This window comes from Phenylobacterium sp., from assembly GCF_030681155.1.
GTDB lineage: Bacteria > Pseudomonadota > Alphaproteobacteria > Caulobacterales > Caulobacteraceae > Phenylobacterium.
In genome coordinates, this window is the sequence record NZ_JAUXXE010000042.1 from 1 (window position 1) to 88,362 (window position 88,362).

Here is an 88,362-nt window from a genome sequence, read left to right on the forward strand (position 1 = left end):
AGCGGCCTTCGAGGCGTCGGCGGCGGCGTCAGCGGCGGTGGCCGCAGCGTCGGTCGCGGTGTCGGCGGCGGCAGCGGCGGTCGAAGCTTCGGTGGTGGCTTCGGCAGCGGCGGCGTCGGCCTTTTCAGCCGGCTTGCCGCAGGCGGCGACGGAGAGAGCGGCGACGGCGGCGCCGGCGACGAGCAGCTTGCGGAGGATTTCGGTGGTCATGTTTCTAGGTCCCCTGGAAACGGAGTTGGTAGCAACATACGAAGGCGGCCCTGATGACCAACGTCGCGTGCGCAGGTCTGGAATATGCCTCGGTTTGGTCCCAGGGCAAGGCTTTAATTCACGCCCTCGTGATCACTTTTCGGGCCGGGGCCCTTAGAGCCTGAAAAACCAAGGCGTTGGTGGGGCTTGGCTAACTGTGGGTGAATGTGTTTTCGAGGTTCTGCGCTCTGAATTTGGGCGGGTCGACGGAGGATTGTGCATGGACTCGACGTTAACGAATGCCCCTCGAGAGCGGATGATCGAGCTCGAAGGCCGCGGCGGCGCCATCGCTGGGCTGGAGTTCGGGGACGTGACGCGACCGATCGACATCGTTTTCGTCCATGCGAACGGTTTCAACGCCCGCACCTACCGCTCGATTCTCGCGCCCTTGGCCGATGAGTTCCATATCCTGGCGGTGGATCAGCGCGGTCACGGCCGCTCGACCCTGCCGGCCGAGACGCTGGGGCGGACGTCCTGGGATGGCCTGCGCGACGACCTGCTGGCGCTGATGGCGACGTTGGATATTCGCGACGTCGTGTTGTCGGGACATTCCATGGGGGGCACCGCCTGCGTGCTGGCCCAGGCGGAGGCGCCCGAACGTGTGCGCAGCCTGATGTTGTTCGACCCGGTGGTGGTGCCCTCGCCCTCCGACGGCGGGGCGGACCCCGAGGCCTTCGCGAACTCTCCCCTGGTGCAAGGCGCGCGGCGGCGGCGGGCGGTGTTCCCCGACCGAGCCGCAGTGATCGCCGCCTATACCGGCCGCGGAGCGTTCAAGACCTGGCCGGCCGAAATGCTGGCTGACTATGTCGCCGACGGTTTCCGCGAGCGGGCCGATGGCGAGGTCGAGCTATCCTGCGCGCCGGAGTGGGAAGCCTCGAACTTCAGCTCCCACGCCCATGACACCTGGGGCGCGTTCGAACGGGCCCAGGCGCCGATTCGCATCTTGAAGGCCGAGGTCGGTTCGACCTGCCGCGAGGATCCGCGCTTCGACGCCCTTGTCGCGGCCGGCCGGATCGAGGCTGAGGTCGTTCCGGGAACCAGTCACTTCCTGCCGATGGAGCGTCCGGACCTGGTTCAGGCCGAACTGCGCAAGGCGGCGGGGTAGGGCGCGCTTCTCCTCTCCCCGCTGGGGAGAGGTCGGGTGAGGGGGCGCCGCTGCGCGCCGCCCCCTCACCTAGCCTCTCCCGAGGGAGAGGAACTAGAGCGCTAGCCCTGGCGCGCATTTGGCCATGAAGGCGGCCTGGGCTTCGGGGCTGATGTCGACGACTTTGCGCTTGTCGAGGTCGAAGGAGATCACCACGGCTTCGGCGCTGGCCCAGGGGGCGCCGGTTTCCGGGTCCACCATCCAGTGCATCACCCGGCGGGTGCGGGCGTCGCAGCCGGCGAATCCAGAGCGCAGTTCAACCCTGTCCCCCGGCTCGGGCCAGGCCAGGTGCAGGACCCGGTATTCCAGCACCGCGCCGCCGATCCGGGCGGCGGGTTCGCCCTCGGTGGCCTCGGGGCCGGGCCTCGTCTCGCCGAACAGCCTGCCGACCCCGTCAGAGACGCGGCCGATGAAGATTTCGGGCCTCATCCGGCCGAACACGTCGCACTCGGCCGGTCCGATGACGCCGAGGCCGATCCGGGTGAGACCAAGCTCGTCGGCGCGCGCCAGGCTGGCGGTCGGCGTCACCGGCGAAAGGTCGACGCTGCGGGCGGCGGCGAAGGCGGGAACCTGGGCGCGGAAGGCTTGGGCTTTTTCACGAATGCGGACGGGCCACGGGAACGGGCGCATGTCGCGCGTGGTGGCGTGCTCGACCACGAGCTGGAAGGTGGCGGCCGGTTCACCGGTCGGATGGCGGATCACGAGCAGCAGGCGCGCGTCGCTCTCACCCATCTCGATGACGCCGCCGGTCATGTAGAGCGAGGCGCCGGCCTTGGCCTCGCGCAGGAAGCGGATGTGCTGTTCGCGGACGATCACTGTCGCCTCGCCATCGCCGGCGAAAGCCCGCGGCATGCCGAGCTGGGCGGCGAGGCCCGCCAGTCCCTCCTGAGCCTTGGCCACCCAGAACCTCACGTTCATGTGGCCCATCTCGTCGCATTCCCAGGTGTTGACGCCGCCGCTCCAGACCTCGACGTTCTCGTCAGCCACTTCGATACTCCCCGGAAAATTCGAGCCGGGACCTTAGAGCGCTTTCCGACGAAGTGGATACCGGTTCGACGTCAGAAAGCGCGACAGGACAAAACACTAGGGCGAGGCCCGGAGACGCCACCGGCTGCCGCCGCATCCGGCGGGAGGTGGGCGCCGTAGCTGCTACGTGGCAAGCTGGGCCACCTGTAAGGAACCGCGATGCTCTCCGTCCCCTCCGCCAGCGTGCTCGTCCAGCGGCATAGCCTGGTCACGCGGCTGACGCACTGGATCAACGTCCTGGCCCTGCTGGTGCTGCTGACCAGCGGCCTGCAGATCTTCAACGCTCATCCCGCGCTCTATTGGGGCGACACCTCGACCTTCGCGCGGCCCTGGGCGGCGATGGTCGCGATGGAGCAGGGCGGCCAGCCGGTAGGAATCACCAAGATCGGGCCGGCGATGTTCGAGACCACCGGCGTGTTCGGCTTCTCGGGCGACCAAGTGCGCGGCTTTCCGGCCTGGACCACCTTGCCGACCTATCGCAGCCTGGCCGACGGGCGACGCTGGCACTTCTTCTTTGCGTGGGTCTTCGCCCTGAACGGACTGGTCTATCTGAGCGCCAATATCGCCAACGGCCATGTGCGCCGCGACCTGCTGCCGGAACGCGATCAGCTTAAGCCTCGTCACCTGCTGGCCGAGATCGCCGATCACGCGCGGCTGCGGTTTCCGAAGGGCGAGGCCGCGCGGCGCTACAACGCCCTGCAGAAGCTGACCTATCTGGCGGTGATCTTCGTCCTGTTGCCGATGATGGTGCTGACGGGCCTTTCGATGTCGCCGGGCATGAACGCGGCCTGGCCATGGCTGCCGGAGCTGTTCGGCGGGCGGCAGTCGGCGCGGACCTTCCACTTCCTGTCTGCCAGCCTGATCGTGCTGTTCGTGGTGGTGCATGTGCTGATGGTGCTGGTCTCCAGCCCGCTGAACAGTCTGCGCTCGATGATCACCGGCCGTTTCGCCATTCGCCAGGGAGAAGGCCGATGAGCGCCACGCGCCGCCGATGGCTCTCGGGTCTGGCCGCCGCCGCCGGGGGAGCCATGCTGTCGGCCTGCGACAAGCTCACCATGAATCCTGGCGTGCAGAAGACCCTGGCCGGCGCCGAGGGGCTGACTCGCCGCGCCCAACGGCTGGTCACCAACCGCACGGCCCTGGCCGCGGAGTTTCCCGCGAGCGAAATCTCGCCAGACTTCCGCGCCAACGGCTCAACGTCGCCGGGCGATCCAGAGTACCGGGCGCTGGTGGATGGCGGCTTCGTCGATTGGCGGCTGGTGATCGACGGCCTGGTCGAGCGGCCCCTGTCGCTAAGCCTGGCGGAACTGCGCGCGCAGCCGGCCCGCACCCAGATCACTCGACATGATTGCGTCGAGGGCTGGTCGGCGATCGGCAAGTGGAGCGGCGCGCGCCTGGGACCGCTGCTCGACCAGGCCGGGTTGAAGGACGAAGCGCGCTACATCGTCTTCCACTGCGCCGACACCCTGGACCCGAACGCGCCGGAGGGGCTGGCCCGCTACTATGAGAGCATCGACCTGATCGATGCCTATCACCCGCAGTCGATCCTCGCCTACGACATGAACGGCGAGCCGCTGGCGGTGAAGCACGGCGCGCCGGCTCGGCTGCGGGTCGAGCGCCAGCTTGGCTACAAGCACGCCAAGTATGTGATGCGGATCGAGGCGGTGGCCGACTTCGCCCACCTCGGCGGCGGCAAGGGCGGGTTCTGGGAAGACCGCGGCTATGAGTGGTACGCTGGCATCTGAACCAGCGGAGAGGGACGGCGAACATGACTGTCGACAGCGGCGCCAACGCCGACCAGATCGCCTATTGGAACAACAGCGCCGGAGCGACCTGGGCTGCGTTGCAGGACCGCCTGGATCGCCAGATCGAGCCGCTGGGCCAACGGGCGATGGACGCCGGAGCGCCGAAGGCGGGCGAGCAGGTGTTGGATATCGGCTGTGGTTGCGGCCAGACCAGCCTTGAGCTGGCGCAGCGGGTGGGGCCGACCGGGCAGGTGCTCGGCGTCGATATTTCCGAGCCGATGCTGGAGGTCGCGCGCCGTCGTGGCGGCGAGGCTGGGATGGCGAATGTCAGCTTCCTGGCCGCCGACGCCCAGACCCAGGCCTTTCCGCCCGGCGGCTTCGACCTGGCCTTCTCGCGGTTCGGGGTGATGTTCTTCGACGATCCGACCGCCGCCTTTCGCAACATCGCCGCGGCCCTGAGGCAAGATGGGCGCCTAGCCTTCGTCTGCTGGCGGCCGCTGGCTGAAAATCCGTGGATGGGCGCGCCGATGCAGGCGGCCTTGTCGCTGCTGCCGCCGATGCCGCCGCCCGCTGATCCCACGGCGCCGGGCCCCTTCGCCTTTGCCGATCCCGAGCGTTTGCGGGGCATACTGGCGGCGGCCGGACTGGTGGAGATCGACATCGCGCCGCACGATCAGATGATCGGTGGCAACGACCTGGACGAGACGGTCGCCATGTCCCTGCGGGTCGGGCCGCTGGGCGCGGTGCTCCGCGAGAACCCCGAGCTGAAGGACGATGTGGTCGGCGCCATCCACGAGGCGCTGGCGCGGCATGTGACGCCGCAAGGCGTCATGCTCGCCTCGGCCACCTGGATCGTCACCGCCAAGCGGCCCTAATTGTAGGGCGACTTGGCGATCAACTCGGCCTCCGCCGCGCAGGCGGCGGGGTCGGGCGCCTTGGCGCTCTTGCGCAGGGCCGCGAGCTCCTGGCGTGCCGCGTCCATGTCGGCGCGGAACTGCGCCGAGCCGTGCAGGCCGGCGACCACGGCCGAGCCGTTGGTGCGGCCTGATTCCACCGCGCTCATATTGTGTACGCCGCAGAACAGCCGGCTTTCGCCGAACGAGCGGGCTCTGGTCAGGATCTGCGTGGAGCGGTCGGGAATCAGTTCGGCCAGGACCAGACCCACACTCCATCCCCAGGTGGTATGGCCCGAGGGATAGTCCGGACTGGCGGCCAGTCCGTCGGTCTTCTCGACGCAGATCGGGCCTTCGTCGATCAGATACGGGCGCTGGCGCTTGTAGATGTCCTTGGGGGTGTTCACCGCGCGGCGAACGTCGAAGCGCATGGTCATCAGGACCTTGGTCAGCTTCGGCGCCTTGTCGGGCGTTAGCTCCATGCCGATCGCGCAGCTCATGTCCTTCACGATGGCCGCCTCGTTGGCGTCGGCGATGGCCAGCGTCCAGCGCGGAGTGTCCTTGGACGAGCGGGTGGCCAGGAAGGTCGAGCGGTCGGCCTGGAAACGGATGGTTCCGGCGACCGGGGCCGGCGGCAGGATCTTGTAGGTGTCGGGGCCAGCTGAGCCGAGATAGCCGGTGGTGGAGGCGGCCGCCGGCGGGGCTGGTTCCTTGGCGATCGCCACGCCGCCTGCCGCGACGACGCCGCCCAGGGCCAAACTGATCAGTATGCGGTTCATGGCTGCCTCCCACCTATTTGGCGCGATCATGCGTGGGAGGCGGCGCGCTTCCAAGCCTGGAAACGAAAACGGCCGGGGCGAACCCCGGCCGTCTGACGTGTCTTATGCCTTCTTGTCGAAGAGCTTGGCCCAACGGGGCTTGGTGCGGTTCTTCCAGGAGCCGCGGTGCCAGGCGTCCGAGGCGATCAGCGGAACCACGGTGGTGGCTTCGGCGAAGACCATCTGTTCCCAGGTCACGTCGACCTTGCCCCAGGAGCAGGCTTCCTTGAGCGTCGAGGACGAGCAGGCGCCGTCGCGCACGTCGGCCACGGTGATCTGGACCGCGTACTTATGCATCTCGGCTTCGTGGCCGAGGATTTCGGCGCAGACCACGGTGTCCTGGGCGAAGTTTTTCGGCACGCCGCCGCCGACCATGAACAGGCCGGTGGTGCCGGCCGCCAGCTTGATGTCGGTCAGTTCGCGGAAGTCGGCGACCGAGTCGATGGTCAGGTAGGGCTTGCCCTCCTTCATCTTCTCGACCTGGTGCTTCACGAGGCCAAAGCCCGCCGATGAGTCGACGAAGGCGGGGCAGAAGATCGGCACGCCTTCGTGATAGGCGGTCTCGATCAGCGAATCCGGCTTCTTGGCGTTGCCGGCCGCCAGCCACTTGCCCATCTCGTAGATGAACTCGCGCGAAGAATAGGGCCGAGGCTCCAGCAGATTGCAGATCTCGTAGATCGTGCCGTCGCAGTTCTGGAGTTCTTCTTCGTCGATATAGGTGTCGTAGATGCGGTCGATATAGAGATCGCGCAGGTCGCGGTCGTCCACGTTCGACTGGGCTTGATAGTGCTTGAAGCCGAGGGCTTCGAAGAAGTCCATGTCCACGATCGAGGCGCCGGTCGCGACGATCGTGTCGATCATCCCGTACTTCACCATGTCGCGGTAGATGTGCATGCAGCCGCCGGCGCTGGTCGAGCCCGCGAGGGTCAGCCAGGTCGAGCAATCCTTGTCTTCCAGCGACATCGACCAGATGTCGGCGGCGCGCGCGGTATCGCGGCTGGTGAAGCTCATCTTGCGCATGGCGTCGATCACCGGGCGGGCGTCGTATTGATCGATCGCCACGTGCTCGACGGTGTTGGCCAGCAGCTCGGCCTTGCGGTTCGTCTTTTGAACGTCAGCGTTCATTCTTCAAGATCCCTTGGAGTTTGAGCGCCCGTCCGAATGGAAGAGGCGCGACCGGGACGGAGCGACCGGCCGCGCCTATAATAGCTGAGCAGCCGGCTTATTTCCGCCGACGCTTCTTCCCGCGTGCACGCGACAGCTTCACGACATTGTGGTTCTCCTGCCGGGGCAGGGGAATCGAACGCTGGGCCAGGCCAAACATCGAGGCCATCGGCGCGTCGCTGACCTCGACGGTCTCGGCGTCGCCGAAGCCGTTGAAGCGGGTGTTCATCGCAACGCCATAGGCGCCGAGCATGCCGATCTCGATGTAGTCGCCTTCGCGCACATCTTCCGGCAGCCAGAACGGGCCAGGCATGTGGTCGATCGAGTCGCAGGTCGGACCCCAGAAGCGATAGGGCTTCAGCGGCCCTTCGACTTCGTAAGCCTCGCCGTCCTCGTTGCGGAGCAACTTGACCGGAAAGGGCCATTTGGTGTGGGCCGCGTCGAACAGCGAACCGTACGAACCATCGTTCAGATACAGGGCGTCGTTCTTGCGCAGCTCGACCTTGGTGAGGATCGACGAGCCTTCGGCCACCAGAGCCCGGCCGGGTTCGCACCACAGCTCGGTCGTCTCGTGAACCATCATCTCGGCGAAGCCGCGGTCGATGGAGTCCATGTAATCGGTCAGGTCCGGCGGGATCATGCCGGGATAGACCGACGGGAAGCCGCCGCCCACATCGACCACGTCGGCGAAGACGCCGGCGCGGACCAGGGCGCGCGAGGCCTGGGTCATGGCTGCTTGGTACGCCGTAGGCCGCATGCACTGGCTGCCCACGTGGAAGGAGACGCCCATCAGGTCCTGGGTCGCCCGACGCGCGGCCAGCAGCAGGCCGGGGGCCTGGTGTTGATCGACGCCGAACTTGCCCGACAGCGAATAGGTCGCGCCTTCCGCCTCGACGCCGAGGCGGACGATCAGGTTCAAATCCTTGGCGTCGCCGGTGGCAGCCAGGATCTTGGCCAGCTCTTCGTGCGTATCCAGCGCGAAGGTGCGAACCCCATGATCGAAATAGGCGGCCGCGATCGCGGCGCGGCTCTTGACCGGGTGCATGAAGGCCATGCGGGAACCCGGCGCGAACTGCGCGACAAGCTCGATCTCGGGGACCGAGGCCACATCGAAGGACGTCACGCCATTGGCGGCCAAAGCCTCAATGACCCATGGCGAAGGATTGGCCTTCACCGCGTAGAAGACGTCGCCCTTGAAATTTTCCTGGAACCAGTGCGCCGCCGTGGCCACCGCGTCCGGTCGCGCTATTGCGACAGGACGTTCCGGAGGCCGCTGACGGACCAGGTCCAGGGGCTTATGGTACGTGTGCAATTCACGTAACCCCCATTGGCAGTTGAACCTAGCCGGCGTTAGCAGCGCTTTTTGAGGACATCGGGTCCGCCGGAGCGCTGCGAAATAGGGTCGATGGACTGGGATGTAAAGGGGTTTGTAAAAACATCACCAAACCCTGAGCCCGTCAGGGGTTGCGTGGGGGGAAATGTGACAAGGTTTCCACCAGGTTTACGGCCTCTGCCGAGGGGGCCGTTTCCCCTTGCGTACTAGGGAACAGGGGCCGTCCGGCCAGACGGTGAGCGCGGTCAAATGTGGCGAAGGAGGTGTTTTCAGTCTTCGCGGGCCGATCATCAAAAAAATTGAGTAGCTGTCGCCGAGCCTCACGGGAATGTCAGGTTGGTGAGGTGGATCCCTGCCGCCCCATTGTATAGGTTTCGCGCTCGCAGGATGTGGGTGAGACCGCGAGGCCAGATTAATTTCAGTCCTCCGATACGGATGAGCTCCTAAATCCAAAAGGCGTCTGGCCAACATGGCCCGATGCGCAACATGCGCGGTCCTGATGTTGTCGCTTGAGCGGCTTGTTCTCTAAGGATCCACCGTGCTCGCCGCCACGCCCCGTTCTTGACGGCGCGCGCGGGTTTGAACCGAGAGACGCTTCCTATCTTCGATCATCTTGTCGCTCTGCCGCCGCTTCCATCGTGGTTGGAGGCTCTGCTGGGCCTGGCGGTTCTCGCCATTGGCGCGGTCCTGGCCAATCTCATCGTGAGGCAGACGATCCAGCGCGTCTTCCGTCGCGCCGCGGCGACTTGGCATGCGCGCGGATCGCAGGCCCTGACTCAAATGGTCCGGCGGCTCGCCAATGTCGTGCCGGCGATCATCGTCGCCCGCGGCGTCGGGTCAGTTCCTCACCTCGCCGAGCCAGTGATCATGGTGGTCCGCAATGTCAGCGGCGCCTTCATGGTCCTGACTATCGCGCTGGCGGTCGGGGCTGGGCTCAATCTTGTCAACGAGGCCTATCAGCGACGTCCGGACGCCGGGAGCCGGCCCATCAAGGGCTACGTTCAGGTGGTCAAGATCCTGGTCTACGCCGGGGCGGCCATCCTGATCGCGGCGGCGCTGATGGAGCAGTCGCCCCTGTTGCTGCTGTCGGGACTGGGCGCGATGGCGGCGGTGCTGATGCTGGTCTTCAAGGACACCATCCTGTCGCTGGTGGCGTCGGTGCAATTGACGTCGAACGACATGCTGCGCGTCGGCGACTGGATCGAGATGCCCCAGCTCAATGCCGACGGCGATGTGATCGATATCGCCCTTCATACGGTCAAGGTGCAGAACTGGGACAAGACGATCACCACCATCCCGACCCACCGCCTGATCACCGAGTCCTATAAGAACTGGCGGGGGATGTTCGACACTGGTGGCCGGCGGATCAAGCGCGCCCTGCTGATCGACCAGAGCAGCGTTCGTTTCCTGTCAGAGCAGGAGCGCGCCGAGATGCAGCGCTTCGCCTTGATCGACGAGTATCTGGATCGCAAGCAAATCGAACTCGAACGCTCGAACGCGGTGCTGATCGCGGCCGGACGCGACCCGGTGAACACGCGCCGGGTGACCAATATCGGCACCTTCCGCGCCTATGTGATGGCCTATCTGAAAACCCACGGCTCGATCGCCCAGGACATGACCATGTTGGTGCGGCAGCTTCAGCCGACGGCCCAGGGTTTGCCGCTGGAGATCTATTGCTTCACCAACACGACCGCGTGGGCAGAGTACGAGCCAATCCAGGCAGACATCTTCGACCACCTGATCGCCATCCTGCCTGAGTTCGGCCTCCGGCTTTTCCAGGCCCCCAGCGGGCTCGATATCGGGCGCGTCGTGGCCCAGACCGAGCAGCGGCTTTCGGCATGAGCAGGACGCCCGCACGGCGGTCAGGAACCGCGCCCCCGCCGAAGCGCTTGAAGCCTATGCTTGAGCGTAAGATGAACCCTCGAGTGTTCTGGGGCGCCAGCGCCATCATCGCGGCGCTGCTGGCGCTTGCGACTTTTGCGCCTGGTACCTCCGACTACGTGTTCACCGCCGCCCAGAGTTGGGTAATCGAGTCGTTCGGCTGGTTCTACGTGGCGGCCGTGGCCGGCTTCCTGGCCTTCGTGCTGTTTCTGGCCATCGGGCCCACCGGCAAGATCAAGCTCGGTCCCGACGATGTCGAGCCCGACTTTCCCTATGTCTCCTGGCTGGCGATGCTGTTCGCGGCCGGCATGGGCATCGGCCTGATGTACTTCGCGGTGGCCGAGCCGGTTCAGCACTATATCGCCCCTCCCGAGGCCGAGCCTGGCACGATCGACGCGGCGCGCGAGGCGATGGTCATCACCTTCGCCCACTGGGGCGTCCACGCCTGGGCGATCTATGCGGTAGTCGGCCTCAGCCTAGCCTATTTCTCCCATCGCAAGGGCCTGCCGCTGACGCTGCGCTCGGGGCTGCAGCCGCTGCTGGGCGACAAGATCAACGGCGGCATCGGTGATGCGGTCGATATCTTCGCGATCTGCGGGACGCTGTTTGGCATCGCTACGTCGCTCGGCCTGGGCGTGGCCCAAATCAACACCGGCCTCGAATATCTGTTCGGCGTGCCGAGCACACGCCTCAGTCAGATTTTGCTGATCGCCGGGGTGATGGGCTTGGCCACGATTTCGGTGCTGACGGGGGTGGACCGAGGGGTGCGTCGGCTCTCGGAGCTGAACCTCTTCATTGCGGTGCTGCTGATGGGCTTCGTGCTTGTCGCCGGTCCGACCGGTTTTCTGCTGAAAGCGCTGGTCCAGAATTTCGGGCTCTATCTCGACCACTTCTTCATTCGGACCTTCAATCTCTACGCCTATGAGCCGCGCGATTGGATGGCGAACTGGACCCTTTTCTATTGGGCTTGGTGGATCGCGTGGTCGCCGTTCGTCGGCATGTTCATCGCGCGGATTTCGCGCGGTCGAACGGTGCGGGAGTTCGTGATCGGGGTGCTGCTGGTGCCCAGCGCCTTTACGTTCCTCTGGATGACGGTGTTCGGCAATACGGCGATGTATCTGGACATGACGGTGGCGGCAGGAGCGATCTCGCAGGCCGTGCAGGCCGACCTCTCGACCGCCCTGTTCAAGTTCTTCGAATACCTGCCGGGCACTGCGATCACCTCGTCCTTGGCGGTCGCCCTGATCGTGGTCTTCTTCGTCACCTCGGCGGACTCCGGATCTTTGGTCATCGACACCATAGCGGCGGGCGGGGCCGAGGAGACGCCCGAGTGGCAGCGGGTCTACTGGTGCGTCCTTCAGGGCGTGGCGGCGGCGCTGCTGATGCTGGCCGGCGGGCTCAGCGCGCTCCAGGCCGCCACCCTGGTCGCAGCCTTGCCGTTCGCGATCATCATGATCTTGCTGGCGTGGGGTCTCTATCGCGGCTTGCGGGCTGATCTGCTGGGCGTTGCGGCCGTTCCTGATGCGCCGCTGCGGCTGAGGCTCAAGCGCATCCTTTCCCCGTCTCGTCGTCGGGACATCGAGGCGCAGATCGAACGCATCGGCGCCCCGGCCCTGGACGCCGTACGCGAGGCCCTGGCCGAAGAAGGCGTGGCCGCCAGCATCGAGCGGGAGGCCGGCGGCGTCGCGCTCCATGCCAAGGGTGCGGGCGCCGATTTCGTCTACCGCCTGCGGGCTGCGTCCCGACCCTTGCCGGCGTTTTCCCTGCTCGAGGCTCCAGAAGGACGGCGTGCGTTGGAATGGCGCCTGCGGGCCTCGACCGATGAGGTGGGCGCCAGGGGCGCCTACGACGTCACCGACCACACCCAGCAGCAGTTGATCAGCGACATCCTTGAGAAGCTGGCGCTGTGGCGTACGCGACACGCCTTCGTCGCACAGCAAGCTTGACCTGCGGCGCGGGGAGCTTGATCCTGGATCACATGGTTCTCCAGCGCGTCTTGCCCGCCCGACGCCGACGCCTTGTGGCGTTCGCTGCGGCATGCGTGGAGATCGGCTGACCCCAGATCCTTCGGGACTCAAAGTCGCCCCTGCAAACCGTTCGAACGCCAGCCCGCCCTCACCGGCGGGCTTTTTCGTCTGCGCCCCGCCAAAGGACACCGCCATGACCACCACGCCAACATGTCTCTTCCTGCCCGGCGCCGGCGCCGATCCAAATTTCTGGCGTCCTCTGGGCGAGCGCCTGCCGGCCTCGTGGGGAAAGGTCTATCTGGGCTGGCCGGGCCTGGGACATCAGCCGGCGGATCCTGGCGTGCGCGGCCTGGAGGATCTGGTCGGACTGGTCGAGGCGCAGATGGGCGATGGCCCGATGGACCTGTTGGCCCAGTCGATGGGCGGACTGATCGCGATGCTTGTCGCCCTGCGCCATCCGGGCCGGGTGCGGCGCATCGTGCTCTCGGTGACCAGCGCTGGGCTCGACATGAAGTCGCTGGGGGCCGCCGACTGGCAGGCGACCTATCACCGCAACCACCCAAACGCTGCTCGTTGGCTCAGCGACCTGCATGCCGATCTGTCAGCGCGATTGCCGCAGATCGCGTGCCCGGTGCTGCTGCTGTGGGGCGACGCCGATCCGATCAGCCCGTTGGCGGTGGGTGAACGCCTGCGCGACCTGCTGCCCAATGCGCGGCTGCACGTTCTGGCGGGCGGCGACCACGATCTTGTCCACCAGCGGGCCGCCGAGATCACGCCCTTGGTCGAAGCGCATCTAGGGCAGGCCGATGACTGACTTGTCCCTGCGACCTGCGACCCTGGCCGACGCACCAGCTATCGCCCGTCTGCATCTGGCGTCCTGGCGACAAGCCTATCGCGATCTGGCGCCCCGCGAGGCGTTTGAGGCGATGGATGAGGCGCTGCGGGTGCGGCGCTGGACGGCGATGCTGAGCGAGCCGTCAGCGCAGCAGGCGGTGGTGGTCGCCGAGCAGGATGGGCGCCTGGCGGGCGTCGGCATGGCGGCGGCCCCCTCGCAGCCCGAGTTCGGCGCCCGCGGGGAGATTTGCTCGCTCTATCTCGACCCCGGCTTCCAGCGCCGAGGACTGGGGCGGCGCCTGATGCTGGCCCTGGCCGAACAGGTGGGGGCGTGGGGCTATAGAGGCGCGGCCCTGGGCGTCGTCGTCGGCAACGAACCGGCGATAGCCTTCTACGAAACGCTGGGTGGAAGAGTGGCCGGCAAGTATATTGATCCGGGTCCACTTTGGCGTTCGGACAACCTGATCTTTGTCTGGGACGAGGTTTCAGACCTTGTCGCAGCCGCTTCCCGCTGACTTTCGTAGGACATTCGACGACTTGTCGCGGCGGGTTGCGCGATCGGACGCTAGACCGTACGCCGCGCGACATGTCATGAAGCCGTGGCAAGGGGGGACGGTTACTGTTGTTCCCGCCCGTGCGCGCGTTGATCCGAGGAAGCCTCGCCATCTATGTCTGACGCCGCCGTTCTGTCCGTGCGGAACGCCTCGAAGAGCTTCGGTTCTCGGCGCGCCCTCGATTCCGTTTCATTGAATGTGAGCAAGGGCGAGATGATCGCCCTGATCGGGCCGTCCGGCTCGGGCAAGTCGACGCTGCTGCGTTCGATCAGCGGCCTGCAGACCATCGACAGCGGCGCTGGCCGCATCGAGGCGTTTGGCGGGATCGTGCAGTCCGACGGCAAGATCAGCAGCAAGGTGCGCGATGCGCGCATCCGCATCGGGTTCATCTTCCAACAATTCAACCTGGTCGGCCGCCTGAGCCTGTTCTCCAACGTGGCCCTCGGTTCGCTGGGCCGCATCAACAAGGCGCGCGGCCTGTTCGGCCTGTGGCCGGCCGAGACCAAGACCGCGGTCATGGCGGCGCTCGCCCGCGTCGGGGTGGCCGACTACGCCGCCCAGCGCGCCAACACCCTGTCCGGCGGCCAGCAGCAGCGTGGCGCGATCGCCCGCGCCCTGGTCCAGCGGGCCAAGATCATCCTGGCCGACGAACCCGTCGCCTCGCTCGATCCGGTCTCGGCGCGCCGGGTCATGGAAATCTTGCGCGACCTGAACAAGGACGACGGCCTGACGGTCGTGGTCACCTTGCACCAGGTCGACTACGCCCTGCGTTATTGCGACCGCGTCGTGGCCTTGAAGGCCGGCAAGGTCGTCTATGACGGCCCGGCCGACGGCCTGGAACGCAAACAGCTTATCGACATCTACGGCCCGGAATTCGAAGACGTCTTCTGGGAAGGAGCCCCCAAATGATCCGTCGACACCTGCTGACCGCCTTTGGCGTCGCCGCGGCCCTGGCGCTTGGCGCCTGCGGTGGCGAGCCCGAGCAAAAGGCCGCCGGCGCGCCGAAGGAAATCACCTTCTCCATCCTGTCGGCCGAGAGCCAGCAGTCGATGGCGCCGCTCTGGCAGCCGCTGCTGGACGACATGTCGGAATATACCGGCGTCAAGGTGAAGCCCTACTTCGCCACCAACTACACCTCGCTGATCGAGGCGATGCGGTTCAACCAGGTGCAGGTGGGCTGGTTCTCGGCCCTGCCGGCGCTGGAAGCCACGCGCCGCGCTGAGGGCCAGGTGCTGGGCCGCGTGGTCGATTCCGGAGGCATCGCTTCCTACGAGTCCGTGCTGATCGTCCGCAAGGGCAGCGGCATCACGCTCGACGACGTGCTGAAGTGCGGCAAGCGCTACACCTTCGGTCTGGGCGACGCCAAATCGACCTCAGGCACCCTGGCTCCGATGGCCTATCTGTTCACGCCCAAGGACATCGAGCCGTCCAAGTGCTTCAAGGCCGTGCGTTCGGCCAGCCACCAGGCCAACGTCTTCTCCGTGGCCAATGGCGTGCTGGACATCGCGACCAACAACACGGTCGGACTGGTCTTCGCCGGTCGCGAGAACCCGCAGATCGCCGAGAAGATCGAAGTCATCTGGCGCTCGCCGCCGCTGCCTGAATCCTCGATCGTCGCCCGCAAGGACCTCGATCCGGCGGTGCGCGAGAAGATCCGCCAGTTCTTCCTGACCTATGGCGTTGGCGACACCCCGCGCGCGGAAAAGCAGCGCGAAGTGCTCAAGGGCCTGGCCTATGGCGGCTTCAAGGCCGCCGACGACAGCTACCTCGATCCGGTCCGCGAGATGGAGGCGGCCGAAGTCCTGGCCGACGCCAAGCGCGCCGGAGACCCGACCAAGATCGCCGCCGCCCAAAAGGCTTTTGACGACATTCGCGCCCAGGCCGCTCAGCGCCGCGCCATGAACCCGGACGCCTGATGCTCTCCAAGGAAGCTTCACTGGCGGTCGTGCCGCCCGCCCCGTCGCAGACGCTGGCCCAGCGCGCGCCCGACCTGCTGGTCTGGGGCGCGGTGATCGTGCTGCTGATGATCAGTTTCGGCCCGGTCGAGATCAACCGTCTGCCGATGCTGTTCTCGAACTCCGAGAACATGCGCTCGTTCGGCAAGGAGTTCCTGTCCCCGGACTTCACGCACTGGCGGCTCTATGTCGCCCAGATGTGGCTCACCGTGCAGATCGCGTTGTGGGGCACCGGGCTGGCGGTGATCCTGGCGATCCCGTTCGGCCTGGCCTGCGCTCGCAACATCTCGCCGCCGTGGATCCAGCAGCCGATGCGGATGCTGATGAACCTGCTGCGCTCTGTGCCCGATCTGGTGATCGGCACGCTATTCATCGTCGCCGTGGGCCTTGGTCCGTTCGCCGGCGTCATGGCGCTGGCGCTAAACACCGGCGGCGTGCTCGCCAAGCTGTTCTCCGAGGCCGTCGAGGCCATCGATAAGGGACCGGTCGAGGGCGTGCGCGCCACCGGCGCCACCCATCTGCAGGAAGTGGTCTGGGGCGTGATCCCGCAGGTCGCGCCGCTGTGGACCTCCTATGCGCTGTACCGCTTCGAATCCAACGCCCGCTCGGCGACGGTGCTGGGCCTGATCGGCGCCGGCGGTATCGGCCAGCTGCTGTTCGACGCCCTGAACGGCTTCAACTACGCCCAGGTCTCGGCCATCGCGGTGGTGATCGTGGTCGCCGTCTCGCTGATCGACTTCCTTTCGCAAGCGATGCGCTCGCGGCTCCTGTAGAGCGCGGTTCCTAGGGCGACCGTCGTGGTCGGCGGTCGCCTTTTTCTCCCCTGATCGTCCTCCCCGGGCTCTTGTCCCGGGGATCCATATGCGCGGCCTCTCGAAGCGAGGCGCCGAGTGTGGGCGCCTATTTATCCGTATACAGACCATAAGTCACAAATCTGAATCCAGCCCGTCACGAAACGGACGGCGTGCTGTCGCGAAAGATTGGCTGAAGCGTCACGGGACCTCGTTAAGCCGCCCCTAGCCTGAGAGGGCCAAGGGGATAGCTCTACAAGGATCCTAATAATGAAGATCAGAACCTCGCTCTGCGCCGGGGCGGCGCTGAGCGTTTTCGTGCTCGCCGCAAGCGCCGCGCAAGCTCAAGACACGACGGTCGCCTGGAAGGGCGCGCCGCAGTGGACCAACGACGATGTTCAATTCAAGGTTCGTGGCCGGGTGCTGCTGGACGCGGTGTTCGAAGATGTCGACCGCGAAACCGGCGCCGACCAGAACTTCCGCGCCTTCCGGGGCCGCCAGGTGTTCCTGGGCGTCGAAGGCAAGCTGAACAACTACCTCGCCTACAAGATCGAAGGCGGCTGGGTGAACGGCGGCACGCCGTCGTGGGATGACGTCGTCATCGAAGTGAAGCCGAACGACAACACCTCGATCATGTTCGGTAACATCAAGGCCGCCGGCCTTGAGAACCTCACCTCGACCCGCTTCACGACCTTCATGGACCGCGGACCGTACGGCGACTTCGGCGTCGACAGCTACCTGGTCAGCGCCGTCGCCAAGATGAACGGCATGAACTGGACCGTCACCGGCGCCGTGCAGGGCGACTCGATCAACAGCGCCGACGTGACGGCGGGCGAAGAGCGTATCGGCTTCACCGGCCGTGGTTCGTTCGCGCCGGTCCTGACCGACACCACCAAGGTCCACCTCGCGGCTTCGGCTCGCTGGCGCGACCATGGCGATGAAACCGCCTTCAACTATCAGAGCCGTCCGAACACCAACTTCGGCTCGCGCTACATCAATTCCGGCGCCATCGGCGATAAGGACACCACCTTCGCCGTCGAAGGCGCGGTGGTGCACAACCAGTTCTCGCTGCAAGGCGAATACGCCAACATCAAGGTCGATCGCCTGAAGACCGGCGCCTCGGCCGGCAGCGATCCGGACCTGCAGGTCGGCTACGTCTTCGCCAGCTTCTGGCCGACGGGCGAGATGCGGAACTACGACGCGACCAAGGGTGAGTTCGGTCGTCCGAAGATCCTCAACCCCGTGACCGCCGGCGGCTTCGGCGGCGTCGAACTGGCCGTCCGCTACGACTGGGCCGACCTGACCGACGCCTATTCGACGGCCTCCACGGCGGCATCGCGCACGCTCTCGCAGGACGCCGGCGAGTACACCGCCTGGACGCTCGGCGTGAACTACTACCCGACGGCCTATGTGCGGTTCCAAGCCAACTACACCATGGGCAAGAACGACAACCCGGTCGTCGGCCGCGACGTGGACGTCAACGTCTTCCAGATGCGCGCCCAGCTCGACTTCTAGGACCATAGCGCGGCCCCGCTTCGCGCGGGGCCGACAGGAGACATCACATGAAAAAGCTTCTGCTCTGCGCCGCGGCTGCGGCGACCACCCTGACGGCGGCCGCGCCGGCCTACGCCGCTCGTGACTACGTCTGGGCCGCCGGGTCCTCGACCGTCTTCCCCTTCGCCACCCGCGTCGCCGAGAACTACGCCAAGAAGACCGGCAAGAAGGCTCCGAAGATCGAGAGCCTGGGCACCGGGGGCGGCATCAAGCTGTTCTGCGGCGGCGTCGGCGACGCCTTCCCGGACATCGCCAACGCCTCGCGCCCGATGAAGAAGTCGGAATTCGACGCCTGCGCCGCCAAGGGCGTGAAGGATATCGTCGCGATCAAGATCGGCTTCGACGGTATCGTCGTGGCCACCGATAAGGACGGCCCGGACTATAATTTCAAGCGCGAGCACCTCTATCTCGGCCTGGCCGCCAACGTGCTGCGCCAGGGCAAGTTCGTCGCCAACCCCTACAAGACCTGGGACGAAATCGGCACCGGTCTGCCGGGCAACCGCATCAACGTCTATGGCCCGCCGCCCACCTCGGGCACCCGCGACGCCTGGGTCGAGCTGGCCATCGAGGAAGGCGCGCGCAAGTATCCGACCGCCGAGGAACTTCGCTCGAACAACGAGAAGAAGTTCAAGGAACTGGTCGATCCGATGCGCAAGGACGGCTGGGTCGACGCCGGCGAGAACGACAACGCCATCGTCGGCACCCTGACCAAGACCCCCGGCTCGCTGGGCGTCTTCGGGTGGTCCTACCTCGAAGAGAACATGGACAAGATCAAGGGCGCCTCGATCAATGGCGTGAAGCCCTCGGCCTCCACCATTTCTGACGGCTCCTACCCGCTGTCGCGTTCGCTCTACATCTACGTGAAGAAGGCCCACATCGGGGTGACCCAGGGCCTGCAGGAATACCTGAACGAGTTCGTCTCCGACGCGGCGACGGGCAAGGGCGGTTATCTGCAGGGCCGCGGCCTGATCCCGCTGCCGGCCAGCCAGCATGCCGGTCAGCAAGCGATCGCCAAGAGCCTGACGCCGATGGCGCGCCCGGCGTCCTAATACGCCTGGAACGACACGACCTCTGGAGAAAGACGCGCCGCGGGCCCTAAGGCCTGCGGCATTTTCCGTTTCTGGCTAGGCCTCGTCCCTGGAGCGGATCTTGGTCTCGACCATCGACCGCGCTTCCAGGGTGCGATGCACGGGGCACTTGCCCGCGATCTCCACGAAGTTGGCGCGCATGTCCTCGGTCAGCTCCGCATCGACCGAGATGACCCGGGTGAAGCAGTCGATCTTGCCGTTCTCGCCGCCGGCGACGCCGTCGCGGACATGCAGCTTCTCGTGCGAGACATCGACCTGGATGCGGCCGAGATCGAGTTGCTTGCGCTCGGCGTAGAGCCGCAGGGTCATCGAGGTGCAGGCGCCCAGGGCGATCGACAGGAAATCATAGGGCGAGGGGCCGGTGTCCGAGCCGCCGACGCTCTCGGGCTCGTCGGCGAACAGGCGATGGCGTCCGGCCTGCACGGCGTTCTGGAACCGTCCGACGCCGGTCTCCATGATCTGGACGTGCTCGATGGGCTCATCGCCCTGCGGTTCATCCTGCGCCAGGTAGCGCGGCAACCACCCGCCGATCACCTCGGCGGCGAAGGCCGCGTCCTTGGGATCGGTCAGGAAGTGATCGGCCCTGTCGAGCGAGACAAAGCTCTTGGGATGCTTGGCGGCCAGGAAAATCCGGGTGGCGTTGTCGACGCCCACCACCTGGTCCAGCGGCGAATGCAGGATCAACAGCGGCTTCTTCATCGTCGAGATCGCTTCGCGCAGCGAGCGGCGGCGGACGTCCTCGACGAACTGACGCTTGATCGTGAAGGTCTTGAGACCCAGCACCACCTGCGCCTCGCCTTTCTCCTCGATTTCCTGAAGGCTGGCGCCGAGGTGATGCAGCACATGGCTGGCGTCGGCCGGCGCGCCGATGGTGATCACCGCGCGCACCTCGGCGATGTCCTTGGCGACGGCCAGGACCGCAGCCCCGCCCAGCGAGTGGCCGATCAGCACCGAGGGCGCCTGATAGTGATCGCGCAGATAGTCGGCGGCCGCGATCAGGTCGGCGGTGTTCGAGGTGAAGTTGGTCGAGGCGAACTCGCCCTCGCTCGATCCCAGGCCGGTGAAGTCGAAGCGCAGCACCGCCACGCCCTGCCGCGCCAGGTCCGCGGCGATACGCCGAGCCGCCATCAGGTCCTTGGAGCAGGTGAAGCAGTGGGCGAACAGGGCGAAGGCCCGCACCGGCCCGTTCGGCAGGTCGAGGCGGGCGGCCAGGATCGCGCCGGAATGACCGGGAAATTCGACGCGTTGAGCGGTCGCGGGCATGGTCGTTCTCCGCTTAGTCGATACGTGGGGCGTCGTTCGTCAGGCCGCCTCTGGCCTGCGCCGCCGCACCCGCGCCAAACGCCGCAGCTTGCGCCAGAAGCGAGTCTTTTCCGGTTCCGGATAGGGCTGCAGATTGCGCACGAAGTCCTCGGCGCAGGCGCGCCAGGAGAAGCCTTCGGCGAAGGCCCGCACGACCTTGCGATCGAGCTTCAGGCATTCCAGGCAGGCCTCGCGCAGGCCCTCGGTTGCGCTGTGGGCCAGCACCCCGGCGCCCGAGCCCGGCAGGATGTCGATGGGGCCGGGGGCAGGATAGGCGGCCACCGGGATGCCGGCGGCCATCGCTTCCAGGATCACCAAGCCGAAGGTGTCGGTCAGCGAGGGAAACACGAACACGTCCGCGCAGGAGAAGTGCGCCGCCAGTTCGTCGCCGAACTTCGCGCCGGTGAAGACCGCCGCGGGGTAGCGCTCCATCAGCTCTTCGCGCTGCGGACCATCGCCCACCACCACCTTGGTGCCGGGCAGATCGAGGCCCAGGAAGGCCTCGATGTTTTTTTCAACCGCGACCCGGCCGACGGACAGGAAGATCGGCCGCGCCAGGCCCTCAAAGATGTCGGGCTCGTCCTCGCGCTTGGGATGGAACATCACGGTGTCGACGCCGCGCGACCAGACCGAGATATTGCCAAAGCCGTGGTGCTCGAGCTCGGTGCGCATGGTCGGGGTGGTGACCATCATGCGGCCCGACGGCTTGTGGAACCACTTCATGTAGGCGTAGCCGGCGGCCAGCGGCAAAGGCAGGCGGGCCGAGACATATTCGGGGAAACGGGTGTGATAGCTGGTCGTGAACGGCAGCTTCCACTCCACGCAGATGCGCCGCGCCGCCAGGCCGAGCGGCCCCTCGGTGGCGATGTGGATGGCTTCGGGCTCAAAGGCCTTGAAGCGTTCCTGCACCGGCTCGTGGGCGGCCAGCGCCACCTTGATCTCCGGATAGGTCGGCAGCGGGAAGGTCTTGAACTGGTCGGGGCTGATCACCTCGACCGAGTGGCCCAATTCCTTCAATTCGCCGACCACGCGGGTCAGGGTTCGGACCACGCCGTTGACCTGCGGCTCCCAGGCGTCGGTGACCAGCAGGATGCGCATCGGCCGGTGGCCGTTTTCATGCGGCGCGGTGATGGCGTCGCGAATGCGGGTCGAGGGGCGGGCGGGGCTCAGCGCCTGCGCCTGAAGCCAGGCCCAGAAGGCCCCGAGTAACGCTTCCTTAGTGGGGAAATGGCGATAGACCGTCCGCTCGCCGACCTCGGCCTCGGCGGCGATCTCGGCGAAGCTGAGGTCCTCCAGCGGTCCGGATTCCAGCTTGCGGGCCACCGCATGCATGATCTGGTCCTGGGTCGCCTGCTTCTGGCGGTCCCTCAGGCTCGAGGTGTAGCGTGTCGGCGGTATCATGACAGTCACGCTGTCACCAAAGCAGCGCAACTGTCAATGAGGCCTATCCCCTAGTTCAAGCCGCGGCCGGGTGTCGCAGCGGCTCCAGCACCGGCTCCAGCGTCAGGTCGGACAAGGGTTCGAGCGCGCCGATCGTCCGATCGATCGCCGACCACGATCGCAGCTTGGCCCACTCCAGGATCTCCAGGCGGCCGTCCTCGTGCTCGACCAGGGCCGAGCAGCTTTCCACCCAATCGCCGTCGTTGATGTAGGCGATGCCGTCGATGTCGCGCATCTTGGCCTTATGGATGTGGCCGCAAATCACCCCGTCGACGCCGCGCCGACGGGCCTCGTCGGCGACGGCGGCCTCGAAGTTCTCGACAAACTGGAGGGCGTTTTTGACGCGGGTCTTCAGGAAGGCCGAGAGGCTCCAATAGCCGAAGCCTAGTCGTCGCCTCGCCCGATTGAACAGCGTGTTGGCGGCGATCAGCGCCCGGTAGGCGTAATCCCCGACGAAGGCGAGCCACTTGGCGTGCTGGACGACGCCGTCGAATTCGTCGCCATGCAGGACCAGGAAGCGGCGGCCGTCAGCGGTCTCGTGGATCGCATCGCGAGCGACGACCACGCCGCCGAAATGGATGCCGATGAACTCTCGGATCCGGTCGTCATGATTTCCCGGTACGTAAACCACCCGCACGCCCTTGCGGGCCATGCGGAGAATTTTCTGCACCACGTCGTTGTGGGCCTGCGGCCAATACCAGCCTGAGCGTAGCTTCCAGCCATCGACGATGTCGCCCACGAGGTAGAGCGTATCGCACTCAATATGCCGGATGAAATCCAGCAATAGTTCGGCTTGGCAGCCCTTCGTGCCCAGGTGCACGTCGGAAATAAACACGGTCCGGTATTTGCGAATGGTCAGATCAGTCATTCCGTGCCCCCTCGGCTGCGGAGAACTGCTCATCGGTTAGGCTGATTGCATGTCATTCTCATGAAAGCGCACGTGGCCCTTTTGTCGCCTCAGCTTTTGAATTAATGGTTTGGGAAGGCCGACCCTCCCCAGGTCTCCCGAAAACAAGGTCCAATGGACGCCCGAACCTATCCTGCGAAGGAGACGCCGAAGTCTCGGCGTACCCGTGCGCGAATTCTCGACGCCGCCATGCGGTTGTTCGCCGAGGTCGGCTATCACGCCGCCACCAACGCCATGATCGCGGACGCCGCGAATCTGACGCGCGGCGCCATGCTCTATCACTTCGCCAGCCGCGAAGAGCTGGTCGAGGCGGCGGTGAGTCATATCGAGGTCGAGCGCGCGCGTCTGTTCGAGGCCGCCGCGTCCGGTCCGGTCGCGCCCGGCGTAGACGCCGCCGAGCAGGCGATCGACGCCTACTGGGCGCTGCTGCACGAAATCCCGTTCATCGCCTTCGCCGAGCTAGAGGCCGCCGCCCGCACCGACGCCATGCTGCGGGCCCGCCTGGCCAACGCGCAGAGCGCCTTCGACCACAATCAGGTCGGCGACCGCTTCCTCGCTCTGGCTCAGGCCGGCGGGGATCCCCGGTTCCAGACCAGCCGCGATCTGGGACGGTTCCTGCTGGAAGGCCTGGCGCGCGGCGCCATGACCTTCGACGAGCAGGCCCGCAAGGAGCGCCTGCTGACCGTGGTCAAGCGCGCGGTGCGCGTGCTGAACCGCAAGGGCGACGTCCAGGAGCTGTGGCCGGACTAGTTTCTTGGATCCTCCCCCGCTGGGGGAGTTGGCGCGCGCAGCGCGACGGAGGGGGCGTGCGACAGAAGTCAAAGTCCCCTTCAGTCAGCTTTGCTGACAGCTCCCCCAGAGGGGGAGCATCGGCCTCTTGCTTGAGCGCGGTGGCTCACCCCACCTTCTCAGCCGCGATCCAGGCGTCGATGCGGCGCTCCAGCAGGTCCAGCGGCATGGGGCCGTCCAGCAGCATCGCGTCGTGGAAGCGGCGGATGTCGAACTTGTCGCCCAGTTCGGCCCGGGCCTTTTCGCGCAGGGCGATGATCTTCATCTCGCCGGTCTTGTAGGCCAGCGCCTGGCCGGGCCAGGAGACATAGCGGGCCAGTTCGACCTCGATGTTCAGCGGCGATAGCGCCGTGTTGTCGGTGAAGCAGGCGCGGGCCTGGTTCAGGCTCCAGCCCTTCCAGTGGATGCCGGTGTCGGCCACCAGGCGGCAGGCGCGCCACATCTCGTAGGACAGCCGCCCGAACCGCTCATAGGCGTTGCGATAGATTCCCATCTCGCCGCCGAGTTTCTCGGCATAGAGACCCCAGCCCTCGATGAAGGCGCTGACATCGGCCTCGCGGCGGAACATCGGCACGCCCTGCGCCTCCTGGCTGAGCGCGATCTGCAGATGATGGCCGGGCACGGCTTCGTGCAGGGTCAGGGCCGGCAGCTCATAGAGCCCCCGCTGGTCGAGCTTGTAGGTGTTGACCATGTAGCCGCCGGCGATCCCCAGTTTTGGATTGCCGGAGAAATAGCGGCCGGTCGTGTAGTCGGCCTCGACGTCGGCGGGGACGGGCCGCACGCCGTAGGTCAGGCGCGGCAGGGTGGCGAACCAGGCTGGGAGCTGGTCGTCGATCCGCTTGGCGATCTCCGAAGCCTTCTCCAGCAGGTCCTGGCGCGAGGTGGCGTAGAACTGAGGATCGGTGCGCAGGAAGGTCTGGAAGGCGGCGAAGTCGCCCTTGAAGCCGGTCTGGGCGATCACGCCGTCCATCTCCCTGCGGATCCGCGCGACCTCGTCGAGGCCGTTCTGGTGGATCTGGTCAGGGGTCAGCTTGGTGGTCGTGTGGTTCTCGACCAGCCAGGCATAGTAGCGCTCGCCGCCGGGCAGGCTGCGCGCCCCAAGCTGCTTCCGGCTGGCGGGCAGGTACTCGGTTGCCAGGAAGGTCGCGAACTCGGCCTGGGCCGGGCGGATCTTGTCGCGGACGACGGCGAGGGCTTCGGCCTGTAGGGCCTCGCGCTCCGCCTGGGGGATCGAGGTCGGCAGTTGCTCCAGCGGCGCCAGCATCGGGTCGCCCGCGAGGGGCGCTGCGGCCTGGGCCTTGGCGCGGGCCAGCACCTGCTCGCTCGTGCTGCGCGGCTGGGTGAAGCCCGACTTGATCCCTCGCCGGGCGTTGACGATCTCGGCGCGGTAGTAGGCCGGGACTGCGTTCAGACGGTCGATCCAGGCCTGCCCATCGGCCAAGGTCCGCATCGGCGTGGATGAGGCCAGGTAGCTGATGGTCCAGTCGAAGCCGTCGTCGGAACTGAAGGGCATTCGGGCTTCGTCGAAAGCCAGGCGCTGAATCTGGCGCTCAAGCGTCCACTCCAGGAACTCGCGGTTCAGCTCGGCCGGGGCTGAAAGCTCGCTGGGTTTGATCGCGGCGAGCTGTTTCTGAAGTTCCTTCAGCCGTTTGGACCGGGCGACATCGGCGGCCAGGCTGGGGTCCGGCAGTCGCGACAGGGCGGCGCGATCGCCTTGGCTGCTGGCCAGGAGCGGGTCCTGCGACAGGCTGTAGGCTTCATAGTCGGCGACCAGCTTGTTCAGTGCGGCGTCATCGGCGAGCGCTGGCGTGGCGGCCAGGCTGAGGATGATGGCGAGAGGCGCGAGCCGCATGATCAGTTCACCTGTGCAATGGAACGGCCAAGCTGGCGCCCCGGGGTTCTGGCGCCAAGGGCAATTTCAGCTAACGTCCTGGCTCGGCTTCGCGAAGAATCACCGTGTTCCATAGAAGGCGGCGCCGATCTGCATTGTCGGGGGAATTCGATGAGCTTCGTGACGCGCCGCAAGCCGGTCGAGCCCCCAGCCAGCCACGGCGAGCACAGCCTGATCCGTACTTTGGGCTGGCCGCATCTAATGGCGCTGGGCGTCGGCGCCATCATCGGCACCGGGATCTACACCCTGACCGGCGTGGCGGCGGGCCTAGCCGGGCCGGGCGTCATTCTCTCCTTCGCCCTGGCCGGGGCGGTCTGCGCCTTCGCCGCGCTCTGCTACGTCGAGATGTCGACCCTGATGCCGCAGGCCGGCAGCGCCTACGCCTATTCCTATGTCGGCATGGGCGAGTTGATCGCCTGGGTGGTCGGGTGGAGCCTGATCCTCGAATACACCGTCGTCTGTTCTACCGTTGCGGTCGGCTGGTCGGGCTATGCCGGCGGATTGATGCAGCAGGCGGGCTGGAACATGCCGGCGGAGTTCTTGGCCGGTCCCCACGCGGGCGGAATCGTCAACCTGCCGGCGGTCTTCATCACCCTGGCGGTCACCTGCCTGCTGCTGGTCGGCACCCGCGAAAGCGCGACGGTCAATTTCATCCTGGTGCTGGTGAAGTTGGTGGCGCTCAGCGCTTTCGTCGCGCTCACCCTGCCGAGCTTCAATCCCGAGCACTTCCACCCCTTCGCGCCGTTTGGGTTCGGCGCTCAGATCGGACCGGACGGCGTCAAGCGCGGGGTGGCGGCGGCGGCCGGCATCATCTTCTTCGCCTTCTACGGCTTCGATGCGATCTCCACGGCGGCGGAGGAAGCCAAGGACCCAGGCCGCGACCTGACCATCGGCATCATCGGCTCGATGATCGCTTGCACCGCCATCTACATGATCGTCGCGGCAGCGGCGCTGGGCGCCTCGCCGTTCGAGGTGTTCTCCGCCAGCCCCGAACCCTTGGCCTTCATCCTGCGCGGCCTCGGCCATCCGCAAGTCGCCGCTGTCGTCGCCGGCGCGGCGGTCGTGGCACTGCCGACGGTGATCATGGTCTTCATGTTCGGCCAAAGCCGGATCTTCTTCGCCATGGCGCGCGACGGCCTGCTGCCGCGCCGGCTGGCGGCGGTCGGCGCGCGCGGCGTGCCGGCCCCGGTCGTCATCCTGACCGGCGTGGTCGCCGCGGTGATCGGGGGCCTGCTGCCGCTGGGCGAGATCGCCGCCCTGGCCAACGCCGGCACCTTGCTGGCCTTTATCGCCACGGCGGTCGCGATGATGGTGCTGCGCCGGCGTTCCCCGAACTTGCCGCGTCCGTTCCGCACGCCGCTGTGGTGGCTGGTCGGGCCAATGGCGGTGGCGGGCTGCCTCTATCTGTTCTCGACCTTGCCGGTCTCGACCATCGTCAACTTCCTGATCTGGAACGCGATCGGGGTGGTGGTCTACTTGCTGTACGGCCGGGTCAGGAGCCGGTTGGCGAACGCCTAGCGGCTTCCTGGATGACAGCCATGGGCGCCGCGCCTAGAGTCTGCTTCGCCTACTCCCCTGGCGATCGTGCCAAGCAAGAGCCTCGCCCGTATTCAAGGGTGGGCCGGGGGCAGGCCGGCGCGCATTCATCGCGCCTTGGGGAGCGATTGTGAGTTCGACGCCGAAAGAGGCCGCGGCCGGCCGTATGAGCGGGCCTCCTGGGGGCGCTGGTCCCCGCGCGGGAATGCAGGACCTGACGGTCGGGCCGATCGCCAAGACTCTGATTGTCTTCGCCATGCCGGTGCTTGGCTCCAACATCCTGCAGTCGCTGAACGGATCGGCGAACGCCATTTGGGTCAGTCACGTGCTGGGCGAGGCGGCCCTGACCGCCACGGTCAACGCCAACAACATCTTCTTCCTGATGCTGGGCGCCGTGTTCGGCATCAGCATGGCCGCGAACCTGCTCATCTCGCAGTCGGTGGGCGGCAAGGATCTGGCCATGGTCAAGCGGGTGGTCGGTTCGGCCACCACCTTCTTCCTGGTGCTCTCCCTGGCGGTCGGGGTCGCGGGCTATCTGCTGACCCCGGCGGTGCTGAAGATCATGCAGACCCCGCCAGACGCGACGCGGGATGCGATCATCTATCTGCGGGTGATCTTCCTCGCGATGCCGTTCATGTACTTCTTCTCGTTCGTCATGATGGCGCAGCGCGGGGCGGGCGATTCCAAGACGCCCTTCTGGTTCTCGGTTTTCGCGGTCGGCATGGACGTGATCCTGAACCCGCTGCTGATCATCGGGGTCGGGCCGTTCCCGACCCTGGGCATCGCTGGCTCGGCGGCCGCCACGCTGATCAGCCAGACGGTCACCCTGGCGGCGATGATCGTCTATCTCTACCGCACCGACAGCGTGTTGATCCTGAAGCGCCACGAATGGCGGATGCTGATCCCGCAGATGGAGATCCTCAAGACCCTGGTGGTGAAGGGTTTCCCGATGGCCCTGCAGATGCTGGTCATCTCCGGCGCGGCGGTGGTGATGATCCGCTTCGTCAACGCCTATGGCTCGGAGACCGCCGCCGGCTACGGCGCGGCGATCCAGCTGTGGACCTACATCCAGATGCCAGCCATGGCGCTGGGCGCCGCAGTGTCGTCGATGGCCGCCCAGAACGTTGGCGCGGGCAAGATGGACCGCGTGGGCGCGATCGCCAAGCAAGGGGTGCTGATCGCCATGGTGATGACCGGCGTGCCGGTGTTGCTGATCTATCTGATCGAGCCGTGGGTGCTGCTCCTGTTCCTTCCGGCCTCCAGCCCTTCGACCCCCATCGCCATGCACATCAACGCCTATGTGCTGTGGGGCTTCATTCCGTTCGGCATGGCCTTCGTGCTGAACGGCATCATTCGCGCGACCGGGGCGGTGTGGCCGCCGCTGATCGGGCTGCTGGTCTCGATGTGGTTCGTGCGGATCCCGTTCGCCCAGTTCCTGGAGCCTTATCTGGGCCAGGACGCCATCTGGTGGAGCTTCCCGCTGGGTTCGATCATCTCGCTGGTCCTGGCGGCGAGCTATTATCGCTGGGGCGGCTGGCGCAAGGCTACGCTGATGAAGGGCCTGCCGCACGGATCGGCGGCCGACACCGGCCTTGGCACCCCCATGCTGGCCGAGGAGAGCGAGGCGCTGGACGAGGCGGCTCGCGCTCAACCGGCCAGGGCGCCGGCTCAGTAGGGCGAGCCCTAGAAAAATCGCGCTGCAACGCTTGGGCGCCGTTGCGTCACGCAAACAAGCGTTTGATAATGGTGGAGAGGTCGGCGCCCTAAGGGGCTGTCCGGGCGCGACATTTTTCCAAGGCGGCGCGACCCGCCATACCGCTTTTTTGAAAATCGCCTGCGCGAGGCGGGCATATGGGAGACGCTAGATGGCTTGGGATTTCGAAACGGATCCAGAATTCCAGAAGAAACTCGACTGGATTGAGGACTTCATGCGCGAGGAGGTCGAACCCCTCTCGCACCTCGGCATGGCGGTGCACGGCCCGCTGGGCCGCGAGAAGTTCATCAAGCCGCTTCAGCAGAAGGTTAAGGATCAGGGGCTTTGGGCCTGCCACCTCGGCCCGGAACTGGGCGGCCAAGGCTTTGGTCAGCTCAAGCTTGGCCTGATGAACGAGAAGCTGGGCCGCAACGGCCTCGCGCCGACGGTCTTCGGCTGCCAGGCGCCTGACACCGGCAACGCCGAGATCATCGCCCACTACGGCACCGACAAGCAGAAAGAGCAGTACCTCTGGCCGCTGCTGAACGGCGACATCCGCTCGGCCTTCTCGATGTCCGAACCGACCGGTGGCTCCGACCCGCTGACGTTCAAGACCCGCGCGGTCCTGGACGGCAACGAGTGGGTGATCAACGGCGAGAAGTGGTTCTCGACCAACGCCCGCTATTCCAAGGTTCTGGTGCTGTACGCGGTCACCGATCCGGACGCCAAGGACCCCTATCGCCGGACCTCGATCTTCCTGGTGCCCACTGACACCCCCGGCGTCGAGATCGTCCGCAATGTCGGCGTCGGCAGCGGCGAGATCGGCAACGGGAGCGAGGGCTATGTCCGCTACACCAACGTGCGGGTTCCCTATGACGCCCTGCTCGGCGAGCGCGGCGCGGCCTTCGTCATCGCCCAGGTCCGCCTGGGCGGCGGCCGGGTCCACCACGCCATGCGCACGGTCGGCGCCTGCAAGCACGCGCTCGACTTGATGTGCCGCCGTGCGGTCTCGCGCACCACGCGTGATGGCAAGCTGGCCGACCTGCAGATGGTGCAGGAGCAGATCGCCGACTCCTGGATCGCTCTGGAACAGTTCCGCCTGCTGGTGCTGCGCACCGCCTGGCTGATCGACAAGCACAAGGACTACAACCTGGTGCGTAAGGACATCGCGGCCATCAAGGTCGCCATGCCCAAGGTCTATAACGACATCGCCACCAAGGCCGCCCACCTGCACGGCGCGCTGGGCGTCTCCAACGAAATGCCCTTCATGCATATGGTCACCAGCTCGCTGGTGATGGGCATCGCCGACGGTCCGACCGAGGTCCACAAGGTCACGGTCGCCAAGCAGGTTCTGAAGGACTACCGGCCCGACAACGACCTCTTCCCCAGCTACCACATCCCGCGCCTGCGGGAGGCTTCGGAAGAGAAGTACGCCAAGGAGCTCGGTGAGCTGAAGGAAGCCTACAAGGCTCGCGCCAAGACCGACGCCTAGACAGGTTCGCCCCGAGACGCGCCCGGCAGGGTGCGTCTCGGAGCAGCTTGGCTACAATTCCGGGGGTGGTTGGCTGAAGTCCACAATGGGCCGAACCTCGACCGTGCCGATCCGGGCCTGTGGGATGCCGGCGGCGACCTGAACCGCTTCATTGAGGTCGCTCGCCTCAATGATGATGAAGCCGCCCAGCATCTCCTTGGTCTCCATGAACGGCCCATCGACGGCCGACATCTTCCCGCCCCGCATCCGCACGGTCATGGCTTCGTGGGGCATGGTCAGGGCCTCGCCGGCCACGAAGTGGCCGCTGGCAGTGAGGACCTCGTCATAGGTCGAGCATTCGGCCAGGACGCTGTTGGCCTCCGGGCCGCCGCCAAAGAGCGTCTCTGGATCGTAGTAGATGATGCAGGCGTAGCGCATGAAGGCTCCTTGTCTCAGGCGTCGAAAATGGGGGCGAAGCCGCCGTGGACCCAACGCTGGGCGTCATAGGGCGTGTCGGCCGCGTGCATGCGCGGGTCGGCGAACACCTTCTGCCAGGCCTGGTCGCGGACCGCCTTCGATGGCCATTCGATCCAGCTGAACACGACGGTCTCATCGCTCGTCGCTTTCACCGCTTGCTTGAAGTCGGTGACCTTGCCGTCCGGTACATTGTCGCCCCAGCCATCGACGACGCGGGTCGCGCCGTACTCGATCAGGACGGCCGCCTGAAGGGTGGTCAGGTCGCGATAGGCCTCCTTGTTGGCCTCCGGAACCGCGAGCAAGGAGCCGTCGATATATCCGGCTGGCCCAGCAGCGCCCGCCTCGATGATCGGGATGAAGCCGCCATAGACCATGCGTCCGCCGTCGAACGGCATATCGGCGCCCATTTCCTCCATACGCGGGTCGCTGATCATTTGCTGATGGGCGGCCTCGGCCGCCGCCTTGTCGGGATACTCGTGCCAGGCGAACACGATCACCTCGCCGGGCTGAGCCTTCACCGCACCCTTGAAATCGGTGACCTGGCCGTCGGGCACGTCGTCGCCCCAGGCCTCGACCATCCTGGTCACGCCGAACTCCCGAAACAGCGACGCCGCGTCGGCGGCATGCTTGCGATAGGCTTCCTTGTTCGCGGCGGGGACTGCGGCGACGAACCCTTGCACATAGGCCATGGCTTCTTTCCTTTCGGCTGTCTTGGCGAGTGTTCCTCGAACCCGCCTTGAATGCGACTGGTCGTTCGGCGGCGGCCGGATTCGACATCGGCTCGGAATTTTTTTGACCTACAAGCTCGCCGCTTCGATGGCCCTTACGCCCCGGCCAATTTCGCGATGTCGCGGCTCAATCGGAAACCAAGGGTGTACCGGGCGGGAAGCCTGACGCTAGTGTGCGGGGCTCCGTTTTTGGAAGCTCCTTCTCTGCATTTTTAGCTGTTTCATTCTCGAGGACATTGCGTGACCGACGTGCAGACCCAGACGCCGCCCCCCGCAGCTTCCACCTGGCCGGTGGTGTCGCTGGCTAAGGCCCATGCGCAATTGACCGCGCCGGGCCAACGCTTTGAGATCGAGGAGAAGGTGATCCGGGGCGTGAACACCCGCACCTGGAAGAACGCGCCGGCCACTCTGCGCGACATCTTCCTGAACGGCCGCACGTTCCAGGACCGCGAGTTCCTGGTCTACGAGGACGACCGCGCCACCTTCGAGACCTTCGCTCGCGCGACCATCACCCTGGCCCGCCAGCTTCAGGCGGACGGCGTGAAGAAGGGCGACCGCGTCGCCGTCATCATGCGCAACATCCCTGAATGGCCGGTGGCGTTCTGGGCCGGGATCCTGGCCGGCGCGATCGTCACGCCGCTGAACGCCTGGTGGACCGGGCCGGAGCTGGAATACGGCTTGGCCGATTCCGGGACCAAGATCGCCATTGTCGATGACGAGCGGCTGGAGCGGATCACCGCCTCGTTCGACGCCTTGCCGAGCCTGGAAAAGGTCTATGCGCCGCGCCTGGCGGCGGACCCGACCGACCCCAAGGTGCGCCGCTTGGAGGACGTGATCGGCAAGGTGAACGACTGGGGCCTACTGGCCGACCAGCCGTTGCCCGACGTGCCGCTGGAACCGGAGGACGACGCGACGATCCTCTATACCTCGGGCACTACGGGCAAGCCGAAGGGCGCGCTGGGCACCCATCGCAACATGACCTCGAACATCATGGCCAGCGGCATCTCGGCGACGCGGAACTTCCTGCGCGCCGGCCAGCCCTTGCCGGAATCCGACCCGCACAAGCTGCCCCAGCGGGTGAACCTGCTGGTGGTGCCGATGTTCCACGCCACCGGCCTCAGCGCCAACCTGTCGCCGGCCATGAATTCGGGCGGAAAGATCGTGCTGATGCGCCGCTGGGAGACCGAGCCGGCCATGGCCCTGATCGAGCGCGAGAAGGTGAATTCCACCGGCGGCGTGCCGACCATCGCCTGGCAGCTGATCGAACACCCGGCCCGCGAGAAATACGACCTCTCCAGCCTGATGTCGGTGGCCTATGGCGGGGCGCCCTCGGCGCCGGAACTGGTGCGCAAGATCGTCGAGGTGTTCCCGGCGTCCCAGCCCGGCAACGGCTGGGGGATGACCGAGACCACCGCCACCTTCACGTCGCACCTGGGCAAGGATTACGAGAACCGCCCCGACAGCGCTGGCCCGGCCGCGCCGGTCGGCGAGATGGAGATCCGCGACCCGGCCGACGGCAAGACGGTGCTGGCGCCGAACGTCGTCGGCGAGCTGTGGGTCAAGGGGCCGCAGGTCGTGAAGGGCTATTGGAACAAGCCGGAGGCCACGGCCGAAACCTTCGTCAACGGCTGGCTGCGCACGGGGGATCTGGCGCGCCTGGACGACGAGGGCTTCCTGTTCATCGTCGACCGGGCCAAGGACATGCTGATCCGGGGCGGTGAAAACATCTACTGCGTCGAGGTGGAGAATGTGCTGTACGACCACCCCGACGTGATGGACGCCGCCTTGGTCGGCATCCCGCACAAGACGCTGGGCGAGGAACCGGCCGCCGTGGTTCACCTGAAGCCGGGCGGCACGGCCGACGAGGCGGAGCTGAAGGCGTTCGTTCGCGAGCGGCTGGCGGCGTTCAAGGTTCCGGTGAAGGTCGTCGTCTGGCCTGAAACCCTGCCGCGAAACGCCAACGGCAAGATCGTGAAGACGGAGCTGAAGAAGGTGTTCGAGGGTGAGGCATGACTGTGCGTAAGCCGCTGATCGTCGGCATCGGCGGCACCACCCGTCCCGGGTCGTCCAGCGAGTGCGCGCTGCAGTGCGCCTTGCGGACCGTCGAAGCCGGGGGCGGGGAGACCCGCCTGCTCGGCGGCGAGTTCCTGTCGCATCTGCCGATCTTCAATCCGGCCAACGCCGACCAGACCGACGAGCAGAAGCTGCTGGCCGACACCGTGCGCCAGGCGGACGGCGTGATCGTCGCCAGTCCCGGCTATCACGGCTCGATCTCCGGGGTGATCAAGAACGCCCTGGATACGCTCGAGGTGCTGCGCACCGACGAGCGGCCTTACCTGACCGACCGCGCAGTCGGCTGCATCATCACCGCCGACGGCTGGCAGGCCGCCGGCACCACTTTGACAACGCTGCGCTCGATCATACATGCGCTGCGGGGCTGGCCGACGCCGTTCGGCGCAGCCCTCAACTCGACGTCCCCCCTGTTCGACGCCACCGGCGCCTGCAACGAGGCCAAGGACGCCTGGCAACTTACCACCGTTGGCGAGCAGGTCCTGGACTTCGCCAAGATGAAGGCCCGTACATGACCGCCCCCCACCACGCGTCCCCTGCTAACGGCGATGCGCCGCATGAATCGGCGATCTCGCCGATCGAGGACATCATCGAGGACGCCCGCAATGGGCGGCCCTACATCCTGGTCGACGCCGAGGATCGTGAGAACGAGGGCGATGTCATCATCCCGGCCCAGTTTGCGACGCCCGACCAGATCAACTTCATGGCCAAGCACGCCCGCGGCCTGATCTGCCTGTCGATCACGGCCGAGCGCGCGCGCGCGCTGCGCCTGCCGCCGATGGCGATCGATAACCAGTCGGGCCACGGCACGGCGTTCACCGTTTCGGTCGAGGCGCGCGAAGGCGTGACGACCGGCATCTCGGCCCATGACCGCGCCCACACCATCGCTGTGGCCGTCGATCCCACCAAGGGCGCCGACGAGATCGTCTCGCCCGGCCACGTGTTCCCGCTGGTCGCCAAGGATGGCGGCGTGCTGGTCCGCGCCGGCCACACTGAAGCGGCCGTTGACATCAGCCGCATGGCTGGCCTGAACCCGGCGGGCGTGATCTGCGAGATTATGAAGGATGACGGGTCGATGGCCCGCCTGCCGGACCTGATCTCGTTCGCCCAGCTTCACGGCCTGAAGATCGGCACCATCGCGGACTTGATCGCCTATCGCCGCCGCACCGAGCGCCAGGTCGAGCGGGTGCTGGAGACGCCGTTCGACAGCGCCTATGGCGGCCGCTTCCGGATGCTCATCTACCGCAACATCCTCGACAAGACCGAGCATGTGGTCCTGACCAAGGGCAAGATCGACCCCGACAGGCCGACCCTGGTGCGCATGCACCGCGTCGACTTCGCCGCCGACATGCTGGGCCACAAGGAAAGCCGCCGGGACTATGTGCCCAAGGCGCTGCAGGCCATCGCCGACTATGACGGCGCGGGCGTGGCGGTTTTCATCCGCGACTCCAACCCGGCCTGGCTGTCGGAGCGTTACGGCGCCGAGCCGGGCGCGGACCATGGGGCGAACGTGCTGCGTGACTACGGCGTCGGCGCCCAGATCCTCTTGGACCTCGGCGTGCGCGACATGGAACTGCTGTCCAACAGCGCCACCGTCCTGCCCGGTTCCGGAGGCTATGGTCTGCGCATCGTCGGGCGTCGCCCGCTAGACGTGTAGGGGGCTTCCCCTTCCGTCGCGCTGCGCGCTACCTCCCCAGCGGGGGAGGATCTGGTCGCCTTAGATGCTCCCCCGTTGGGGGAGTTGTCGCCGCAGGTGACTGTGGGGGGCTTACAGCCCGGCCCGGAACACCCAGTGCGGCCAGACCTGCTCTGAGTGCAGGCGGCGCTCCATGACCAGTTGCTCGACGGCTTCGGTGGCGCCGATGCAGGAGGGCGCATCGGCGTCGTCGTAGACGACGTAGCCGCCCTTCGCCATGAACGGCCAGACCTCGTCCTGCGCGTACTTCACGCCGGAATAGATGTCGCAGTCGATGTGGGCGAGGGCGAAGCGAGGCTGCTTTTTGGCGATGACCGGGAAGGTGTCCTGGAACAGGCCCTTCACGATCTCCAGGTTCTTCAGCTTCAGCTTGTCGCGCCGCTTGGCCAGCGCCTCGTAGGAGGCCTCCGAGAAATCGCCCGCCCCATGCAGGTCCCGGGCGGCGTCAGTCGTCGGCATGCCGGCATAGGTGTCGCAGGCGTAGACCTTGGCCTTGGGATGGAGGGCCTTCATCAGATAGGCCATGAACAGGGCGTTGCCGCCGCGGAACGATCCGAACTCGATCACGTCGTGGCCGTCCAGGCGGTCGGCGAACATGGTCAGGATGAGGAACAGGTTCATCCGCTTGGCCTCGACCATGACCGACCAGCCACCGCTGGCCTCCGCCGCGGCTTGGTAGAGCTTGTCGGCGGCGACCTGTTGGGCGAGGTCGGCATGCATCAGGCCCCAGCCTCGCTGGTAGCCGTCGCGGGCTGAGCGCCCGCCGATGATGGTGTCGGGGGTGCCGATGCGGGGGAGTTCGATGCGCGCCATGACCATGTTGCTATGGGCGCCCGCGATTCATGGCAATCGAAGTTCGGTGAACCAAGCTGGGCCGTAGCGGTCTTCGACATGCTGGAGCAGCGCTTGGCGCGCGACGCCCGTTTGAGGTCGTCGAGCCGCGCGAGCAGCCGGGCGCTGGCGGCCGGAGGCGGAGCTCCGAGCGAGGCTGGGAATAGGAAGGCTTGGGCGGTCTGGCCCTCACGCGGTTCGCGCTCGCGTTTGCTGGCTGAGACATAGGCCCGGTGGGTGAGGGCCAGTTCGGAGGCCAACTGACTACACGACAAGTTGCTGTAGTCGGGCGGCTGGGGCCCCAGCGCCGCCGTGGTGGTTGGTGTTGTCGCGCACGCCGTCAGCATGGCCGCGGCGGCGATCGGAAGGATCGCGCCTTTCATTCCTGGAGCCCTCCCAAGGGGTCATTGTTGGAATGACTTTGGCACGTCCGTGGTAATTGTCTCGCGCGAACATCGCCCTGACGGACTTTGCCGCGGAGCCGCCCCGAGGATTGTCGTTTTCTTGGGCGCTGAACCCGCCTATATGACAGGTTGCTTCATTGCACCGCCCGGCCGAAAGGCCGGGCGCCGTCATTTTGGGGAAGACCGTCATGACCGACATCCTGATGCCGAAGGCGACCGCCGTCTGGTTGGTCGACAACACCTCGCTGACCTTCGACCAGGTCGCGGACTTCTGCGGGCTGCATCCGCTGGAAGTTAAGGGCATCGCCGACGGCGAAGTGGCGCGCGACATTCGCGGCGCCGACCCGATCGCCAATGGCCAGCTGTCCCGCGAGGAACTGGACAAGGCGCAGGGCAATCCGAAGTACCGCATGGTCGCCCAGAAGAGCCGCCACGCCGAGCTGCTGAAGCCGGTGAAGAAGGCTCCGCGCTACACCCCGGTGTCGCGTCGCCAGGACCGTCCGGACGCCATCGCCTGGTTCATCCGCAACCACCCAGAGGTGGCCGACAGCCAGATCGCCCGCCTGCTGGGCACCACCAAGGCCACCATCGATCAGGTGCGCAATCGCGGCCACTGGAATTCGGCCAACATCAAGCCGGTCGATCCGGTGACGCTGGGCCTCTCGACCCAGATGGAACTTGATGCCGTGGTGAAGAAGGCTGCCGAGAAGAAGGCCAAGGACGACGCCAAGCGAGGCATCGTCGATGGTCCGACCTTGGAACCGGCGTCTGAAACCGGCGCGCCCTCGCCGCGGGCCGATGTCCATGAGGCTGAGCAGCCCCACTACGACGACGAAGACGGCGACGACGAAGACTAGGGGATATCGACGCCAGGGAAGGGGTGTCCCTTCCCTGGAATGAACGCTCAGGCGGCCCTGGTGACCGCCCCCGGGGACCAGGGAGACGGTCTAACAGGGTCGCCTGACGTCCGGCCCACCCCACGGACAAGGAAGAGCCTAGGCCCTAATGCGCTCGCGCGCCGAGGGCCTCGATTTCTTCCTTGAGCTTGAGCTTTTGAAGCTTCATTTCCCTGAGCTTGATGGCGTCTGAGGCCGGCCTCTTCGTCTCCTCCTGGATCGCGGTTTCGAGTTTCTGATGGCGCGATCCAAGTTCACGGATACGGGCTTCAACGGCCATGACGTGTCATCTCCTTGTTGAACCAAACACCAAGAGTGAACACCCGCTGGTCTGGCCTGTCAGATCACATATGTTTGCAGTCCGGCCTAGGTTGTCGGGACCTTGAAACCTGCGGTGGAGACCCAAGGGCATGACCAAACCTGAGCGGCCACGCCTGGTGGTCGGCGTCTCCGGCGCGAGTGGCGTAACCTATGGCCTGCGGGTGTTGGACGCCTGTCGCGAGCTGTCTGTCGAAAGCCATTTGATCTTCTCCAAGGCCGCGGCGCTGACCCTGGCCCAGGAGACCTCGTTGTCGATCGCGCAGGCGCAAGCTCGCGCGGATGTGATCCACAAGGTCGGCGATGTCGGCGCCTCGGTGGCGTCCGGATCGTTCCCGACCCTCGGCATGATCATCGCCCCTTGCTCTGTGCGGACCATGAGCGAGATCGCGACGGGGGTGACGTCATCCCTGCTGACGAGGGCCGCCGACGTGACGCTCAAGGAGCGTCGGCCCCTGGTGCTGATGGTGCGCGAGACGCCCCTGCACCTGGGCCATCTGCGCACCATGGTTCGGCTGGCGGAGATGGGCGCGATCATCGCCCCGCCGCTGCCGGCCTTCTACGCCAAGCCTGCGACCCTCGACGAAATGGTCGATCAGGCCGTCGGGCGCGCCCTGGATCTGTTCGGCCTTTCCTGGCGGCCCGTAAAGCGGTGGGGCCAGGACGTCGGCCCGCTGACGGGGGACGCCTGACATGTCGCTTTGGGATTGGACGCTCGAAGCCTATGCGCGGCCCGGCGTGCCCGAGGCGTGCCTGGCCCTGCAGGATGAGCACGACTTGAACACCTCGTTTCTGCTCTGGGCCGTTTGGGCCGAGGGTGCGGACGCCGCGGTGCTCGCCCAGGCCGCCAACGCCGGCAAGGTTTGGGACAGCCGGGTGCTGAAGCCGGTCCGCGAGGTCCGCCGGACTCTGAAGTCGACCTTTCCCGCCGTCGATGACGGCGCGCGCGAAGGGCTGCGCGAGGACGTGAAGTCGGTGGAGCTGCGCGCAGAGCGGGTGCTTATGGAAACCTTCGAAAGCCTGACTGAAAACCGTCGAGGCGGGGTCCCGGCTCTGGCCGCGCTTCAGGCCGCTTCGCGCGCCTGGGGTATTCCGGCGCCGGATGAGGCTCTAGCTCGCCTGGCGAGCGCACTGAGCTAGACCGTGGCTGAGGGCGTGGCATTATCGGCGCGGGCGAGCTTGTTGTTTCGAGTTAGAGCCTTCTTTGAGGGCTTCAGGGCGGTATTGGTATGAACGACGACGAGAGGGATGATCCCGAGGCAGCGCTTGGCCCACGGCTGCGCATCCTGATTCAGGAGCATTCGGATCTCGATGTCGCCGTCCAGGCCATTGCTGTCGCTCCAGTCCCGGACATGATGGTGATCGCCCGCCTGAAGCGTAAGAAGCTCTCCCTGAAGGACGAGATCGAGCGCTTGAAGGATCAGCAGACGCCCGACATCATCGCCTGAAAGCGCAGGCTAGCGCGGCTCGAGGCCGCGCCTCTGGCGCTTGTGGCTGAACATGGCCGTGTCCGCCTCGGCGATCAGGGCTTCGGGGTCCATGTCGGTCGAGAGTTCGCACACCCCATAGGAGACGCTGAGTGGAGCGCTCCACTCGCCGAACCGAACGGGCGAGTCTTCGATAGCTTGAGCCAGGCCGGCGGCCTTGGCCTCGGCCGTGGCCTGGTCGGCCTGGACCAGGATGACCGCGAACTCGTCCCCGCCCATTCGGCCGACAATGTCGCTCTCGCGGACATTGGAGGTCAGGCGCTCGGACACGGCGTGAAGGCAGGCGTCGCCCGCCGCGTGGCCATAGCGGTCGTTGACGCCCTTGAAGCCGTCCACGTCAAAATAGACCAGGCTGGCCGGAGCGTCGTAGCGCTGGGCGAAGGTGCGGGCGCGCGACAGCTCCCGCACAAAGGCGCGGCGGTTCAATAGCGGGGTGAGCGCGTCGCGGTCGGCCAGGCCCTCGACCTCGACCAGGCGTGCCTTCAGCCGTGAAACCTCCCCACGCAACTCGCCGATCTCGGTCAGCAGGGTCTGCATTGCGGCCTGAACGGCGGGTGTCAGGTCGGTTTCGCTGAGCCCCAGGAATGCGATCTGGTCAGCCGGCGCGGCGGCGTTGGACGTCGCAGGGCCCCCCGTCTGGACCGGATCGCGCTTGCGGATGGCGGAGAAGGATTCGGAACGGGCGCCGGTGATCTTCATGCGGCCTTCTTTCCGATGGGAATCAGAGATTTCCAAGTCAGATCAGAATCCTGAACGTCCTTGGTTGCGGGCGCAAGGGCGGCGCCTATACTCCGCGCCTTTCCGCGAAGGGGCATGTCGGAATGAGCGCAACAAAAGCGCAGGTCGCAATCATCATGGGCAGTCGGTCCGACTGGCCCACGATGAAGGCTGCGGCGGAAAGCCTAGACGCGCTCGGCGTGGCCTACGAGGCCAAGGTCGTTTCGGCCCACCGGACCCCTGATCGCATGTACGCCTTCGCCAAGGGCGCCAAGGCCGCGGGCTTCAAGGTGATCATCGCCGGCGCCGGCGGCGCCGCGCACCTGCCGGGCATGACGGCCTCGCTCACCGAACTGCCCGTGCTGGGCGTGCCGGTTGAGTCTCGAGCCCTGAAGGGCATGGACAGCCTGCTTTCGATCGTCCAGATGCCGGGTGGCATTCCGGTCGCCACCCTCGCCATCGGCGAGGCGGGCGCAAAGAACGCCGGCCTTCTAGCCGCCCAAATCCTGGCGCTCTCAGATGAGGCGCTGGGAGAACGTCTGGCGCAGTTCCGCGCCCGTCACACCGACAGCGTCGCCGAAACCGTCGAGGACTGAGAGACCACTATGTCTAAACTGCCTCTGCCCCCCGGCTCCACGATCGGGATTCTCGGCGGCGGGCAGCTTGGCCGCATGCTGGCGCTGGCCGCCGGCCGGCTGGGCTTCGACGTGGCGATACTTGAGCCGGAGCCCGGCGCTCCCGCCACTCGCGTGGCCGCCCACACGGTGGTCGGCGCCTATGATGATCCCCAGGCCCTGGAGGCGCTATCCAAGCTCGCCTCGGTGGTCACCTTCGAATTCGAGAACGTCCCAGCCTCTTCGGTCGAGCACCTGACCGCGCTGGGCGTCGCCGTCGCGCCGGGCGCGCGCGCCTTGGCCATCGCCCAGGACCGGGTCGCGGAGAAGACCTTCCTGAACGAGGCCGGCGTCGCCACCGTGGCCTTCGCCGCCGCCGACACCGCCCAGGCGGCTCAGGACGCCATGGCGTCCCTGGGCGCGCCTGTGCTGATGAAGACGCGGCGCGAAGGTTATGACGGCAAGGGCCAGCGCTGGGTCGAGCATGCCGCCGACGCGCCGGCCGCCTTCAAGGCCGTGGGCGCCAAGCCGGTAATCCTGGAGGCGCCCGCCAACTTCGTGCGCGAGCTGTCGGTGATCGCCGCCCGCGGCCGCGGCGGTGAGATCGCGGTCTATCCGCTGGCCGAGAACCACCACGAGAAGGGTGTGCTTCGCCGCACCTACGCGCCCGCCAAGGTCACCGGCGAAACAGCCGACCAGGCTGAACGGATCGCCGCCAAGGTGCTCAGCGGCCTGGACTATGTCGGCGTCATCGGCATCGAGCTGTTCGAGTTGGCCGACGGGCGGCTGCTGGTCAACGAGATCGCGCCGCGCGTTCACAACACCGGGCACTGGACGATGGACGGCTGCGAGGTCGATCAGTTCGAGCAGCACATCCGCGCGGTGGCCGGCTGGCCGCTGGGACCCACCCACGCCCATTCGCAGGTCGAGATGCTGAACCTGTTGGGCGAGGAAGCCGACGCCTGGGCCAAGCTGGCCGGCGAGCCGGAAACCCGCGTGCACCTCTACGGCAAGCGCGACGCCAAGCCGGGTCGCAAGATGGGCCACGTGAACCGCCTGCGGCCGCTGTAGATTTAAGAGATGAGATCCTCCCCCGTCGGGGGAGGTGGATCGCCGAAGGCGAGACGGAGGGGGCTGGCGGCCTCTTGAGAGTCCAAGTCCCCCTCAATCAGCCATTCGGCTGACAGCTCCCCCAGAGGGGGAGCATCTGGCCTGCATTAGGCCTCGGCGGGAATGGCCGAGAGGGCTTCTTCCAGTTCCAGGAAGCTCGGTTGTGCGCCCGAGGGCACGCTGCCGCGGCCGATCTCGACCGAGATCTGGGCGGCGTTGCCGTGCAGGTGGGCGACCAGCACCGACTGGATGATCTTGTAGAAGGAGCCTTCCTCCTCGACCACGTCCTTCAGGCGCGTGGCCATCGGGCCGACCAGGCCATAGGCCAGGAACACGCCCAGGAAGGTGCCGACCAGGGCCGAGCCGATCATGCCGCCCAGGACTTCCGGCGGCTCGGTGATCGAGCCCATGGTCTTGATGACCCCGAGCACGGCGGCGACGATGCCCAGGGCGGGCAGGGCGTCGGCGAGGTTCTGCAGGGCGTGGGCCGGGGCCAGCACTTCGTGATGGTGCTTCTCCAGCTGGGTCTCCATGGCGTCCTCGACCTGATGGGGGTCTTCGAGGTTCATGGTCATCATCCGCAGCGTGTCGCAGATGAAGTCGATGGCGAAGTGATCCTTCATCACCCGCGGGAAGCGCGAGAAGATCGTGCTCTCCTTCGGGTTCTCGATGTGGCTTTCCAGGGCGATGACGCCCTTGGACTTCATGGTCTTGGTCAGCAGGAACAGCAGCGACAGCAGGTCGCGATAGTCCGACGGCTTCCATTTCGGGCCGGCGAACACCTTGCCGAAGCCCGACAGCGTGCCCTTGATCACCGGCACCGAGTTGCCGATCAGGAAGGCCGCGACGCCGGCGCCGCCGATGGCCATCATCTCATGTGGCAAGGCGTGAAGGATCACGCCCAGGTTGCCGCCGGAGATCAAATAACTGCCAAACACCAGCGCGAAGAGCAGCACGATGCCGATAATCTGAAACATTTGAAAAGGCTGTCCCCGCGACGTCCAGACCCGACTATCGGCGATTAATGCTTAATTCCGCGTGTGCGTTTTCCGTGTTTGCACAAGGGGTCGGCGCGGACTAACAGCGAGGCCATGCCCAAATCCGCCACAGCGCCGGAAGGCCTGCCCAAGAAGACCTTCGCCATTATCTTCGGCGTCTCCCTGGTGACCGCCATGGGCAATACCGGGATGATTTCGGTGCTGCCGGCCATCGGCCGGTCGATTGGCATTCCCGATCCGATGGTCGCGGCGATCTTCTCGCTTTCGGCCCTGCTGTGGGCGTTCTCCTCACCCTGGTGGGCGCGAGCCTCCGATCGCCACGGCCGCAAGCCGCTGATGCTGATCGGCCTCTCTGGCTTCATGTTCTCAATGATCGCCTGCGCCCTGGTGGTGATGGCTGGGCTGCATCACTTCGCCACCCCGATGATCATCTTCGTCTGCTTCCTGTTCGCCCGGGCGCTGTTTGGCCTGTTTGGTTCGGCCTCCAACCCGGCGACCCAGGCCTATGTGGCCGAGCACACGGCGCCGGAGCTGCGCACCCAGTCGATGTCGAGCCTGGCCGGCGCATTCGGCCTAGGGACCGTCATCGGCCCGTTCCTGGCGCCCCTGTTCGTCCTGCCGTTCGTCGGCTTGGCCGGGCCCATGCTTGGGTTCGCGGTGATGGCGGGCGTGATGCTGTTGGTCGTCTGGAAGATGCTGCCCGAAAGCCAGCATATGCCGGTCGCGCCGGTGCGGGCCGAGATCGCCAAGGACGCCAAGGGCGGCGATGCGACCAAGGAAAAGCCGATGTGGCGCGATCCGCGCGTCACGCCGTTCCTGATCTACGGCTTCATCGTCGCGGTATGCCAGACCGCCCAGGCCCAGACGCTCGGCTTCCTGATCATCGACAAGCTCGGCCTCGATCCAATGAAGGCCCAGGGCTACATCGCCATCGCCATGATGTTCGGCGCCATGGCCGGCCTGCTGGCCCAGTGGGGCATCATCCGGATGTTCGAGATGACTCCGCGCCAACTGCTGCGCTGGGGCGTGGGCGTGGCGGCGGTGGGCAATGTCATTGTCGCCCTGCAGCCGACCTATGCGGCGGTGGTCGCGGGCTTTGCGATCTCCAGCCTGGGCTTCGGCCTGGCGCGCCCGGGCTTCACGGCTGGCGCATCCTTGGCCGTGGACATGCACGAGCAGGCCCGCGTGGCCGGCGCCATCGCCGCGGTCAACGGCGTCAACGTGGTGCTCGCGCCGTTCTTCGTCTGGCTCTATGAGCGCATCGCGCCCGCGCCGTTTGTGCTGTGCGGGCTGCTGATGGTCGCCATGCTGTTCTACGCCTTCCGCAACGCCCAACTGCGCAACGCCGACCCGCTGCCGGCCACACGCGCCGACGCGGCCATGGCGACGCTGGAGAAGAGCGACGAGGGCGGTCTGTAATTCCTCTCCCTCGGGAGAGGCTAGGTGAGGGGGCGGCGCGTAGCGGCGCTCAACTGTCGTCAGCCTAGCGAGGCCGGTGGGGCCAAGTCCCTCACCCGACCTCTCCCCGGCGGGGAGAGGAGAAGAGTTTATAACGCGCCGGCCTCTACGTTCAGGCGCCGCACCATCTCCATCGAGAGATAGCCGTCGGCCGTCAGGCCACGGGCCTTCTGCCAATTGCGCAGCGCCGTGCGGGTGTTCACGCCGACCACCCCGTCCGGTTCGCCCGGATTGAAGCCCAGCCGCAGCAGGGCGGTCTGGGCGGCGATGCGGTCGCCGATCGCCAGGGGCGTCTCATAGGGCCAGGGCCTCACCAGCGGGCCGCCGCCAGCGAACCTGTCGGCCAGCAGGCCGATGCCCAGGGCGTAGGACGTGGAGTTGTTGTAGGTGCGGATCGCGAAGTGGTTCGGCAGCAACAGGAAGATCGGCCCGCTGGCGCCAGCGGGGGCGACGAGCTGGGCCTTGGCGCCCTGGTCGGCGGGCGACCACCCGCCGCCATCGGCGGGCTTTACGCCAAGCTGGGCCCACCAGTCGGGCGTCTCGCGTGGACCTTCGGTCAGGCTGTAGTCGAAATCGGCGGGCAGGGTGACCTCGCGGGCCCAGCTCTGGCCCCGCACCCAGCCGCCCTTGGCCAGCAGATTGGCGGCCGAGGCCAGGGCGTCGTGGCTGGACCCCCAGATGTCGCGCTTGCCGTCTCCGTCGCCGTCTACGGCGGTCGTGAGGTAGTTGGAGGGCAGGAACTGGGCCTGGCCCATGGCGCCGGCCCACGAGCCCTTCAGCTGGCTGCGCGAGGCCTCGCCTGAGCTGATGATCTTCAGGGCGGCGATCAGCTCGCCCTCGGCGAAGTTCCGGCGGCGGCCGTGATAGGCGAGGCTGGCCATGCAGCGCACCACGTCGAAGTCGCCCTGGACGGCCCCGAACGCGCTCTCCATGGCCCAGACGGCGATCAGGATGTCGCGTGGCACGCCATACTTCTGTTCCACCGCCGGCCAGAACGGCAGTTCGGTCCGGTAGCGGCGGCCCCGTGCGATGCGCTCGTCGCTGACCGTGCCCTTTATGTAGTCGCCGATCGGCTTGGAGAATTCCGGCTGGGCCGAATCGAGGCTGATGACCCGGGGATTGGGGGTGACGCCCGCCAGTTCGCGGTCGATCAGGGCGGCGGGCAGGCCGGCGCCTATCGCCTTGGTGCGGAACTGAGCGCGCCAAGCGTCGAACCCAGCATCGACAGATGGAGCCGGCGGGGCCGGAGTCTCGGGCGTGGGCGTAGGCCCTGGCGGCGGGACTTGGCTCGGCGCATCGGGTTTGGGCGGCGCGGGGCCTGCGCAGCCGGCGAGAAGCAAGACAAGAAAGATACGACGGTCCATAAGGCAACCTAGCGAGGCGTTGCGGCGGCCCCAATCACAAGGCCGCTATCGGTTGCGATAGCTCCAGGCGTTGACTCAAAAGCCTCAGCCCCGTATACGCGCCCGCTCTGTAATAACCCCCTGGGCGAAAGCCCGGCGCCCGAGAATTAGGTCCATGAAGGTCAGAAGCTCGCTCAAGTCGCTCAAGACTCGCCACCGCGACTGCAAGCTCGTGCGTCGCAAGGGCGTGGTGTACGTCATCAACAAGACCGATCCCCGCTTCAAAGCCAAGCAAGGCTGAGATGCCTGAGGCGGCTGTCAAAGCCGTCTTGTGGGACATCGGTAATGTCGTCGTGCGCTGGAATCCGCGCACGCTCTACGACAAGTTCTTTAAGGAACCGGCCGAAGTCGACCGGTTCCTTTCCCATGTCTGCAACATGGAATGGCACGTCGCTCACGACCTGGGCGTGACGTTCGCCGACAATCGCGCGCGGCTGTTGCCGCAGTTTCCGGAATATGCCGACGCCATCCACGCCTGGGAAACCCGGTGGTGGGAGATGTTCTCCGGCGCGATCCCGGAGACCGAGGCCGCCATCGAGGCGCTGCACGCCGCCGGCGTGCCCCAGTACGGCGTCACCAACATGTCCCAAGAGACTTTCGCCGGGACGATCGCCATGAGCCCGGCTTTCAAGCGGTTCCAGGATTATGTGGTCTCGGCGCATGAGGGCGTAATCAAGCCCGACCCGGCCTTCTACGCTCTGGCCTGCGAGCGCTTTGGCCTGGCGCCCTCCGAGGTGTTGTTCTTCGACGACTCGGAATGGAACGTGCGCGCGGCCGAGGCCTTCGGCTTCGACGTCCATCACTTCACAGATCCCGCCGCGGTGCGACCGGCCCTGGAAGCGCGCGGGCTGCTCTAGGTCACCTCTCACGCAAATTGAGCTTGCCTAAAATATGAATGATACGTCACATTCATATCAACGAGCGGTCGCGAACACACGCGGCCCGAGGCGAGGGAATTCGATGCGGAACATCCTGATGGCCGGCGCTGTGGCGCTGGGGGCGATTTCTGGCGGACAGGCGTGGGCCGAAGGCGGCGTCGGCGTGCGCGGGACCTGGGGCGAGCCGCAGAATTCGGCCGCCGCGTTTCACAATATGGAAGAGCTGTTCCCCTCGCGGCGGATCGCGCCGGGCGACAAGCCGATGGCGCTAAAGTCACCGGCCGCGCCGTTCGCGGCGTCCTATGACTTCAAGGGCAAGACCCACGACCTTGAGGCGTTCGCCGCCAACACCCGCACCACGGGTTTGCTGATCATGCGCGGCGATCAGATCCTCTATGAGCGCTACTATCAGGGCTCGGCGCCGGACAGCCGCTTCATCTCCTTCTCGGTCGGCAAGTCCTTCGTCTCCAGCTTGATCGGCATCGCCCTGGCCGAGGGCAAGATCCGCAGTCTCGACGACAAGATGATCGACTACCTGCCCGAGCTGAAGGGCGGCGCCTATGAGACCGCGACCATCCGCGATGTGCTGGAGATGTCGTCGGGCACCTCGTTCGACGAGGAATACACCGACGCCAAGTCCGGCATCGGCGGCTTCATCGCTCTGTTCGACCAGAACAAGGGCGGCCTCTACGACTATTCCCGCAAGTTCAAGAGCGCCCGCAAGCCGGGCGAGAAGTTCAACTACGCCAGTGCCGACACCGAGATCCTCGGCGCGTTGCTCGCCAAGGTCACCGGCCAGCGGGCGGCGGACTACATGTCGGAAAAGCTCTGGAAACCGATGGGCGCCGAGGGCGAGGCCCGCTGGATCCTGGACCAGCCGGGTGACGCAGGTCGAGAGATCGCCGCGGGCGGCCTGCTCATCCGGCTGCGGGACTACGCCCGCTTTGGCCAGCTGGCCGCCCACGACGGCGCGGTCGACGGACGCCAGGTGCTGCCCAAGGGCTGGATCGCCCAGGCCACCCAGCCGCAGCGGCCGCAGGTTGGCTACGGCAAGCTCAGCGAAGGTCCTCTGGGCTATGGCTACCAATGGTGGCTGATCCCTGGCGCCGACCGCGCCTTCACCGGCGAGGGGATCTACGGCCAGTTCCTGATGGTCAACCCGGCCCTGGATCTGGTGATGGTGAAGACCAGCAACTGGACGGGCGCGTGGGACGCCGAAATGTCGGAGGAGACCTTCGCGCTCTTCCAGGCGCTGAGTGAACAAGTGCGCGCCATGCCGGCCCAGCAGCCGCCGACTCCATGATAGGAGAGGGGGTGATGAGCACGATCCTCACCCCTCGAAAACTGCCCACCCAGGCTCGGGCCAAGGCTCGCATCCAGCGGGTTTTGGACGCCACCCAGGCGATCTTGAACCGGGACGGGCCGGCGGCGGTGACGACCCCGGCCATCGCCGCGGCGTCCGGCGTGTCGGTGGGGTCGATCTACCAATACTTCCCCAACAAGGAGGCCATCATCCTGGCCCTCTACGAGGCCCGCCTGACGCATATCCGGCAGGTGGCTTCGGAGGCGATGGACGATGGCGAAGGTGACTGGCGCGCATTCTTCCGCAAGTGGATCGCGCGAGTGAAGGCTGAGGAGGAAGCGGTCGGCTACGGCCTGTCGATGAGCGCGGCCTTCGAGCAGTTCCCGAAACTGGCCGAGATCGAGCCGTTGCACGCCGAGCAGATGGCCGAGGGCGTGGTCGCTCAACTCAAGCAGTTCGGCTCGGACTGGCCCGACGAGGCGCTCTTCGACCTGGCCATCTACGCCTACTATCTGGACGCGGCGACCTGGCGCTATTGGACGGCCGCCGAGGCGCGCTTGCCGCAGGGCGTGGACCGGCTGATTGAAACCATCATCACCGTGCTCGCGCCGGCCATGGACGGCGGAGCCCCGCCAGCCCCGCCCTATGTGCGTCGCCGTCTCAGCCGTTCCTGACGAACTCCAGGAACTCCTGACGGGTGCGGGGATCGTCGCGGACCTCGCCCAGCAGATGGCTGGTGGTCAGGCGCGAGCCGGGCGTGTTCACCCCGCGCATGGTCATGCAGCTATGCTCCGACACGATGACCACCCCGACGCCCTTGGGATGCAGGATGTCCTGGATGGCGCCGGCGATCTCGGCGGTCAGCTTTTCCTGGATCTGAAGTCGTCGGGCGAAGCCGTGGACCACGCGCGCCAACTTGGAAATGCCGACCACCCGGTTCGACGGCAGGTAACCGACGTGAGCCTTGCCCAGGAACGGCAGCATGTGGTGTTCGCAGAAACTGACCACCCGGATGTCGCGCAGGACCACCAGCTCGTCATAGCCGCCGACCTCGTCGAAGGTCCGCTCGAGGTATTCGCGTGGATCGGTCTCGTAGCCTGAGAACAGCTCCTTGTAGGACCTGGCCACCCGCGCGGGCGTGTCCAGCAGGCCTTCGCGATGGGGATCGTCGCCCGCCCACTCGATAAGGGTGCGGACCGCCGCCTCGGCCTGCTCTTGCGTCGGACGGTGCTTGGATTGGGGCATGGGGAACTCCGCGTCGATCCGTCTCAACGAATAGGCTGCAGCTAAGGTTCAGCGGGCGGATGACATGCCCGCGTCTCGCCGCTAGGTTCGCGCGCCTTTCCGCCACCCCAGACCTGTGAGACCTTGATCCCATGTCCGACGACTCCGCCCACGGCGATATCCTGAACCAAGCCGCCCAGGGCCAGCTCAAGAGCATCATTGAACGTATCGAGCGCCTCGAGCAGGAGAAGTCGGAGATCGCCGAGCAGATCAAGGAAGTCTTCGCCGAAGCCAAGGGCAACGGCTTCGACGTGAAGATCCTGCGCAAGGTGGTCCGCATCCGCAAACAGGACCGCGCCAAGCGCCTCGAGGAAGAAGCGATCCTCGACCTGTACCTGTCGGCGATGGGAGAGATTTGAAGCGAGCCCCACCCGACCGGAAGGAGCAGGCCAAGCGGGCCGCGCTGAACGCATTGAAGCGTGTCCGCCGCCAGGCGGACCGCGCCGATGTGAAGCTTTCGGATTGGGAGGGGGAATTCCTCGGCTCGGTCGAGGAACGCGTGAAGACCTACGGCCGCGCCTTCGGGGATCCTGAGAAGGGCGCGGCCGGCGAGGCGCTGTCAGCGCTTCAGGCGGTGAAGCTCAAGGAGATCGCCGCCAAGGCCAAGGGCGAGAAGAAGGAACTGCAAAGGCGGCCCTTCAAGCGCCGCGCCAAGCCTTATTCAGAAGACTGAATTCCTCTCCCTCGGGAGAGGTTAGGTGAAGGGCGACGCGTCGCGGCGCTCTAATCCCTCGGTGAGGTTGAGTGGCTGACGCCGCCCCCTCACCCGACCTCTCCCCGAGGGGAGAGGAGAAGAGCCGCTACGCCGCGGCCGTCGCGCCGTCCGTCTCGGACGCGCCCTTGATGTTGTCTTCCAGCCCTTGCTCGCGGACCTTCCGATAGAGGGTCGAGCGGCCGATGCCGAGCCGGCGTGCGACTTCGCTCATGTGACCGGCATAGATCTCGATGGCCAGGGCGATCAGGTCGCGCTCGATCTCTTCCAGGGTCCGCAGATGGCCGCGGTGGTCAAGGATGCGGACAGGAGCGTCCGCCGGCATTTCGGCGACCAGCTCTTCGGCGGTCGGCAGAATGGCCGGACGCTGGCTGGCGACAGCCTCGAACGCTTCGGGCGGCGGCGCGGCGACGCCCGAGATCGCCGGGAAGTCGAACGGCTGCAGATAGGGCGCATCGGCCAACACAATGGCGCGATAGACCGCGTTCTCCAGCTGGCGGACATTGCCCGGCCAGTCATAGGCGGTCAGGAAGGCCAGGGTCTCAGCCGAGGCGGCCACGACGCTCTTGCCCTCTTCGACGTTGAAGCGGCGGATGAAGTGGTCGACCAGGGCCGGGATGTCCTCGCGCCGCGTGCGCAGGGACGGGGCCTCGATCGGGAAGACGTTCAGGCGATAGAACAGGTCCTCGCGGAACAGCCCGTCCTTCACGGCCTGGGCCGGGTCGCGGTTGGTGGCAGAGACGATGCGGACATCGACCTTGATCGAGCGTTTGGAGCCGACCGGGTCGATTTCGCTTTCCTGCAGGGCGCGCAGCAGCTTGACCTGCATGTCGAGCGGCAGTTCCCCCACCTCGTCGAGGAACAGGGTGCCGCCATTGGCTTCCTGGAACTTGCCCAGGTGCTTGTCGGTGGCGCCGGTGAAGCTGCCCTTCTCGTGGCCGAACAGAATCGATTCCACCAGATTCTCGGGCAGGGCGCCGCAGTTCACCGCGATGAACGGCTTGCCGGCGCGGTCGGAAGACCCGTGCACGGCGCGCGCGATGACTTCTTTGCCGACGCCGCTCTCGCCGGTGATCAGGATCGGGATCGACGACTTCGCCGCCCGTTCGCCCATGCGCTTGACCATGGTCATGGCCGGAGAGTCGCCGACCATGTCGGCGAAGCTGGCGCGGCCGGTGGCGTGCTTCTTCAGCCGGTCGACCTCGCCCTTCAGCGCGCCCATCGACAGGGCGTTGCGGATCGACACGAGGATGCGTTCCGGGCTGGCCGGCTTGATGAAGAAATCGCTGGCGCCGGCCTGCATGGCCTGGACGACGGTGTCGATGCCGCCGGTCGCGGTCAGCACGATCACAGGTTGGGCGAAGTTGCGGGCGCGCATTTCGGCCAGGGTCTCCTGGCCGCTCATGCCGGGCATGACCAGATCGAGCAGGATCACATCGACCGGTGAACCCGATTGCAGACGCGTGATAGCCGTCTCGCCGCTCTCGGCGTGGACCACGGCGAAGCCTTCGCGTTCCAGCACGGCCTGGATCAATCTGCGCTGCGTCGGGTCGTCATCGACGACGAGGACCGTCTTGGTCATTTGAAACACCCACACACCTGGAACGGACGCTCGTTTCGCCGATGGACTGGTCGAACGAGGCTCTTCTTGACCCGGATTGATACAGGCGCGGGGTAAAGGCGGGGTTTCGGAGTCCTGAGTCGGGGGTTAACGGGCATGGTTACGTTCGGTAAACCATGCCCCCGTTGATCAGGTCTGAATCCGCTCCAGCAAAGACTTTAGCGTCTCGATCTCGGCGGCGGAGAAACCTCTCACCAGTTCGCGATCATGTTCGCGAACCAGCTCCACGATCTGTGGCAGCCTCTCTTCGCCCAAGGGCGACAGGAACAGCGCCTGGGCCCGCGCATCGCCCGGGGCCGGCCGCCGCTCAATCAGGCCTTGCAGGCTAAGCGCCTCGACAATGGCCAGCACGCCGGAGCGGGCGATACCCATGACGCTGGCCAGTTCGGTCTGCTTCAGGCCCGGGTTCGACGCGATCAGCACCAGGGCCGAGAAGCGTTGGGTGGTGACGCCCAGGCCCCCCAGTTGGGCGTCAAAGGCTTCAGTCATGCGGATCTGCGCCCGGCGCAGGCCATAGCCGACCAGTTCGTCCAGGACCCCATATTCGATGCCCGGCCGATGCGGATCGAACTGGCGTTTTTCGTCGTGACTCATCGCGTCCTCACCCTCGCATCATTCGACGATCCTCAGGTCCATCGCAACGGAGCGTTGAAGTCCAAACTCATATTGTTATGGTGCATAACAAATAGCGTTCGGGAGGACGATGAACATGCGGGCAGTCGTCGCCGGCGCTGGGATAGGCGGCCTGACCACCGCCCTGGCCTTGCATGCGGCCGGTCACGAGGTGGAGGTCTTCGAGGCCGCTCGCGAGATCCTGCCGCTGGGCGTGGGCATCAATCTGCTGCCGCATGCCGCAGAGGTCTTGGCCGAGCTTGGCCTGCTGGACGACCTTCTCGCGCGCGGCGTCGCGACCCGCGAACTGGTCTATTTCAACCGCCTTGGCCAGCGGATCTGGGCCGAGCCGCGCGGCGTCCTGGCCGGTCACACCGCGCCGCAGGTCTCCTTGCCGCGCGGGGTGCTGCAGTCGGTCCTGTTGGAGGCGGCCATCGCGCGGCTGGGGCCAGATCGCGTCGGCTGCAATCGGCGGCTGGCCGGGCTCAGCCAGGACGAGCGCCAAGTGACGGGGCGGTTCGTCAGCGCCGAGGGCGAGACCTTCCGGCCGTCCGCCGATATCCTAGTCGCCGCTGACGGAATTCACTCGTTCGCCCGGGCCGCCTTCTATCCAGATGAAGGGCCGCCGACCTATTCCGGCCGCATCCTATGGCGCGCCACGACCTGGGCCGCGCCGTTTCTCACCGGCGCCAGCATGATCATGGCCGGTCACCAGGACCAGAAGTTCGTCGCCTATCCGATCGGCGCGCCACGCGCCGACGGCTTGCAGCAGATCAACTGGATCGCCGAATTGAGGATCGCGCAAAGCTTGCGGCGTGAGGACTGGAACCGGCGCGGCGCGCTGGAAGATTTCCTGCCGCGCTTCGAGGACTGGCGTTTCGACTGGCTGGACGTGCCTGGCCTGATCGAAGGCGCCGAGGCGGTCTACGAATATCCGATGGTCGATCGCGATCCACTGACGCGCTGGAACCACGGCCGGGTCACTTTGCTGGGGGACGCCGCCCATCCGATGTATCCGATCGGCTCGAACGGGGCGAGCCAGGCGATCCTCGACGCTCGCGCCTTGGCCCATGCGCTTAGCGCCAAGGCCGAGCCGGCGGCGGGATTGGCGGCCTATGAGCAGGCGCGTCTCTCGGCCACCGCCGCCATCGTCCTGGCCAATCGCGGCAATGGTCCAGAGCAGTGCATGCAACTGGCCCAGGAGCGGGCGCCTGACGGCTTCGACCGTGTCGAGGACGTGTTCGCGCCGGGCGAACTGGAAGCGATGGCCGCCCGCTACAAGGTGCTGACTGGCTTGCGCGCCCAGGAGGCATTGCAATGACGCCGGCGCTTACGCCGCTGATGACGCTGGAGGTGCTGGTCGGCGCTCCGGTGCAGATCGACGCCGCGCCGCACGGCCGGCGGTTCATTCCTATTGTCGGCGGAACCGTGGGGGGCGGCCTGACCGGACAGGTCCTGGCCGGGGGCGGTGACTGGCAGACGGTATGGCCGGACGGCCGAATGGATATCGCCGCCCACTATGTGCTGGAGATCGACGGCCAGGGCACAGTGGAGGTGCGCTCCGACGGCGTGCGCCATGGCCCGCCGGCGGTGCTGGCCGCCCTGGCGCGCGGCGAGATCGTGGATCCGGCCAGCTACTATTTTCGGACGGCCGTGCGGCTTCGCACAGCCGCGCCCGGCTTGTCGCGCCTCAACGCTCTGCTTGCGGTCGCCACCGGCGAGCGCGCGGCGGACCGCGTGCGGCTGCGCGCTTTTGAACTCGGCTAGATTGGGAGAGGCGTTTTGGCCCAGCGTTTTGAGACCTCGGATGGCGTCGGCGTGGTTTGGCATGAGTGGGGCCCCGAGCATGGCGGCCCCCCGGTGGTGCTGCACCACGGCTTTGCGGTCGGCGCCAAGACCAACTGGGCTGCGCCGGGCGTCGTCGCGGCGCTGACAGCCGCCGGCCGGCGCGTGGTTGGTATCGACGCGCGTGGGCATGGCGAGTCTGACAAGCCCCATGACCAGGCCTTCTATGGCGAGGACCGCATGGCGCGCGACCTCTCTGAGCTGATCGACCAACTGGGCGTGCCGGAGGTCGACCTGGTCGGCTATTCGATGGGCGCCATCGTCTCGCTGATCTGCGCGACGCGCGAGCCGCGCTTGCGCCGGCTGGTGATCGGCGGGGTCGGGGACGGCATCCTGGCCCAGGGCGGCGTTGATACGCGGGTGGTCGACAACCACGACATCGTCGCGGCCCTGCTGACCGACGACCTCTCCACCATCGCGCCCGCCGCCTTGGGCTTCCGCCTGCTGGCGGACGCGACCGGCGCCGACCGCCGCGCCCTGGCCGCCCAGGCGGCTGTCGTTCACGCCAGCCGGATCCCGCTGGAGGAGATCAAGGCGCCGACCTTGGTGCTGGCGGGCGACAACGATCCGCTGGCCGCGCGTCCAGAACATCTCGCCGCCGCCATCCCCGGCGCGAAGGCCGCGCTCGCCCCCGGCGATCACCGCAGTGTCGTGGCGTCGAAGGAATTCGTGGCGGCGATCCTGGAGTTCCTGGCCTGACAGGGTCCGCCAAAGCACCTGACCCGGCGGCACGCTTGCCGACTCCGAAGTTCGGCGCATAGTTCCCCCAAAGGCCGCAATGAACGGCTGCTGGGAGGCGCTCGATGAAGACCTTGAAGTGGGCGGCGATGCTTGCCGCGACCGCGTTGCTAGCGGCCTGTGGTCAGGGCGGCGGGGACAAGGGGCCCGGCAATGTCGACGGAGCGCGGATCGCGGCTGCAAGCGGCAATGGCGAGTGGCTCACCGTCGCGCGGACCTATGACGAGCAGCGCCACAGTCCGCTCGACAAGATCAACACCACCAATGTCGGCCAGCTCGGCCTGGCCTGGATGTACGAGTTCGACACCGATCGCGGCCAGGAGGCGACGCCGGTCGTGGTCGACGGGGTGCTCTACACCACCACGGCCTGGTCCAAGGTCTACGCCTTCGACGCCAAGACCGGCGCGCTGAAGTGGTCATACGATCCCAAGGTCGAGGGCAAGAAGGGCTTCGACGCCTGCTGCGACGTGGTCAATCGCGGCGTCGCGGTCTGGAAGGGCAAGGTCTATGTCGGCGTGCTCGACGGCCGCCTGGTCGCGCTGGACGCCGGCACCGGCAAGGAAGCCTGGTCGGTTCAGACCACCGACACCGGTCGCCCCTACACCATCACCGGCGCGCCACGCGTGGTGAAGGACAAGGTGCTGATCGGCAACGGCGGCGGCGAGTACGGGGTTCGCGGCTATCTGTCAGCCTATGACTCGGCCACCGGCAAGCTGGTCTGGCGCTTCTACACCACGCCCAATCCGAACGGGCAGCCGGACAACGCCGCCTCCGACAAAATCATGAAGGAGAAGGGCGCGGCCACCTGGTTTGGCGAGGGCTGGAAGGCCACTGGCGGCGGCGGCACGGTCTGGGATTCGATGGCCTATGATCCCGAGCTCGACATCCTCTATGCGGGGGTCGGCAACGGCACGCCCTGGAACCATGTGAAGCGTTCGGACGGCAAGGGCGACAACCTATTCCTCTCCTCCGTCCTGGCCCTGAAGCCCGACACTGGCGAGTACGTCTGGCACTATCAGACGACGCCCGGCGAGAGCTGGGACTACACGGCCACCCAGCACATCATCCTGGCCGACCTGACAATCAACGGCCAGCCGCGTAAGGTGCTGATGCAGGCGCCGAAGAACGGCTTCTTCTATGTGCTGGACCGCGCGAACGGCCAGCTGATCTCGGCCAAACCCTATGTGCCGATCACCTGGGCCTCGGGTGTCGATCCGGCCACCGGCCGTCCGATCGAGAACCCCGGCGTGCGCTACGAGAACGCGCCGTCGCTGCAGGTCCCGGCCCCGTTCGGCGCGCACAACTGGCACCCGATGGCCTTCAATCCGAAGGAGGGTCTGGTCTACATCCCAGCCCAGGTGGTGCCCTTCGCCTATACCCCGGACAGGGGTTACACCTTCCGTCCGGGCGCCTGGAACGTCGGCACCGACTTCCTCGCCAACGCCCTGCCCACCGACGCGGCGCAGATGGCGGCCATCAAGGCGATGGTGAAGGGCGAGCTGATCGCCTGGGATCCGGTCGCGCAGAAGGCGCGCTTCACGATCAAGCATCCGTATTTCTGGAACGCCGGGGTGATGTCGACCGCCGGGGGCCTGATCTTCCAGGGCGCAGCCGAGGGCGAGTTCTCGGCCTACAACGCCGCCGACGGGACCAAGCTGTGGAGCTACAAGACCGACAACGGCGTCATCGCCGCCCCGTCGACCTATGAGATCGACGGCGAGCAGTATGTGGCCCTGATGGTCGGTTACGGCGGCGCGGGCGCGCTCTCGGCGCCGGCCCTGCTGCCCGAGCGTCCGAGGCTTCCTGGCCGGCTGATGGTGTTCAAGCTGGGCGGTACGGCCAAGGCCCCGCCCTATGTGCGGCCCGAGCAGGCGGCGCTGGACTTGACCGGCGTCACCTCGACCGGCGACGCTAAGCGCGGCTTCGCCCTGTTCCATCAGAACTGCCAGGTCTGCCACGGCCCGAACGCTGGCGGGGCCTTCCTGCCCAATTTGCGCCAGTCGCAGATGCTGCTCTCGGCCGATAGCTGGAAGTCGGTGGTGATCGATGGGGCGCTCGCCGAGCGTGGCATGGCCAGCTTCAGCCGCTTCATCGACGCCAAGGGCGCCGAGGACCTGCGCGCCTACGTGCTCAGCGAAGCCCGCGGCGCGGCGGCGCCTGCGGTCCCGGCGGCCAAGGGAGGGGCGGCGACGGCGAAGCGATAATTGGTCGGGCGTGACGCCTACATCGCGGTCTACATCCTAACGGATCGGATGCGCGGGACGCTCTACATGCGGCGTGACAAGCCAATTGTCACGCCGCATGTGGGAGCATCGCGACGGCGTCTATCCAGGCTTCACCAAGCGATATGGGCTGAAGCGGCTGGTCTGGTACGAACCGTACGAGGATATGTCGAACGCCATCCAACGTGAGAAGTCGCTGAAGCGATGGCCGCGCGATTGGAAGATCAACCTGATCGAGCGGGAGAACCCGCATTGGAGCGATCTCTACGACAGTCTCGCCTAGTGGGCGGGGCGTCGCCCCATCTCTCACTTCGTCATCCTGGGCCTTGTGCCTAGGACCCCTTTCACCATCGCAATGAACGGGGAGGGAGTGCCGTCGGCCTCCGTGCGCGCCTGCATCGCCTCGCAGCCGATAGAGGGGTCCTAGGCACAAGGCCTAGGATGACGAAGATTGGAGATGGCGAGCGAGGTCCTTCCAACTACCTCACCCCTAGGAGCGGCCGCGGCGAAGGTCTATTTGTCCCCGCATGAACGCACCCGTGAACCTCGACACCATTCCTGAGTGGAACCTCGCCGACCTCTATGCCGGTCGCGACGATCCCAAGATCGAGATCGATCTGGCCGCCGCCAAGGCCGCCAATGACGAACTGGTCAAGATGAAGGGGCGCTTCACCTCGTTGCGCGGCGACCCGCTGCACCTGGGTGAATTGCTCGATCACGGCATCAATCTCTATGAGACCGCGACCAACGGCCTGTGGGGCGTTGGGGCCTACGCCTCGCTGGCGGCGTCGACCGCGCGCGATGACGCGGCCTGGGCCAAGTTCGAGGGCGACCTGCGGGCGCGGTCCTCGCAGATCGCCGCCGACAGCCTCTATTTCACGCTCGAGCTGAACCAGCTTGAGGACAATGAGATCGAGATGGCCTTTAAGGCCCATCCGCCCGCCGCACGCTGGCGGCCCTGGATGCGCCGCGTGCGGCTCTCACGCCCGCATGAACTGTCGGCTGACCTGGAGCGTATCCTGATCGACCGCGGCCCCGCGGTCGCCAACTGGACGCGCCTCTATGACGAGACCCTGGCCCGCCTGACGGCCAAGGTCGGCCGCGAGAGCCTAACCTTGCCGGAGGCGTTGAACCGTCTTTCCGACCCTGACGCGACCCGCCGTAAGCAGGCGGCCCAGGGCCTGGCAAAGGCGCTGGAAGAGCGCACTCCGACCCTGGCCCTGTCGATGAACACCCTGGCCTTCGAGAAGCAGGTGGAGGATCGCTGGCGGAAATATCCCGACCCGGCGGCCTCGCGTCACCTGGCCAATGAAGTCGACGCCGACGCGGTCGAGGCGCTGGAGGCTGCGGTGGTCGAGGCCTATCCGTCGGTCAGCCACCGCTACTACGCGCTGAAGGCCAAGGTCATGGGCCGCAAGACCCTGGACTATTGGGACCGCAACGCCCCGCTCGACACCGCGCAACCGCGCACCTACGGCTGGGACGAAGCCAAGGGTATGGTGCTGGAGAGCTTCTCGGACTTGGCGCCCAAGTTCGCCGACACCGCGCGGACCTTCTTCAACGAACCCTGGATCGATGCTCGCCCTCGGTCGGGCAAGCAGTCGGGCGCCTATTCGCACCCGGTGACCGCCAACCGGCACCCCTATGTGTTCATGAACTATATGGGCGAGCGCCGCGACGTGCTGACCCTGGCCCACGAACTGGGCCACGCCGTCCACCAGACCTTGTGCAGCCCGCTCGGCACCTTGCTGGCCGACACCCCGCTGACCTTGGCCGAAACCGCCTCGATCTTTGGCGAGGGCCTGGTGTTCGAACGCCTGCTGGCCGGCGCCTCCAAGCAAGAGCGCATGGGCCTGCTGGCCGGCAAGATCGAGGACGGCCTTAACACCGTCGTACGCCAGATCGCCTTCCACCGCTTCGAGACTCAGTTCCACGCCATGCGTCAGGAAGGTGAACTGGCGCCTGAGGACATCAGCGCTGTCTGGCTGGACGTTATGGCCGAGAGCCTTGGCCCGGCGGTGAAGCTGAACCCCGGCTACGAGCACTACTGGGCCTATGTCAGCCACTTCGTGCACGCGCCGTTCTACGTCTACGCCTACGCGTTCGGCGATCTGCTGGTGCGCGGCCTGATGGAGAAGCGCCGCGAGGATCCGGCCGGCTTCGCGCCGCTCTACGAGGACTTGCTCGCGGCCGGCGGCACCAGAACCTATGTCGAGGCGTTGAAGCCTTTCGGACTTAACCCGCGCGAGAAGGCCTTCTGGGCAGCGGGCGTCTCGCAATTGGAACGCCTGGTCGACGAGTTCGACGATCTGGTCTGAGGAACACGCCAATGACCTCGAAAGTCTCCAATCCCTGGCCTGAGATCGACTTCAGCAAGGACCGTGAGACTTTCGAGGCGCTTCACCTGTGGAGCCAAATCGTGGGCAAGGCGCGAACCGCCTGTGCGCCCTGGCTCAATCACGGCTGGCAGGTGGCGCTCTATGTCAGCCCACGCGGCTTGACCACGTCGTCGGTCCCGAACGGGGCGGCGATCTTCGACATCGAGTTCGACTTCATCGACCACCTGCTGCGGGTGCGGGCCAGCAATGGCTACAGCGGCGTGCTGCCCCTGGCCGGAGAGACGGTGGCCAGCTTCTACCGCGCGCTCGATGCGATGCTGGTTCACGCGGGCGTTCCCACCCAGATCAACGGCGCGCCGAACGAGATCGCCGACGCAACGCCCTTCGCCGCCGACGACCGGCCGCGCCGCTATGATCCTGACGCCGCCTCGCGGCTGTGGCGGGCGCTGATCCAGATCGACCGGGTGTTCCAGGTCTTCCGCACCGGCTTCCTGGGTAAGTCGAGCCCGGTGCATTTCTTTTGGGGCAGCTTCGATCTGGCGGTGACGCGTTTTTCCGGCCGTCCCGCACCGCCCCATCCGGGCGGCGTGCCGCACTTGCCCGACAGCGTGGCGCGCGAGGCTTATTCCCACGAGGTGTCCAGCGCCGGGTTCTGGCCAGGCGGCGGGCTGATCGACTATCCGGCCTTCTATTCCTACGCCTATCCCGAGCCGAAGGGTTTTCGGACTGCGACTTTGGCGCCCGAAGCGGCGCTGTTCCACGAGGGATTGGGCGAGTTCATCCTGCCCTATGAGGCGGTGCGTACGGCGCCTGACCCCGACGCCACCCTGCTGGATTTCCTGCGCAGCACCTACGCGGCTGCGGCCGACGCCGGCGGTTGGGATCGGCGGGCGCTGGAATGCGATTTCGGACAGCCCGGCGTGCCGCGGCCCTGCTGAACGCCGGCCCGGTGGTTGCTCGTGCGCGGCTCAGCCCCTAAGCGCTTCCACTACAAAAGGGTCTGATTTCCATGAGTAAGCACTGGTCCCGCGTCGAGTATCTGCATCTGACGCTCACCAATCCGAACATCCATCTTCGCGGCACGCACAGCTATTACAGCGACGCTTGGACGGGTGGGTTCGAGGACAGCGTGGTCCGCTATCACTACGGCGACGCCTACAGCCGCGAGGCCTGGACGCCGCAGTGGCCGATCGATCAACTCCACATCGGCGACTATGTCTGCATCGGCGCCGAGGCGGTCATCCTGATGGGCGGCAATCACACTCACCGCACCGATTGGTTTAGCCTCTACCCCTTCGAGGAGGTCATTCTCGATGCATATCAGGGCAAGGGCGATACGGTGATCGCCGACGGCGCCTGGATCGGCATGCGGGCCATGCTGATGCCCGGCGTAACGGTCGGCGAGGGCGCTATCGTCGCGTCCGGCGCGATCGTCACCAAGGACGTTGCGCCCTACATGATCGTTGCCGGAAACCCCGCCACGCCGGTGCGCTCGCGCTTCGACGAGGGCACGGTCGAGCGGTTGCTGGCCCTGAAGATCTACGATTGGCCCGAGGCCAAGTTCGCCGCCTTGCAGCCGGTGGTTTGCGCTGGCGATATCGAGGCGCTGGTCGCCGAATCGGCGCGGTGGGACGAGGCGTCACGCGCGTAGGCGCCACGAGGCCGAGGGGGCGAGCGCCATGAGTGAGACCGAAGAGCTGATCCGGCTGAGCGTGCGCGCGCTGGTCGCCCAGATGGGCGGAGTGCCCGGCGTCGAAATGCACATGACCCGGGATTGTATCCTGGGCCTGACCGGCGAGCCCCTGGCTGACTTCAACATGCTGACCCTCGGTCCTGACCCCGACGCCGAGGGTTTCCTCACGCGAGCGGTGGCGCGCGCGAAGGCGCGGGGGCTGCCCCTCACCGCAATGATGAGCCCGCAGGTGGCGCAAGGCCTGGCGCCGGTCGCAACGCGGCTGGGCTTGAGGGCGGTGGGGACGGCCCCGCTCATGGTGCTACGCGCCGGCACGCCGGTTCCGGTAAGCCGCCCGGTGAAGGTCACCCGAGCGCTCGGCGACGAACTCGTGGGTATTGCGGGCGACCTTGTCGCCGCGGCGTTCGACATCCAGCGCGACGCCGTCGCCAGATGCATCGATGTGGGGATCACCGAAACCGCGGGTGTCGAAACCTACATCGGCTGCGGCGACGAGGGAGCCATGAGCGCCGTCTCCGTGACGCCGACTGGAAATACGGCGGGGATATCGCTCATGGCCACGCCGCCGGAGCATCAGCGCAGGGGCATGGGCCGCGCCCTGCTCACCCAGGTGATCGCGGACTATCGGGGCCGCGGCGTGGAGCGCTTCCATCTGGGCGCCACCGAAGCTGGCCGGCCGCTCTATGCCAGCCTCGGCTTCGAACCGATCGCCGACCTCACCGCCTGGCTCCTAGACGCACCGCCGGAAGGCTGACGCTCAGGCCGCGGCCTTCGCCCGCACGAACTGCGCGAAACCTTCAAGATAGCCCTTCAGCATCGCTTCCATGGCGGGGTCGGCGAAGCTGTCGTTCTCGCCGAACGCCTTGTGGGCCCGGGACAGCATCAGGCGGCCGCCGAAATAGGGCTCGGTTCCCAAGGTGCGCAGCACCGGCAGCCAGGCGTTCTGGCTGAGAATGGTGCCGAACCCGCCCGGCGAGGCGCCGATCAGCCCGACCGGTTTGGCGCCGAACACGCGCGCAATGTCGTCGGCAGGCCGGGTCAGCCAATCGATGGCGTTCTTGAACACACCGGGGATCGAGTTGTTGTACTCGGGCGTCACCAGCAGCAGGCCGTCGGCGGCGGCGATATCGTCTTTCAGCGCGGCGACCAGCGGCGGTATGCCGTCTGCGGCTTCCACGTCGCCATCATAGAGCGGGATGCCGCGGATCGTGCCGGCGGTGATCGTAACCCCCTCCGGCGCCAGGGCGACCGCGGCGCGGAGCAGTTGGGCGTTGTATGAGCCGCTGCGCAGGCTGCCGGACAGGCTGACGATACGGATGGGGGCGGTCATGAAATGCCTATCGATGTTACGGTGGGAGCTACCCTATCAAATTCGTCATCGCCGGGCTTGTCCCGGCGACCCATAAACGTGAACCGCCCCGGCAAATCCCGAGCGGCGGTACTTATGGATGGCCGGCACAAGTGGCCGGCCATGACGATCTTGGTCGGGAGGTTAAATCAGATCACCCCCCGCCGCCGAGGCGGTTGTGCCGTGTTGCTGGTAGGCCTTGATCACGTTGCGGCCCACCGTCCAGCGGTGCACTTCGTCCGGTCCGTCGACCAGCCGTTGCGAGCGGATGTGGGTGTACCAGCTGGCCAGCGGCGTATCTTGGCTATAGCCGAGCGCGCCGTGTAGCTGGATCGCGGTGTCGACGACCTTGTGAACCATGTGGGCCAGGAAGACCTTGGCGATGGAATTTTCCTGCCGCAGGTCCATGCCCTTCTCGGCCTTGTAGGCGATGTGCAGCAGCATCAGGCGGGCCATGTAGAGTTCGCTGGCGCACTCGGCCAACATGAACTGGACGCCCTGGCGCTCGTGCAGCGGCTTGCCGAAGGTCTCGCGCTGGGTGACGTGGGCCGCGGCCATATCCAGGGCTCGCTGGGCCATGGCGACATTGTGCATGCCGTGCCGCAAGCGGCCGTAGGCGAGGCGGTGCTGGCCCATATTGAAGCCCTGGCCCTCGCCGCCCAGCAGGTTCTCGGCTGGAACCACCAGGTCTTTGATTTCGATCTCGGAGTGGCCCCCGCCCATGATGTGGCTGAGCGGGCCTTCGACGGCCATCGTCTTGATGTCGCGCTTGATGTTGTAGCCGGGGTTCGGCAGCTCGACGATGAAGGTCGAGAACTGCTGGTGGCGCGGGGCGTCCGGATCGGTCCGGGCCATGACCACGGCGAGGTCGGCGGCGCTGGCGGCCGACGAAAACCACTTCTCGCCGTTCAGCACATAGTTCTCGTTGCCGTCCTTGACGGCGGTGGTGCGCATGCCCGTCGCGTCAGCGCCGGCGGCCTTCTCGGTCATTGAGTAACAGACGCGCTTCTCACCGTTCAGCAACGGCTTGAGATACTTCTCCTTCTGGAAGTCGGTCCCGTGGGCGAGCAGGGTCAGCATGGTGGCGTCGTCCGGGCCCTGGCTGTTCATCGACAGCGCGCCGAGGTGGCTCTGGCCCAGCTCCATCTGCACCAGGGCGTTGGCCAGCGGCCCCAGGCCCATGCCGCCGTACTCCTTGGGGATGAAGGGCAACCATAGACCCCGCGCCCGGGCCTTGGTCCGCAGTTCACCCAGCAGCTCCTTATAGTCGCGACCGGCGTGCAGTTCCTTCTCGGCGGGGATGCACTCGTCCTGCACCCATTGGCGCACCAGCGCGCGGACGGCCTTGGCCTCTTCTGGAATTTCGAAGTCGATCGCCACGGCGTTTCTCTCCTGTTTTCTCTTGATTTGTGGCCGAGAGCGTCCGTCCATGAGAACCTCTCCGGCAAGTCCGATTAGCTGGGCTGCCGCCGGGTCAGGCCAGATATCGTGATATCCAAAGCGCCCCTTGATGAGGCGGCGCACGGGTCGGCGGCCTTGACGCCGCCGGCCGAAAACAAAAGGGGCGGCGATGCACTACAAGGAACTCAAGCAGGCTTGGTCGGAACTGATCGCGCCGGGATCGCCCTTCGAGATCGCCGAGGTCGAGGTCCGCGGCCAACCGCTGCGGATGTTCCGCCACGCGCCGCCGTCGGTGCGAGAGATCTGGCTGGGCACCGCCCAGTACGGCGACCGCGATTATCTGGTCTATGAGAACGACCGGCTGACCTACGCCCAGGCCCACGCCAAGGTGAACGCCATCGCCGCCTGGCTGGCCGCCCAGGGCGTGAAGTCCGGCGACCGCGTCGCCGTCGCCATGCGCAACTATCCCGAATGGATGCTGATCTACTGGGCGTGCGTCTCCACCGGCATTGCGGTGGTCGGCATGAACGCCTGGTGGGTCGCCGACGAGATAGAATACGCGATCAAGGATTCCGAGCCGAAGGTGATCTTCGCCGACGCCGAGCGGCTCGAGCGGATCCTGGAGCGCCCGGACGCCGCCAAGGGTATCCGGCTGGTCGCGGTGCGGGTCGATCCCACGCCGGCCGGGATCATTCCCTTCAGCGAGGTGATCGCACACGGCGGCGAGATGCCGGAGGTCAGCGTCGATCCCGACGCCGACGCCTGTATCTTCTACACCTCGGGGACCACGGGCTTCCCGAAGGGCGCCCAGCTCACCCATCGCGGCTGTGTCGCCAACCTGATGAACATGGGCTTCTCGGGCCAGGTGCAGGCCTTGGCCACAGCCCGCGCCACGGGCGTCGCGCCCGATCCCAATGCGCCGGTTCCGGTTCCCGCGGGCCTAGTGGTTACGCCGCTGTTCCACGTTACGGCCAACAACTGCGCGGCCTATGCGATCACCGCCGGCGGCGGCAAGCTGGTGCTGATGTATCGCTGGGACGCGGGCGAGGCGCTGCGGCTGATCGCGAACGAAAAGATCACGGCCATGAGCGGCGTGCCGACCATGGCGCGCGAGCTCATCACCCACCCCGACTTCGCCAGCGCCGACACCTCCAGCCTGGTCAGCCTGGGCGGCGGGGGCGCGCAGCTCCAGCCCGACCTAGTCGGCAAGATCGATGCGCAGGTGAAGACGGCCCGGCCGAACACCGGCTACGGCATGACCGAAACCTGCGGGATCATCACCTCGGTCTCGGCCGACTTCTTCGTCGACAAGCCGGCGAGCTGCGGACCGGCCATGCCGTCCTTCGAGGTCAAGTGCGTCGACGACGATGGGAACACGGTTCCGGTCGGCGAGATCGGCGAGCTGTGGGTCAAGGGCGCGCCGGTCATCAAGGGCTACATCAACCGGCCCGAGGCGACGGCGGAGTCGATCACCGATGGCTGGCTGCACACTGGCGACGTCGCGCGCATTGACGAGGACGGCTTCATCTTCATCGTCGACCGCAAGAAGGACATGGTCCTGCGCGGCGGCGAGAACGTCTATTGCGCCGAGGTGGAGGCCAATATCTTCCGCCATCCATCCGTGGCCGAGGCCTGCGTGTTCGGCGTTCCCGATCCGCGTCTGGGCGAGGAGGTGGGCGCCGCCGTCGTCCTGCGGCCGGGAGAAGCCCTGACTCCCGAAGCGCTTCGCGAGCACCTGGCGGGGATAAGCGCCAAGCACAAGATCCCGCGCTATGTCTGGTTCCTGGACGAGGCCATCCCGCGCAATGCGAGCGGAAAGTTCCTGAAGCGGCAACTGCGCGAGACGCTGAAGCCGGAGGCGGCGGTCTAGGCCCCCCTCAGTCAGCTTCGCTGCCAGCTCCCCCCAGAGGGGGAGCATCTAGATGCGAGTAAGATCCTCCCCCGTTGGGGGAGGTGGATCGTTGCGTAGCAACGAGATGGAGGGAGCGCCGCCCTGGCCGACTACCCCCTCAGGAACGTCGCGATCAGCGCATCGGCGTGGGCCTCGATTTCCGCGTCGGTCGAGGTATCTACGCCATAGGCGTGGCGGACCTCGCCGGCGAGGGTGAAGGGCGCCTGGGCGGCGGCGGCGATCATGTAGATCAGGTGGCGCGGCTCCATGCGGGGCAGGTGGCCTTCGTCCATCAGCATGGTCAGGGTCTTGCGCCCGGCCCGGTGCTGGGGCCGCACGATCTCGTCGGCGATCCAGGCGGTACGGTCGGAATCGCCGACCGTCTCGTGGACCATGATCCGGGCGTGCTCAGGATGATGGGCGCAGTAGCGGACATAGTCGCGCAGGTACTGTTTGAACCGCTCGATCAACGGCTGGCCCCGGGTGGCCCGCCAACTCGCGGCGCGCTCTTCGTTCATCCTGTCGATCAGCTTGCGCAGGGCCGCACGCCAGAGGGTGGCTTTGTCGGTGAAGTGGTAGCGGACCAGGCTGTGCTCGACACCGGCCTTGGCGGCGATGTCACGCACCGCCACACCCTCGAAACCGCGCTCGGAAAACAGCGTCAGCGCCGCCTGCAGGATGACGTCGCGCGTCTCCTCGACCGACCGGGAATCCCGTGCCGGCCGGCCCCGCTGCTTGATCGGCGTCTCGACCATGATCTGATTATTGCCCACTTGGGTAAAAATAGATAGCGTCGCTCCAAAGCCTTTGAGGAAACGCCAAGATGACCGCCCAGCCCTGGATGGACACCAGCCTCTCGCCCGACGAGCGGGCCGCCCTGCTGATCGAGCAACTGACGCTGGATGAGATGATCTCGCTGGTCCACGGACCGATGCCGGCCCTGCTGGAAACTCCGCCGGCCGACGCGGCGATGGGGGCCGGCTACATCCCCGGCGTCGCGCGCCTGGGCATTCCTGCGCTGAACGAAACCGACGCCAGCCTGGGGATCGCCAACCCGCGCCAGGTGCGCAAGGGCGATGGGGCCACCGGCCTGCCATCGGGCTTGGCGCTGGCCTCGACCTGGGATCCGGAGCTGGCCCATGCGGCTGGGGTCATGGTTGGGTCCGAAGCGCGCGACAAGGGCTTCAACGTGCTGTTGGGCGGCGGCGCGAACCTGACGCGCGAGCCGCGCTGCGGGCGCAATTTCGAGTATCTGGGCGAAGATCCGCTGCTGGCCGGGGTGCTGGTCGGCCAGGCGATCAAGGGCGCGCAGTCCAACGACATCGTCTGCACCCTGAAGCACTTCGCGCTGAACGATCAGGAGACCTGTCGCCACGTGGTCGACGCCCGCATCGACGAGGGGAGCTTGCGTGAAAGCGACCTGCTGGCCTTCCAGATCGCCATCGAGATCGGCGATCCCGGCTCGGTGATGTGCGCCTACAACCGCCTGAATGGCGAGTGGGCCGGCGAGAACGACTTCCTGCTGAACCAGGTGCTGAAGAACGACTGGGGTTACCGCGGCTGGGTCATGAGCGACTGGGGCGCGGTCCACACCACGGCCAAGGCGGCGCTGGCCGGCATGGACCAGGAGAGCGGCGAGCAACTCGACAAACAGGTCTATTTCGGCGAGCTGCTGAAGGAGGCGGTCCAGCAGGGCGAGGTGCCGTTCGAGCGCCTGTCCAACATGGTCCACCGCATCCTGCGCAGCCTGATCGACAAGGGCGTGTTCGACAGGCCCGCCGAAAAACGGCCGACGGATTACGAGGCGAACGCCAAGGTCGCCCAGGCCGCGGCAGAGGCCGGTGTGGTGATGCTGAAGAACGACGGCGTGCTCCCGCTCAAAGCTAGCCTTCGCAAGATCGCCGTGATCGGCGCCCATGCCGATGTCGGCGTGCTGTCGGGCGGTGGTTCGTCCCAGGTGCTGCCGGTCGGCGGCGCGGGTCTCGAGATCAAGGTGACGATGGGCCTGTCCTCGGCCTTCTCGCAGATCACCTACCATCCCTCGGCGCCGCTGGCGGCGATCCGCGGCCTGACCCGCAACACCGAGGTCGTCTATGCGAGCGGCGAGGATCACGCCGCCGCCGCCGCCCTGGCCAAGGACGCCGACGTCGCCATCGTCTTTGCCGACCAGTGGGCGACCGAGGCTGAAGACCTGCCGACCCTGTCGCTGCCGAACAACCAGGACGCCCTGATCGAGGCCGTCGCCGCGGCCAACGCCAAGACCGTCGTGGTGCTGGAAACCGGCACCCCGGTCCTGACGCCGTGGCTGGATAAGGTCAGCGCCCTGCTACAGGCCTGGTATCCGGGCACCCGCGGCGGCGAGGCGATCGCCCGCATCCTGTTCGGCGAAGTGAATCCCTCGGGCCGTCTGCCGATCAGCTTCCCGCGCGACGTCGCCGATCTGGTGCGGCCGGAAATCCCCGGCATGATCTTCGGCCCGCCGGTCGAGGGTAAGACCCTGCCGACCTCGTTCCCCGACGTGCAGCAGCACAAGGGCCGGTTCTCGGTCGAGCACCCAGAGGGCGCAGACGTCGGTTACCGCTGGTTCGCCAAGACCGGCAAGCCCACCCTGTTCCCGTTCGGCTTTGGCCTCTCCTACACGACCTTCGCCTATGGCGGCCTGAGCGTCCAAGGCGGCGAGACCCTGACCGTCAGCCTGGACGTCACTAATGCCGGCGCCGTCGCCGGCATCGACACGCCGCAGGTCTATGCTCTGGTGACCGGCTCGGACGGCAAGGAGAGCCAACGCCTGATCGGCTGGTCGCGCGTGGCCCTGGCGCCCGGCGAGACCAAGCGCGTGACCATCAGCGCCGATCCCCGCCTGCTGGCCAATTACGATGCGGCCTTGCCAGGCTGGCGCATCACTGATGGCAAGGTCGGCGTGGCGGTCGGGACATCAGCCGAAGCCCTGACCCTGCGCGGCGAGGCGAGCCTCACCGCGCGGACGATGAAGCCCTAGGCGTCTGCGAAGAACCGAGACTCCACCTCGCCGCGAATGAACGGCGCGGTGGGGTTGTGGGTGAAACGGTAGATCGAGTCCACGCACTCGTAAGCCACGCTCACCCCAAGCGCCCCATCGTGCGGTCCGGACCGGGATTGAAGCTCGGGGATCGCCATGTCGAAGAGGCCGGCGAGCGATGCGTCCAGGCCATGGACGAGTTGCTTGAACACCGCGCCGTCGAGATGTTCCTCCTCGATCAGCGAGAGCTGGCCATCGAAACCGAGGGCCTGGAGGGCGGCGACCTGTCGCTGCTTCATGTGCGGGGGCGATATGCGGTCGGTGGCGGCGTTCACCATCCGGAAGATCGTCGCGTCCTCGCCAGCTTCCGCCCTGGTCGCGGCGAGGTGTGGCGGATAGGCGACATCGCGGATTAGGTCCCGGTCGCGACTGTAGAAGTCCGGGGCCTGACGATTGTCTGTCGTCCATCCGCTCTTGGTCCGGCAGAACGCCATGACGTCGCCGGCCAGCGGCGCGATGAAGTCCGCGCTGGCCGGTTGGCCCAGATACTCCATCGGCGGCTGGGTGTAGGACGAGTTGTCGATCACCATCGCCAGGGTGCGTGGTGCGATCTTGGCGATCAGGTGGGCGATATAGCCGCCGTGTGAGGAGCCGAGGGCGACGATACGTCCGGTGTCGAATTCTGCGCCCTGCTCCAGCAGATCTCCGAGCACCGCCAAGTGGTCCATGGCCTGGACGACTCCAAAGTTTTGGTACTCGTCGCGGGCCGGATGGATGGTCGCACCTACTCGCGCGGTGATGCCGGTCTGCGCTAGCCGGCGGGCGACGTCGTTCACATCGTTTGGATCGCCCAGCGAGGTCTTAGCGAAGTGAGCCAGGCCCAAAAGCATCAGTCGATCACGGTCATCGACCTGGATCCTGCCGCCGGTTTCCGGGCGCGCGCCGAAGCAATGGTACTGGACGCTGACCGCCGCCATCTCGTGCTTCGTCACGATGTGGCGGCGCAGGGCCTCGGCATAGCCGTCGTTCGTATCGCCGCCGAAACCTGGGATCACAAAGACCAGGCCAAGGGCAGGACCGGCCGGGAAACTCGCCGTGTACTCGAGCGGCGAGGGGCGCGAACGTTCCGGTTCGAAGTCGAAGGGGCCCTCAATCTCCCGACGAACAGTCCGCATGGCTTCTCCAGTCGAATCAACTCTACCGAGAATAGGCCGCCGGATATCCGCCGCCGAGGGTCTTGTAGCGGTCCCGGAGTTCGAGCTGGCGCGAGGTCATCGGTTGGCTTTCGCCGCGGATGAAGATGGCGGTGGGCTGGGATAGCGGCTCGAAGGGGTCGCCGGTCCAGATCACCAGGTCGGCGTCCTTACCGGGCTCCAGCGAGCCGATCTTGTCGGCGACGCCGAAAATGCGGGCCGGGTTGATGGTCACCGCCGCCAGCCCGGCCTGATACGGCATGCCGTTGGCGATGGCGTTGCCGACATTGTAGCGCAGCTCACGAACCCGGTGCGCGCCGCCCTGGCTCTCGATGGCCAGGGTCACGCCAGCCGCTTGCAACCGCGCGGCGTTCTCCATGGTCGCGCCCAGCACCTGGAAGCTCTCGGGCCGGTCGCTCAGCGGATTGATGATCACCGGCACGCCGGCGGCAGCGATCTCGCCCGCCGTCATCCAGCCTTCCTCGGCGCCGTCCAGGATCACCTTCACGCGTTCTTCGCGGGCGAACTGCAGGACGCTGCGGATGTCTGAGGCCTTGTGGACCGAGGCGATGATCGGCATGCGGCCCTCGACCACCGGGATAAGCGCCTCCAGGTCTGCCTTGGAGAGGCCCATGTCGCGGATGCCGGCGCGGTCGTAGGCGGCCTTATTGCGCATGTAGTCGCGCACGTCGCGGAAGGCCGCCTTCAGGGCGACAATCTCGGCTCCGCGCGCGCCGCCGGCGACATTGGCCCCGCCGTCGCCGAACGGCACCACCATGCCGACCTTCGGTTTGACCAGGATGTTGGCGCCTTCGCCCAGGTGGATGACCGCGGCTTGGCCGGCGAATAGGGCGGTCGACTTCGAGCCGCCCCCGCCGCCGGCGGTGTAGAGCTCCTCGCCGTCGTCGGCGTGGAAGTCGGTCCCGCCGCCGCCGGCCGAGAGCGGCATGACGATGGCCCGGGTGATGCCGCCCAGCCGCGCGACCGGGATCAGGGTCGACTGCGGATCAAGGCCGTACTGGACGTCGAACGCCGCGCCGATGTCCGGGTTGTTGACGGTCAGGTCATCGCCCAATGAGCGGACCTCGACGGCCCCCAGCAGGGTGTTGGCCGCCACGAAGCCAGGCGTCACCGTCGCGCCCTTGGCGTCGATGATCCGCGCGCCGGCGGGCGCCGAGGCCCCCGCGCCGACCGAGGCGATCTTGCCGTCGTGCAGGACGATGGTCCCCTGGGCGATCTCGCCGGCGGGGCCGGCGGTCAGGATGCGGGCGTTGGTTATGGCCACGGTTTCGGCCAGGACCGGGGTGGCGATGGCGGCGGCCAGGGCCGCCAGGCTGATCGAAAGGTGCAGGGCGATCTTGGACATCAGCGGTTGGCCCCCTGGCCGATTTCGAAGTCCGACTTCGGCTGGAAGCGCGCGTCGTGGCGGTCATAAGCGATGCCGCCGTCCAGATAGACGCGCTCGGCGCGGGCGTAGATCGAGAAGGGGTTCTTGTCCCAGATGACCACGTCGGCCCGCTTGCCGGGCGTCAGGGATCCGGTGTCTTTTAGTCCCATCGCCTTGGCCGGGTTGGCGGTGATCCAGGCCATGGCCTGGGCCTCGGTGATGTTCAGGCCCGCGGCGCGCCCGGCCGCGAGGGCGGCGGCGGCTTCCTGATTCAGACGCTGGATGACGTCGGGGTCGTCCGACTTGATGATCGCGCAGCCGCCGGCCGCGTGGATCATCGCGGCGTTGGCCTCGATCCCGTCCCAGGCTTCCAGCTTGTTACCCCACCAGTTGGCCCAGGTGGCGGTGCAGATGTCGTTCTGCGCCAGGATGTCGGCGATCTTGTAGGCTTCCGAGGCGTGGTGGAAGGCGGTGATCTTGTAGCCGAACTCGTTCGCGATCCCGATCATCTGGACCATTTCGTCGGCCCGGTAGCAGTGGTTCTCGACCAGGATCTCGCCTTTCAGCACCCCGGACAGGGTCTCAAGCTGCAGGTCGCGCTTGGGCGGATCGGCCTTTTCTCCACGGCCTTCCTTCGCCCGGTAGTCATCCCACTTGCGGCCATAGTCGGCGGCGCTGATCCAGGCGTTGCGATAGCCCGCGACGTTGCCCATCCGCGTGGAGGGCGCGCGGGTGCGGGATCCATAGACCCGCTTGGGGTTCTCGCCGCAGGCCATCTTCAGGCCGTATGGCGCGCCGGGGTATTTCATCTCCTGGACGGTGCGGGCCGGGATGTTGCGCAGGGTGACCGAGCGCCCGCCGATCAGGTTGCCGGAGCCTGGCAGCACCATGATGCTGGTGACGCCGCCGGCGCGGGCCAGGTTGAAACCGGGGTCCTGCGGCCAGACCGAATGCTCGGCCCAGACGCCGGCGGTGTTCGGGTCGGTGAGCTCGTTGCCGTCAGAGTGGGCCGGGACCGAAGGCGAGGGATAGACGCCCAGGTGCGAGTGGGCGTCGATCAGCCCTGGGGTAATGTATTTGCCCGCGGCGTCCACGAAATCGTAGCTGGCCGGAGGCACCAGGCCCGCGCCGACCGCCTCGATCTTACCGTCGCGGATCAGCACGGTCCCGCCGTCGATCCGCTCCCCGGTCCCAGTGAACACCGTGGCGCCGAACAGGGCCGTCGGGCGGCTGGGCAGCGGCCGATAGGTGGAGGCGAAAGGATCACCGTTGTTGGCCGAGTCCAGGCCCTTCGGCAGCGTCCGCGCCTTGGCGCTCTCGCCGCCTGCCGGCTTGCTGGCCGGCGCTGTGGTGGCGCAGCCGCCGACAGCTGTGGCCACGACCAGCGCCGCCACCGTCCCGAACACTCTCATTCCTGGTCACCCATCCCCGTCGATCTACCGGAACGATAGGACGAACCGACCTTTCCGGGGAAGCGGGGCCGGAGAATTTTCCAGGCCCCGCCCTGAAGCTGATGAATTCGTGCCCCTGGCGCCTAGCAGTCCCCCAGGCGTTCGGCGGTGACGTTCATGATCATTTCCTTCATCGCCGGGGTCGGCGGCGGGTCCATGACCGTCTTGGTCTCCATCGTGTATTTCGAGGAGAAGTCGCCCGAGAAACGGCTGTCGATGGTCATCTTGCCGCCCGGATGGGTGCAGCTCGAATGACCGACATAGTCGCTGCCTTGCCGGGTCAGGGTCTGCTCGGTGCAGGTCACGCCGGCCTGTTGGTTGGCCGTCTGCATTTCCTTGAAGCTGGTCTTGGGGATACAGACTTCCATGGTGACGGGCTGGGGCATGGCCGCCATTACCGTGGTCATCTTCCACTTGCCGGGCTTGGGGCCTTCCATATCGGCGAGAGCCGGCGCAGCGCCCACCGCTTCAGGCGCCTTAACGGCCTCTTCCTTCTTCGAACAGGCGCTGGCCAGCAGCGCCACCATCACTACGCTCACTGCAATCCGCATCGTCTTCTCCCTCGAAATTTCAGGCTACGGCAGCAGGCTGATGAGAGCAGATCAGGCGTTTCGGCGCTTGCCATTTTTCAAACGCACGTTCATCAGCCTTGGCGATGTCCGATGATCTGACCGAAGTCCAGACTGCTGTCGTCCCCGATGGCTATGTCATTAATCTGTGGCAGCGCGGCTTTGGCCGCACTGTCGGCCCGTTCTATTCGCGGCGCGACGAGGCCACGAAGGACGAAACCATGGCCTTTCGCGTGGAGGAACACCACGCCAACGGCATGAACAATTGTCACGGCGGCATGCTGATGAGCTTCGCCGACATGGCCTGGGGCCGGGTCATCTCCAACAAGCGCGAGATCGGCTGGGTGACGGTGCGGCTGACCACCGACTTCCTTTCGGGCGCCCACATGGGTGACTGGGTCGAGGGCACCAGCGAGATCATCGCCGAGCAGGACGATGTCTTCACCGTGCGTGGCCGGATCTGGTGCGGCGAGCGCACCCTGATCACCGGCACCGGCGTTTTCAAAGGTATCCGCTCGATCGTCCGCAAGGCCGGCGATCGAGAAACACGAGGGGTGGCGTAATGGCTTTGGATCCGGCGATCAAAGAAGGCGCGCTGGTCGGGTACGAGGACCAGCCTGTCCACTCCGAACCGGGCGCCTTGCCGCCCGAAGTTCAGGCGCCGCTGGCGCCCTTCAAGGGGCGCGAGCCCGATGCGCCGAAGTGGTTCCAGGACGCTATCGCCAACGAGCCGGAGCGGACCTTCGTCACCTCCAAGGGCTCCAAGATCGAACTGCTGACCTGGGGCGAGATCGGCAAGCCGGGCCTGCTGCTGGTGCATGGCAACTCAGCCCACGCCGACTGGTGGAGCTTCATCGCTCCGTTCCTGGCCACCGAGTACCGGGTCGCCTCGATGTCGCTGGCCGGCATGGGCGCCTCTGACTGGCGCGAAACCTACGCCTTCCAGGACTTCGCCGAGGACGCCGAGGCCTGCGCCCAGGCCGCGGGCCTTTACGAGGGCGGCCGCAAGCCGGTCTATATCGGTCACTCGTTTGGCGGCTCGCAGGTGTTCTACGCTGCTGTGAAACATCCCGAACGCATGCACGCTGCAATTCTGGTCGATGTCGGCTTCGGCGGTCCCCCGCCTGACTCGCCCGAAGGCAAGCGCATGCTGGAAGAGCAGCGTCAGCGGATCGCCAACATCCCGACTGGCGACCGCGCCCAGCGGGTCTATCCGACCATCGGCGCGGCGCTCGACCGCTTCCGTTTCATGCCGCCCCAGGCGGCCGGCAACTTGTTCGTCGCTGATTTCATCGCCCGTCGCTCGCTAAAGCGCGCGCCGCTTGAGGATGGCTCGGGCGAGGGCTGGTCGTGGCGATTCGACCCCAATATGTGGAACAAGCTCGATCGCTCGGCGATGATGGCCATGACCACGGACGGGCCGCCGCCTGTCTCCACCCCGCTGGCCCATATCTATGGCGAGCGCTCGGTGGTCATGTCGCGCCGCAGCGGGGGCGAATCCTCGCCGTTGCCGGAAGACATCATCGAGATCGCGATCCCGGATTCGGCCCACCACATCATGGTCGATCAGCCGCTGGCCCTTGTGGCGGCGCTTCGATCCATGCTGGCGGTCTGGCCGGCCTGACCAGCAGCCCTTGAGGCCGGGCTACGGTTCGTGTAGTCCGGCTCCACCTGAGTTTTTGAAGAAGAGAGACGCCTCCGCCATGGCTTCCGAATATCACCGCGGCGACATGGAAATCCAAGAGCAGGTCTCGACCTACCACCTGTTCGTCAGCCTGGCGAAGTGGGGCTCCCTGGCGCTCGCCGCCTTGCTGATTTTCCTCGTCCTCTGGTTCTGCACGGCCACTGGCTTCATGGGCAGCGCCGCCGTTGGCGTGGTCATCGCTGTCGCCGGCTTCTTCGTCCTGCGCGAGCACGGCGAACCGGCCCACTAAGGCCATCGGACGCGGCCGGCTCTTCTGGAGTAGGCTCGCCCCAGGTTCTCACCTCGGTTGAGTGTTGACCCATGCCGACCTCGCGGTCGGCGTGGGTTTTGGCATGTCTGGAGCGCGCGAACCGTAGTTCTATTCACCGCAGCATGAATTTTTCTGAGTTGAGCGCGCCGCCGCGTTCGCCGAAGAGCGCCATGGGCTGGGACTCAGTCGGCGGATATTCGACAAACCTTGAAGCTAAAAGGGGTTTGAGCTCAAACAATTGTTTGAAGTCCGCTGTTCGATTGCTGGACAATGGCTAAGGGCGGCTTCTATGGTCGCCCAAAGTTCGAAGACTAAAATGGGGGAACCGGGCGCATGACGACCATCGCCGTCACCAAGGAACGCCGCGCCGGAGAGACGCGCGTGGCCGCGACTCCAGAGACGGTGAAAAAGTTCATCGGCGCCGGGTACTCGGTCGTGATCGAGGCTGGCGCCGGCGCGGCCGCTTCCTATCCCGACGCCGACTATGAGGCCGCGGGGGCCACCCTGGCGACCAGCCTGACCGACGCCATCGGCAAGGCCGATATACTGCTGAAGGTCCGCGCTCCCGTCGACGAAGAGATCGCCGCCCTAAAGGCCGGCGCCATCGTCGCCGCCACGCTCAATCCCCACATCGAGAAGGACGCCGTTAAGGCGCTGGCCGCCAAGGGCGCGACCGCATTCGCCATGGAATTCGTGCCGCGGATCACCCGCGCGCAGGTGATGGACGTACTGTCCTCGCAGGCCAACCTCGCTGGCTACCGCGCCGTGATCGAGGGCGCCGAGGCCTATGGCAAGGCCATGCCGATGATGATGACGGCTGCCGGCACGATCGCCGCGGCCAAGGTGTTCGTCATGGGCGTCGGCGTCGCCGGTCTGCAGGCCATCGCCACCGCCCGCCGCCTGGGCGCCGTGGTCACCGCCACCGACGTGCGGCCGGCCACCAAGGAACAGGTCGAAAGCCTGGGCGCCAAGTTCCTCGCGGTCGAGGACGAGGAGTTCAAGAACGCCCAGACCGCCGGCGGCTACGCCAAGGAAATGAGCGCCGAGTACCAGGCCAAGCAGGCCGAATTGGTCTCCAGCCACATCGCCAAGCAGGACATCGTCATCACCACGGCGCTGATCCCCGGCCGCCCGGCTCCCAAGCTGGTCAGCGCCGAGCAGGTCGCCTCGATGAAGGCCGGTTCGATCCTCGTGGACCTGGCCATCGAGCAGGGCGGCAATGTCGTCGGCGCGAAGCTGGGCGAGACGGTGGTTACCGCCAATGGCGCCAAGATCCTCGGCGCGCCCAACCTGCCGGGCCGCATCGCCACCGACGCCTCAGCGCTCTATGCGCGCAATCTCTTCGCCTTCGCCGGCCTCTTCCTCGACAAGGAGGGCAAGTTCGCGCCCGACTACGAGGACGAAATCCTGAAGGCCGCCCTCGTCACTCAAGGCGGGGCGATCGTCCATCCCGCCCTCACCGCTTAAGAGGACCCCATGGAAGCCGTCGACCCTACAGTCTTCCGACTGGCGATCTTCGTGCTCGCGATCTTCGTGGGCTACTATGTCGTCTGGAGCGTCACGCCCGCCCTGCACACGCCGCTGATGGCTGTCACCAACGCCATTTCCTCGGTGATCATCGTCGGGGCCTTGCTGGCCGCCGCCGCCCACGGGGTGGATGGCGAGCTGACCAAGAACGTCATGATCTCGAAGGGAGCCGGCGCCATCGCCGCCGCCTTCGCCGCCGTGAACATCTTCGGCGGCTTCCTGGTCACCCAGCGCATGCTCGCCATGTACAAGAAAAAGCAAAAGTAGAGGGAGCGGGGGGACATGAACGCTAATCTCGCCGCCATCGCCTATATCGTTTCGGGCGTACTCTTCATCCTGGCCCTGCGCGGCCTGTCCAGCCCCACGACCAGCCAGGCGGGCAACCGCAACGGCATGATCGGCATGGGCATCGCGATCGGCACCGCGCTGCTCACCCTGTGGGGCCAGGGCAAGCTCGACGCCCTGACGCTGGGTCTGATCCTTGGCGGGGTCGCCATCGGCGGCGCGGTCGGGGCGGTCATCGCCCGCAAGGTCGCCATGACCTCGATGCCGCAGCTGGTCGCCGCCTTCCACAGCCTGGTCGGCATGGCCGCCTGTCTGGTCGCGGTCGCTGCGATCCACACCCCGTCGGCCTACGGCATCGTCGGTGCAGACGGGCTGGTGCACCTCACCTCGCTGATCGAGCTGTCGCTCGGCCTGGCCATCGGCGCCATTACCTTCACCGGCTCGGTCATCGCCTTCGCCAAGCTGAACGGCAACATGTCCGGCGCGCCGATCCTGCTGCCGGCTAGACACCTGCTGAACATCGTCATCGCCCTGGCCATCGTCGGCCTGATCGTGGTGTTGGCGATGAGCGGCGGCCAGGCGATCTGGGCGTTCTGGGCCATCTTCGGCCTGGCTCTCCTGATCGGCGTCACCCTGATCATCCCGATCGGCGGCGCGGACATGCCTGTCGTGGTGTCGATGCTGAACAGCTATTCCGGCTGGGCGGCGGCGGCGCTGGGCTTCACCCTCGAGAACGTCACCCTGATCATCACCGGGGCCCTGGTCGGTTCGTCCGGCGCGATCCTGTCGTACATCATGTGCAAGGGGATGAACCGCAGCTTCATCTCCGTGATCCTGGGCGGCTTCGGCGCCGACGACAGCGCCGCTGGCGGCGCCGGCGGCAAGGTCGAAACCCGGCCGGTCAAGCAGGGCTCGGCCGAGGACGCCGCCTTCATCATGAAGAACGCCTCCAAGGTCATCATCGTCCCGGGCTACGGCATGGCCGTCTCACAGGCTCAGCACGCCCTGCGCGAGATGGGCGACAAGCTGAAGGAAGAGGGCGTGGAGGTGAAGTACGCCATCCACCCCGTCGCCGGACGCATGCCGGGCCACATGAACGTCCTGCTGGCCGAAGCCAACGTCCCCTATGACGAGGTGTTCGAACTGGAGGACATCAACTCCGAGTTCTCCACCGCCGACGTCGCCTTCGTCATCGGCGCAAACGACGTCACCAACCCGGCGGCCAAGACCGACCCGACCTCGGCCATCTACGGCATGCCGATCCTCGACGTCGAAAAGGCCCGGACGGTGCTGTTCGTGAAGCGCGGCATGTCCTCGGGCTATGCCGGCGTCGAGAACGAACTCTTCTTCCGCGACAACACCATGATGTTGTTCGGGGACGCCAAGAAGATGGTCGAGGGGATCCTGAAGGGTCTCTAAGCTCCGGCCAATCGACGACACTATCGACGGCGCGCCCAGGATCTGGGCGCGCCGTTTTCGTTTGTGGCGACGGCTTTGAATCGAGCGTCGGTATTCGAGAGCGTAACCGCTTCTTCAGAAAATTAAGGCAAAGCCTGCTTCCCCGCGCGGCAATACGCGCCGCCAAGAGGGCTTCTCGCCGCCACGTTTTCGTCTAGAAGGGCGGCCACTTAACGCTCGCATATATCGAGAAATCGTCGCAGCTAGGCCGCCTAACCTCAAGCGGGCCTCAGTAAAGCTCGGCTGTACTGGAAGAGGTTCTTTTTGAATTCAGTGACATTGGCCGGGGCCGGCCGCTTGCGTCATTTCTGGGTCGAGGGCGTCCTGGCGACGGCCCTGACCCTCAGCGTCGTGACCGCCGCCTACGCCACCACTGCGCTTAGCCCGTATATCGCCAAGCCTGCGCCGACCTACGCCAAGGTCGAGGCCCAGGTCCCGGCTGCGCCGCCCGCGCCGCCGCCACCTGAGTTCGCCTTTGGCGAGCCGGTGCCGGGGCACGACGTCAATTCTCCGTTCGGTTTGCGCCGGATGCCATGGGAGCGTCATGGACGCCTGCATGAGGGCGTCGATATCGCTGCGCCGTCCGGCAGACCGGTCGTGGCGGTCGCCGACGGGGTGATCACCAAGATCGGGCGCAGCGCCTCCTACGGCCGCTATGTCGAGGTCCGGCACAGCGAGGGTCTGGTCAGCTTCTACGCCCATCTTGGCCGTGTCGATCCACACGCCAGGGCTGGCGTGGCGGTGAAGGGCGGAACGATGATCGGCAAGATAGGCTCCAGCGGAACCTCGACCGGCCCGCATCTCCACTTCGAGATCCGACAGAACGACCGCCCGCTGAATCCGGTGGCCTTCATCGACCGAGAGTTCGCTACGGCGCAGGACCTGCCCCTGAAGGCCGCCGCCTACTATCCCAAGAGCGTGCGCGTCGCCCAGGTCGCCAGCATTCCGGCGAGCAAGCGCGTGGGAAGCGGCGCACGCGAGACCCAGGACGGCCGCGTCGCCGCCACCCTTCAGGTCGCCGCCGCCACCGCCGGCGATTAGAGCCGGGGCTTGCCGAACGCCCGGTCAGCCACGAAGGCCGCGAACAGGATCGCCGCGCAGGCCGCCGCCACGAACCAGGCCGGATGCGGAATGCTGGTCATGGTCCAGGCGGCGAAGCAGAAGATCAGCAGGCTGGTTATCCGGCCGGCCAGGGCCCGCCGGCCGGCGATCAGATTGGCGGTGGACGATCCGGCCAGCACGCCCAGGAACCAAGCGAGCAGTATGGCGATCTTCGCCTCCATCGGCACGCGGGACATCACCGTCTGAAGCTGGGCAGGATTGGTGAGGTCGACGCCGGGCGGCGGCGGAAAAATCGTGTGTCCCATGCCCTCGACCACGCCGGTGACGATGGCCCCGACGACGATGCCCAGCACCACACCCAAAATCAGCCGTAACATCGTCTTCGCCTCCAGGATCGACCTGGCCGCAACCTCGGCTAGATTGGCCTGATGCTCAAGGTTCTGCGATGACGACCCAGCGTTTCCACTCGACGCGGGGAGAATTGATCGACATCGGCGGTCGCCGGATGCGGGCCGTTCGGGCCGGACCTGCGTCCGAACGCCCGATGATCATCCTCGAGGCCGGCTCGTTCGGCTGCGCGGCCGATTGGGCCGTGGTTCAGGACCGGCTCGCGGCCAAGGACCTGGCCAGCATCGCCTACGACCGCGCCGGGCTAGGGTTTTCCGATCCGGGGCATGAACCACGAGACGGCCAAGCCATCGCCGCAGACCTCGAAGCGATGCTGGAGCGCATGGGAGAGCAGGGGCCGTTCGTCGCGGTCGGCCACTCGATGGCAGGGCTGATGCTCCGGGTGTTCGTTCCGCGAAACCGCGAAAAGGTCGTCGGCGTCGTGCTGGTGGATGCGGTGACGCCTGAGATGATGGATGTGAAGACCGCCGCGCGCGCGGTTCACGCCTATCGCCGGGCGATGAAGTTCGTGGGGCGATGGTCCGGGCTGGGCTTCATGCGGCCAGTCTCGCTGCTGATTGGCGACATGATCGGGCTGGAGGGCGAAGCCTCCAAGGAAAAACGCCGGATCTACGGCTCTCCGGTTCATGCGCGCTGGTCGGCGGACGAGGTGCAGAACTGGGTGCGCACCGCCAACCAGGGGCGCGAGGCGGGCGTCTTTGATCCAGACCTGCCGGTGGCCGTGGTGACGGCCGGCGACGAACCGGCCGCCGCGTCCCTGAAGGCGCTGGAATCGGCGCCGGCTCACGCGTCGCGGCATGGCTATGTCGAGCATGTGCATGGCGCCAACCACGCCAGCCTGCTGGGCCGGAAGTTCGCCGATCCGATCGTGGCCGGCGTGGAGCACGTCCTCAAAGCGGCCGGCCGCTAGGGTTCCGCTGGGATTGCGCCGCAGGCCGCCATCAGACGCGCAAGCACCAGGGAGCGCACGGTGACGTCGCTGGCGGGCTCCAGAATGGGGCAGGTGACTTCGCCGTTTGACGAGACCAGGATTGGAAGCGCGCCCCTCGCGGCGCGTGGAATGTGGCGCAGGGCTTCGCGTTCGGCGGCCGGCAGACGGGCGGAATGACCGGCCAGAGCGGCGATGCGGACTGGTCTCGACGCCCGAACTTCAAATCGTCCGTCCCAGACGCCCTCGCCCATCAAGTCCAGCGTGGGAAGGTTGGCGCGTTTGATCTCGCCAGCCTCCCGTGCGAACCGCACCTCATGTGCGTCCGCCTCGATACGCGCGCCGCACAGGGTGGCGGTGACAGGTAGCGGCCCTCTTAGCGCCAAGGCGAGACGTTCCAGGCGCTCGCCGCGCGGCGGTCTGTCCGTGCCTGCCGCGCACAGGCTGGCGATCGCGACCAGCTTGGCGCCGTCAGGGGCGGCCAAGGCGGCGCGAGGCAGGGTGAGGACCCCCGCCGGGTCAGCGCGGACGGCCCGCGCCAAGTCTGCGAGCCCATCGGACGGCTCGGCTCCGAGCGAGCTGCTGGGCGTTGGTCCGGCCGCGCGGGCGCGGGCGCGGGCGCGGGCGCGGGCGAAGCGCAGGTCGCTGTTGCTGGGGTCCTCGATCCAAGTTTCGCCCTGGGCGGTCAGCCAGTCGCGGATCTCCGCCCGCGCCAGGGCCAGCATCGGCCGCAACAGGAAGAGGTCACGCCCCTCCGGCCACACGGGCGAGGGGCTCCACTCGCGCGGCGACGGCGTGGTTGAGCCCTCAAGGCGCATGGCGGCGGCTTCGTCCAAGTCGCTCGCAGTGTGGCCCAGCAAGATTACGCGGGCGCCGAGGTCGCGGGCGGCGACGGCCAACAGTCGGTGGCGTGCGCTTCGCGCCGCCGCTGACAGGCCATGAGCCGGTTTGTCGCCCATCCAATCGAGGGCGTGAAACTCCAGGCCGAGGCGCGCGGCCAGCGCCGCACAGGCCCTCGTCCAGCCCCGGCTTTCCGGCCGTAGTTGGTGGTCGACCGTGAGGACGATGAGGCGGCGACCATGCCGGCGCGCCCAGTCTGCAGCAAACAGGGTCAGGGCGTGGGAATCCCCGCCGCCCGACAGGCCGACGGTGATCGGGGCCGCGGACTCATGCTTCAGACGCTGGTCCAGGACGGCGCGAACGCCGGCCTGAAGATCGGTGACCGGCGTCGTCAGGCGGCGCACTTGGCCTGGGTGCGCGCAGCCGCGGCGCGGCTCTGCACGGCCGCCGGGGCCTTAGGATAGCGGCGCTTGAACTCGTCGAGCGTCTGGCAAGCGTCCGAGGGCTTCTTCAGGGCGATCAGGCTGCGCGACAGCTCGACCACGGCGTCGGGCGCCCAGCTGGTGTTGGGCCAGCCGCGGATCGCGCCGATATAGGCGCCGGCCGCCTCGGCCTGCGCGCCGCGCGCGGTCAGGGTCTTGCCCAGCCAATAGCGGGCTTCGGGCGCCTTGGCGCTGTCGCCATGGTCGGCGACATAGTCGCGAAAGCCGGCCTCTGCGGCGGCGTAGTCGCCGGCCAGCATGGCTTGCCGCGATTGGGAAAAGGCTTCGGCCGGGCTGAGGCCCGCATTGGCCGATGGGCCGCCGGCCAGCTCACCCGAGACATTGGGCGGGCTTGGGGCGGTCGCGCTGCTTTCGAATGCGGTGAGACGATCGGACAGCGCCTTGTTCTCGGCGCGCAGGGCGGCGGCGTCGCGCTTGGCTAGTTCGGCTTCGCGGGTGGCGTTCTCGATGTCGCCGGTCATCCGGGTCAGGCTTTGCTCGAGCTCGCCCAGGCGGCGGGAGACCTCCTGCAGTTGGTAATCTGTCTCGGCTGGCTGCACGACGACCGGCTTCCCGGAGTCGCGGCCTTGGAAGACGATCGAGCGCAGTTCGCGCATGACCTGCTCCATGCGGTCGAGCCGGCGGGCGTCGCGCGCATCCAGCGGGTCCATGGGGACCTGGGCGAGCGCGGTGGTGGCGATCAGGCTGAGCGCCAGGGGCAAGGCGAAACGGCGAAACATCATGGAGTCCATCATCTACAGGATCGGACGGCCAAATTGGGGCTCTTCAGGGCGGATAGATGAGGCGTGAAAACGCAAAGAGGGGACCCGATGGGCCCCCTCCCGCATTCGTTCGCCAGCAGGCCTTACTGCGCGCCGCCGACGATCGCCGTGCGGGCGTTCCGGTTTTGCTGGAAGGCGTCCTCGGTCGTGCCCGGATCGATCGGACGTTCCTTACCGAACGACACGGTCGAGATGCGCGACGGGGCGACCCCGCGCGAGACCAGGTGCTCACGCACCGAATTGGCGCGGCGCGAGCCCAGGGCGAGGTTGTATTCGCGGGTGCCGCGTTCGTCGGCGTTGCCTTCGATGCGGACCTGCACGTTGGGATAGCGCACCAGCCAGGCGGCTTGGGCGTCGAGCAGAGGCGCGGCGTCAGCGCGGACCGAGTAGCTGTCCAGGTCGAAGAAGACGCGTTCGCCGACATTGACGACGAAGTCTTGGATCGTGCCCGGGGTGACCGTGGCGGACGGCGCGGGCGCCGGGGTCGGGGTTGGCGTCGGGGCGACGGCGGGCGGCGGCGCGGGTTCCGGCGCAGGGCCGGGCTTCGGACGCGAGGCGCAAGCCGTAACGGACAGGGCGGCGGCCGCAACTAGGGCCAGTCGAAGGGCGTGCTTGGTATTGAAGCTCTGCACGTTGGCTTCTCCTATTTAAAGTTTCGACGATGGCGGGTCCCCACAGCCAGTTCTTGTTTCTACCTGGGTTTTAGGGGGCCGGACATTTGAAAAGACCGTCAGGCGGGAATATTACACCTAACAGGACTGGTTAATTCTGGAGCGGTGACCACGCTGGGTCGGAGCCGGAGCCAGGATAGGGCGCAGCCCGCAAAATTCTGCCAGTCACGTCCACGGTCCACAGGCGTGGTCCGGCGCCCGGCGTCTCGCGGCTGAACATCAGAACCCGACCATTGGGCGCCCAGGTGGGGCCCTCATCCATGTAGCTGGTGGTCAGCAGCCGCTCGTCGGTGCCGTCCGGACGCATGATGCCGATGTGGAACTGGCCGCCGGCCTGCTTCGTAAAGGCGATGAAGTCGCCGGTCGGGCTCCAGACAGGGGTGGTGTAGCGGCCCGAGCCGAACGAAATTCGGCGCCCGCCGCCGCCATTGGCGTCCATCACATAAAGCTGGGCGGTGCCGCCGCGGTCGGAATTGTAAACGATGCGCGAGCCGTCGGGTGAGAAGGACGGCGAGGTTTCGATCGACGGATCGGAGGTCAGTTTGGCGCTGCTGCGGCTGCGCAGGTCCATCACATAGATGTCGCTGTTGCCGTTGCGCTCCACCGAGAAGGCGACGCGGCCGCCATCGGGCGAGAACCGCGGCGCGAACACCATGCCGGGGAAGTTGCCCAGGGTCTCGCGACGGCCCGATTCCAGATTGAACAGGTAGATCGACGAGCCTTCCGGCCGCAGCGCCATATAGGTGATCTCCTGGCTGCTCGATGAGAACCGGGGGGTCATGACGATGTAGGAGCCGTCGGTCAGGTAGCTGGGATTCGCGCCGTCCTGATCCATGATCGCGAGCTGCTTCTTGCGGTTGATCCGGCCGCCGCTCTCCGACACGAACACGATGCGGGTGTCGAAATAGCCCTTCTCGCCAGTCAGCCGTTCATAGACGGCGTCAGAGATCTTGTGCGCCAGCTTGCGCCAGTTCTCCGGGGTGGTGGTGAACTGCAGGCCCAGCAGCGGCTGTTCGGAATAGACGTCCCAAAGCCGGAAGTTGACCGTGAGGCGACCGCCTTCGACGGTCGCCTGCCCATTGACCAGGGCCTGGGCGTTGATCGTCTTCCAGTCGGCGAAGCGCGGCTGGACGTTCACGTCCGGGTTCTTCTCGATATAGGCGGCCTGGTTGATCGGGGCGAACAGACCCGAACGTTCCAGGTCGCCGGCGATCACCTGGGCGATCTCGGCGCCCTGGGCGCCGCCAAACACCGGAATAGCGATCGGCAGGGGTTTTACGTCGCCGCGGTTCACGTCGACTTCGATCTGGGCCTGGGCGGGCGCGACCATCGCCGACGTGGACAGCAGCGCGGCTGCAAACGCCAGGGCCAGGGTTTTCAGTCGCATGGGACGGATCTCCATTAGAGGCAGGCTTCGCGGGCGTTGAAATTGACGGCGATGCGGTCGCCGTAGAACTGGCGTGGCAGGTCGCGGAACGGGGCGGCGGCGAAGACGGCGCGGATTGCGCGTTCGGCGGCGGCCTTCTCCACGGGATTGGCCGAGCGTTCCTTGCCGCCGGCGTCGGGCTGGCCGAGCACCTGGCCGCTGGAGCTCAGGGTGAAGGTCACGCGGATGCGCACGTCGCGCCCGCCCTCGACCTCGCAGTTCGGGTTCCAGCGGCGTTGCAGTTCGTCGGTCATGCCGGCGACGGCGGCGGCCGCCTGGCCGGAGCCCAGGTCAGGTCGCGCCTCACGAGCGGTCGCCGGGCGGCTTTCGCCCTTGGCGGCGGACGAGCGTTGCGCGCCGGAGCTTTTCGCCGACTTGGCGACGCTGGCGGCCAGAGCGTCGAGATCGAGGCCTGAGGATTTTGGCGCCGGCTTGGCGGCGGGTGGCTTGGGCTTCGGCGTGGGCGCTGGGGCCGGTTTGGGCGCTGGAGCAGGCGTCGGGACCGGCTTGGGAGCCGGCTGGGGCGCGGGCTTTGGCGTCGGAGCCGGCGGGGTTGGCGTCGGCGCAGGCTCGGGAGCCGCTGGCGTCGGGGAGGCGTCCGGCACGGGATCTTCGGTCTGGGCCGGCGTCTCTTCGGGCGCCTCGATCGCCGGGGCCAGGTTGGTGCTGGGCGCGTTGGCGACGATGTTGATCGGCACCGCGCCGCCTACCGGCAACGGCCGGCTCCAGGGCCATGCGATCAAGGCAGACACGATCACCCCTGCGTGCAGCAGGGCTGATGCGACCATCGCGGCCGAAAACTCCGACTGTTGCCGCGCCATTGTTGGCCTCAGCGCTGTTCACCGCCCGACGATGGGCCGCCGGTGTCGGTGATCAGGTTGATCGTGGTGAAGCCCGAGGTGGACAGCGCGGCCATCACCTGAGCGACCACGGCGTAGGAGGCCTGGCCGTCGGCGCGGACGTAGATCGGCTTGGCGGCCTGGTCGCCGACCATGGCGCGCAGTCGCGGCGCCATGTTGGAAAACGGCACGGCGTCTTCCTGGATGAAGATTGCGCCATCGGACCGGATCGAGACGGTCAGCGGCTCGGACTGGTCTTCCATCGCGCCGGCTTCGGTCTTCGGCAGCTCGACGGGAACGCCGACGGTGAGCATGGGCGCCGAGACCATGAAGATGATCAGCAGCACCAGCATCACGTCGACCAGCGGGGTGACGTTGATCTCCGACAGCGCGCCGCGAGAGCGGCGGCCGCGGCGACGGCGCGAGCCGCCGGTGGCCGAAAAGGCGTCGTGAGCAGATAGCGCCATGGCCCTAGACCCGCTCGGCCAGGCGGCGCTGGATCGCGGTCGACAGGTCGTCGGCGAAGCCTTCCAGGCGGCCGGCGTACTTGCCGGAGTCGGTCGAGAACTTGTTGAACGCGATATAGGCAGGGATGGCCGCTATAAGGCCGATGGCGGTGGCGAACAGGGCCTCGGCGATCGAGGGGGCCACAACCGCCAGGTTGGTCGATTTTTCCACGGCGATCGCCTGGAAGGCCTTCATGATACCCCACACCGTGCCGAACAGCCCCACGAAAGGTGACGCGGTGGCGACGATGGCCAGCGAGCCGAGGCCGTTTTCGACGCGGGAGGTCTCGCGCGCGATCATGGTGTCGAGGGTGCGGTCGATGCGCTGGATCAGGAAGGCGGTCTGGCTCTCGGACACCTGTCCGCGGGCGCGGGCCTCGCGCCATTCCTTCAGCGCGCCTTGCAGCATCCGGGGCAGGGCCTGGGTCGGCCGCTCGCCGGCGTCGGACGCGATTTCCTCAAGCGGCCGGCCGCTGGCCACCAGATCCTCGAAGTCGCGGGCCTCCTTGTTCAGCTTGGTCAGCCGCACGCTCTTGTCGATGATGACGGTCCACGACCAGAGCGAGGCCAGGATCAGCCCCACCATCACGGACTTCACCACCCAATCGGCGCGGATGAACAGATTGATGAAGCTGAAGGTCTCGGCAGTGATCGGGGCGGCGTCCATGCTCTCCAGGGGCTCCGTTAGCAATGAGGCGCACGAGTTCAAGCCTCGCGCGGTGGCGAACTTAAGGCCGCCAAGTCTGGTTAACCGGCTTCTAACGCGGAAATGGTGAAGGCGGTTTTACGCAAACCTTACGCAAATAGCGGGCGCAGGGTGTCCAGCATGCCGGGCGGCGGCTTTCGCGGCCGGCCCTGAAGGTCGATGCAGGCCGCCTCGACCAGCGCCTGGCAGACCAGCTCCTCGCCGCGGGTGATTCGCTGGCTGATGAACAGCCGCGGGCCACGGGCCGAGTCATAGGTGGTCCGCACCGCCAGGGCGTCGTCGATCCGCGCCACGCGCTTGAAGTCGATCTCCATGCGGACGATGGCGAAGGCGGCCGGATCGGGCCGGTCCAGCAGGTCGGCGTGGGTCACCCCGGCGATCCGCAGGAAGTCGGAGCGGCCGCGCTCGAAATAGCGGACATAGTTGCCGTGATAGACGACGCCGGTGAAGTCGGTGTCCTCGTAATAGACCCGCACCGGCAGGACATGCTCGCGGCCCTCAAGGAAGCCGGCGGAGGGTTCGATGCTCATGGCGGCAGGGTAGGGCGGGGCGTCGCTCGCCTCAAGTCAAAGTCCCCTCAGTCCGCTTCGCTGACAGCTCCCCCAGCGGGGGAGCATTTGGGCGGGGGTTAGTCGTCGAACTGGGTCGGTTGGCCGGGGGTGGGGATTTGCGGCGGGGGGGTTAGGCCTAGGTGGGCGTAGGCCTTGGCGCAGGCCATGCGGCCTCGGGGGGTGCGCTGGATGAAGCCTTGCTGGAGCAGGAAGGGTTCGATCACGTCCTCGACGGCGTCGCGGGCCTCGGCGATGGCGTAGGCCAGGGTCTCGACCCCGGCCGGGCCGCCGCCATAGTTCTCGATCAGGGCCTGGAGATAGCGTCGGTCGAGGGCGTCCAAGCCCGCCTGGTCGACGTCGAGCCTGGCCAAGGCGCGAGCCGCGGCCTTGCCGTCGATCACGTCGGACCCATCGGCGGCGGCGAAGTCGCGGACCCGGCGCAGCAGGCGCCCGGCCACGCGCGGGGTGCCGCGCGAGCGGGCGGCGATCTCGCTCGCGCCGTCCAGCGCCAGGGAGACGCCCATCTTGGCGGCGGCCCCGGTCAGCACCTTGGTCAGTTCGGCCTGGGTGTAGAACTCCAGCCGCAGCGGGATGCCGAACCGGTCGCGCAGGGGCGTGGCCAGCAGGCCCGCGCGCGTGGTCGCCGCGACCAGGGTGAAGGGCGCCAGGTCGATGCGGATCGAGCGGGCGGACGGCCCCTCGCCGATGATCAGGTCGAGGACGTGGTCCTCCATGGCCGGGTAGAGGATCTCCTCCACATTGGCGGCCAGGCGGTGGATCTCGTCGATGAAGAGCACGTCGCGGGGTTCGAGATTGGTGAGGATGGCGGCCAGGTCCCCGGCCTTGGCCAGCACCGGCCCCGAGGTGGCGCGGAAGTTCACGCCCAGCTCGCGGGCGACGATCTGGGCCAGAGTGGTCTTGCCGAGGCCCGGCGGGCCGAACAGCAGCACATGGTCCAGCGCCTCGGACCGCGCCTTGGCCGCCTCGATGAAGACCTTGAGGTTGCCCTTGGCCTGCTCCTGGCCGACGAATTCGCTGAGCGTCTGCGGGCGCAGCGCCTTGTCATGGACGACCCCGGCCTCGAACGGCTGGGCGTCGGGGGAGACGATGCGGGTCATGAGCCCTCTCCGGCGAGGCGGCGCTGGCCCCTCACCCGACCTCTCCCCAGCGGGGAGAGGAGAAGAGGAAGCTTAGATCCTCCCCCGCTGGGGGAGGTGGC

87 protein-coding genes and 2 pseudogenes are annotated in these 88,362 nt (G+C 66.7%); 52 read left to right on the forward strand and 37 right to left on the reverse strand.

Features of this window, described 5'->3' with window-relative positions; all coding sequences use genetic code 11:
* Positions 1-210, reverse strand: a pseudogene (locus tag Q8M13_RS10580) (hypothetical protein); the annotation flags it as partial.
* A 295-nt stretch (positions 211-505) separates the two neighbouring features.
* Here Q8M13_RS10580 and Q8M13_RS10585 point away from each other — a divergent pair.
* On the forward strand, positions 506-1,354 hold the full coding sequence (locus tag Q8M13_RS10585) for an alpha/beta fold hydrolase (protein ID WP_370870022.1): 849 nt from the start codon (positions 506-508) through the stop codon (positions 1,352-1,354).
* 93 nt (positions 1,355-1,447) lie between these two features.
* On the opposite strand, the gene Q8M13_RS10590 is transcribed toward Q8M13_RS10585, so the two are convergent.
* Positions 1,448-2,380: a thioesterase family protein gene (locus tag Q8M13_RS10590; protein ID WP_370870023.1), complete on the reverse strand. Its 933-nt coding sequence runs from the start codon at positions 2,378-2,380 to the stop codon at positions 1,448-1,450.
* Between the two features lie 198 nt (positions 2,381-2,578).
* On the opposite strand from Q8M13_RS10590, the gene Q8M13_RS10595 reads away from it, so the two are divergent.
* The 3 genes from Q8M13_RS10595 to Q8M13_RS10605 are packed head-to-tail and all read left to right on the forward strand — an operon-like array spanning position 2,579 to position 5,039.
* A complete protein-coding gene (locus tag Q8M13_RS10595) occupies positions 2,579-3,394 on the forward strand; it encodes a cytochrome b/b6 domain-containing protein (RefSeq protein WP_305299921.1) in 816 nt (271 codons plus the stop codon).
* Positions 3,391-4,164, forward strand: coding sequence for a molybdopterin-binding protein (locus Q8M13_RS10600; RefSeq protein WP_305299922.1), 774 nt, complete (start codon positions 3,391-3,393; stop codon positions 4,162-4,164). Before Q8M13_RS10595 ends, Q8M13_RS10600 begins: the two co-directional genes overlap by 4 nt.
* Positions 4,165-4,187: 23 nt before the next feature.
* Positions 4,188-5,039 (forward strand): class I SAM-dependent methyltransferase, encoded by an 852-nt coding sequence (locus Q8M13_RS10605; protein WP_305299923.1) that lies wholly within the window; start codon positions 4,188-4,190, stop codon positions 5,037-5,039.
* On the opposite strand, the gene Q8M13_RS10610 is transcribed toward Q8M13_RS10605, so the two are convergent.
* The 3 genes from Q8M13_RS10610 to Q8M13_RS10620 all read right to left on the reverse strand — a co-directional run bounded on the left by Q8M13_RS10610 (position 5,036) and on the right by Q8M13_RS10620 (position 8,351).
* Positions 5,036-5,836 (reverse strand): phosphatase PAP2 family protein, encoded by an 801-nt coding sequence (locus Q8M13_RS10610; RefSeq protein WP_305299924.1) that lies wholly within the window; start codon positions 5,834-5,836, stop codon positions 5,036-5,038. The genes Q8M13_RS10605 and Q8M13_RS10610 overlap by 4 nt on opposite strands.
* 102 nt (positions 5,837-5,938) lie before the next feature.
* Positions 5,939-7,000, reverse strand: a complete 1,062-nt coding sequence (locus Q8M13_RS10615) for a deoxyhypusine synthase (protein ID WP_305299925.1) — start codon at positions 6,998-7,000, stop codon at positions 5,939-5,941.
* A gap of 97 nt (positions 7,001-7,097) precedes the next feature.
* Entirely contained in the window at positions 7,098-8,351 is a 1,254-nt protein-coding gene (locus Q8M13_RS10620; protein WP_305299926.1) for a type III PLP-dependent enzyme, read from the reverse strand.
* A gap of 600 nt (positions 8,352-8,951) precedes the next feature.
* Here Q8M13_RS10620 and Q8M13_RS10625 point away from each other — a divergent pair.
* From Q8M13_RS10625 to Q8M13_RS10665, 9 genes are all read left to right on the forward strand, one after another.
* Positions 8,952-10,214, forward strand: a complete 1,263-nt coding sequence (locus Q8M13_RS10625; protein WP_305299927.1) for a mechanosensitive ion channel family protein — start codon at positions 8,952-8,954, stop codon at positions 10,212-10,214.
* 56 nt (positions 10,215-10,270) lie between these two features.
* Complete coding sequence (locus tag Q8M13_RS10630) at positions 10,271-12,199, forward strand: BCCT family transporter (protein ID WP_305299928.1); 1,929 nt, start codon at positions 10,271-10,273, stop codon at positions 12,197-12,199.
* 214 nt (positions 12,200-12,413) lie between these two features.
* Positions 12,414-13,034 (forward strand): alpha/beta fold hydrolase, encoded by a 621-nt coding sequence (locus tag Q8M13_RS10635; RefSeq protein ID WP_305299929.1) that lies wholly within the window; start codon positions 12,414-12,416, stop codon positions 13,032-13,034.
* On the forward strand, positions 13,027-13,569 hold the full coding sequence (locus Q8M13_RS10640) for a GNAT family N-acetyltransferase (protein WP_305299930.1): 543 nt from the start codon (positions 13,027-13,029) through the stop codon (positions 13,567-13,569). Before Q8M13_RS10635 ends, Q8M13_RS10640 begins: the two co-directional genes overlap by 8 nt.
* 153 nt (positions 13,570-13,722) lie before the next feature.
* Positions 13,723-14,517 (forward strand): phosphonate ABC transporter ATP-binding protein, encoded by a 795-nt coding sequence (phnC, locus tag Q8M13_RS10645; protein ID WP_305299931.1) that lies wholly within the window; start codon positions 13,723-13,725, stop codon positions 14,515-14,517.
* Positions 14,514-15,524: a phosphate/phosphite/phosphonate ABC transporter substrate-binding protein gene (gene phnD / locus Q8M13_RS10650; protein WP_305299932.1), complete on the forward strand. Its 1,011-nt coding sequence runs from the start codon at positions 14,514-14,516 to the stop codon at positions 15,522-15,524. Before phnC ends, phnD begins: the two co-directional genes overlap by 4 nt.
* Positions 15,524-16,336 (forward strand): phosphonate ABC transporter, permease protein PhnE, encoded by an 813-nt coding sequence (phnE, locus tag Q8M13_RS10655; RefSeq protein WP_305299933.1) that lies wholly within the window; start codon positions 15,524-15,526, stop codon positions 16,334-16,336. The genes phnD and phnE overlap by 1 nt, the downstream gene beginning before the upstream one ends.
* A 288-nt stretch (positions 16,337-16,624) precedes the next feature.
* Positions 16,625-17,869, forward strand: coding sequence for an OprO/OprP family phosphate-selective porin (locus tag Q8M13_RS10660; RefSeq protein ID WP_305299934.1), 1,245 nt, complete (start codon positions 16,625-16,627; stop codon positions 17,867-17,869).
* Between the two features lie 47 nt (positions 17,870-17,916).
* A complete protein-coding gene (locus Q8M13_RS10665) occupies positions 17,917-18,957 on the forward strand; it encodes a substrate-binding domain-containing protein (protein ID WP_305299935.1) in 1,041 nt (346 codons plus the stop codon).
* A 75-nt stretch (positions 18,958-19,032) separates the two neighbouring features.
* Here Q8M13_RS10665 and Q8M13_RS10670 read toward each other — a convergent pair whose 3' ends face one another.
* The 4 genes and pseudogenes from Q8M13_RS10670 to Q8M13_RS10685 all read right to left on the reverse strand — a co-directional run bounded on the left by Q8M13_RS10670 (position 19,033) and on the right by Q8M13_RS10685 (position 22,606).
* Positions 19,033-20,259 carry a bifunctional alpha/beta hydrolase/OsmC family protein gene (locus Q8M13_RS10670; RefSeq protein ID WP_305299936.1) on the reverse strand — a complete coding sequence of 409 codons (1,227 nt, stop codon included), beginning with the start codon at positions 20,257-20,259 and terminating at the stop codon, positions 19,033-19,035.
* 39 nt (positions 20,260-20,298) lie between these two features.
* On the reverse strand, positions 20,299-21,396 hold the full coding sequence (locus Q8M13_RS10675) for a glycosyltransferase family 1 protein (protein ID WP_305299999.1): 1,098 nt from the start codon (positions 21,394-21,396) through the stop codon (positions 20,299-20,301).
* Positions 21,397-21,507: 111 nt separating this feature from the next.
* Positions 21,508-21,699, reverse strand: a pseudogene (locus Q8M13_RS21035) (TetR/AcrR family transcriptional regulator); the annotation flags it as partial.
* 55 nt (positions 21,700-21,754) lie between these two features.
* Positions 21,755-22,606, reverse strand: a complete 852-nt coding sequence (locus tag Q8M13_RS10685; RefSeq protein WP_305299937.1) for a UDP-2,3-diacylglucosamine diphosphatase — start codon at positions 22,604-22,606, stop codon at positions 21,755-21,757.
* Positions 22,607-22,759: 153 nt separating this feature from the next.
* Between Q8M13_RS10685 and Q8M13_RS10690 the strand changes: the two genes are divergently transcribed.
* The gene (locus Q8M13_RS10690) at positions 22,760-23,395 is read left to right on the forward strand and encodes a TetR/AcrR family transcriptional regulator (RefSeq protein ID WP_305299938.1); all 636 of its coding nucleotides are present in this window, start codon (positions 22,760-22,762) and stop codon (positions 23,393-23,395) included.
* Between the two features lie 145 nt (positions 23,396-23,540).
* Here Q8M13_RS10690 and Q8M13_RS10695 read toward each other — a convergent pair whose 3' ends face one another.
* Positions 23,541-25,286: a DUF885 family protein gene (locus Q8M13_RS10695; RefSeq protein ID WP_305299939.1), complete on the reverse strand. Its 1,746-nt coding sequence runs from the start codon at positions 25,284-25,286 to the stop codon at positions 23,541-23,543.
* Between the two features lie 150 nt (positions 25,287-25,436).
* On the opposite strand from Q8M13_RS10695, the gene Q8M13_RS10700 reads away from it, so the two are divergent.
* The 3 genes from Q8M13_RS10700 to Q8M13_RS10710 all read left to right on the forward strand — a co-directional run bounded on the left by Q8M13_RS10700 (position 25,437) and on the right by Q8M13_RS10710 (position 30,046).
* Complete coding sequence (locus Q8M13_RS10700; protein WP_305299940.1) at positions 25,437-26,843, forward strand: amino acid permease; 1,407 nt, start codon at positions 25,437-25,439, stop codon at positions 26,841-26,843.
* A 148-nt stretch (positions 26,844-26,991) separates the two neighbouring features.
* Entirely contained in the window at positions 26,992-28,536 is a 1,545-nt protein-coding gene (locus Q8M13_RS10705; RefSeq protein ID WP_305299941.1) for an MATE family efflux transporter, read from the forward strand.
* A gap of 190 nt (positions 28,537-28,726) precedes the next feature.
* Positions 28,727-30,046 carry an acyl-CoA dehydrogenase family protein gene (locus tag Q8M13_RS10710; RefSeq protein ID WP_305299942.1) on the forward strand — a complete coding sequence of 440 codons (1,320 nt, stop codon included), beginning with the start codon at positions 28,727-28,729 and terminating at the stop codon, positions 30,044-30,046.
* 51 nt (positions 30,047-30,097) lie between these two features.
* On the opposite strand, the gene Q8M13_RS10715 is transcribed toward Q8M13_RS10710, so the two are convergent.
* Complete coding sequence (locus Q8M13_RS10715) at positions 30,098-30,463, reverse strand: YciI family protein (protein WP_305299943.1); 366 nt, start codon at positions 30,461-30,463, stop codon at positions 30,098-30,100.
* Positions 30,464-30,477: 14 nt separating this feature from the next.
* A complete protein-coding gene (locus Q8M13_RS10720; RefSeq protein ID WP_305299944.1) occupies positions 30,478-31,191 on the reverse strand; it encodes a DUF1428 domain-containing protein in 714 nt (237 codons plus the stop codon).
* Positions 31,192-31,470: 279 nt separating this feature from the next.
* Here Q8M13_RS10720 and Q8M13_RS10725 point away from each other — a divergent pair, with 279 nt between their 5' ends.
* From Q8M13_RS10725 to ribB, 3 genes are read left to right on the forward strand one after another with little or no spacing between them, the layout of a single operon-like run.
* On the forward strand, positions 31,471-33,243 hold the full coding sequence (locus tag Q8M13_RS10725) for a class I adenylate-forming enzyme family protein (protein WP_305299945.1): 1,773 nt from the start codon (positions 31,471-31,473) through the stop codon (positions 33,241-33,243).
* Positions 33,240-33,815, forward strand: a complete 576-nt coding sequence (locus Q8M13_RS10730) for an NADPH-dependent FMN reductase (RefSeq protein ID WP_305299946.1) — start codon at positions 33,240-33,242, stop codon at positions 33,813-33,815. Before Q8M13_RS10725 ends, Q8M13_RS10730 begins: the two co-directional genes overlap by 4 nt.
* The gene (gene ribB, locus Q8M13_RS10735) at positions 33,812-34,957 is read left to right on the forward strand and encodes a 3,4-dihydroxy-2-butanone-4-phosphate synthase (protein WP_305299947.1); all 1,146 of its coding nucleotides are present in this window, start codon (positions 33,812-33,814) and stop codon (positions 34,955-34,957) included. Before Q8M13_RS10730 ends, ribB begins: the two co-directional genes overlap by 4 nt.
* Before the next feature lie 111 nt (positions 34,958-35,068).
* Here ribB and Q8M13_RS10740 read toward each other — a convergent pair whose 3' ends face one another.
* Entirely contained in the window at positions 35,069-35,809 is a 741-nt protein-coding gene (locus tag Q8M13_RS10740; RefSeq protein ID WP_305299948.1) for a TylF/MycF/NovP-related O-methyltransferase, read from the reverse strand.
* 610 nt (positions 35,810-36,419) lie between these two features.
* Here Q8M13_RS10740 and Q8M13_RS10745 point away from each other — a divergent pair.
* Positions 36,420-37,088 carry a DUF1013 domain-containing protein gene (locus Q8M13_RS10745; RefSeq protein WP_370870024.1) on the forward strand — a complete coding sequence of 223 codons (669 nt, stop codon included), beginning with the start codon at positions 36,420-36,422 and terminating at the stop codon, positions 37,086-37,088.
* Between the two features lie 145 nt (positions 37,089-37,233).
* On the opposite strand, the gene Q8M13_RS10750 is transcribed toward Q8M13_RS10745, so the two are convergent.
* The gene (locus Q8M13_RS10750; RefSeq protein WP_304809980.1) at positions 37,234-37,407 is read right to left on the reverse strand and encodes a YdcH family protein; all 174 of its coding nucleotides are present in this window, start codon (positions 37,405-37,407) and stop codon (positions 37,234-37,236) included.
* Positions 37,408-37,537: 130 nt separating this feature from the next.
* On the opposite strand from Q8M13_RS10750, the gene Q8M13_RS10755 reads away from it, so the two are divergent.
* From Q8M13_RS10755 to Q8M13_RS10765, 3 genes are all read left to right on the forward strand, one after another.
* Complete coding sequence (locus tag Q8M13_RS10755; protein ID WP_305299949.1) at positions 37,538-38,137, forward strand: UbiX family flavin prenyltransferase; 600 nt, start codon at positions 37,538-37,540, stop codon at positions 38,135-38,137.
* A 1-nt stretch (position 38,138) separates the two neighbouring features.
* A complete protein-coding gene (locus tag Q8M13_RS10760) occupies positions 38,139-38,585 on the forward strand; it encodes a TIGR02444 family protein (RefSeq protein ID WP_305299950.1) in 447 nt (148 codons plus the stop codon).
* Positions 38,586-38,674: 89 nt separating this feature from the next.
* A complete protein-coding gene (locus Q8M13_RS10765; protein WP_305299951.1) occupies positions 38,675-38,893 on the forward strand; it encodes a YdcH family protein in 219 nt (72 codons plus the stop codon).
* Positions 38,894-38,902: 9 nt separating this feature from the next.
* On the opposite strand, the gene Q8M13_RS10770 is transcribed toward Q8M13_RS10765, so the two are convergent.
* Entirely contained in the window at positions 38,903-39,631 is a 729-nt protein-coding gene (locus tag Q8M13_RS10770; RefSeq protein ID WP_305299952.1) for a GGDEF domain-containing protein, read from the reverse strand.
* 122 nt (positions 39,632-39,753) lie between these two features.
* On the opposite strand from Q8M13_RS10770, the gene purE reads away from it, so the two are divergent.
* Both purE and Q8M13_RS10780 read left to right on the forward strand, forming a co-directional pair.
* A complete protein-coding gene (gene purE / locus Q8M13_RS10775) occupies positions 39,754-40,245 on the forward strand; it encodes a 5-(carboxyamino)imidazole ribonucleotide mutase (RefSeq protein WP_305299953.1) in 492 nt (163 codons plus the stop codon).
* 9 nt (positions 40,246-40,254) lie between these two features.
* Positions 40,255-41,334, forward strand: a complete 1,080-nt coding sequence (locus Q8M13_RS10780) for a 5-(carboxyamino)imidazole ribonucleotide synthase (protein ID WP_305299954.1) — start codon at positions 40,255-40,257, stop codon at positions 41,332-41,334.
* Between the two features lie 146 nt (positions 41,335-41,480).
* Here the strand turns inward: Q8M13_RS10780 and motA are convergent, their stop codons facing one another.
* A complete protein-coding gene (motA, locus tag Q8M13_RS10785; protein ID WP_305299955.1) occupies positions 41,481-42,350 on the reverse strand; it encodes a flagellar motor stator protein MotA in 870 nt (289 codons plus the stop codon).
* Between the two features lie 114 nt (positions 42,351-42,464).
* On the opposite strand from motA, the gene Q8M13_RS10790 reads away from it, so the two are divergent.
* Complete coding sequence (locus Q8M13_RS10790) at positions 42,465-43,790, forward strand: MFS transporter (RefSeq protein WP_305299956.1); 1,326 nt, start codon at positions 42,465-42,467, stop codon at positions 43,788-43,790.
* Positions 43,791-43,918: 128 nt separating this feature from the next.
* On the opposite strand, the gene Q8M13_RS10795 is transcribed toward Q8M13_RS10790, so the two are convergent.
* Positions 43,919-45,193, reverse strand: a complete 1,275-nt coding sequence (locus tag Q8M13_RS10795; protein WP_305299957.1) for a lytic murein transglycosylase — start codon at positions 45,191-45,193, stop codon at positions 43,919-43,921.
* A gap of 154 nt (positions 45,194-45,347) precedes the next feature.
* Here Q8M13_RS10795 and ykgO point away from each other — a divergent pair, with 154 nt between their 5' ends.
* The 4 genes from ykgO to Q8M13_RS10815 all read left to right on the forward strand — a co-directional run bounded on the left by ykgO (position 45,348) and on the right by Q8M13_RS10815 (position 48,087).
* Complete coding sequence (gene ykgO / locus Q8M13_RS10800) at positions 45,348-45,473, forward strand: type B 50S ribosomal protein L36 (protein WP_056023006.1); 126 nt, start codon at positions 45,348-45,350, stop codon at positions 45,471-45,473.
* A gap of 1 nt (position 45,474) precedes the next feature.
* The gene (locus Q8M13_RS10805; protein ID WP_305299958.1) at positions 45,475-46,089 is read left to right on the forward strand and encodes an HAD family phosphatase; all 615 of its coding nucleotides are present in this window, start codon (positions 45,475-45,477) and stop codon (positions 46,087-46,089) included.
* Between the two features lie 103 nt (positions 46,090-46,192).
* Positions 46,193-47,413, forward strand: a complete 1,221-nt coding sequence (locus Q8M13_RS10810) for a serine hydrolase (RefSeq protein WP_305299959.1) — start codon at positions 46,193-46,195, stop codon at positions 47,411-47,413.
* A gap of 14 nt (positions 47,414-47,427) precedes the next feature.
* Positions 47,428-48,087, forward strand: a complete 660-nt coding sequence (locus Q8M13_RS10815; protein WP_305299960.1) for a TetR/AcrR family transcriptional regulator — start codon at positions 47,428-47,430, stop codon at positions 48,085-48,087.
* Here Q8M13_RS10815 and folE read toward each other — a convergent pair.
* Positions 48,074-48,658 (reverse strand): GTP cyclohydrolase I FolE, encoded by a 585-nt coding sequence (gene folE / locus Q8M13_RS10820; protein WP_305299961.1) that lies wholly within the window; start codon positions 48,656-48,658, stop codon positions 48,074-48,076. The two genes, Q8M13_RS10815 and folE, sit on opposite strands and share 14 nt — an antisense overlap.
* 131 nt (positions 48,659-48,789) lie before the next feature.
* On the opposite strand from folE, the gene Q8M13_RS10825 reads away from it, so the two are divergent.
* Together Q8M13_RS10825 and Q8M13_RS10830 are read left to right on the forward strand one after the other, a co-directional pair.
* Entirely contained in the window at positions 48,790-49,056 is a 267-nt protein-coding gene (locus Q8M13_RS10825) for a DUF2312 domain-containing protein (RefSeq protein WP_056735991.1), read from the forward strand.
* The gene (locus Q8M13_RS10830; RefSeq protein ID WP_305299962.1) at positions 49,053-49,370 is read left to right on the forward strand and encodes a hypothetical protein; all 318 of its coding nucleotides are present in this window, start codon (positions 49,053-49,055) and stop codon (positions 49,368-49,370) included. The genes Q8M13_RS10825 and Q8M13_RS10830 overlap by 4 nt, the downstream gene beginning before the upstream one ends.
* Before the next feature lie 127 nt (positions 49,371-49,497).
* Here the strand turns inward: Q8M13_RS10830 and Q8M13_RS10835 are convergent, their stop codons facing one another.
* Both Q8M13_RS10835 and Q8M13_RS10840 read right to left on the reverse strand, forming a co-directional pair.
* Positions 49,498-50,991, reverse strand: a complete 1,494-nt coding sequence (locus Q8M13_RS10835) for a sigma-54 dependent transcriptional regulator (RefSeq protein WP_305299963.1) — start codon at positions 50,989-50,991, stop codon at positions 49,498-49,500.
* Positions 50,992-51,159: 168 nt separating this feature from the next.
* Positions 51,160-51,624, reverse strand: coding sequence for a MarR family winged helix-turn-helix transcriptional regulator (locus Q8M13_RS10840; RefSeq protein WP_305299964.1), 465 nt, complete (start codon positions 51,622-51,624; stop codon positions 51,160-51,162).
* Between the two features lie 115 nt (positions 51,625-51,739).
* On the opposite strand from Q8M13_RS10840, the gene Q8M13_RS10845 reads away from it, so the two are divergent.
* From Q8M13_RS10845 to Q8M13_RS10885, 9 genes are all read left to right on the forward strand, one after another.
* Positions 51,740-52,963 carry a flavin-dependent oxidoreductase gene (locus Q8M13_RS10845; protein WP_305299965.1) on the forward strand — a complete coding sequence of 408 codons (1,224 nt, stop codon included), beginning with the start codon at positions 51,740-51,742 and terminating at the stop codon, positions 52,961-52,963.
* Entirely contained in the window at positions 52,960-53,409 is a 450-nt protein-coding gene (locus tag Q8M13_RS10850; RefSeq protein ID WP_305299966.1) for a DUF3237 family protein, read from the forward strand. The genes Q8M13_RS10845 and Q8M13_RS10850 overlap by 4 nt, the downstream gene beginning before the upstream one ends.
* A gap of 15 nt (positions 53,410-53,424) precedes the next feature.
* The gene (locus tag Q8M13_RS10855; RefSeq protein WP_305299967.1) at positions 53,425-54,186 is read left to right on the forward strand and encodes an alpha/beta fold hydrolase; all 762 of its coding nucleotides are present in this window, start codon (positions 53,425-53,427) and stop codon (positions 54,184-54,186) included.
* Between the two features lie 104 nt (positions 54,187-54,290).
* Positions 54,291-56,429, forward strand: coding sequence for a PQQ-dependent dehydrogenase, methanol/ethanol family (locus Q8M13_RS10860; protein ID WP_305299968.1), 2,139 nt, complete (start codon positions 54,291-54,293; stop codon positions 56,427-56,429).
* Positions 56,430-56,502: 73 nt separating this feature from the next.
* The gene (locus Q8M13_RS10865; RefSeq protein ID WP_370870025.1) at positions 56,503-56,730 is read left to right on the forward strand and encodes a GIY-YIG nuclease family protein; all 228 of its coding nucleotides are present in this window, start codon (positions 56,503-56,505) and stop codon (positions 56,728-56,730) included.
* Between the two features lie 244 nt (positions 56,731-56,974).
* Positions 56,975-58,765 (forward strand): M3 family oligoendopeptidase, encoded by a 1,791-nt coding sequence (locus Q8M13_RS10870; RefSeq protein ID WP_305299969.1) that lies wholly within the window; start codon positions 56,975-56,977, stop codon positions 58,763-58,765.
* A gap of 11 nt (positions 58,766-58,776) precedes the next feature.
* Positions 58,777-59,724, forward strand: a complete 948-nt coding sequence (locus Q8M13_RS10875) for a DUF5996 family protein (protein WP_305299970.1) — start codon at positions 58,777-58,779, stop codon at positions 59,722-59,724.
* A 71-nt stretch (positions 59,725-59,795) separates the two neighbouring features.
* Positions 59,796-60,437, forward strand: coding sequence for a CatB-related O-acetyltransferase (locus tag Q8M13_RS10880; RefSeq protein ID WP_305299971.1), 642 nt, complete (start codon positions 59,796-59,798; stop codon positions 60,435-60,437).
* A 28-nt stretch (positions 60,438-60,465) separates the two neighbouring features.
* Positions 60,466-61,233 (forward strand): GNAT family N-acetyltransferase, encoded by a 768-nt coding sequence (locus tag Q8M13_RS10885; protein ID WP_305299972.1) that lies wholly within the window; start codon positions 60,466-60,468, stop codon positions 61,231-61,233.
* A gap of 3 nt (positions 61,234-61,236) precedes the next feature.
* Here the strand turns inward: Q8M13_RS10885 and Q8M13_RS10890 are convergent, their stop codons facing one another.
* The gene (locus Q8M13_RS10890) at positions 61,237-61,809 is read right to left on the reverse strand and encodes an NADPH-dependent FMN reductase (RefSeq protein WP_305299973.1); all 573 of its coding nucleotides are present in this window, start codon (positions 61,807-61,809) and stop codon (positions 61,237-61,239) included.
* A 162-nt stretch (positions 61,810-61,971) separates the two neighbouring features.
* Complete coding sequence (locus tag Q8M13_RS10895; protein ID WP_305299974.1) at positions 61,972-63,207, reverse strand: acyl-CoA dehydrogenase family protein; 1,236 nt, start codon at positions 63,205-63,207, stop codon at positions 61,972-61,974.
* Between the two features lie 190 nt (positions 63,208-63,397).
* Here Q8M13_RS10895 and Q8M13_RS10900 point away from each other — a divergent pair, with 190 nt between their 5' ends.
* Positions 63,398-65,098, forward strand: a complete 1,701-nt coding sequence (locus Q8M13_RS10900) for a class I adenylate-forming enzyme family protein (RefSeq protein ID WP_305299975.1) — start codon at positions 63,398-63,400, stop codon at positions 65,096-65,098.
* A gap of 131 nt (positions 65,099-65,229) precedes the next feature.
* Here the strand turns inward: Q8M13_RS10900 and Q8M13_RS10905 are convergent, their stop codons facing one another.
* Entirely contained in the window at positions 65,230-65,874 is a 645-nt protein-coding gene (locus Q8M13_RS10905) for a TetR/AcrR family transcriptional regulator (protein ID WP_305299976.1), read from the reverse strand.
* A gap of 68 nt (positions 65,875-65,942) precedes the next feature.
* Between Q8M13_RS10905 and Q8M13_RS10910 the strand changes: the two genes are divergently transcribed.
* Positions 65,943-68,117: a beta-glucosidase gene (locus Q8M13_RS10910; RefSeq protein ID WP_305299977.1), complete on the forward strand. Its 2,175-nt coding sequence runs from the start codon at positions 65,943-65,945 to the stop codon at positions 68,115-68,117.
* Here the strand turns inward: Q8M13_RS10910 and Q8M13_RS10915 are convergent.
* From Q8M13_RS10915 to Q8M13_RS10930, 4 genes are all read right to left on the reverse strand, one after another.
* Positions 68,114-69,292 (reverse strand): DUF2920 family protein, encoded by a 1,179-nt coding sequence (locus Q8M13_RS10915; protein WP_305299978.1) that lies wholly within the window; start codon positions 69,290-69,292, stop codon positions 68,114-68,116. The genes Q8M13_RS10910 and Q8M13_RS10915 overlap by 4 nt on opposite strands.
* Positions 69,293-69,314: 22 nt before the next feature.
* Positions 69,315-70,676: an amidohydrolase family protein gene (locus tag Q8M13_RS10920; protein WP_305299979.1), complete on the reverse strand. Its 1,362-nt coding sequence runs from the start codon at positions 70,674-70,676 to the stop codon at positions 69,315-69,317.
* Positions 70,676-72,109 (reverse strand): amidohydrolase, encoded by a 1,434-nt coding sequence (locus tag Q8M13_RS10925; RefSeq protein ID WP_305299980.1) that lies wholly within the window; start codon positions 72,107-72,109, stop codon positions 70,676-70,678. The genes Q8M13_RS10920 and Q8M13_RS10925 overlap by 1 nt, the downstream gene beginning before the upstream one ends.
* 122 nt (positions 72,110-72,231) lie before the next feature.
* Entirely contained in the window at positions 72,232-72,699 is a 468-nt protein-coding gene (locus Q8M13_RS10930) for a DUF3617 family protein (RefSeq protein ID WP_305299981.1), read from the reverse strand.
* 104 nt (positions 72,700-72,803) lie between these two features.
* Here Q8M13_RS10930 and Q8M13_RS10935 point away from each other — a divergent pair, with 104 nt between their 5' ends.
* The 7 genes from Q8M13_RS10935 (at position 72,804) to Q8M13_RS10965 (ending at position 78,983) form a co-directional block, all read left to right on the forward strand.
* Entirely contained in the window at positions 72,804-73,280 is a 477-nt protein-coding gene (locus Q8M13_RS10935; RefSeq protein WP_304807087.1) for a PaaI family thioesterase, read from the forward strand.
* The gene (locus Q8M13_RS10940) at positions 73,280-74,341 is read left to right on the forward strand and encodes an alpha/beta hydrolase (RefSeq protein ID WP_305299982.1); all 1,062 of its coding nucleotides are present in this window, start codon (positions 73,280-73,282) and stop codon (positions 74,339-74,341) included. The genes Q8M13_RS10935 and Q8M13_RS10940 overlap by 1 nt, the downstream gene beginning before the upstream one ends.
* A gap of 79 nt (positions 74,342-74,420) precedes the next feature.
* The gene (locus tag Q8M13_RS10945) at positions 74,421-74,651 is read left to right on the forward strand and encodes an aa3-type cytochrome c oxidase subunit IV (protein WP_305299983.1); all 231 of its coding nucleotides are present in this window, start codon (positions 74,421-74,423) and stop codon (positions 74,649-74,651) included.
* Positions 74,652-75,005: 354 nt separating this feature from the next.
* Positions 75,006-76,139: a Re/Si-specific NAD(P)(+) transhydrogenase subunit alpha gene (locus Q8M13_RS10950; protein WP_305299984.1), complete on the forward strand. Its 1,134-nt coding sequence runs from the start codon at positions 75,006-75,008 to the stop codon at positions 76,137-76,139.
* Between the two features lie 9 nt (positions 76,140-76,148).
* Positions 76,149-76,466, forward strand: a complete 318-nt coding sequence (locus tag Q8M13_RS10955) for a proton-translocating transhydrogenase family protein (protein ID WP_305299985.1) — start codon at positions 76,149-76,151, stop codon at positions 76,464-76,466.
* Positions 76,467-76,481: 15 nt separating this feature from the next.
* Positions 76,482-77,903, forward strand: a complete 1,422-nt coding sequence (locus Q8M13_RS10960) for an NAD(P)(+) transhydrogenase (Re/Si-specific) subunit beta (protein ID WP_305299986.1) — start codon at positions 76,482-76,484, stop codon at positions 77,901-77,903.
* A 312-nt stretch (positions 77,904-78,215) separates the two neighbouring features.
* Positions 78,216-78,983, forward strand: coding sequence for a M23 family metallopeptidase (locus tag Q8M13_RS10965; protein ID WP_305300000.1), 768 nt, complete (start codon positions 78,216-78,218; stop codon positions 78,981-78,983).
* Here Q8M13_RS10965 and Q8M13_RS10970 read toward each other — a convergent pair.
* The gene (locus Q8M13_RS10970) at positions 78,980-79,381 is read right to left on the reverse strand and encodes a hypothetical protein (RefSeq protein ID WP_305299987.1); all 402 of its coding nucleotides are present in this window, start codon (positions 79,379-79,381) and stop codon (positions 78,980-78,982) included. The two genes, Q8M13_RS10965 and Q8M13_RS10970, sit on opposite strands and share 4 nt — an antisense overlap.
* A gap of 68 nt (positions 79,382-79,449) precedes the next feature.
* Between Q8M13_RS10970 and Q8M13_RS10975 the strand changes: the two genes are divergently transcribed.
* On the forward strand, positions 79,450-80,322 hold the full coding sequence (locus tag Q8M13_RS10975) for an alpha/beta fold hydrolase (RefSeq protein WP_305299988.1): 873 nt from the start codon (positions 79,450-79,452) through the stop codon (positions 80,320-80,322).
* Here the strand turns inward: Q8M13_RS10975 and tilS are convergent.
* The 9 genes from tilS to ruvB form a co-directional block, all read right to left on the reverse strand.
* Positions 80,319-81,584 carry a tRNA lysidine(34) synthetase TilS gene (gene tilS / locus Q8M13_RS10980; RefSeq protein WP_305299989.1) on the reverse strand — a complete coding sequence of 422 codons (1,266 nt, stop codon included), beginning with the start codon at positions 81,582-81,584 and terminating at the stop codon, positions 80,319-80,321. The genes Q8M13_RS10975 and tilS overlap by 4 nt on opposite strands.
* Complete coding sequence (gene ybgF, locus Q8M13_RS10985; protein ID WP_305299990.1) at positions 81,572-82,405, reverse strand: tol-pal system protein YbgF; 834 nt, start codon at positions 82,403-82,405, stop codon at positions 81,572-81,574. Before ybgF ends, tilS begins: the two co-directional genes overlap by 13 nt.
* 122 nt (positions 82,406-82,527) lie before the next feature.
* A complete protein-coding gene (gene pal, locus Q8M13_RS10990; protein ID WP_305299991.1) occupies positions 82,528-83,076 on the reverse strand; it encodes a peptidoglycan-associated lipoprotein Pal in 549 nt (182 codons plus the stop codon).
* A 130-nt stretch (positions 83,077-83,206) separates the two neighbouring features.
* Positions 83,207-84,502 carry a Tol-Pal system beta propeller repeat protein TolB gene (gene tolB, locus Q8M13_RS10995; protein ID WP_305299992.1) on the reverse strand — a complete coding sequence of 432 codons (1,296 nt, stop codon included), beginning with the start codon at positions 84,500-84,502 and terminating at the stop codon, positions 83,207-83,209.
* A gap of 14 nt (positions 84,503-84,516) precedes the next feature.
* Entirely contained in the window at positions 84,517-85,362 is an 846-nt protein-coding gene (locus Q8M13_RS11000; protein ID WP_305299993.1) for an energy transducer TonB, read from the reverse strand.
* A gap of 8 nt (positions 85,363-85,370) precedes the next feature.
* The gene (locus tag Q8M13_RS11005) at positions 85,371-85,847 is read right to left on the reverse strand and encodes a biopolymer transporter ExbD (RefSeq protein ID WP_305299994.1); all 477 of its coding nucleotides are present in this window, start codon (positions 85,845-85,847) and stop codon (positions 85,371-85,373) included.
* 4 nt (positions 85,848-85,851) lie between these two features.
* Complete coding sequence (gene tolQ / locus Q8M13_RS11010) at positions 85,852-86,553, reverse strand: protein TolQ (protein ID WP_305299995.1); 702 nt, start codon at positions 86,551-86,553, stop codon at positions 85,852-85,854.
* Between the two features lie 128 nt (positions 86,554-86,681).
* A complete protein-coding gene (locus Q8M13_RS11015) occupies positions 86,682-87,122 on the reverse strand; it encodes a YbgC/FadM family acyl-CoA thioesterase (protein WP_305299996.1) in 441 nt (146 codons plus the stop codon).
* A gap of 98 nt (positions 87,123-87,220) precedes the next feature.
* The gene (gene ruvB, locus Q8M13_RS11020; protein WP_305299997.1) at positions 87,221-88,261 is read right to left on the reverse strand and encodes a Holliday junction branch migration DNA helicase RuvB; all 1,041 of its coding nucleotides are present in this window, start codon (positions 88,259-88,261) and stop codon (positions 87,221-87,223) included.
* Positions 88,262-88,362: the final 101 nt, after the last annotated feature.

Coding starts and splice junctions, on each gene's coding strand:
- Q8M13_RS10605 (WP_305299923.1), top strand. CDS start 4,188: ATGACTGTCGACAGCGGCGCCAACGCCGACCAGATCGCCTATTGGAAC.
- Q8M13_RS10860 (WP_305299968.1), top strand. CDS start 54,291: ATGAAGACCTTGAAGTGGGCGGCGATGCTTGCCGCGACCGCGTTGCTA.
- Q8M13_RS10925 (WP_305299980.1), bottom strand. CDS start 72,109: ATGAGAGTGTTCGGGACGGTGGCGGCGCTGGTCGTGGCCACAGCTGTC.
- Q8M13_RS10930 (WP_305299981.1), bottom strand. CDS start 72,699: ATGCGGATTGCAGTGAGCGTAGTGATGGTGGCGCTGCTGGCCAGCGCC.
- tolQ (WP_305299995.1), bottom strand. CDS start 86,553: ATGGACGCCGCCCCGATCACTGCCGAGACCTTCAGCTTCATCAATCTG.
- Q8M13_RS10825 (WP_056735991.1), top strand. CDS start 48,790: ATGTCCGACGACTCCGCCCACGGCGATATCCTGAACCAAGCCGCCCAG.
- Q8M13_RS10940 (WP_305299982.1), top strand. CDS start 73,280: ATGGCTTTGGATCCGGCGATCAAAGAAGGCGCGCTGGTCGGGTACGAG.
- Q8M13_RS10730 (WP_305299946.1), top strand. CDS start 33,240: ATGACTGTGCGTAAGCCGCTGATCGTCGGCATCGGCGGCACCACCCGT.
- Q8M13_RS10835 (WP_305299963.1), bottom strand. CDS start 50,991: ATGACCAAGACGGTCCTCGTCGTCGATGACGACCCGACGCAGCGCAGA.
- ybgF (WP_305299990.1), bottom strand. CDS start 82,405: ATGATGTTTCGCCGTTTCGCCTTGCCCCTGGCGCTCAGCCTGATCGCC.
- Q8M13_RS10600 (WP_305299922.1), top strand. CDS start 3,391: ATGAGCGCCACGCGCCGCCGATGGCTCTCGGGTCTGGCCGCCGCCGCC.
- Q8M13_RS10880 (WP_305299971.1), top strand. CDS start 59,796: ATGAGTAAGCACTGGTCCCGCGTCGAGTATCTGCATCTGACGCTCACC.
- Q8M13_RS10595 (WP_305299921.1), top strand. CDS start 2,579: ATGCTCTCCGTCCCCTCCGCCAGCGTGCTCGTCCAGCGGCATAGCCTG.
- Q8M13_RS10850 (WP_305299966.1), top strand. CDS start 52,960: ATGACGCCGGCGCTTACGCCGCTGATGACGCTGGAGGTGCTGGTCGGC.
- Q8M13_RS10630 (WP_305299928.1), top strand. CDS start 10,271: ATGCTTGAGCGTAAGATGAACCCTCGAGTGTTCTGGGGCGCCAGCGCC.
- folE (WP_305299961.1), bottom strand. CDS start 48,658: ATGCCCCAATCCAAGCACCGTCCGACGCAAGAGCAGGCCGAGGCGGCG.
- Q8M13_RS10885 (WP_305299972.1), top strand. CDS start 60,466: ATGAGTGAGACCGAAGAGCTGATCCGGCTGAGCGTGCGCGCGCTGGTC.
- Q8M13_RS10765 (WP_305299951.1), top strand. CDS start 38,675: ATGAACGACGACGAGAGGGATGATCCCGAGGCAGCGCTTGGCCCACGG.
- Q8M13_RS10840 (WP_305299964.1), bottom strand. CDS start 51,624: ATGAGTCACGACGAAAAACGCCAGTTCGATCCGCATCGGCCGGGCATC.
- ruvB (WP_305299997.1), bottom strand. CDS start 88,261: ATGACCCGCATCGTCTCCCCCGACGCCCAGCCGTTCGAGGCCGGGGTC.
- motA (WP_305299955.1), bottom strand. CDS start 42,350: ATGTTTCAGATTATCGGCATCGTGCTGCTCTTCGCGCTGGTGTTTGGC.
- Q8M13_RS10760 (WP_305299950.1), top strand. CDS start 38,139: ATGTCGCTTTGGGATTGGACGCTCGAAGCCTATGCGCGGCCCGGCGTG.
- Q8M13_RS10795 (WP_305299957.1), bottom strand. CDS start 45,193: ATGGACCGTCGTATCTTTCTTGTCTTGCTTCTCGCCGGCTGCGCAGGC.
- Q8M13_RS10670 (WP_305299936.1), bottom strand. CDS start 20,259: ATGCCCGCGACCGCTCAACGCGTCGAATTTCCCGGTCATTCCGGCGCG.
- Q8M13_RS10900 (WP_305299975.1), top strand. CDS start 63,398: ATGCACTACAAGGAACTCAAGCAGGCTTGGTCGGAACTGATCGCGCCG.
- Q8M13_RS10665 (WP_305299935.1), top strand. CDS start 17,917: ATGAAAAAGCTTCTGCTCTGCGCCGCGGCTGCGGCGACCACCCTGACG.
- Q8M13_RS10970 (WP_305299987.1), bottom strand. CDS start 79,381: ATGTTACGGCTGATTTTGGGTGTGGTGCTGGGCATCGTCGTCGGGGCC.
- Q8M13_RS11005 (WP_305299994.1), bottom strand. CDS start 85,847: ATGGCGCTATCTGCTCACGACGCCTTTTCGGCCACCGGCGGCTCGCGC.
- Q8M13_RS10780 (WP_305299954.1), top strand. CDS start 40,255: ATGTCTAAACTGCCTCTGCCCCCCGGCTCCACGATCGGGATTCTCGGC.
- Q8M13_RS11000 (WP_305299993.1), bottom strand. CDS start 85,362: ATGGCGCGGCAACAGTCGGAGTTTTCGGCCGCGATGGTCGCATCAGCC.
- Q8M13_RS10960 (WP_305299986.1), top strand. CDS start 76,482: ATGAACGCTAATCTCGCCGCCATCGCCTATATCGTTTCGGGCGTACTC.
- Q8M13_RS10695 (WP_305299939.1), bottom strand. CDS start 25,286: ATGCGGCTCGCGCCTCTCGCCATCATCCTCAGCCTGGCCGCCACGCCA.
- Q8M13_RS10890 (WP_305299973.1), bottom strand. CDS start 61,809: ATGACCGCCCCCATCCGTATCGTCAGCCTGTCCGGCAGCCTGCGCAGC.
- Q8M13_RS11015 (WP_305299996.1), bottom strand. CDS start 87,122: ATGAGCATCGAACCCTCCGCCGGCTTCCTTGAGGGCCGCGAGCATGTC.
- Q8M13_RS10870 (WP_305299969.1), top strand. CDS start 56,975: ATGAACGCACCCGTGAACCTCGACACCATTCCTGAGTGGAACCTCGCC.
- Q8M13_RS10675 (WP_305299999.1), bottom strand. CDS start 21,396: ATGCGCATCCTGCTGGTCACCGACGCCTGGGAGCCGCAGGTCAACGGC.
- ykgO (WP_056023006.1), top strand. CDS start 45,348: ATGAAGGTCAGAAGCTCGCTCAAGTCGCTCAAGACTCGCCACCGCGAC.
- Q8M13_RS10585 (WP_370870022.1), top strand. CDS start 506: ATGATCGAGCTCGAAGGCCGCGGCGGCGCCATCGCTGGGCTGGAGTTC.
- Q8M13_RS10975 (WP_305299988.1), top strand. CDS start 79,450: ATGACGACCCAGCGTTTCCACTCGACGCGGGGAGAATTGATCGACATC.
- Q8M13_RS10640 (WP_305299930.1), top strand. CDS start 13,027: ATGACTGACTTGTCCCTGCGACCTGCGACCCTGGCCGACGCACCAGCT.
- Q8M13_RS10685 (WP_305299937.1), bottom strand. CDS start 22,606: ATGACTGATCTGACCATTCGCAAATACCGGACCGTGTTTATTTCCGAC.
- ribB (WP_305299947.1), top strand. CDS start 33,812: ATGACCGCCCCCCACCACGCGTCCCCTGCTAACGGCGATGCGCCGCAT.
- Q8M13_RS10955 (WP_305299985.1), top strand. CDS start 76,149: ATGGAAGCCGTCGACCCTACAGTCTTCCGACTGGCGATCTTCGTGCTC.
- Q8M13_RS10690 (WP_305299938.1), top strand. CDS start 22,760: ATGGACGCCCGAACCTATCCTGCGAAGGAGACGCCGAAGTCTCGGCGT.
- Q8M13_RS10910 (WP_305299977.1), top strand. CDS start 65,943: ATGACCGCCCAGCCCTGGATGGACACCAGCCTCTCGCCCGACGAGCGG.
- Q8M13_RS10740 (WP_305299948.1), bottom strand. CDS start 35,809: ATGGCGCGCATCGAACTCCCCCGCATCGGCACCCCCGACACCATCATC.
- Q8M13_RS10845 (WP_305299965.1), top strand. CDS start 51,740: ATGCGGGCAGTCGTCGCCGGCGCTGGGATAGGCGGCCTGACCACCGCC.
- Q8M13_RS10815 (WP_305299960.1), top strand. CDS start 47,428: ATGAGCACGATCCTCACCCCTCGAAAACTGCCCACCCAGGCTCGGGCC.
- Q8M13_RS10805 (WP_305299958.1), top strand. CDS start 45,475: ATGCCTGAGGCGGCTGTCAAAGCCGTCTTGTGGGACATCGGTAATGTC.
- Q8M13_RS10610 (WP_305299924.1), bottom strand. CDS start 5,836: ATGAACCGCATACTGATCAGTTTGGCCCTGGGCGGCGTCGTCGCGGCA.
- purE (WP_305299953.1), top strand. CDS start 39,754: ATGAGCGCAACAAAAGCGCAGGTCGCAATCATCATGGGCAGTCGGTCC.
- Q8M13_RS10915 (WP_305299978.1), bottom strand. CDS start 69,292: ATGCGGACTGTTCGTCGGGAGATTGAGGGCCCCTTCGACTTCGAACCG.
- Q8M13_RS10790 (WP_305299956.1), top strand. CDS start 42,465: ATGCCCAAATCCGCCACAGCGCCGGAAGGCCTGCCCAAGAAGACCTTC.
- Q8M13_RS10710 (WP_305299942.1), top strand. CDS start 28,727: ATGGCTTGGGATTTCGAAACGGATCCAGAATTCCAGAAGAAACTCGAC.
- Q8M13_RS10945 (WP_305299983.1), top strand. CDS start 74,421: ATGGCTTCCGAATATCACCGCGGCGACATGGAAATCCAAGAGCAGGTC.
- Q8M13_RS10715 (WP_305299943.1), bottom strand. CDS start 30,463: ATGCGCTACGCCTGCATCATCTACTACGATCCAGAGACGCTCTTTGGC.
- Q8M13_RS10750 (WP_304809980.1), bottom strand. CDS start 37,407: ATGGCCGTTGAAGCCCGTATCCGTGAACTTGGATCGCGCCATCAGAAA.
- Q8M13_RS10635 (WP_305299929.1), top strand. CDS start 12,414: ATGACCACCACGCCAACATGTCTCTTCCTGCCCGGCGCCGGCGCCGAT.
- Q8M13_RS10745 (WP_370870024.1), top strand. CDS start 36,420: ATGACCGACATCCTGATGCCGAAGGCGACCGCCGTCTGGTTGGTCGAC.
- phnD (WP_305299932.1), top strand. CDS start 14,514: ATGATCCGTCGACACCTGCTGACCGCCTTTGGCGTCGCCGCGGCCCTG.
- Q8M13_RS10770 (WP_305299952.1), bottom strand. CDS start 39,631: ATGAAGATCACCGGCGCCCGTTCCGAATCCTTCTCCGCCATCCGCAAG.
- phnC (WP_305299931.1), top strand. CDS start 13,723: ATGTCTGACGCCGCCGTTCTGTCCGTGCGGAACGCCTCGAAGAGCTTC.
- Q8M13_RS10755 (WP_305299949.1), top strand. CDS start 37,538: ATGACCAAACCTGAGCGGCCACGCCTGGTGGTCGGCGTCTCCGGCGCG.
- Q8M13_RS10810 (WP_305299959.1), top strand. CDS start 46,193: ATGCGGAACATCCTGATGGCCGGCGCTGTGGCGCTGGGGGCGATTTCT.
- phnE (WP_305299933.1), top strand. CDS start 15,524: ATGCTCTCCAAGGAAGCTTCACTGGCGGTCGTGCCGCCCGCCCCGTCG.
- Q8M13_RS10875 (WP_305299970.1), top strand. CDS start 58,777: ATGACCTCGAAAGTCTCCAATCCCTGGCCTGAGATCGACTTCAGCAAG.
- Q8M13_RS10660 (WP_305299934.1), top strand. CDS start 16,625: ATGAAGATCAGAACCTCGCTCTGCGCCGGGGCGGCGCTGAGCGTTTTC.
- Q8M13_RS10615 (WP_305299925.1), bottom strand. CDS start 7,000: ATGAACGCTGACGTTCAAAAGACGAACCGCAAGGCCGAGCTGCTGGCC.
- Q8M13_RS10935 (WP_304807087.1), top strand. CDS start 72,804: ATGTCCGATGATCTGACCGAAGTCCAGACTGCTGTCGTCCCCGATGGC.
- Q8M13_RS10720 (WP_305299944.1), bottom strand. CDS start 31,191: ATGGCCTATGTGCAAGGGTTCGTCGCCGCAGTCCCCGCCGCGAACAAG.
- Q8M13_RS10905 (WP_305299976.1), bottom strand. CDS start 65,874: ATGGTCGAGACGCCGATCAAGCAGCGGGGCCGGCCGGCACGGGATTCC.
- tolB (WP_305299992.1), bottom strand. CDS start 84,502: ATGCGACTGAAAACCCTGGCCCTGGCGTTTGCAGCCGCGCTGCTGTCC.
- Q8M13_RS10700 (WP_305299940.1), top strand. CDS start 25,437: ATGAGCTTCGTGACGCGCCGCAAGCCGGTCGAGCCCCCAGCCAGCCAC.
- Q8M13_RS10920 (WP_305299979.1), bottom strand. CDS start 70,676: ATGTCCAAGATCGCCCTGCACCTTTCGATCAGCCTGGCGGCCCTGGCC.
- Q8M13_RS10950 (WP_305299984.1), top strand. CDS start 75,006: ATGACGACCATCGCCGTCACCAAGGAACGCCGCGCCGGAGAGACGCGC.